Consider the following 115,343-nt stretch of genomic DNA (forward strand, 5'->3'; position numbering starts at 1 on the left):
CCAATGTACTATTCCTGAACAAATCATAAAAGTCAGGATTGTGCAGTATAATTTGCCGGTGAATCAGGTCTATTTATTGGCCCCAACCGAGAGTTTAAAATCCTGCACTTTGCGTGCAGCACGTTAGTATTGCGAAGAAATCTAATGCTAAAGTCATGGAGTCATTCTGAGGGTACTCCCGAAGAACCTTAGCCAGAAAATGATTACCAACCTGCCATTGTCAAAAGTGCTTGGGCTAATGTAAATAACGTTCAGTAAATTAGTTGAATAAGCTACGCAAAATGCAAGATCCATCGGGGGTACCCTCTGGATGACCGGGAGGCTAGAGAAGGCGGGACTTTCAGACCTAAGTCAAACTCCTGCACGTTCAGTCCAAGGTGGTTTAATTAACCATACAGAAATCTCCGGATGTTTTTCTTGGGTGTTTTTTCAAACTCTTCATCGGTTAACTCAATGTGGGATAGCTTCTCATAGGATGCTACGGCCTCGTTGAATTCTTTTCTGGTTTGTTCCGCAAGCTCTTCCAGCTGTTCTGTTTGTAGGTTGTTATTTCCCAAGGCCTCCATATCGGGATGAACCAAGCCTACCAGACGATTTTCACGCTGAACAATCACGCATTCCTGTACCAATGGGAAGTTTGCAAGACGGGCTTCCAGGGCCTCGGGGTAGATGTTTTGGCCGCTGGGACCCAGCAGCATGTTTTTATCCCGGCCCTTGATATAAATGAAATCCTCTTTGTCAATGATGCCCAAATCTCCGGTTTTCAGCCAGCCGTCTTCCGTAAAAGCAGCGGCATTGGCTTCCACATTTTTGTAATAACCCAGCATAACATTGCGGCCCTTAACCTGAATTTCACCCACTTTTTTATAAGGATTTTTACTATCAATCCGGACTTCCATCCGGTCTACAAGTTTTCCTGAAGAGCCTTTTTTGGTGGCATCGGAAGGAGCATAACTAATCAAGGGGCCACATTCCGTCATTCCATAGCCCACGGTAAAGGGAAATTTTATTTTTCTAAAGAATGATTCTGCCTCCGGACTCAGTGCTGCTCCGCCTATTACTACCTCGTGAAAGTTGCCTCCGAAATTCTCCACAATCTTATCTCGCGTTTTTTTGAAGATCAATCCACGAATACCCGGTATAGCCAGCAGCGTTTTGATGGCCGGTTTTTTCAATGAAGGCACGATACGTTTTTTGTACACTTTCTCAATTACCAAAGGCACCATCAAAATAAGATGAGGTTTTACTTCGCCCAGGGCATTCAGCAGAATTTGCGGGGATGGTACTTTGGTTACAATGGTAATATGACAACCCAGCGAAACCGGGAAGAGAATCTCGAAAGCCAGTCCAAACAGGTGGGCCATGGGCAGAAACGATACGATTCGATCCCCAGCCTTAAGAGGCATGTGTTCACGGGCATAAATAATATTCGATTCGATGCTGCGTACCGGAATCATCACCCCTTTAGAAAAACCAGTAGAACCAGAGGTGTATGAAAGAATCAGCAGGTCCTCATCATCCCGTTTGGGAAACCTGAAGTCGTTGCGATGAACAGAGACCGTTTGGCTAAAATCAAAGTTTTTCGCCACATTCGATGCGTCATCCAATACCCTAAAATCATCGGTAGAAATGATGAGGCGTATGTTTCCGAGCTTGGAGTGATCCAGCTTGGAGTAAAGGGAGTCTTCGGCAAAAAGCATGGCCGATTCGGAATGTTCCAGGATGTTATGCACATTTTCGGGCGTAAAATCGGGCAGAATAGGTACAATCACTGCCCCATGCGCCATGATGGCAAAAAAGGTAATGGCCCAGTTGGTAGAGTTGCGGGCATAAAGGGCCACTTTATCTCCGGGTTGGATTCCAGCTTCAGTCATAAGCTGCTTTAATGACTCAATGCGTTCAGCCACCTCTCCAAAGGTGTAAGTGCCTCCGCCATAATCAGTAAACACCGACAAGTCCCAGTGCTCTTGGAAAGCTTGGGTATACATTTGGTCTAATCGAAGCGACGAATCAGGCTGCTGAGGCATAGTCAAAACAAAATTTCTTAAACAAAAAGCGAATATTCTACATCAGGTTAACGCCGTTAAGTTACTTATAATCCTAAACAAGTACCGACCAGTTTATGCTCTTTATTTAGGGGTTTAAGGAGGTTAAAGCAGGAAAAGTAATTGAATGATGTAAGTTTAAACTCTGTTTTGCACATTATAAGTGTAACAAGTACATTTATTATGAGTTGGAGATGTAAAAGCTCAAAGAAAGACGTGCGGCTGCATCAAGAAAGAGCGATCTGGTAAAATCAGTTGCAATTTAATTTCTGTTGTGGAGAAGTGATACTCGCGAATTAAATGACAATATGAATTCATTGGGTGTTGCTGGTAAGGATAAAAATTCTAAAAATGAGATTTATGAGAAAGCTAAATTTGCTATTCATTCTGGCATTAATTGTTGGATTAACCACTGCCTGTAAAGAGAATGGAACCGGCCCTAATGGCAACGGTGGCGGAGATAATGGAGGTGAAGATGAACCATATACTGGTTTGTATGAAGATTTTTATGGGCCTACTTATGCCGATGATTATACGCCTTTGGCCTCCTGGAGTAGCCGTTCGCAATGGAATTTGGCCAATGTGCATGACCCTACGGTGGTTAAAGACGGGGAGTATTTTTACATGTATCAAACGGATGCTTCGTACGGTAATGCCCACCAGGGACACGGCCATTATCCATCCCGCCGCTCCCGGGATTTGGTGAACTGGGAATACAGAGAGGCCGTATTTGATGAAGCGCCTGCCTGGGTAAAAGATTCTTTGAATAACATCCGTGCGAATATGGATCCGGCATTACCTCCCATTGATAATCCGCGTTACGGATTCTGGGCACCGCACGTAACCAAAGTTGGCAACACCTATCGATTGTATTATAGTGTGGTAGTTACCAATCCGATTTTAGGAAATGATGACACCGAATATTGGACGGAACGGGCATTTATCGGGTTAGCTGAATCCAATGATCTCTCTTCCAATAACTGGGAGGATAAAGGTATGGTGATTCATTCGGTGGCAGATGGCCGGGAAACCTATACCCGTAACGGCGGCAACGACTGGAGCGGCTATTTCAAGTTCAATGCCATTGATCCTTCCTATGTAGTAACTCCGGAAGGCGAACATTGGCTGATTTATGGTTCCTGGCACTCAGGACTGGCAGCTGTTGAAGTTAATCCTGAAACAGGAAAACCGGATGAGCTAAATGATCTGGAGGACTTTGGGGTCAGAATAGCCGGCCGAGGAAATGTAAATTCAAACCGCTGGCAGGGATTGGAAGCACCGGAAATTATTTATAATGAAGACACCGGGTACTATTATTTGTTCCTGGCTTATGATGAGCTGGCCGTAGCATATAACACCCGTGTTGCCCGTTCCAGAAATGTTACCGGTCCTTATTATGGTATTGACGGCGGCAATGTAACGGCAGGTGCAGAGGCCTATCCTATCTTAACTCATCCATACAAATTCTATGGTCATCATGGCTGGGTAGGGATCTCACATGGTTCTGTTTTCGAAGATCCGGCATCAGGAAAATGGTATTACTCTTCTCAGGGTCGGCTGCCGCGTGATATCAATGGCATCAATGCCTCCAATGCGGTGATGATGGGGCAAGTACGAGAAATTTACTGGACCGAAGATGGCTGGCCGGTAGTGGCTCCCGAGCGTTATGCCGATGTGCCTGATACCACTATCACGGAGGAAGATATGGTAGGTACGTGGGAGGAGATCATCCTTCGCTATCAGTATCAAACTATGCAGACTTCCTATTACATTACCCTTAATGAAGACAACACGGTGGAAGGGCAGATTACCGGAACCTGGGCTTTCGATGAGGAAAGTCAAACCCTTACCATTAATGATGTCGAGCTGATTGTTGACAGCGCATGGGACTGGGAAGCTTCGCCACGGCGAACAACTATAACATATGCAGGCATAAATTCATCAGGCCGTTCTGTTTGGGGCAAAAAAGTGGATAATTAGTTTCAGATAAAAAAATCCAATGTTTATTAACAGGCTCATGTAAGTAATTGCGTGAGCCTGTTTTAGTTTGAAATATAGCCTGCATTTTTTAACAGATATACATGCTGGATTACTATCCAATGCTTGTTTAAATGCCCTTTTTGCCGTTTATTCGAGCGAGAGCTATTTAAATTTATTCCTGTGGTACAAGATCCCAAACAAATTGTAACACCTTTTGCTTTTGATGTGCATGAAGACCTCTTGGGCTTGCCTCTTGCAACGCCCAAAAGAAGGTTCGCGGCATTAATGCTTGATCTGTTGTTTGCTTCCTTTTTAAGTGCTTTAGGTGCCTGGGTTCTGGCTATTTCAACTTCCATCCTGTTTTTTTGGCTGGCAGTTCGTAACAAAGGAGATTCCTGGTTTAAATATGTCGTACGCTTCGGCGGGGCAGCGATGGCATCCGTATTGGTATTTGCCATTACCTTTCATTACACCAAATCAGAGGATGATTTCAAGGAAGAAACGAAAAATGAAGTAGCCGAAGAAGTTGCGGAAAATACACAAGTGGTTACGCCAGGAGCTGAAGATATAGATTGGTCGGCATTCACGAAAAGGGCTATGAGTATTGATTATTCAGATGAAGAAAAAGCAGAGAAAGCCTGGGAGGAATTAGGCAAAGAGATTGAAAGAAGTGCCGGTGTTTCCGTTGATATTCCTGACTTCGAGAACGATGAGGTGTATCAGGAAGCTTTCAGAGAAAACCTTATCGCTTTATCGTCAGCCATTCAGCAACAGGATTCTGCCGCTGTAGATTCTATCCGGGAGGCTTTGGTTCCGGTTATTGCAAAAGCCGAATTGAATACGTTGGGCAATCAGCTAGAGCAATATGAAAGTGAAAATGATGACCTTGAAGACCGTGTGGAAGAACTCGAGGAGAAAGTAGAAAACCCTTCATTTATACAAAGTACCAGAGCTTTGGCCGCAGATTTCGGGCTGAACTTTGGATGGATTGGTATATATTTTATTCTTTGTCTCCCTCTATTCAGTGGTAGAACTATAGGAAAGAAATTGTTGGGTCTTAAGGTCGTCCGATTGAATAATGAACCCATAGGACTTTGGTATTCATTTGAACGTTTCGGGGGATATGCAGCAGGCCTGGCAACCGGACTGCTTGGTTTTTTCCAAGTATATTGGGATCCAAACCGACAGGGTATTCATGATAAGATCGCGTCAACAGTGGTGGTAGATCTTCGTGAAAAGAAGCGAAAGAAGACTGAAGGACTGAGAAGCAGGGTGCTTGAGACAGAGGAGTAAATTTTGAGCTACTTATCACCTTATCAACATATCACCCAATTACCATATCACTAAACTACCTAATGGCTGATGAGAAGCTGAAAAGCATTCATTGCCAAAATAGCGAGCGTTACCCAAAGGCCTACTTTTTTAGCATCGCATTCTTCAAGAGCTTCGGGGATGAGGTCGGCAAATACCATCCAGATCATAGCTCCGGCGGCCAGGCCCAATCCAAAAGGCAGATACTGCTGAAAAGTTTCTACAAACAGGAAAGCCGGGATGGCCATCAAAGGTTGTGGAAGGCTGGAAAAGATGCTCCACCAGACGGCTTTCAAAGCTGAAGTGCCCTGCGGTACCATCACCAAACTTATAGCCAGCCCTTCAGGAATATTATGCACGGCAATGGCAATGGCGATAAAAACACCGAATTCCATGGTACTGGCAAAAGAGACGCCCACACTTACTCCTTCTGCAAAGGAATGCACGGTCATGATCCCCAAGAACAAAAGCATTTGTTTGCGCTTTCCGCCTATTAAATCACCTACTTCCACCGAGTGACTGTTATCCATCCATCGGTTGGCAACGGCTACCAAGATGAGGCCTGCAACCATGCCTCCCAATGTCATCCATTCACTCACGTTGTAGCCTTCCATGATCAAACTAAAACTGGCAGCGAGCATCAACCCGGATGCAACCGCATTGGATTTGCCCAGCAGGGAAGGGGAGATATCCTTAATAAAGAAAAAGGGTACGGCTCCCAGTCCGGTAGTTACGGCGGTGAGCAGCGCATAAAGAAAAACTTTGATAAGGGGTACTTCCAGCATATCTGCAGTGATGAAATTGAGGGCTTAAAATAGAAAGAGGCCTTGGAATTCCCTAACTGCTTGCGCGGGAGATGGTAATTTAAAAGCAGTCAAAATATGCAGAGTATGATTACAGATTACAGATTCCAAAACAATATTATCCTAAACCTTATTGATACTGTCTACTCTTTTAAGACGGAACACTTTTTTAACTGGTAATAAGTACAATCAAGGTTTCTAAACATTTGCGCGGTTCGTAAAAGCCTCTCCTTGTGAAGGAGAGGTTTGGTGAGGTCAAAGATTAGGGCTTGTAGATTGCCAATACTTAACCGGTTTTTTAATGTTCAGGACACTAATATTTTCAAAATAAAAAAAGCCCTGAAAAGCGAGAACACTTATCAGGGCTTAAAATTTATTTGAACTGCTTATGTAGCTTACAGCACAATTGTTTCGCTGCGCTTGGGACCGGTGGAGATGATAGTAAATTTCACCCCAAGGTATTCCTCAATAAAACGAATATATGATTGGGCAGTAGATGGAAGCTTGTTCCAGTCGGTAACACCACGGATGGAATTTTTCCAGCCGGGAAGCGCCGTATAAACCGGTTCGGCCGCTTCTACATCATCCAGCGAAAGTGGGAAAACATCGGTTTCTTCGCCGTTGATTTTATAACCGGTACAAACCTTGATTTCGTCAAAGCCGTCCATCACATCCATTTTGGTGAGCGTGAGTTCATTCATCCCGTTTAGCTGTACTACATACTTCAGGGCCACGAGATCTAACCAGCCGCAGCGGCGTGGACGTCCGGTAGTAGCGCCAAACTCAGCACCTTTTTCCCGAAGTTTTTCACCGGTTTCTTCATGTAGTTCGGTAGGGAAAGGTCCGTTACCAACCCGTGTACAATATGCTTTGGTAATACCCATCACTTTATTCAGTGCCGTGGGGGGAATGCCTGAGCCTGTGCAAGCACCACCGGCAGTGGGGGAAGAAGATGTTACGTAGGGATAGGTGCCATGGTCAACGTCAAGCAAAGTCCCCTGTGCACCTTCAAGCAATACGGACTTCTTATTTTTTAGACCTTCGTGCAACAAGTTTGTGGTGTTGCAAATAAAAGGCTCCAGCGTTTGGATGGCACTTTCAAGTTCATCCATGAGCTCTTCTGTTTTAAGGATGGGCTCTTCGTAAAGGTTTTCCAGGGCAAAGTTAATGTCCTTAAGATTCTGGTCTATCTTTTGGCGGAGAATGTCACGATCCAGCAAATCCACCATACGGATACCCACACGTGATACCTTACTCACATAAGCCGGTCCGATACCGCGGCCGGTAGTGCCAATGGCATCGCCGCCCCGGCGTTTTTCTTTAAGCTGATCCAGCAGGCGGTGGTAGGGCAGAATGACGTGAGCGGTCTGGCTGATGAAGAATCGGCCATCCAGGCTAAAACCCATGTCCTGTACGTCCTTGATTTCTTTAACCAGCGCAAGCGGATCAATGACCACTCCGTTGCCGATCACACAATCAGCATCTCCGTTAAAAATTCCGGATGGAATGAGGTGCAGGACAAACTTCTTGTCGTCAAACTTCAGGGTATGGCCGGCATTGGCCCCGCCCTGAAAGCGCACTACGTAGTCTGCTTTATCACTAAGCAGATCTACAATTTTTCCTTTTCCTTCATCCCCCCATTGGGCTCCTATAACAACACGTGTACTCATAATATTCTAAACAATTCAATAAAAAAGGGGTGCAAAACACCCCTCTTTGATTCTGTTAATAATTTATCGGATATCAATCCTGATAAGATTCGGCAGCTTCTTTTACCGATTTGTAATGCTTGAAAACCGTAATGAGTTTTGTAACAACCAGAAGGCTCTCAATTTTGTCGGTAGCATTGGCAATACGGAGGTCTCCTCCTGCTTTACGCATCGTGGTAAGGCCGCCAATTAGCATGCCAAGACCTGATGAGTTCATAAACTTAACTTTACCAAGGTCTACAACAATATTTGTTTTACCGGCATCGATCAGTTCATGTAATTTTTCATTCAGGCTGACCGCATCAGGGCCTCCCATCACGTTACCTTTAAATTCGATAACTACGCTGTTGTAACGTTCGGACGTATTAAAACTCATAGTTTTTTATGTATTTTGAATTAAGATTTTTGGGTACGCTCTTCCAGCTCAACTACCAGGGCGCTGGCTACAAACAGCGAACTGTAAGTTCCTAAGACGATACCGATTAACAGTGCAAAAGAAAAGCCCTTTAACACTTCTCCGCCGAAAATAAATAGTACCAACACCACAAACAAGGTGGTAATAGAAGTAATAACGGTACGGCTCAAAGTGTCGTTAAGACTTTTGTTAACCATGGGCATATAGTCCATGCCTTTGTGCACGATTGAGTTTTCACGGATACGGTCAAATACTACCACGGTATCGTTAAGCGAGTAACCCACAATGGTGAGGAAAGCCGCAATAATGGATTGATCGATTTGCAGGCTGAAAGGTACCAGATCTGCCAGAATGGTAAATATCCCCAATACAATCACCACATCATGTACCAGGGCTGCCACCGCGCCGGCCGAGAAGGTCCAGTTGCGGAAGCGAATAAGGATATAGATGAAGATAATGACAATGGCATAAATGATAGCCTGCAAGGCTCCCCACTTGAGGTCTTCCGCAAAACGGGGACCTACCACATCCGTTTTAATTACGGTTGCGGGATTATCCGGGTACACCTCCTGTACCGTTGAGGTAATGATATCCTGCACTACATTGATTTCGCTTTCATTGTCGGTACGGATCAGTACTTCGTTGCCTTCCTGCCCAAAGAGTTTTACTTCGGGGGTGGCTCCAAGTGGATTAGACAGGTTTTCGCGCAAATCAACTACGCTTACTTCGCTGTCAAACTGAAGTACAAATTCCTTTCCTCCACGGAAGTCAATGCCGTATTGCAGGCCTTTGGTTAAAATGGCTCCGAGTGAAGCCAGGAATAGAACAGCCGAAATGATGTAAGCCATCTTTCGGGTTCCGGTAAAATTAAAACTTGGTGTTTCAAACCATCTCATAATAAGTGTCCTTTTGTCGTTTTAAAATTCTTTGGGGATTAACCGAATGTTACGGTTGAGGGCTTGTTCTGGCTCAGGTAATCAACAATTACACGGGTGATTACGATAGCGCTAAACAGCGATGCTACAATACCGGCCATCAGTGTAACCGCAAAACCTTTGATCGGGCCAACTCCAAAACTGAACAGGATGATGGCAACAAAGAAAGTGGTTACGTTGGCGTCAATAATCGCACTCATGGCGTTGGAATAACCAGCTTCAATAGAAGCTTTCATGGTTTTTCCAGTTCGCTGTTCTTCCCTGATTCGGTCAAAGATCAGCACGTTTGCATCTACCGCCATACCGATGGTTAATACAATACCGGCAATACCTGGCAGGGTCAGCGTGGCTTTGAAAGCCGCTAAAATCCCCAGAATAAAAATGATGTTGAGCAATAGCGCAAGGTCAGCGATACCTCCACCTGTGCGGTAATACACAATCATGAAGATGGCTACGATACCCAGGCCAACCAATACGGAGTTAAGTCCGGCACTGATCGATTCAGCACCCAGGGTAGCACCTACAGTACGCTCTTCAAGAATCTCAAGAGGAGCGGGCAGGGCACCTGAAAGCAGGATGTTAACCAAATCCTCTGCTTCCTGTACGCCATCAAGTCCGGTGATGGAAGAACGGCCGTTTGAGATTTTGGTTTGTACATTTGGATAAGAGAATACATATCCGTCGAGCACGATGGCAACCGGCTTGCCTATGTTGGCGCCGGTGATACGGCCCCATTTGCGAGCGCCTTCACTGTTCATGCTCATGGATACTTCCGGTACGTTGGTGGCAGGATCAAACTGAACACTGGCGGCTTCAATAACTTCACCGGTCAATTCGATTTGGGTTCGAACCCCAATAAGCTGGTATAGATCCTGTCCGCTTTGGCCAGGCAGCGGGTTGGCACTCCACATCACCGTTGTGTTGCGGGGCATCATGCGCTGAATATCTTGCGTTCTAAGCAGATCCATCACTCGGGCAGTATCTTCGGGTGTGGCATAACCAACCAGGTAAGGACTTTGCGCAGGTACCAGTACTTCTTCAAGCGGGTTGAATTGAGACTGAGCGGCAGAATCGGTTTGGGCTGAGTCTGCATCCGCATCCTGATAGGTATCATAATAGGTATACAGCTGATCTACAAAAGAGCTGAATTCATTGGCGTCGGCAGCCAGACGGAATTCCAGGCGGGCCGTACCTTTCAGCAGGTTACGCACACGCTCTTTGTCTTCTACGCCAGGCAGCTCAACCACAATACGGCTTTGCCCCTGTTTTACGATAGAAGGCTCGGTTACACCGTAACGGTCAACACGTGTACGGATAATTTCGATAGCTCGTTCGAGGGCAGATTCCCGCTGGTTTTTCAGGTAAGTGGCAATCTCCTCGTTGGTAGAACGGCGGGTGATGTCCATGGCATCGTTACGGTAATAACGGCTGAGACGGGCATCGGGATCGCGGCTTTCAAATTCAGCAACCATCAGATCGATGAAATCTTCGCCGGTTTCGATGGACTGATCACGTGCGGTTTGAATCACATCAGTGAGCAGCTGATCGGCATTCTCGCCAGCCAGTTCTTGCACCAGTTGAGGTACACCCACTTCCAGCGTTACGTGCATACCGCCCTGAAGGTCAAGACCAAGAGAGAGGGTGTTGGCTCGAAGTTCTTCAAGGTCTTCACCGTTTTCTTCCCGGTACTCGGCTGCTTCCGAAGGGCTGAGGTCGTCAATATAATTTTGCTCCAGGGTCCATTGAATGGTAGGGAGTAGGTAATAAATGGTCAGGGCCAGGAAAGCCACTATAGAACCAATTTTAAATCCGTTTCCTTGCATAATAGTTGATTTTAGTAGTTTGAAAATTGATTAGGGATAAAAAAGAAAAAGAATAAAGCGCATCAGCTAATAGCTGCTGCATGCTTCATCATGTCAGCACTTTTGCATCAAAAAAATTGAAAAGTGTTGAGATAAAAAGAAAAGAGAAAATTCTATGGGGCACCGATAGCCGTACCACCTGAAAGAGGAGAAATGTGATAATCAATCGCGACTATGGCGGTTTGTTCGACGATATTTCCAGAAAGTGCAAAAGCAAGCTGCTGATCAGCAGTAAGGGATTTAGCCTGAAAAGTCAGCCCGTCAACCGGTAAAACCGAGTGTGGCTGAGCTTGTTTTATAATGACGGCTTTCCCCATGCCAGAAGAAGAATGCTGATAGGCATTCCATTCTTTAAGCAGCACACGAAATACTTCGCCTTCATCTTTTGATTGCGCATCAACCGGAAGCTCAAAATCTTCAGCATGAGCTTTAACCAGCGATGAGGCTTCACGAATCACCGATTCCAGTTCGCTTTCGGATTTGGATAATCCGCGAATCTGGTCAGCTACGTCACTGTTGCTGTTTGTTTTCAGGTTTGATTGCAACCAAAAGGCAAAGGCGTCCTGGCTGGTATCATCCCCAATAGGCTTGATGAAACAGAATAGCAAGCCCAGCAGCAAAGTGCAGACACTATAAATTCGGGTGATATGTGTTCTGAAAAATTTCATCAGACATAGAAGATAACGAACTCAGCATCAATTATGAACCGAAATTTATAATGGATAAATAACAGTAGTTTGAGAAATCTCGGGAACTGATATTGCCGAAGAACTCATCGGGAAGTGGAACATGTGAAATCCAGAATATGAAAAAGAAATTACTTGAGAGGTACTCAAAGCGGCATATCCCATTTTCAAAGAAAAGGGAGCAACCATTCACGTGAATGTGCTGGTTATGGCAACTTTATTAAAGTGAACCCTGAGAAACGAGTGAGAATAATGATGGTAACGTCGGTTCAAAATGATCCATTTGGCTTGAATGACGATCAGATATGTTTGTAAGAATGATTACGGATTAGAGCTGGTTATCTAAGTACTTAAATAACAAAGAAATCATTTATGTACGATAAAGATCAGCTTCTAAAGACTATTGAAAAAAGGAATCCTCATCAAAAAGAATTTATACAGGCAGTGAGCGAGGTGTATAGTGATGTGATTCCTTTCATCAACAACTCGGATGGAAATAAATATCAGGCTTCTTCCATCCTGGAACGTCTGGCAGAGCCTGACCGGATCATCCGCTTTCGGGTAACCTGGGAGGATGACGAAGGGAATGTTCAGGTAAACAGGGCCTGGAGAGTGCAATTTAATAATTCAACCGGGCCTTATAAGGGAGGCATGCGCTTTCATCCCTCTGTAAATGAAAGTGTATTGAAGTTTTTGGGATTTGAGCAGTGTTTCAAAAATGCACTCACTGACTTGCCGATGGGCGGAGCCAAAGGAGGGTCAGATTTTGATCCCAAGGGAAAAAGTGATCAGGAAGTGTTTCGATTCTGCAGCAACCTTATGCAGGAATTGCACCGGTATATTGGGGTAGATACCGACGTGCCGGCCGGGGATATCGGAGTTGGAGTGCGTGAAATCGGATACCTGTTTGGCCAGTATAAAAAAGTGACCAACCGGTTTACTGGTACTCTTACTGGCAAAGGTATCAGCTTTGGGGGAAGCCTGATCCGTACGGAAGCTACGGGTTACGGGCTCATATATTTTGTGGATCAGATGCTGCAAAAGGCAGATGATGGTCTGGAGGATAAAGAAATCCTGATTTCCGGTAGCGGGAATGTGGCCATTTACGCCTGCGAAAAAGCGTTGGAACAAGGCGCGAAGGTAATCAGTATGTCAGACTCTGACGGAACAGTGATTGATAAGGACGGCATTGATGAAGACAAGCTGGCCTACATCAAAGACTTGAAAGAAGTGCGCAGAGGCAGAATTTCAGAATACGCCGATGAGTTTAACTGTGAATACCTGGAAGGAGAAAAGCCTTGGGGAGTTGAAGCAGATATTGCCCTGCCTTGTGCCACGGAGAATGAAATTGGAAAAAGTGATGCCGAAAGCTTAATAGATAACGGCATTTCTTTAGTTGCTGAAGGAGCAAATATGCCCTGCACTAATGAGGCATCAGAACTATTTAGAAATTCAGAGATCTTGTACGCGCCCGGAAAAGCTTCAAATGCGGGCGGAGTAGCAGTATCCGGACTGGAGATTGCCCAAAATAACATTCGGATAAACTGGTCGGCCGGAGAGGTTAATGATCGTCTTCAGGATATAATGAGTAATATCCATGACCGGTGTTACGAGCATGGGAAGAAGGATGGTGAGGCAACAGATTATGTGAAAGGGGCGAATATAGCCGGCTTTAAAAAAGTGGCGGACTCCATGCATGCTTTCGGTCCGCTATAGAATCGACACACACCATTCCATATCATTGGTACAATAGAAGAAAGGCATGAAGTGATTCCATTAAAGAGGTTATGCCGTTACTTTCTTTAGCCGATCAAATTCTTCTTTGAGGAATTTTCCGGTGTGCGAATGTTCTGCATTTGCCACTTCTTCCGGTGTGCCTTGGGCAATGATCTCTCCACCGCCACGTCCGCCTTCAGGCCCCAAGTCAATAATCCAGTCTGCTGCTTTGATGAGGTCGAGATTGTGTTCAATCACAATCACGGTATTACCTTTCTCCACCAGGCGCTGAATTACATCCACCAGCATACGTACATCCTGGAAATGGAGCCCGGTAGTAGGTTCATCCATCACGTACAGTGTGTCGCCGGTGCCCACTTTTGAAAGCTCCCTGGCCAGTTTGATGCGTTGTGCCTCCCCGCCAGAAAGGGTAGTGGAAGCTTGGCCAAGCGTGAGGTATCCAAGCCCGACATCTGTTAAAGTGCCCAAAATCCGGCTTATGGCCGGCTGTGCATCAAAGAATTCGGCGGCTTCGCGGATGGGCATCTGTAGTACATCAGAGATGTTTTTGCCTTTGTAATAAATTTCCAGCGTTTCCCGGTTGTAGCGCTTGCCGTTGCAGGTTTCACAGGTCACGTACACATCCGGTAGAAAGTTCATCTCAATTTTGCGAACGCCATCGCCATTACATTCTTCACAGCGGCCGCCTTTCACATTAAAAGAAAAACGTCCCTGATCGTAGCCGCGAATTTTGGATTCGGGCAGTTCCGCAAACAACCGGCGGATGTGATCAAATACTTTGGTATAGGTACCGGGGTTGGAGCGGGGAGTTCGTCCAATCGGAGACTGATCAATGGAAATAATCTTGTCCACATTGTCAATTCCTTCCACCGTATCATAGGGCAGGGGCACCGTTTTGGATTTGTAAAAGTAATTGGAAAGAATAGGCACCAGCGTTTGGTTGATGAGCGAGCTCTTACCGCTGCCGCTCACGCCAGTTACGCAAATAAATTTACCCAGTGGAACGTCCAGGTTTTGATTCTGGAGGTTGTGTCCGCGAGCGTTTTTTATCTGGATAGATTTGTCGTTACCCTCCCGGCGCGATTCGGGGATTTCAATGACTTCTTCATCTTTCAGAAATTTGGCCGTGTCAGAGTCAGGATCAAGTTCATCGGGTTTGCCGGAGGTTACAATGTGTCCACCGTTCACTCCCGCGCCCGGACCTAAATCTACCACAAAGTCAGCGTGTTCGATGGTTTCCCGGTCATGTTCAACCACCAATACGGAATTACCAAGATCACGCAGAGTTTCCAGCGAATTGATGAGCTTGATGTTATCGCGCTGGTGCAGCCCGATGCTGGGTTCATCCAAAATATACAACACGCCAACCAGCTGTGTACCGATTTGGGTAGCCAGACGAATACGTTGCGCTTCACCTCCACTTAGGGTTTGTGCTTCGCGATCAAGAGATAGATAATTCAGCCCTACGTTTAACAAAAAGTCCAGCCGGTCGCGAATTTCCTTCAGCACCTGGTTACCAATCGTCTGCTGCCGCTCGGTCAGATTGATGCCGTACAGCGTATCGCGTAGCTGTTTGATATCTTTCGCCACCAAATCGTGGATGGTATATCCGTCAATTTTGTAGGAGAGAGCTTCCTGATTCAACCGCCCGCCATCACACTTGGGGCAAGTAATGCGGTCCATAAAAGCCTTAGCCTTATCCCGCTGCTTGTTGGATTTGCTGTTGTGATATTGATCGATGATGGTATTCCGCAGCCCTTCAAACTTATGTTTGTAGGTTACGGAATTGTCTTTGAAGTCGTAGCTTACGGAGTATTTTTTCTCCCCGCTGCCATTCATGAGCACTTCTCGAAGCTCTTCGGGATAATCTTTGATAGGCGTCTCAAAATCCATATCAAAGCTATCCAAAATGGCCTTAAGCTGCTTAAATACAAAGATATCACGCGGAGCGCCAAGATATCGGATGCCGCTGTCAGCAATACTTTGTTCAGGATTGGGAACCAGTAAATCCCAGCTTACATCATAGGTGTAGCCGAGTCCCTCGCATTTTGGGCAGTAGCCGTAGGGCGAGTTGAAAGAAAACAGATTGGGAGCGGGATCTTCGTACGCCAGTCCGCTTTCCGGATCAAATAAGTTCTGGGAATACAGCTTGTCGTTGATTTCCTCACCATCTTTAATAGCCAAAATTACGTTGCCATCGGCCATTTCCAGGGCCAGGCGAATGCTGTCGGCTATACGTTTTTCACTTTTTTGAGAGATCACAAAGCGGTCTACCACAATCTCAATATTGTGGGTTTTGTAGCGATCCAGCTTCATATCCTCTTCCAGATCGCGGAATTCACCGTCAATGCGGGCTTGTACAAATCCCTGCTTGATGGTTTGTTCGAATAGCTCGCGGTAATGTCCCTTGCGGCCACGTACTACCGGCGCCAGGCAGTAGGCTTTCGTGCCTTTGGGCATATCCATAATGTTTGCTACTACCTGATCGGCCGACTGTTTCTCCATCTTATTCCCGGTTTTGTAGGAATAAGGCGTGCCAATGCGCGCATACAGCAATCGCAGAAAATCATAAATTTCGGTAACCGTACCCACCGTGGAGCGAGGATTACGGTTGGTGGTTTTTTGGTCAATGGAAATTACGGGCGACAGGCCGTCTATAAAATCAACGGCAGGGCGTTCCATCATCCCCAAAAACTGCCGGGCATAGGCGGAGAGCGATTCCAGGAACCGTCGCTGGCCTTCCGCATAAATGGTATCAAAAGCCAGCGATGATTTTCCTGAACCGGAAAGTCCGGTGATAACCACGAGTTGCTCGCGGGGAATGTCGATGTCAATATTTTTGAGGTTGTGTTCGCGGGCGCCGCGTACTACAATGTTGTGCTGCAAAGGAATGGGGGTTTTTGGATTTCAGAACTTCGAAAAATACAAAACAGCATTGGGAAAAGCTTCATTCCTTTTTGGGTGATATGGTGGTGGGGTAATATGGTGATATGGTAGTGGGAGTGGTTTTGGCAACGGGGTAGTATTTTCCAACACCTCTCACAATCAAAACAGGAACAACTGTTTTGATTGATCTCTCCTCAAGGAGAGACTTCTCGGGACTAAATGATAGCTACGATGCTTTAATTAAGGGTGTGAAGCATAATACCAACCGGTAAAAGTCCTTCCTTGAGGAAGGTGCCTTGGTTTTGGCTTGCCAAAACCGGCGGAGGGTGTACGATGGTGGGTACAACTCATTGGCGTCCTAAAGACTCACTATAACTGCATACAGGTACGAAAGTGGACACAGCTAAGGGATGTAATCCTGGAAACTCCGAAATTCAATGTTCAGTGTTGAATGTTCCTTATTCGATATTCCCCTGCAACCATTCAGCCCGAAGTTGTATAGCGGCTTCACTCGCATCCGGGTTGAGAGTGGTTTTATAAGCCGGGTCTTCAGCTAAAGTCACTTCTGCCGTATGCTGATCACCCCAGCGACTAAACGTAATTTGGATTTCATCACCCGGGGCATAATCAGATAAAATTTCATCTACATCACTTACAGAATTCAGTGAAGTGCCAGCGATGGACAGAATTTCGTCTTCAGACTCAATGCCTGCCAAGTAGAGTGGAGAGCCTTGACGGGCATTTCCATCCAGTTTACCAATGCCGTTTTCGATATCAATATCAGTCCCAAGGCTGGCTTTGCCGGGATTTTCCAATCCAAAGTCAACGCCCACACTGGCAAACAGAGACTTATAATCCGGCATCTGGCTGTCGTAGATGTATTTGTTGAAAAAACCGGTGGCAAACTCTTTTCCGGCGTAATAGGCCAGGGTAGATTCTATGTCCCGATTGGTATAAGGAACCTCTGGCTCTCCGAAGGCCTGCCACATTAATTTCATGAAGTCATCCAGGTTTTTGTCGCCATCCAGCTGGCGTAGGGAAAGATCCAGTGCAAGCCCCAGCACGCTGCCATAGCTGTAGTAAGAGATGAAGGTGTTATCCCGGTTAACGGGATCTACGGAGCGGGCGGCATCCACAAAGGGAGCCTGGTAACTCATCTCAACGGGATTAAAGTAAGCACGTCCGGGATGATTGAATACGTAATTCAGGCTTCCGGCCAAGCCTTCAATATACTCTTGTTCAGTACGGATACCTGCGCGGGCCAGAATTAACCCGGTGTAGTAACTGGTGAAGCCCTCTGCAAACCAGAGCTCACCACTCATGTTGGCTTCCTCAAAATTGAAAGGTTCCAGGCTGGCAGGACGAATGCGCTCCACATTCCAGGTATGTACAAATTCGTGTGAGATAGTGCTAATACTTGTCTCCTCAAGCGGTTCATTCAACGGCTTGGAGTTGGTGACAATAGTAGAGTTTCGGTGTTCCATCCCATCTCCGCTAGCGTTGGGCATAAAGCAGTTCAGGAAGATATATTCGCCATAGTCCAGCTCGGGCAGTTCTCCGAAAACTTCAATTTGCTCGTGAACGATGGCCATCACTTTACTAAAGTATTTATCTACTTCGGCATCAGTAGCGGGGGTGTGCAACGCCATTTTAATGAGCTGGCCTTCTACCAATTCATCCCGTAAATGAAAATCCGCGATTTCCACAGGGCTGTCTAAAAAGTAATATAAATCAGGGGCGTAGTAGGTCGTTTCTTGCAGGTGTTTAAGCTGGGTGGCAATTTTCCAGTCGAGGTCTTCCCGCACATCAAAAGTAATCTCAATCGGACGGTGGCCATAGTTTCGAGCCCAAGCAAAAGTAGCCGGCATGTTTAAGTGGGCGTGAGTTTCATCTACCTGCGAATAGGTGCCGTCGCCTCGATTGGCAAACAAGGTATATTCAAATTTTACGGTGCCATCGTGTCCGCTGATGTTCCACTGGTGCGGATTGGGACGGGTAATTTCGAGAGGATTGCCCTCACTGTCGGTAGCTTTTACCCCGTACACATTTTTAGCAAATTCATGCAGGGCGTAGCGACCGGGAGATGTTCGGCTCATGCGCACTTCCAGTACTTTGTTTTCCAGGTTGGTATAAGTGACGCTGATTTCAGCCTCGTGGTGAACGGCATTTTCAAAAGAAATATGATACTTGGTAAGGGTTTGGGCCCTGCTTGTAAGGGTAAGCAGTAAAATGGCAATGGGAAGCATCAAGGTTTTTTTCATAGCACACAAGTGAATAAGAGAATAAATTTAGCGAGCAGGAATATGAGGAGCTTGCGTCTGGAATGCAATGAATGCAATTTGACAGGAGGCCAGCCGTTGCAAACTTTTACCGGAATCAGGGCCTATTCACTATCAGTTGTTATAACAATTCCAAGTATTGATTCCGCATTTTTCTATCTTTGAACCCTTAGTTATTTCAACCCCGTTGCAGTCATCCATTCAATATCATTCCATGTATACTTACTTGTCATCTGCTACCAAGCGTATTGCCCACATTCTGTTTCTCTTACTATTTGCGACTTCGGTAAGCTGCGCACAGCAATCTGAAGAATCATCGGAAACCCAAGCTAATGAGGAATCTGAAAGTCAGGCTGGACAATCTAACATTCCCTTTGACTGGTATTCACTTGAAGAAGCTCAGCGCCTGGCGGCAGAAAATGATAAGAAAGTACTGGTATATGCAGAGGCTGTATGGTGCACCTATTGCCAGCGAGTGAGGAAAGAAGTTTTTCCACAACAAGAAGTGGAAGAAGTGACCGAGCAATATTTTTATCCCGTGTTGGTAGATATTGAATCGCAGGACACGCTGACTTTTCGGGGAGAAGAGATGACACAAGCTGAATTCAGCCGTGCCATGAGGGTTACCGGAACACCTACCTTTATTTTTATTGATTCGGAAGGAGAAATCATTGCAGGTCAGCCCGGGTTTATTCCTACGGACATATATGTGCAGATGCTCACCTATGTAGGAACCGACGCTTATCAAGACCAAAGCTTTGATGAGTTTGCAGAGAACTAAAACCTGCTTTCTATTGCTGCGTGTATGATTTAGGCTGCTCTTATTCTGCCTGATTTCAGGTCTTCATTTTATATTCAATTAAAAGCATTACAGACGAAAGAGACCTATTTCTTGTATTTCAATGAGCAAATTATATCATATAAGTGAGCAATAATTATAATTATGTTGGGCTAATCATGCGCGTAATGTCGAAAGTATTCAACCTCAAGTTTTTGTGAGGTATTGATAAAAACAATATAAATCATTATTTAGCAGGTAATTAAAGAAGTGTTTAAACCTTTGTGAAGATGATCTCGGTTTATTACATTAATAATAGTTGTTGGTCAATTAATGATTGTATTAGGGCAAAAGTTTGCTCAAAAAAGTAAAATCTCATTGATTGATTAGTTGGAGTTAATCACAATTTCGACACAAAGAAATTTTGGGAGTTGGGATAATAAGCGATAAAAAGTCTATGCGGGTATTCCAGTCTCTTTGTAACCGATGCATTTTTTGAAATACCAGAGATTTCTCTGCTATAGAATCAGATTTGAAATTATGCTGATCGGATAATCATCTATCTATCCACTCATAAATCGAAGGCCGCAATGTTGATCCCATTGCGGCCTTTTTTTAATAAGATAAGAGATAGATGTTTTAGGCTAATAAGTTGAATTTAATGCAAATACATTTGGTGTCCTTTTTTTTGCAATGTATATTATCAAATTGTTAACACAATGTTTCCAATGCATAAAGGAAAAAATCTTACAGGTTTCTTTAGAACAATAGGAGAGCATAATTCCAATGAGTTTTGACAAAGTGCAGGAGCAACGGTTTGAACTCAAATACCTTATCAATGAGCAAAAAGCTCAGAATGTTCGACATTTCATAAAGAATTACCTGGATGCTGATGAGTATGGCATAACCCAGCCCCAAAATTCCTACAGTGTGCATAGTCTGTACCTTGATTCCTCTAATCTTAAGACATATCAGGATACGATTAACGGGAACAGAAACCGCTTTAAAATACGTATTCGGCATTATGGCGGGGAAGATCAGGAATCCGTCTACTTGGAAATGAAGCGCAGATACGACCGGGTAATTACTAAAGCCCGTGCAAAGGTGCCGGTCAAAAAGCTGGAAGAAATAATATACGGACCTTTGCCTACTATGGATCATCTGGTTAATCAAACAGAAGAACAGCTTAGATCGCTTCAGCAAATTTGCCGGATGATTCGTGAAATAAATGCCCGCCCACAGATTCACGTAGCCTATCTCCGGGAAGCGTATGAACTGGAAGAATCCAACGCGGTTCGTATCACTTTTGACCGGGATGTTACTGCCAGTTACACCAATTCGCTGAGTCTCCGTGCTGAGCAGGACAACCCGGTAAATGTATTTGGGAAAACTGTGATTTTAGAATTGAAGTTTACCAACCGATACCCACACTGGATGAATGAGTTGACCCAGCTTTTTCATCTCCGGCTGGAATCAGCAGCCAAATATGTTGACGGAGTAAATGTCCTTAAAAGAAAGAAGAAAATTGCCTGACCGTACTTTATGGAACAATTAATGAAATTCGGAGATACGGCTCCGTTACCAACCGATATTCCCACTCTTTTAATTGCATTGTTGCTGGCTTTTTTATGCGGGCAGTTACTGGCCTGGATATATATGTACACGCATACAGGGCTGTCTTATTCGCGTACTTTTGTGAGCTCTCTTATCATTATGCCAATCACAGTGGCATTGGTTATGATGATTTTGGACAACAACATTGTGACGGCATTTAGTTTGTTGGCGGTGTTTGCTATTGTCCGTTTTCGGAATATTCTGAGGGATACCCTTGATACGGTGTACATATTATCGCTGATTGTAATCGGGATGGCTTGTGGTACCCAGAAATTTACTACAGCCCTAATCGGCACCCTCGTTGCCGGGTCGGTTCTTATCTATATCTGGTTTACTAACTTTGGCGCACGCCAGCGGTATGATTTGATCCTCAACCTGAACTGGAGCCGGCCCTTAAGTTCTTTGGAGGCTCTTGAACAGTTTTTAGACCGGCATGCCTTTAAAACCCATTTGGCATCTCAAAATACCAGCCATGATGGCTCCTCCACTCAACTGTCATATCGGTTGTTACTCAGGAACCCTGATCGCACCCAGGATTTATTGAATGAAATTGCGGAGATACAGGGAGTCTCAAAGGTGAGCAGCATGGTTGCAGAAGATGAATCGGAGGTATAAGGATGTCAGACGAAAATAAAAAATACGAGCGTATTCCTGTCCCACTTTCACAGAAATTGAAGGAAGTACGGCACCGTATTGTGCCCTTGCTAGTGTTTCTGGTCGTGTTGGGTTTTGTAGTATATCTGTGGGATATGCGGGTGAGTACTCCCGGTTTTACGGGTAAAGTAGTGGCTGACAGTACCTTGGTTGCCAGCCCCTATGATGGAACACTAAATCAGTTTTACCTGGAGCCCTTTGATGTAGTGGAAAAAGGAGATCCGGTGGCTACCATCATCCGCACGGACAGCAGCTATCTGCAGTCCAGGCTTCAGTTGGTTGAGTCACAAATAAACCAGGTAAGAAGCGGGTTGGAACCCATGGTGAATCACCAGCGAAACATCATGGATTATGAAAACCTGCGACTGGATCACATGCAAAACCGTGTAGAAGTGGCATCCCTCAAAATCAGGGAGCAGCAACTAAAAGAAGCTTATGAAAGAGCTAAAGAGCTGTATGCCAAAGACGGAATCTCCGAAGCCGAATACGAGCGTATTGAAAGTGAATACCTTGTTGTAAAGTCTGAACGGGAAAGCAAAACGGAACTTATTGATCAGCTTGCAGGGCGGCTTGAAAACATTGAGCAATATATCATTGCTGATGATGTAGCTAATCCGCTAAATGCGGCCATTGATGTATATGAAAAAGAACTGAAAGTGGTGGAGGAAGAGCTAAAGCCACGGACTATTTATGCTCCGATGTCAGGCATCGTTAGCAAAGTGTATAAGCATGACGGTGAGTTTGCGCGGGCAGGCGATCAAATCCTGGAGATTGAAGCTACCGAGCCTTCGTATATTGTAGGGTATCTACGTCAGCCTTTTGTGATTGAACCGGAGGAAGGTATGGAAGTGGAAGTACGTACACGAAAGCCTTCCCGGCATTTCTTTACCTCTCATATCGTCAAAATAGGAGGGCACATTGAGATTTTAGAACCTGGAATGGGAACTCCGGGAGCCAGTGCACAGGAGAGTGGGTTGCCCATTCAAATTGCAATACGCAATACCGGAGATGTGACATTGTACCCGGGTGAGTTTGTTGATATTGTGCTGGAGAGATAGACTGTTTTAGGTTTTAGGTTTTAGGTTTTAGGTGCAAGGTGCAAGGTGTTAGGGAAAAAGCCCCTTATATAGTTATTACCTCGTTCCACACGTTCTGCGTTGGAACGATTAAGGCTTAGTCAAACTCATACCGAAGCTTTGTTTCCGTTTCTCCATTCTGGCGGATGGATATATCGATCGTGCCCTCCCCGTTACCATAGCCTTTGCGATATTCTTTTTTTAGGGGTGTGAGATCAAAAGTTTCTTCGGAGCGGAATACAGCACGACATGCTTCATTTTTATGCGTGATTATCGCATAGGCTTGTACCGGCAAGGATTCCATGAAATAGTTGTTGAAAACCAGGTTTAAATCATGAGGGCCGCAACCACTGTACGTGATTTTGATATAAAGCGAATCCCCGGCAATATTAGCTTCATCCAATTGGTACATGCCATCCGGCCATTCTGAACGGTCAAAATCCTCTTGCCGGGCCATAATGACTTCTTTTGTAGCATGTTTTGGCGCAAATCTAAACTCCCTTGTTGATTGACCTTCTTTACCAACAGTTATAAAAAGGCGGTTATCGTCAAAGTAAAATGGATTGGATTGATTAATCACTGCTTCACTAAAATCGAGAGGATGTCGTGGGCTTTGGCAAGCTATTTCTGTGCAAAAATATCCGGAAATAAATAGACGATTGGGAGGACTGATGCTGTAGTTTCCACCGCAGGAATTACAAAGAATACGTCCGCCAACTCCGCCACCAGCGCTAAAATTAAGCGTATACATGCTGTCAGATTCCGGCGCATACACGCCGTAGCCATTTTCTTCCACTGAGCGCAATTCCCAGTTTTTATTGATTAAAGCAGCTTTTAGTTCTTCCGGTGTCTTCGGATTTGTAGTAGACACACTATCACACGCGGTAGTTACAATCAGGGTTGACAGGATCAACCCAAAAAAGAAAAGTAAATGTATTTTCATGACTTCTCCTGAAGGTTAGATTAGGTTCTCTCTCTGCCTGTAATTAACAAAAATCTTTACAAAAAAAGAACGCCTTCCGTAATAAACAGAAGGCGTTCAAGAGCATAGCTCGAATTAAACAATTAGTTGCTACCGCGGAAACTTTCGGGCGGACCTAAATAGGTTTCACCTACCTCTCCGGTTTCAACTACAATTTTCTCCACCACTACGCCGGGATCCAGCATCCAGATTTTGAGCGTGTGTTTGCCGGCTTCATCAATGGTATGGGTAGTGCTTTTCACGTTGATGTAATTGGCTACTACTTGGTTCCAGTTGAAATTTTCATGGAGGTTTACAATTTGCGGTTCTTCGTCATCAATGGAAATGCCAAAGCGCAGTCCGGGATGATCCATATAATAGTCCAACGTAGGGGCCAGGTGAACGTTTACCGTCACTTCGCCTTCCGAGAACAAGTGCATATCATACTCCAAACGTGGACTATTTTCTGTGCCAGGAGTTTTTGAAGAAGCCGTAACCGGATGAGGGGTCATGGCAGACTTGGAGCGGCCCAGGCGCGGAACTTCAACCCACTGGATATCTCCCGCAGGTATTTGGCGCTGAAAATGGGCCGCCTCCATACTCACAAAACCATTGCTTTCCACAAAACCGCTTAGGTTTTCTTTTTGGGGTGATGCAGGATTGGAAGCTACAGCTTCTACTTCCACTGTTTCGCCATTTTCACTTTCAATAGTGATGGTTGCGGTGTGTGTTCCGGCAGGCACGGCGTCCCAATCTACATGAATCCAAAGTCGTTCCTGATCTTTAACTTCACCCGTCACGCCATCTACCTTCAGCCAGTTGGCATCGGATTCGGCGGTATAGTTGAATGAAGAACTTCCGCGGTTGAAGACCTCCAGGTAATAATCCTGTTGGTTGAACACGTCAAAGCCGGGCAGTTTAGCTTGTTTGCTTGACTGAGGCCACCAGTCAGAAGAACCGAGGACGGAAACTCCCATCTCTGCTTCTGTTGAGAGTTCAATAGTTTCTGTTTCGGGGATATTGTTGTTTGGCGGCTGTTGCCAGTAGGTATATCCGATATGCGTTTGTGACATAAAGTGATTCCATTTGCCATCCGCCAGGTCGGTGTGATACTCTTCCGTTAACAGCGAATCGCGGTCAAACAAATACTGCACACGTTCGGCCATTTCGTTGGTTTTTGCACGTCCTTGTGCTGCATACCATCGGTTTTTGGCGGTGGTTACATACAGTTCGTTGAGGTTGGCACTGGCTTTAACTGGAAACAGCACGAGCTGGTAGAAAGCATCTTTATGGCTTTCAGGGAGCGCATTGTATAGTTCTTCAGCCTCTTTAGCCAGTTTGTTGTAATCTTTTACGATACGTTCGGCTTCATTAAAATGAACGAGACTGTAGGTATTAGGGCTGAGGAGTTCGGGTTTGCGACGAGCATTATATCTGGTATACTCATTCAGCATGTGGGCAATTTGCTCACTGTATTCTTCGCCAAACTGGTAGGCAGACCACTCTCGGGGATATGCTTCCATTTTATCTACGGTCATTTCCTCGGGATCCCAGGCGTGATCCAGGAAGAAAGAAATAGGGAATTCCATGGGCTTCAAATCGCCTACGTTAACCAGCCACATACGGTCCATGCCGTGTTCCCAAACCAGGTTCATTTGCTCCCAGGTGCGAGAGATTTGACTGGTATTAATCCACTTATAATTTCGCGGTCCGCCCACGTAATCAAAGTGGTAATAAAGGCCCCAGCCGGCGGGATGCTCTTGTGCTTCAGAGCCGGGTTTTGGCATAAGGCGCACGTTGCCCCAATTGTCGTCGGCAGCCAGCAGCATCACCTCGTCAGGTACACGCATGCCCTGTTCGTAATAATCCTGGACCTCTTTATAGAGCGCCCAAAGCTGTACCTGTCGGTCTTTATTATTTGGGGATAGAGAATCAATAATTTCGCGCTGATCCCGTACAATGCGTTGCAATAGCTCCACATTGGTGTCTTCGCTCATGGCTTCGTCGCCATCGCCGCGCATGGCCAGCGAGATAGAGGCTTCATAATCCTTGAGTCGCTTAATGCCGGTGGCCCAGAATTCCCGCAAGGTCTCCGCATTGGTTTGATAATTCCATTCACCTTCCCCATAACGTTCCCATTCCACGTGGGCGCGAGCCATAGGTTCGTGGTGGGAAGTACCAATCACTACCCCATATTTATCAGCGGTTTGGGCGTTCAGGGGGTCATCATCATAAAAAGCCTTGCCCCACATGGCCGTCCAGATGTAATTGCCTTTTTGGCGGAGGATGAGCTCAAATACATCCCCGTAGAACTCGTGATTGAAACCTCCGTAGGTTTCATGTACCCAACCGTAGAGCGCAGGATTTTCATCATTCAAAAAGATACCTCGGTACTGCACTTTAGGCATATCTACCGTTTTACAACCGGCTACTACCGAAACGTTGTCTTTTTGTTCAATGGGAACGTCTGCCCACCAGTACCAGGGCGAAACGCCGATTTCTTTGGAAATCTCATAGATTCCGTAAATGGTTCCGCGTTTGTCACTACCGGCTATAACCAGCGCTTCATCAATACCAGGGAAGGGATTTTCGACTACCTGATGAAGATATGCTTCCCATTCGCCTTCAATCTCTGAAACGTCAATTTTGCCATCTTCAATTAAAGCATCAATTTCCGGGCTTTTTCCAATGGTCCCTGCCAGTACAAATTTGCTGTGAGGGAGTCCGGTTGACTGAAAGTGTACCGGGTTTTGAGAGACTTTCTGCAGATCAGACTGCAGGTCACCCATAGCACGTTGAGCACCGTCAAAGTCATTTTGTGAGATGTATAGGGGAACGGAGTTTCCATTCGAAATAATATCGAAGCACTTTTCAGCTGTATCTTGCGCGCTACCGTTTGCCGGCAACAACAAAACCGTTGCAAGGAAAAGGGCTGCAATTTTGAGGGTTGGTTTTAACATGATAGTAATAGTAGGTTTTGGTTGGTTTGAAATATTTGATGCTTCTTGCAGCAGTAATGTTCTATCCAAAAACAGTAAGGGGGCATTCTTTAAGGATTCTCGTAAATGCCTCAAAGGCTGAGTTCAGGTAAAGTGCTACACGAGGCATATATTCAATATTTTTGAACTTTAGATTCAAAGCGTTTCCATTGAAAAAACTGTTTTGGCATTTCGATATTCATTTAGTGTACAGATCCGATAGCTGAAAAAGAAACCAGCTCGGTGAAAGATATTTCCTTTGTCCAATGCGTGTGCATAAGTAATACAGAGTTTTTTTTGCCTGTACCGGTTGATCTACTGACTCCGTTGACATACAACTTCTTAGGCGGTAATAATTTTAATAGATGAAAATTTGAACAATTTTTTATCCCTGATAAAGAAGTATGAGCAAAAAATATAATGTAAAATTTGAAATCCTGTAAAAACGCCTTAAAAAAAGATCAAAGGAGTTTATTATGACTTTTAGGTACTATAATTCCTTGCCATTATAAGGAAAATTTGGTTACTTGTTTGCGCAATATGTGTGCAATATTTGCATCAATTTATATGCCTTGTTGGGGTCGTTGGAGTCTTTCCTAATCCGCAAGCATATCTGTCTGCTGCATTTTAGCAGGTTTAACTAATATTATTTTTTAGCTGTTTAATTTTACGTTTATGGTGAAAATGGATTGTTTGCGCGGGATGATGTTATTATCGATGGTAGCGCTTTTCATTAATGCTGCTGGTTTCCAACAGACTCAAGCTCAAATCGCAGAAGGCAAGTCGAAGTGGCTTGGTAGTGCCTATGCTGATGACCAGGAAGAACGATTCCTTAATTACTGGAACCAGATAACGCCCGAGAATTCTGGAAAATGGGGTAGTGTGGAAGGGTCTCGGGATCAATATAACTGGACGCAGTTAGATGAAGCATACAACCGCGCTATTGGTAACAGCCTGCCTTTCCGTTTTCATGTGCTGGTATGGGGAAGGCAACAGCCACAATGGGTTCGGGATTTGCCGCAGGACGAACAACTTGAAGAGCTGAGGGAATGGTTTGAAGCAGTGGCAGAACGATATCCGGAAATCGATTACCTGGAAGTGGTGAACGAACCGATCAACGACCCCCCTACTACCACCGGAGCCAATGCCAATGATGAGGGCAGCGGTGGCTATTACGAAGCTTTGGGTGGATCTGGTGAAACCGGTTGGGACTGGGTGATCAACGCTTTTCAAATGGCCCGGGATATTTTTCCTTCTTCAGTGAAATTGATGATTAATGAATACGGGATTGTGAGCAGCTCAAGCCGGGTGCAACAGTATCTTGGTATTGTGAATCTTCTTAAAGAACGAGGCCTGATTGATGGCATAGGGGCTCAGGCACATGCTTTCAGTAATGGCGGTTCTAGTGAGTCGAGCACATCGCCCAATACCATGCGCAACAATTTAAACACTCTGGGAGAATCCGGCTTACCCCTGCAAATTACAGAACTGGATATAGACGGCGACCCCAATGGAAGTGATGACGAATCCGATGAGTTGCAGCTGGAACGTTACCAGCGCATATTTCCTGTATTTTGGGAGCACCCAAAGGTGGAAGGAGTCACTCTTTGGGGATGGTTGCCGGGAATGTGGCGTTCTCCTCAAGAAGCGTACATTTTCAATGGTCGTCCTCGCCCCGCAATGGAATGGTTGCAAGACTATGTAGATACAGCGAATGTTGAGGTTAATGTATCGCTCGAGGAACCGGGCTTTGAGCTTCCCAGGGGCTATGCTTTACATCAAAATTATCCAAACCCGTTCAATCCTAGTACCGAAATCTCTTATCAGCTACCAGTGGCATCATCGGTTTCCATTGTTGTATATGATCTCACGGGCCGGAAAATAAAAACCTTGCTGAACAGTCAGCAATCATCTGGTAGTCACAGTGTGACTTTTAATGCTAACGGTATGCCAACCGGTGTATACTTTTATGAAATAAAAGCCGGAGCATTCAGGCAGGTAAAAAGAATGACACTTATTAAATAGCTTTCTATGGTGGAATAAATAATTATCAACAACAAAACAACTATTCAACATAATTATATAGGAGTATTATGCGAAGATTAACGATACCATTATTAAAAGATATTGCGAGGCCCTTATTTCAAGGGGCTATGTTGCTGCTACTGGCGGGAGCGCTTGTGAGTGCGCAAGCACAATCGCAGGTAGTAGTAAATGATAACGGAGGTTTTGAAGATGCAGATGTTACCGTTGGTGAAGATACCGTAGGTGTAACGGGCTGGACATTTGAGCTGCAAGGTGATGCCGATGCAAACTTTATTATCACCGATCAAGGTGTGCATTCTGGTGAGCGTGCTCTTGGTGTGGTTGTAAATGGTTTAGGCAGCAGTGCCTGGCATATTCAAGCTATTAATGAGCCCTTTGAAGTGTCATCTGAAAAAGAATATACATTTTCGGTTTGGCTGAAATCTACTTCTGCCGGTTCTGCGGTGGACATCACTGCGGGGAACCCAGATTTCGACGAGTTTGGCCGAAGCAGTGTGGAAGTAGGTACTGAGTGGGCTGAATATACCTTCACCTTTACCCCACCAGCTGGTGATACGGTAGGGCGTGCTCCAATACATTTTAATTTTGCAGATAATGAAGGTGATACCTTGTGGGTGGATGATCTGAGCATCTCCTATCCGAAAATTGTGGGAGAACCTCTGATTGTTGAAGCCGAGTCAGGTGATCTTGGCAGTGAATGGGCTACGGAAACGGATGACGAAGATTCCAGTACTTATGTGACCATCACAACAGATTACAATGAAACATCCGGAATGGCTGATTATCCCGGTGTAAACCGAACAATATCTTATGATGTCACTTTCCCTGATACCGGCAGCTACGACCTTTTTGCTCGTATTTATATTGGAGATGACACCTTTAATGACGATAGCTGGTTTGTTCCTGTACGTTTTGGAGAACTCAACCCTGATAGTGCCAGCCATTGGCAGGTAAGCAATGGGCTTGCCAGTGCAGGTTTTAATTCTCCAGAAGAGGTAGTTCGTGAAGCCGGTGGACTGGGAGAAGGTACCTGGAAATGGGTTAATCTGACTAAAAACGCTTATCAGAGTACCACGGCCGACACTTTTATGATCAGTGATCCCGATAGCCTGATGCGTACATTCCAGGTTGGTGCCCGGGAAAACGGTTTTAGAATTGATAAGATCGCCTTTGGACTTACTGACTATTATTACACCGTTGAGAATTTAAATAATGGTGAAGTTGGTTCTCCAACTCCTCCGGATGAAGAACCTCCGGTAGAAATGGACCCTATTGCCGAAGGCAAAGAAAAATGGTTGGGTAATATTTACAGTTCAGCTCAGATTGACGGTTTTACCAATTATTGGAATCAGGTTACTGCTGAAAATGCCGGCAAATGGGGCAGTGTAGAAGGTACAAGAGATCAAATGAACTGGGGACCGTTAGATGCAGCTTACGACCTGGCCAAAGAAAATGGCTATCCCTATCGGTTCCACGTACTGATTTGGGGTGGACAGCAACCAGGTTGGATCAACGACCTGAGCACCGAAGAGCAACGGGAAGAGATAGAAGAGTGGATGGATGCAGTAGCTGAACGCTACCCGGACATGGACTATGTAGAAGTAGTTAATGAGGGCTCTAACGGACACCAGTTACCTGACGGGCAGAGTGGTGATGCCAATTACATTGAGGCACTTGGGGGTACTGGTGAAACCGGCCACGATTGGATTATCGAATCCTTCAGAATGGCTCGTGAGCGTTTCCCCGATGCAAAACTGATGATTAACGATTACGGGATTGTAGGTAATACCAGCGCCACACGTAATTACATCGATATCATTGAAGACTTACAGGCCGAGGGATTGATTGATGTGATTGGCGTGCAATCGCATGCTTTCTCAACCAGAGGCTCTGCCAATGGAATGAGAACAACATTAAACATGCTTGCTAACACCGGTTTACCCATACAATCAACGGAAATGGACATTGATGGCGATCCGGGGGGATCTCAATCTCAATCTGACCAGGCTCAGCTGGAAGATATACAGCGTATCTTCCCGGTATTTTGGGAGCATCCTGCTGTAATGGGAGTGACTCTTTGGGGCTGGCGTCCGGGACTTTGGAGAACGGATCAGGATGCCTTCCTGGTACGTAATAACGGAGATGAACGTCCTGCCCTGGAATGGTTGCGGAATTATGTAGATAGCGCTGAGGTAGAATTCGCGGTATCTATCGAAGAAGAATTGGCGGGTGACATGCCGGATGAATTCCAGTTGCGTCAGAACTATCCAAACCCTTTCAACCCGACAACTCAAATTATGTATGATGTGCCGGCTGCATCCGAGGTGTCCCTCAAGGTGTATGATATTACCGGTCGACTGATTCAAACATTGGTAAGTGGGCGAAAATCTGCTGGAACACATACCGTACAGTTTGACGCAGGTAACTTGTCTTCCGGTGTATATCTGTATCGCCTCGAAACAGGTTCACATGCACAAGTTAAACGGATGATGCTTATCAAGTAGAAATATTCATCAATATTTCATGCACATATATTATGATGAACATAGCATCCATATATGATATTAGCCGCTTAAAGTGGCTGTAAATTATAAAAAGCCCGCTTTAAGAGATTAAAGCGGGCTTTCTTTTAAAAGATCTATAAATCAGATTTCACAATTATGAAAAGCTTTATACCAGCGTTCAGGATTACAAAGAAAAGTATACCATGGTTGAATATGATTTTCCTTATGGGATTGATTATCGTCACACCGGTACAAGCTCAGGAGTTTTCGGTCAACAATAAAGAGTATTTTGAGAAGCAAGGGGCCAACGTACTGGTATTTAGCAACTGGTACGATGGCAATTTCAGTGATTCGAAAATGAGTGGAATTGAAATCATCCATCACGGGGAACGCACGGCTACCAATGGGGATGTGCGTATCCATCATACCCCTGAACAATGGGATGCCATTCCCTCTTTTGTGGAGCGAAATGTGGATGCAGAAAACGGTGTGATAGAAGCGTGGCTTGAATACCCCGATTATGACTTTGAGTATAAAATACGTGCTGAAGCCAAAGAAGATGGAATTGCGCTGAGTGTACATGTTGATGAGGCCGTGCCTGATGAATTGGAAGGACGTGTAGGATTCAATTTTGAGTTCTTGCCCCCGGCTTATTTTGAAAAAACGTATTACATGGATCAGCAGACCGGCGTATTTCCCCTGTATCCTACCGGTCCTATGAATATTAATGAACAGGGAGAAACAGAACCTACTCCCTTAGTTAAAGGAAAGAAATTAGTACTGGCGCCTAACGATCCCACAAAAAGGGTCACCATTACGTCAGGTATAAGTGAGCTGATGCTTTTTGATGGCCGCGCTAAAGCCCAGAATGGATGGTTTGTAGTGCGTAGCCTTATTCCCGCGGGTGAAACCGGTAAAGTGGTCGACTGGTTTTTGGAAGTAAATAACCTGCCAAACTGGATGCGTACGCCGGTAATTACCCATTCGCAAGTAGGTTATCATCCTTCTCAAACCAAACAAGCGGTGATAGAGCTGGATGCCAATGATGAACCCCTTGAAAAAGTATCGCTGTTTAAAGTTCAAGCTTCGGGGGATAAGAAGGAAGTGCACGCGGCCACTCCGAAAGAATGGGGCATGTATCAGCGCTATAACTATTTGCAGTATGATTTTTCTGAGGTTACAGAACCAGGTATTTATGTGATTAAGTATGGGGAGCAGGAAAGCGATCCCTTTCAAATTGGAGAAAATGTGTTCGAAAAGGCCTGGCATCCAACCTTGGACATCTTTTTTCCGGTACAAATGGACCACATGTTTGTAGAAGAGGCTTACCGCGTGTGGCACGGAGCTTCTCACCTGGATGATGCCCTGCAGGCACCTGTAAACCACGAACACTTCGATTTATACGCCCAGGGCCCCACAACGGATACCGATTATGAGCCCGGCGAACATATCCCCGGATTGAATTACGGGGGCTGGTATGATGCAGGCGATTATGACATCCGTACCCAAACCCAATATTACGTAGTACAAAACATGGCGGGTTTGTGGAATGAGTTTGCCCCGCAACGCGACAATACTACCGTTGAGCACGAAAACAAATACGTGAAAATGCACTCCCCGGACGGCATTCCAGACTTGCAGCAGCAAATAAAACACGGCACCTTGGCTTTGTTGGCTCAATGGAGAGCAGTTGACCATGCCATTCCCGGAATTGTATCTGCCCATCTTCATCAATACACTCATTTGGGGGACGGTGTAACTAAAACGGATGGCTTAATCTATAATCCCGAAATGGATAGCCTGGAAAGTGATGGCACCTACAGCGGGAGATTCGACGATCGCTGGGCCTTTACGACAGAAACCACAGCCCTGAATTATGGCTCTGCCGCGGCTTTAGCTGCAGCGAGTGTCGCTTTGCAGGGTTATGATGATGAGCTGGCCAGCGAAGCACTGGAAACAGCTAAGATGGCGTGGAACCGGGAGCAAAACCGTGATGAACCCAAAGATTTTCGTCATGGTAACACCACCGGAGGCAATATTTGGGGAGAAGAGCTGAAAGCAACAGTAGAATTACTAATTGCCAACGAAGAGCAGAAATACGCGGACAGGGTTAAAGAAATGCTCCCGGAAATTGAGGAACGCTTTATGTTTACAGCAGCCTTGGCTGTAAGGGCCTATCCTTTTATGGATGATGAATACAAAGCCACAATTGATGAGCTGGTAAGTGAATATTGCGCAAACCTGAAGCAGTTTGCCGGTGTAAATCCATTTGGTGTACCGATTACGGAAGGAGGCTGGGCCGGCAACGGTACCATTGTAAACTTTGCCCTCAGCAATTACCAGGTGTATAAGGCTTTTCCAGATCAGCTTGATGAAAATTGTGTGTTTAAAGCTTTGCATTATCTATTTGGCACCCATCCTGACTCCAATATCTCATTTGTGTCGGGCGTGGGAGCAAAATCCAAGAAAGTAGCTTATGGCATGAACCGGGCCGACTATTCTTTCATTGCCGGGGGTATCGTGCCGGGCGTGCTTATTCTGCCACCCGATTTTCCTGAAAACAAAGAAAACTGGCCGTTTCTTTGGGGTGAAAACGAATACGTGATTAGCGTAGGGGCCAGCTATATGTATCTGGTACATGCGGTTAACAAGATGTTGGAGGAGAAATAGAAGTTGGGTATGTAAATATGCAGAAACATATTGATATTTAAGTGTAGATAAGTGTCGTCTATTTATAACCCTCCAAGGAGTCAGAACCCTTGGAGGGTTTTCTTTTGCAAGATAAAGCCTTGTACAAACCTGTCAGATCTTAAGGCAGTATAGCTGAAATTAGTTCAGTAGCTCAAAGACCTGACAGGTTTTTATCTCCTAAAATCAAAAATTCCAAGCCACTTTATTACAAATCCTATATATTCAATTCAATTGATTAATAGTCTTAACCCAACCTGATCATGAAAAAAATCGCTTTTATAGTACTTGGATTATTTGTTTTTGCTTCCACTTCAACGATGGCCCAGAAATTTGATGGCCTGGCAGAAACGCCGCCCATGGGATGGAACAGCTGGAACGAGTTTGGCTGTAATGTTGATGAGGACCTCATTAAAGAAACCGCCGACGCTATGGTAGAATCCGGTATGAAAGAAGCCGGTTACGAATATGTAAACATTGATGATTGTTGGCATGGTGAACGGGACGAAGATGGAAACATCACCGTAGATAAAGAAAAATTTCCCTCTGGGATGAAAGCACTGGCTGATTATGTACATTCCAAAGGCTTGAAGCTGGGTATTTACTCTGATGCGGGCTACACCACATGTGCGGGCTACCCCGGAAGCAGGGGCTATGAATATCAGGATGCACAAACCTATGCTGAATGGGGCATTGATTACCTCAAGTACGACTGGTGCGATACCGAGGGCTTAGCCGCAGAAGGAGCTTATATGACGATGAGGGATGCATTGGCAGCTGCAGGAAATCCGGTAGTATTTAGTATTTGTGAATGGGGTACAGCACATCCGTGGGAATGGGCGGATGACGTAGGCCATGCTTGGAGAATTTCAGGTGACATCTATCCCTGCTTTGATTGTGAGTACAAGCACGAAGGCGGTTGGAGCTCATGGGGCGTCACCAAAATTATTGATATGCGCAAGGATCAGGAAATTAGACAGTATTCAGGTCCCGGACACTGGAATGATTACGATATGATGGAAGTGGGCAACGGAATGAAAGCCGGTGAAGACCGTGCTCATTTTGCAATGTGGGCGATGCTGAATTCACCACTGATTGCCGGTAACGATATCCGTGATATGAGCGATCAAACCCGAAAAATCCTTACTAATGAGGAAGTGATTGCTGTCAATCAAGATCCGGAAGGCGTTGAAGCATGGCGTTATACGGTGATGGATAGCACCGGAGTTTGGGTAAAGCCACTGGCCGATGGCGATATAGCAGTAGCATTCCTGAACCGAAGCCAGGAAGATCATGAGATTAATTTTACGTGGACCAATCACGTATTTGGTGATCCCCATTTTGACTACAGTTTTGATTTTACCGAGACAGAATATTTAGTGAGAGATTTGTGGTCTGGAAAGAACATTGGTTCAACACAAAAGTCCACAAGGTTTACAGTGCCCGGACATGATTTAAACATTTATCGTCTCATAAAGCAATGACAACTACTTTAGGAGGAAGTGGGCTGCCTTTGAGTTGAAAGTATATTTACGTACCTTTTGCACGTTTTAGAAGAGGGGCGTTAGGGCCTCCATTCACTCAAATTAAAGCGAAATTATAGCTCAACTTTATGGATTTATTTGACAAGCTTGAAAACCGGCCAAGTCCGTTGGGACCTTTTACCTCTGAAGGATACGGGTACTACACGTTCCCAAGACTTGAAGGACCGCTGGGCCCGGAAATGAAATTTAACGGGAAGGACATGGTTGTTTGGAGTATCAACGACTACCTGGGGATTGGCAGTAACCCGGACATTAAAAAAGTAGATGTTGAAGCTACCGAAAAATACAGCTTGAGCGCCCCCATGGGAGCCCGCCTTATGACGGGTAATTCTACCGAGCACGAAAAACTGGAAGAAGAACTGGCAGCCTTTGTTCATAAAGAAAAAGCACAATTGTTGAATTACGGCTACCAGGGAATCATGAGTACCATTCATGCACTGGTAGATCGCAATGACTTTCTTATTTACGACGAGCTTAGCCATGCATGTATTGTAGATGGCAAGCAGTTGGCTATGGCGGATAAATCCGTTTTTAAACACAACGATATTGAAAGCTTCAAAAAGCAGCTTTTCCGTGCCGCCGATAAAATGAAGGACAAAGAAAACGGCTCTATCTTAGTTGTGACGGAAGGTGTTTTCGGGATGACCGGAGACCTTGGTATCCTCAAAGAAATTATTGAACTGAAAAAAGAAGTGCCTTTCCGTTTGTTGGTAGATGATGCCCACGGTATTGGTACGATGGGAGAAGATGGTTCCGGTACCGGAACGCACTTAGGCGTACAGGATGGCATTGATATTTACTTTGGTACCTTTGCCAAGTCTTTTGCACTCATTGGAGCCTTTATCGCTTCAGAACCCCGTGTAATTGAGTTTTTGAAGGCGAATTCCAGAAGTCAGGTATTTGCTAAATCACTGCCTATGCCTATGGCCGTGACGGCACGTGAGCGCCTGAAGCTCATCAAACAACATCCCGAATGGAGAGAGCAGCTTTGGAATAACACGCTGAAATTACGTGAAGGTCTGCGAGAAATAGGCTACACCGTACTGCCATCAGAAAGCCCGGTTACCCCGGTATTGACTAAAGGCAGCACCGATCTCTGCCAGGATATCATGCGTAAGCTGCGTGAAGAGCATGGTGTATTTGTAAGTGGTGTGGCTTACCCGGTAGTACCTCGTGGTACGGTATTGATTCGCCTCATTCCAACGGCGGCCCACACCGATGCCCATATCGAGAAAACATTAAAAGCTTTTGCTGCTATCCAGGATTTTGTGGCAGAAGCGGCCAACAAACTGAGCGCCTGATAAACCTGCTTAGTTTTAGCACTTTATTAAAAGCCTGCCTGAGCAATCGGGCAGGCTTTACTATTTGAGCCAAAAATGTATTTTGTTAGAGAGGCAAAACTTAGAAAATGAAACGATCTGAAAATATAAATCAGGAAGTAGTAAATAACATCACCCGCTTTGGGGGTGATTTGGATGAAGAGCGCCCGGTTGATTTCTTCCTCTATTTTCCAAGTGAATACGCAGCCGTGCAGGTTGAAGTAGAACTCATAAACCTTCGTTTTTACACAGAGGTGCGGTATGATGAGCTTACGGAGGATTGGGGATTGTTTGCCAATAAGAAAATGAATGTGACAACCGAACGCCTGGAAGATATTGGCAACTGGATGGAGCAACTGGCAAACAAGTATGGCGGACAGTACGACGGCTGGGGAACCGTGATTTAAGCACCTTTTAAGGCGGTTATAAATACATTTGGGTTGGATTTAGCAAACGTATTTCAGTACTATTCAGTAAACCTAATAACAGAGAGGAGGTTGATTATGAAATACACAAAACAGCTAATCTTATTAATTTTTGGCACTCTGCTTTTCGTTTCCTGCGACAATCATTTCCCTGGTGAAAGCCGTGACTTTAAGATTGGAGAGGAGTTTGACTTGAGAGTAGGGCAACTTGCCGAAACAAACGGTGCATCTATCACCATACAGTTCATGGAAATATTGGAAGACAGCAGGTGTCCGGCCTCTCTGATGTGTTTCTGGGCCGGAAACGCTAAAGTAAGTATGAAGATTGCTGAAGGAAATAGTGAGCGAATGCTGGAATTGAACACGCATCCAGATATGAAGCAATCAGAAATCTTTCAGGGATATAAATTGCAGTTGATTGCCTTAAACCCGTACCCCCAAAAACAATATCCATCCATTCCAAAAGAGGATTATAGAGCTACCTTGCGGGTGGATTTAGTGGATTGATCAGGTGAAAAGGTATGTTCGGGCAGTGCGTTATTATTCCTTATATTCGATGTCACGAAATTTGAAAAGATATATAAAATAAAAGCTTAGAAACGCTACTGCATGAATATCTACGCCATCATTATTTTGGCAACCATTGCCATTGATTTTATCCTGGATATCACGTCCAACTACCTGAACCTCAAATCTCTGTCTAAAGAACTGCCCCAAGAATTCAAGGATGTATATGATGAGGACACCTATGCTAAATCACAGGAATACACCAAGGTTCGTACTAAATTTGGATTCATAACTGGGGGCTTTAATCTGTTATTAGTACTTGGTTTCTGGTTTTCAGGCGGATTTAACTGGCTTGATCAAATAGTACGCGCCTGGGGTTTTGGCGAACTGGTGACCGGCTTATTGTATATCGGTGTGCTGCTACTTGCCAAAACGGTTATCACACTGCCATTCAGTATCTATTCCACATTTGTAATTGAGGAGCGTTTTGGATTCAATAAAACTACCCCAAAAACTTTTGTGATGGATTTGTTGAAGGGCTTTGGGCTAAGTTTGGTGATCGGAACACCGCTGCTTGCTGGAATCTTATGGTTTTTTATGTACGCCGGGGAATTTGCCTGGTTGTATGCCTGGGGCGTAGTAACTGCTTTTACCTTGGTGATGCAATATGTGGCCCCCACCTGGATTATGCCGCTGTTCAATAAATTTACTCCGCTGGAAGAAGGAGAACTGCGGACGGCTATTGAAAACTATACCGATAAAGTAGACTTTTCGATTACAGGATTATTTGTTATTGACGGCTCCAGGCGTTCGAGTAAATCCAATGCCTTTTTTACCGGTTTTGGCAAAAACAAGCGGGTAGCCCTATACGATACCTTAATTGAAAATCACACCAATAATGAACTGGTGGCAGTATTGGCGCATGAAATTGGTCATTACAAAAAAAAGCATATCATCAAAGGGATGATAACAAGTGTGGCTCAGACTGGTGTGATGTTCTTCCTGTTGTCGATATTTTTAAATGCGGAAGGCTTGTTTGATGCATTTTATATGGAGCAGATGTCGGTATATGCAGGGCTTATTTTCTTCGGGATGTTGTATGCTCCCATTGATATGATTCTCTCTGTATTCATGCAGGTTCTGTCAAGAAAACATGAATTTGAGGCCGATGCTTTTGCAGCTCAAACTACAGGCCAGCCAGAGGATATGGTGTCTACGCTGAAGAAACTTTCCAAGGATAACTTGTCGAACCTGACACCACATTGGTTTTACGTGTGGCTTAATTACTCTCATCCGCCGGTACTGGAACGCATCAGGGAAATAAGAAATCAATAGGGAAGCATGGTCTCTTAAGTCATAATGCTTTCGTTGATCTCAGCGATAGGAAAGGATAGCTCAAATACCGTTCCGGGCTGCTCTTTTCTGGATTGATATTTATAGTCAGCTTCCAATTGTTGTGTTAGGCTTTCTATCAACTCAAGCCCCAAAGAAGCTTCGCTTATTTCGTCTTTTTCCTGTGAAATACCATGACCATTATCGGTAATTTGTAGGGACAGGTAGTTATTTTTTTGCTGTAGCCGGATACTGATCTTACCCGTCTCTTTCCTTGTAAAAGCATGCTTCATTGCGTTGGTGATTACTTCATTAAGAATCAGGCTGCAGGGCAGAGCTTGATTGATATTCAGCTGAACGGATTCCAGTTCAAATTCAATAGAAACATTGGTATTGGTTTCCATTGTATCCTGAACGGTTTGTACCAGTTTTCTGAGGCCTTCATCAAAAGACAGATTTGAGAAGCTATGAGATTGGTACAGTAGTTCGTGGACATTAGCCATGGATTTAATACGCAATGTGCTGTCCAGTAATTTCTTCTGTACTTCTTCATCAGGCTCTTTGAAGGATTGCATCTGAAGCATTCCTGATATTACCGCCATGTTATTTTTCACACGGTGATGAATTTCAGCCAACATCGTTTCTTTTTCTTCAAGTGAACGTTCCAGCTGTTCCTGATGCGTTATAAGATGCTTCCTGAGGTCTTTCTGAGATTCAATAGTGCGCTGCAGGCCACTGAATAACATCGGCATAAAAATGACGGCAACTACACTCAACAAAATGGAATTGGCTGAAATAGCTATCCATGAGGCTACCTGATAACTATCACGTAAAGGATATTCGGCTATATTGTAATGGATCAACATACCCTGCAAAGCACAAATCGCCACATTAATAACGATAGTGAACACGCCGGCCCTGGTGGGTAAAATCAGCATAGCAAATACGGTGGCGCCAAACAGGTAAGTGAGCCCTGCTCCATGTTCTCCCATGTAGAATATCAAAATAGTTGCGGCAGCATATACAAGAGCTACAAACAAATACTTGCGTGTAGTTATGCTGAAACCACTGTAAAGTGATACTAAGGAAATGGCAATAGCAATGCAGGTGTAGGCTATGCTAAGCGACTGTAAATCAAGTGCATAAACAATCAGTAGGGAAGGTACCAACACTAACAGTGATAAAGGCAAAAGGTAAATGATAATCGTAGCGAAAAGTTTATTACGCCAGTAGTCTAGTCCATCGCTGGGGTTAAAAGAACCCAGACAATTTTTACGGACTGTTAGTTTATATTTTTTCCAGGGATTTTGCATAGTCGCCTCTATCTGAAAGTATCTGATGCCAAAATAATTCGACTTTTCTTAAAATTTTTAATTCCCACTAAACTATTTAGTGGAGTGGCCAATGACAAAAAGGATCTGTAGTAATATGATCAACCTTCATGAGCACAAATATGGCATCTAATTGCCAACTATATTTAAAGAGATCAGACAAAATCATTTGAAGAATGGAACGTCATTTTACATGGATACACTGTATTTTAAGCCCACTCACTCAACGAAAATTAATTAGTTAAAATCGATTATGTCCTCACTACCAACTAAGAATATTGAAACCATTGCAATTCATGGAAGCATGAAGCAGGAGCCCGGTGAAAACGAACCTTTAGTTCCGGGTATTGAGCTTTCCACCATCTATGAGCATCGAAAAGAGGGGCAGCAGGATGGCGACTGGAAGTACACCCGGATTTCTAATCCAAACCGCGTACAACTGGAAAATGTGCTAAAGGATCTGGAAGGAGGAGATGCGTGTGCAGCTTTTTCCTCAGGGATCGCAGCTATCTCTTCTGTATTTCAAACGCTGGAAGCAGGCAGTCATTTGCTGTTACCTGAAGATGTATATTTTGGAACCCGCAAGCTGGTTTGGGAGTTTGCGGAACGATGGAACCTGGAAGCAGACTTTATCGATATGACCGATCTGGAGGTTATTAAGTCTTCCATCAAGGAAAACACCAAAATGCTTTGGTTGGAAACACCCTCCAATCCCCGCCTATTGATTACTGACGTGGTGGAAGTAAGTAAATTGGCCCATAAAAATGGCGCTATTGCTGCAGTGGATAGCACGTGGCCAACCCCCTACAACATGCGTCCCTTAGAGCTTGGAGCAGATATAGTTGTACATTCTACCACCAAATACCTGGGTGGACACAGCGATATTTTGGGCGGTGCGGTAATCACAAAAGAGAATAATGAGCTGTTCGAGAAAATACGAACCATTCAGGTGATACAGGGGGCTGCTCCCTCTCCACAGGACTGCTGGCTGCTGAGTCGCAGTATCCGCTCGTTTCCATATCGCATGCGGGCTCACAACGAAAACGCCCGTAAAGTGGCCGATTTCCTGGTTAATCACCCCAAAATTATGAAAGTATATTATCCCGGATTGGAATCTCATCCCGGCCATGAAATTGCAAAAGAGCAGATGAAGGATTTTGGCGGCATGATTTCCTTCCTGATTGATGGTACCAAAGAAGATGCCATCGCTGTTGCCTCTTCTTCAAAAGTAATTACAGCAGCTACCAGTTTGGGAGGCATTGAAAGCATTTGGGAACATCGAAAATCATCAGAAGGCGAAGAATCTAAAACCCCGGATAACCTCATTCGCCTGAGTGTAGGCCTGGAACACCCCGATGATCTCATCGCAGATATAGAACAGGCGTTGGGATAAAAATTTTGTGATAAGCACTCATTGCAATTTACCCCTTAAGTAATATCTCCTTTTAGAGTATCAACGGAGCTTCCCCCGACAAGCCTGTCGGGGGATTGAGGGGTGGGTTAGATGGTGGATTCGAGTGATTAACTTAATTCAGCTTCTCTCCCAATTGGGCATGTGATTCTTTTCGTCAGAAAATATATTAACAACCTGTCGCAGGCGTCCCGCTTGTGACATCCGTTGTGCAGGGAAAGAATTAAATTTTATCTCACTCTTGATTCTGGGAAATTCATGTCGTACCATTAATCGTATAATTACGATATACGATTATGGCAATTACAAAAGCACAATTATTTAACGACAAACAGGTGAAGGCCGCAGAATTTGCCAAGGCACTGGCGCATCCCGCGCGGATCGCCATCCTGGAAATCCTGGCACGGCGCAACACCTGTATTTGCGGAGATATCACCGAGGAACTGCCGCTGGCGCAATCTACCGTATCACAGCATTTAAAAGCGTTGAAATCGGCCGGTATCATCAAAGGCGAAGTAGAAGGCGTACGTACCTGCTACTGCCTGGATGAGGAAAACCTGGAAGAGCTGAAAGCGGTGATGGGGACGTTGTTTACGAATCTATCAACCCAAAACCCAAGCTGCTGCTGAACTGTGATTCATGTGATATGGATGTTGTGCTGTGATGGATTTTTAGACTAAGGTATTAGGAAGAACATCATCATAGTAAATCAAAAAAATCATCCTAATTATCACAGTTAGACAGAAGCTTAAGTGAGAGCCATATCGATTTTCAAATCCCAAAGGGATGAAATGAGAATAGCCCCCGACTTTAGTCGGGGAAAAACGAAACCATTAGAAAAAACCTCCGCCCGGATGGTATAGATGGCTCATTGGCGATCGGAGGTTGGGCAATAATGTTTAACTGTGATGATGGTGATAAAGATGATGTACCGTGATGAATTTGATGGGTTTGATTACGAAGAATCATCACAGCGCATCACAAGAATCACGTCCATCACAGTCAAAACCGGTACTTGGTAAAGGAAGGTAAATTTGAATTAATCTTAGAAAGGAAACATGGAAACGAAAAAGAAATCTGCTGAAGAACTCAAAGAAACCGTTCGCAAAAAATATGCTGAAATAAGTGAGCAGGGTAAGGATTACAATGCCCGTTCCTGCTGTGGAGCCGGAGGAGAGTCTACCAAAGTGTACAACATAATGACCGATGACTATGGCGAAGTAGAAGGCTACAATGCCGATGCAGACCTCGGGCTTGGTTGCGGTCTGCCTACCCAGTTTGCCAAAATAAAAAAGGGTGATTATGTGATTGATTTAGGCTCCGGGGCCGGCAACGATTGCTTTGTAGCTCGCCACGAAACCGGCGCCGAAGGCAAAGTGCTGGGCATTGATTTTACCGAATCGATGATTGCCAAAGCACGTAAAAATGCAGACAAGCTGGGCTTCAATAATGTGGAATTTCGTTACGGCGATATTGAAGACATGCCTGTGTCCGACGATGTAGCTGACGTGGTGGTGAGTAACTGCGTGCTGAACCTGGTACCGGATAAACCAAAGGTTTTCTCGGAAATTTTTCGGGTGTTAAAGCCGGGTGGTCATTTTAGCATTTCCGATATCGTGCTGGAAGGAGAGTTGCCTGAAGCCTTACGCGAAGATGCCGAGATGTATGCCGGATGCGTGGCAGGAGCCATTCAGAAAGAAGTGTACCTGGATCATATTAAAGAAGCAGGTTTCGAAAACATCACCATCCAAAAGGAAAAGCCTATTGAGATCCCTGAAGACATTCTGTCTAAGTATTTGGATGAGGATGAGATTGCTGGTTTTAATGAAGGCGGACCGGGAATCTATAGCATCACCGTATTTGCACAGAAGGCCGGTGGTGAGGAGAAGTCGTCATCCCAAAAAGAAATGGTGACCATGCTGGGCGGGCAGGCTAATGCATGCGAGCCGGGCTCGGGGTGTTGCTAAATCGATCACTGATTGCACTGATTCCACTGATTGTGGGATTGCACGGATTATTATGAAGTGTTGGCGTTTTCCATGTAGTTTCAAAATCTGAAGTGTGGTAATGACTAAAAGAATCCCGAAGGGATGTAATATGAATAGCCCCCGACTTCAGTCGGGGGTAGAATGGTGCCCCAAAGTAAACCACCGCCCGCATGGGATGGATGGCTCGTTGGTGATCGGAGGTTGGGCAAAATGTTAACTGTGATAATTGTGATAAAGATGATATACCGTGATAAATCTCATGGAGCCTAAATGTATAGAATCATCATAGCGCATCACAAACATCACACCCATCACTGTTAAAACCTGAAATAAATAAGTAGAACACTGTATGTACCCAAAACTGAAAACTTACATAAACGAAATAGAATCAACATTCGATTCTATTCCATCTTCACGACGCGAAGAACTTGAAGAAGTGGCGACCTACATCAAATCCAAAAAGGAACAAGGGGAAACGGCGCAGCTTAACTTTATTTGCACGCATAACAGTCGCCGGAGTCATTTGGCGCAAATATGGACGGCCACGGCCGCACATGTTTACGGCCTGAATGATTTAGAAAGCTATTCAGGCGGAACGGAGGCCACGGCTTTCAACCCACGTGCAGTGGCGGCGCTGGAGCGGGCGGGTTTTGAGGTGGAAAATCCTGGCGGAGAAAACCCGGGGTATAAAGTGCGATGTAGCGAAAATGAAGCCCCGATGGTGTGCTTCTCCAAAAAGTTCGACCATCCCATCAACCCGAAAAAACAGTTTGCAGCTATAATGACCTGCTCGGATGCCGACGAAAACTGTCCGTTTGTGCCCGGAGCTGAATTTCGAAAGCCTGTAACCTACCGGGATCCAAAGGAATCGGATGGGACGGCGCAGGAAGCGGAAACCTATGACGAGCGTTGCCGGCAGATTGCGGCAGAGATGTTTTATATGATTCGACAAGCAGCACAGTAACACAAAAAAATTTACATCTATTAATCGCAAAAATACGATAAAATGAATACCTCAACTTTTATACACACGCTTATATCAAACAGTAACAAGGAGCTCTATTTCACCCTGCCTGATGGATCGAGAATTGCGGGTGACTTACACATCACGGAGATTCAAAATCACCAGGTGGACTCGGTGGATTGTGGTGGCAACATGCACGCTTACCAGGAAACCGTGGTGCAGTTGTGGATTAATGAACGCAGCGGTAAAACGGCTGAGTGGACCACCGACAAGGCTATAAAAATCATTGACATTGTAGGAAAGAAGATTGAATATATTGATGATGCTGAACTGTTTATCGAGTTTGGAGATTCGGCTCACCCTACCATGAAATATTCGGTGAAGGAAGTAGAAGCCGATACCGGCGTGGTGAACATCCACCTAAACGTTAAACCGACGGTTTGCAAGCCCAGCTTAACACAAACAACCAAAGCGGGGGCCTGCTGTTAAGATGGCAAACTCAGAAAAGCGTATGGATTTCTTCGAGCGCTTCCTCACTGTGTGGGTTTTGCTCTGTATTGCAATAGGAATTGGCGTAGGCTGGCTGGCCGGCGACTCTATACAAGTTATCAGTGATTGGGAAATTTACCGTGTTAATATTCCGGTGGCTATATTGATTTGGCTGATGATTTATCCAATGATGTTGCAGGTCGATTTCGCCTCGCTCAAAGAAATCGGGAAATCCCCGAAAGGCGTAGTGTGGACAGTGATCATCAACTGGGCCATTAAGCCATTTACCATGGCGTTTTTTGCATGGATCTTTTTTGACAAGCTGTATGCGGCCTGGTTAAGTCCGGAGCTGGCAGACCAATACATTGCCGGCGCTATTTTGCTTGGGGCAGCGCCTTGTACGGCCATGGTATTTGTGTGGTCGTACCTATCGGATGGCGACCCCAATTACACGCTGGTGCAGGTATCAGTGAATGATATCCTGATTCTAATTCTATTCATTCCTATTGTGGGATTGCTGTTGGGCATCACCGATATCAGTATTCCATGGGAAACGCTGGCGGCTTCTGTTATCGTATTTGTGGTGATCCCGTTGGTAGCCGGCTATCTGACGCACAAAATTGCGATCAGCCGCAAAGGGAAGGAGTGGTACACCGGTACCTTTCTGCCCAGATTTAAACCGCTATCTGTTTCAGCATTATTGGTTACGCTGGTGCTGCTTTTTGCGTATCAAGGTGAACGCATTATCGCGCAACCTGTAGATATTTTGTTGATTGCTGTGCCCCTGCTCATCCAAACCTATTTTATTTTTGTGATTGCGTGGTATGGCGGTAAATGGATCGGGCTACCTTATCAGGTATGCGCTCCGGGATCCATGATTGGGGCCAGTAATTTCTTTGAGCTGGCCGTAGCCGTGGCCATCGCTTTATTTGGGCTGCAATCGGGTGCCGCTTTGGTAACGGTAGTAGGCGTTTTGATTGAGGTGCCAGTGATGCTCTCACTGGTTCGCTTTGCAAATAGGAGTCGGGCGGGTTATTGAGGAAAAGAAGGAGTCGGAAATTCAGTACTTAGGATTCATAAGCTGGTCATGAAAACCCTCCAGGGGTTCAGAACCCTGGGAGGGTTTATAACAGCAAATGGTTTACCCAACCATAATGCTATTACTCTGTTCTACCTGTTATAAACAAGGACGGATAAATCTATCCGTCCTACGTTTTATAGCGCTCTGCATCAGAACGAAAAACGGGATTCACAAATTGGCCCAACAAATAATCAATCAACCATTAACCCTCCATCATTCGCCAGGCCGACATCCCACCTTTGAGATTGAGCAGGTTTTGGGTGTCAAATTTTTGCCGGAGGATTTCAATGGCTTTGGAGCTTCTGACACCGGTTTCACAGTAAAGAATAACGTTGTCCTCATTGAAAATTTTTGGGAGTGTATCTGTGTCTATCAGCTTTTGCAACGGAAACAATTCTCCGCCAATGTTAAAGCTTTGATGTTCTTCAACAGTCCGCACATCAACCAAAACTACATCTTCCTGTTGCTGCATTAAATCCTGTAGTTTTTCTGCACTTATTTCCGATATATCTGTTCCGCTATCTCGTTCTTTCTGTTCATTGATTTCTGCCAGGGCAGTCAGTCTTTTCTGTACTAGTTCTTTATCCACCGTTTTCTTTTCTGGGTTGATGGGAATCTGCATCTTGGTGACATCCATATTCAGGGCATCTACCACCAGCATACTACCGCTAAGCACTTCCCCAATCCCGGTAATGATTTTTATCATTTCCATAGCTTGCATAGAGCCTACTATTCCGGGCAAAGCCCCCATCACCCCGGCTTGGGCACAATTGGGAATAAATCCCTGTTCGGGCACATTCGGAAAGAAATCGCGGTATTCAGGTCCGCGGAGGCCCTTTTCATCTACATAATTAAACACGGAAACCTGTCCTTCAAACTGGTAGATGGAACCAAAAACAAGGGGAATATCCAGGATCAGGCAGGCATCATTGACCACATATTTGGTGAGAAAATTGTCGGATCCTTCGGCCACTAAATCATAAGAATCAAAAAGCGATACGGCATTATTTGGGGTGATTTTGGTGTCGTGTACATCAATTTTTATATGAGGATTGATCGCTCTTAAACGCTCTCCGGTGACCTCAGCCTTTTGTTTTCCAACATCGGTTTCGGCATAAAGTACTTGCCGTTGCAGGTTGCTGGTTTCTACTTTATCAAAATCGAAAATACCAATGGTTCCCACACCGGCTGCGGCGAGATATTGTAATAATGGCGCCCCCAGTCCGCCTGCACCAACCACGGCCACCTTGGCTTGTTTTAGTTTCTTTTGGCCTTCAACGCCCAAAGAAGGTAAGGCGATCTGACGGGCATATCGATCCTGTTCCTCTGTACTGAATTTGGTATTATCGGGGCTGAACATTAGTTATTGGTGTAACGATGGTTAATTGGAATCAAATGATTATTCATTACAAAAAATATCAAAAAGCATAATTCTATGGCAGATTTAATACGAATTGGAATTATTACCTCCTCTGACCGGGCCAGTGAAGGCGTGTATGATGATCGCTCCGGACCCGCAATAAAAGAATATTTTAGTGAACGGCTACAAAATTCTTTGGAATGGAAATACAAAGTAATTCCGGATGAATATGAGATGCTTACCAAAACTATGATTGACATGTGCGATGAAGGATGCTCGTTAATTTGTACAACCGGCGGAACCGGGCCTGCAAAGCGAGACATCACCCCGGAAGCCACCGAATATGTGTGCGAAAAAATGTTGCCCGGCTTTGGGGAAGTCATGCGTAAAGAATCACTTCAATATGTACCTACGGCTATTTTATCCCGCCAAACAGCCGGTATTCGGGATAATACGCTCATCATAAATCTGCCCGGCAAACCCAAAGCCATTGCCGAATGCCTGGACGCCGTCATTGATGCCATCCCGTATTGCATCGATTTAGTGGGTGGACCACAACTGGAATTTAGCTCCGAATTTGACCCGGCCTTCAGGCCCAAAAAGTAATCCGGTTTCACAAGGCGTAATATTCAACAGCCGGTTAAAGTTGAAATCAACAAGTATTCATATAAACTATATATAATGTCGGTTTAATTTTGATATTGCATTAATAATTTAGACATTAGTCAATATATTCAAAATAAAATTAAATATAAGGGTGTGTTTGAAGACGAGCTCTTTAAAGTTTTAAGGTTAAACCGGATTGTACATAACATGAGTAACTATATGGAAATGTTTCCGATTTATCTGCGGCGTTTGGATGAACAGACGACCGTTTTGATCGGGGGAGATGAGGAGGCGGAAGGGAAGGTACATCAGCTGCTGGACAGAAATGCAAAGTTGACGGTTATCAGCCCATATCTAACCGAGAAAATGCACCACTGGGCAAAAGAAGATCGATTTCACTGGATTCCGCGTCAATATCAACCTGGCGATTTGGAAGGAGCTTTTATGGCTATTGTGGCTGAGTACAAAGGGGATGTGAATGAACAGGTGTACCATGAAGCCATGGAACGGAAAATATTGGTGAATGTGATGGATGACCTGCCGCATGCTAATTTTGCTTTTGGATCTATCGTAAGGCGTGGTCCGCTTACTATTTCGATTTCAACCAGTGGGGCGGCTCCGGCGCTATCGGTACGGTTGCGGCAGCGTTTTGAGAAAGAGTTTGGCCCTGAATACGGCTATTTCCTTGAGTTTATGCAGAAGTTGAGGGCTCCAATGTCAAAGCATCACTATGAATTTGCCACCCGTAAAAAGCTGTGGTACGAACTGATAGATTCGGAGGTGCTTACGTTATTTCAACAGGGAAAGGAAGAAGAGGCGCATGCAAAAACGGCTGAAATTTTAGGAAAGGAAGTCGTAATGGATGCTCTTTCTCATCATCCCTGAAAAACCTCCAAAGTTTTCAACATTTTGTTTGAGTTCGATATGTAAGGTTAAAAACCTTGGAGGTTTAAATACTCAAACATGTCTGACTATCTAAATTGAAATCAGAATTTTATCTTAAAGAAGATTCAGTAATTTTCTTCATAAAACAGTTGCACAATGGGTTCAACAGAAACACTTAGCAAAAGCACAGCACTAACTTTTGAAAGTCGCATGGCTGATACCACGGTAAAGCTGCTTCGCCGGCAGGGAGTGGAGGCCCTCAGCGCGCCGTCTATGCAGGAGGTGCCCCTGGAGAATCATTCCGAAGTATTTACTTTTGCCGATCAGTTGTTTGCCGGAGAGATTGACATTTTGCTATGTATGACCGGCGTTGGCACCGATATGTTGGTAAAAACCATGAAAACCCGGTATAAATGGGAGCAAATTCATGCATCACTCTCCGATATTATCGTGGTATCCCGCGGCCCCAAACCTGCCAAAGTGCTTCGTGATCTTGATATTCCCATCAATATAAAAGTACCCGAACCCAATACTTGGAAAGAACTTCTGGAAACGCTGGACAAAAGCCCGGAAACAGCAGATTTAAAAGGTAAGAAGGTAGCCATACAGGAATATGGAGAAACCAACGAGCAATTAAATGAGGAGCTGAAGAAGCGGGGAGCAGAACTGGTGCACACCTCTATCTATCGCTGGGCCCTGCCAGATGACCTGGAACCACTGAAAGAGGGAATCCAGTATATTGTAGACGGAAAAGTTGATGCTGCGCTATTCACCAGTAAAACCCAGGTGCATCATGTAATGAAAGTGGCGGATAGCATGGATGTAAAAGAAAGCTTTCTGGAAGCCTTGAAAAAGGTTACCGTAGCCTCCATCGGGCCGGTGTGCTCTAAGGGATTAGAAACATATGGCATCGAAGTAGATTTTGAACCGTCCCGCCCCAAACTGGCGATTTTTGTAAACGAATTAGCCGATGAATTGGCTTAATTCACCTCTGCTTGTCCAACAATTCAATCGGTATAGAAGTCTAAGACTTCTCAGTTTCATGTTACCTGCCATGTCTACCGTACTCAGGGCTTTCATTTTTCAGTTACAAACTGAAAAGATCTTTGAAAAGTGAACTACGTGGACGGATAGATTGATCCGTCCATGCTTACATAATGGTAATTTAGGTGGTTACTACCTGGTCGGGCAAATCTGCCCGACCTACGAGGATGTTTTCCCGATATGAAAAGGCAGGTGGCAGTCACAGCTGGTAACCCATGAAACAATCTTAACTCACCTCAACCAATTCATAAAAATCCCGTCAGGGATGCCCGAATGTAGCCACGGGATTTATCCCGCGGTAGCGGAATCCCCGAAGTTCCAAGTCTCGTAGGGACGACCCGGCATTGCCTGTAAAATGAAAATTGAGGCATCAAATAATTTATGCGGGTCATCCCTCTGGGATTAGTAATGTGATCGTATTTTCTATCCCGGAATGAATTCCGGGGCTACATTCGGCCGTCCCTACGGGGACTGGTATAATACGAATACCCGTATTTGTGTCCGAATGAATTAGCCTAAATTCACCCATGCATGTCAAACAATTCAATCGGTATAGAAGTCTAAGACTTCTCAGGTTCATGTTACCTGCCATGTTTATCGTACTCAGGGCTTCCGCTTTTCAGTTATAAACTGAAAAGATCGTGGTGGGAGCAGTGAACGGGGTTACCTTTATCTCATCAAACCATCGTTTCCGGAAGCCCGATTTCTATTTCCTCAAAAGCTGATTTTGGGGTGTCACAAAGCAGGCAGGTGTAGCTATCCGGTAAATCGGCAAAAGGTGTTCCTTCGGGGATTTTTGCCTCAGGCTCTCCGTAATGCGGATGGTAAATAGTCATACAGTTCGGGCACTGTCCGCCTTTGATGGTTTCTGGCGTGGGCTCCTCTTCTTCCCAAATCCGGTCTTCTTCATCTTTATAAGCTTCCGTGTAATAACTTTGGCTCAATTCCATCAGTGTGTTGGGGAGATCTTTCCGGTGCAAATATTTGGCGTAAGGAATATACGTTTCTTCATTCGGATTGAAGTTTTTACTGTAATACACATGATATTGATAACGAAGCACATACTTCCCGAAAAAAGTAATTTCCGGGTGCATGATAATCACCACCGACGTAAACAAATTAACGGGCCGTTCTTTAATGGAAAAAGTTAAGCCGTAGGTGCTGATGTCATTTTGATCAAACTCACTCACCAGGTATCGCTTCAGCTTCAGCGCATGCTCATTCAAAACCGGTAAGTGCCAGTTCAGCTCCAGGGAAGAGTGGCGAAGGTTGATGCCGTTACTGCCGCACAATGCTTCCCATTTTGCCCGATCCTCCCCGGAAATATCCTTAACAATAAACGACTTCCACGGGGTAAGGATGATTTTACCAATATTGGTTTTAATGCAAAGTTCACAGACTTTTTCCAGAAACGAGATGGTGTACCGGTTGTTCCGCCAGTACAGCCCCAGCCAATATTTGTTGCCACTCATTTTGTGCCATCCTTCATAATATGGTGATGGCTCAGCAGGTAATTCCAGCTCTTGGTCAATGGTGCGGTTATTGGCTTCTGTTTGTGGGTTGATAAGGTCAAAAACCTCATGAGCTTTAGCTGTATCCGGGGCTTTTGTGTCAAAATAAAAAGCCTCAATTTTAGCGGATATTTTCCCGATATCCTGGCTGTAAATAAGCACCGGCCAGCGTTGTAGATTGCTCTCAGGGTTAAATTTTAAAAATAGGTACCAGTAATCTTCATGTGGAGAAGCTACAAAATTGAGTTGGCCGTTGAACAAGGGTACCAGGCTTTGCTTAGGATCGGTGATATTGATTTTCAGCCGGGGACGGTAATCAAAGGTGTCCAGCACGTTGTAATAGGTACCAGCGGTAACCCAGGGTGTGGTTGGTACAATATCAACGGCCACAAAAGAAGTAACAATATTTTGGTACCGCTGCCCGCTCCACTCATAATGGGTACCAATGGCACCAAACTCTTCATCCAGTGAAAGCTGGTCTACCTCGCTGCCGACAAACATAATATCCTGGCGGGAGCCAAAGTGTACGGTATCATTTCCCAAATCCCGGGCAATGCCCACAATTTTTTGCAGATCACGGGGAGAGAGCAATCCGCCGGGCGTAAAGGCACGTATGAGATCGTTTTTGTTCATAGGATTCGGTTATTGGTAATTTTAAAATGATTATGCCGTATGCGACACTTAGGTACTTTTAGCTACCATATTTTTCTCACAGATGTTGCAGAGTACGTCACAGAGTCTCACAGAATTAATTTGGATTTACTGCTAACTGCTAACTGCTAACTGTTTACTGTTTACTGTTCACTGACCAACTGTTCACCATCAAACTGTTCCAGCAAGGTTTTTACTTCGGGTTTACAGCTTCCGCAACCGGTGCCGGCCCCGGTTTGCTGGCACAGTTTACCAAAGTCATGGCAACCTGCCTCCATGGCTTCCCGAATGTTGCCGTCGCCCACGTTATTACAAGAACAAATCAGCTTTCCTTTCATCGGGGGCATGGCCTGACCGGATCGTAGCAGTTCTTTCCTGCGGTCAGACAGTTCCATCTCACTGTCAATCAGTTTACGGAAATCATTGAATTCGGCTTTATCTCCCATAAGAATGGCACCGACCAGCTTATCCTGGTAAACGATACATTTTTTGTAGAAAAGCTGGGACTGGTCCAATAGCACGATTTCTTCATAATCAGGATCATTTTCGGGAGCTTCACTGATGCCCAGGGAGCAGAGATCAAGCCCTGGAAATTTCAGAATATTCATAGAAAGAGAGCCGGCATAATGGCTGGAAAGATCCCCGGAAATATATCCCGCGGCTATTTCAGCTTGCTGTTCGGCAGCGGCCGTTATTCCATTCATCGTGCCTTCAAATTCAGCGATTTCCCCAATAGCGTAGATGTCCGGATCGCTGGTTTGCAGGTGCTCATTTACCACCACTCCGCGCTTACAAGTCAAGCCGGCCTCAGATGCCAGGCCGATATTGGGACGGGTACCAATTGCATACACCACGGCTTTGCAATCAAGGAACTTTCCGCTTTTAAGGCTCGCTTTTATTTTTTCTCCAGATTGAGATAAATGCTCGATCTCGTCATTAAACATCACATTTATACCGCACTCTTGGACGTGCCGATACAGCAAATCGCTGGCCATTTGGTCCAGTTGGCGCTCCATCAATCGCGGGTTTCGGTGCACCAGGGTAACTTCCATATCAGCCTGGCAGAGCGAGGCGCACATTTCGAGTCCCAGCAGCCCACCGCCTACAATCACTACATGGCCTTCATTTTGGGTGTATTCCTGGAGACGGTCAGCATCGGAACGTTGGCGAATGGTAAACACCCCGGGTAATTCCGGGATATCTTTAGGGAAGTTTGCCCGGCTGCCGGTGGCAAGGATAAGTTGGTCGTAGCTGTGTTTCTTGCCGTTGGAGTCAATAACGGTTTTATCTTCTCGGGAAATGGATTCTACACTCACTTCTTTATGCAGGGTGAGATCAAGCTCCTCCAGGTATCCGGTTTTCATTTTTTGGAGCTGTTCCCAGTCCAGTTCTCCACTGATGTAATCCGGCAGCAGCACGCGGTTATAAAAGGGATGTTCTTCTTTGGAAAACACCTCGATTTCATCTTCCGTATTCAACTCCCGGTACCGGTTCACAAACTGATAGGCTGCAGCTCCGGCCCCCACTACTAAAATCTTCTCTTTGGCCTTGCTGAATTTCGAAATTTCTACCGTGGAGTACTTGAAATCAGGTTCCTTCGAAACCGGATCTACACGGCTGCTTGTTAAATTGTTAGCACGCGGAAAATCTTTTTTGAGGATTTTGCCCCAGTGCATGGGAATGAATACCACGCCGGGTTTGATGTTTTTAGAAAGTGTAGCTTGAACCCGTACCCGGCCCCGGTCATTGGTTATTTCTACGACATCGCCATCCGTAATCTTCCGGTTTTGTGCATCCTGGGGATGAATTTCCACATAAGGTTGAGGGATATGTTGATTCAGCCGGTTTACTTTGCCGGTGCGGGTACGGGTATGCCATTGGTCACGGATTCGGCCGGTGGTGAGTACCAGTGGTTTGTCTTCTCCTTCCCGTTCCGGCTGTGCAGTTTTTTGGGTGTGAATTTGAGCCCGCCGATTGGGCGTATAAAACTGTTTGTCTGTAAATAAACGCGGGGTGTCATTTTCGGCATTTTTCGGAAAAGGCCACTGCACGGTGCCGTTTTGTTTCAGGTATTCATAGCTAAGGCCGGTGATGTCAATATTCGTGCCCCCGGTCATCATGCAATGCTCGTCAAATATGTCGGAGGCGGAGTCAAAATCAAAGCCGTGATAGCCCATTTTACGGGCAAAGCGGCAGAGGATTTCTGCGTCAGGCAAAGCCTCGCCGGGCGCATCCACTACTTTATTGAGATAGCTGATGCGGCGCTCCGAGTTGGTCATGGTGCCTTCTTTTTCCAGGTAACCAGCGGCCGGAAGCACCAGGTCGGCATAATCCACCGTCTCCGAGCGTTTGGAGATATCCTGAACGATCACAAATTTAGCCTTCTCCAGGGCTTCATCCACCAAGGCTGAATTTGGAAGGCTGACCACCGGGTTGGTACAAATAATCCAGATGGCTTTCATATCCCCATTGCGCAGGGCTTCAAACATTTGAGTAGCCGTATAGCCGGGTTCGGCGGGGATAGAATCTACGCCCCAGCGTTTAGCCACTTCTTTTCGATGCTCGGCATTGCCAAGGTCCCGATGGGAGGAAAGCAAGCTGGCCATGCCGCCGACTTCGCGTCCGCCCATGGCGTTGGGCTGGCCGGTGAGAGAAAAGGGACCTGATCCGGGTTTGCCTACCTGCCCGGTAATCAGCGAAAGGTTAATAAGCGCCAGGTTTTTGTCGGTACCGTCAACGCTTTGGTTCAATCCCATTGCCCACATGGTGATAAACCCGTTAGCATCGCCAATCCATTGCGCGGCCTGTTTGATTTCGGATACCTCTAACCCGCAAATGGAAGCAGATTCCTCAAGTGGTTTTTCCATCACCTGTTCACGAAAATCGCCAAAGCCATCCGTATGTTCTTGTATAAACTCTTTGTCAATACGCCCGTTTTCAATCAGGCAGCGTGCAATGGCGTGGTACAGCGTAATGTCGGTCCCCGGATTCAGTTGCAGGTGAAGGTCAGCAAGGGCGCAGGATTTAGTCTCACGAGGATCAGCGACAATGATCTTTACATCCGGATGTTTCTCTTTATGCGCCTCAATACGGCGAAAGAGAATGGGATGGCACCATGCCGGGTTAGCCCCGGTAATAAAAAAACAGTTGGCCAGTTCGATATCCTCGTAGCTGATGGGCACAGAATCCTCGCCCAAAGATTTTTTGTAGCCTGCCACGGCCGAGCTCATACACAGGCGGGAATTCGTATCAATATTGTTGGTACCAATAAAGCCTTTGGCCAGTTTGTTAACGGTATAATATTCTTCGGTGAGGCATTGCCCGGAGACATAGAAACCCACCGAATCGGGGCCGTGCTTGTCGATGAAGGTGCGGAACACAGCTGAGGCCCGGTCCAGCGCCGTATCCCAGGTAACGCGTCGGCGGGGCTGATGGCGCGCCCAGCGCATGGATGGGTAAAGCAGGCGGTCGGACTTATCTGATACGGTGTAGTGAAGGTTCATCCCTTTGGAGCAAAGCATGCCGCGGTTTACGGGGTGGTTTTCATCACCGGTGACTTTAATCTGCCCTTTAGAATTTTTCTCCACAACCACACCACATCCCACTCCGCAGTAGGAACAGGTGGATTTAAATGTTTCGATACCGGCTTGGTTCATATCTGGGTTCGGGTTGATGAGTATCGTGGTGAAAAATTACGATAATGCGAATCTTGTACTATTGGAGTCTTCCTCTCCTGGGAGAGGAAACAAAGGTGAGGGTTTTGGTAACATTGATCTATATCGAAACAGGAAATTATTTTGGTTGCCTTAATAACCCTCCCCTTAATCCCCTCCCAAGAGGGGAAGTTCGTTGGTTGAGTTGCTTTTCTTATTAATAGAGCCATTTTCCGAATCTGCCTGGTTTTTCTTATTTGATAAATTTCTTTCCTGGCAAACCCATCAATCCGCATAGGCAGGTTCTAACTCGCCATCTGTTTCATTCATAGCTACTTCCAGCTCATGGCGGGCTTCCTTTTCATCCCCCATAGAAAAACGGATAGTGAACGCGAGGAAAGAGACTACCGTTACCACGCAGCCAATTAAGAATAAGGCATCAGGATAGCTTATAGATTCATACTTGAAGAGGAAACCAGCCATCACCGCCCCGGCATTACCACCGGCGCCCACAATGCCTGAGACTGCTCCTACCGCTTTTCGGTTGATGAAAGGAACGACAGAAAAGGTGGCTCCTTCGGCCATTTGTACGCACAGGCTAAAGAAAATCATAGTGCCTATTGCGAGGCCAAGCGTTCCCATACTTGCAAAAAGCATCAGGGCTAATCCTTCCAGCAACAGCATCACAAAAAGAAATTTAACCCGACCTGAAAGACCGTATTTGATGCCGAACTTATCCCCAAAATACCCGCCCATAGAACGGGCAAAAAGGTTCATCAGGCCAAATGATCCGGCAATCAAACCTGCTGTTTTTAAATCCAGGGAAAAGTAATCGTAATAATAAATGGCGGCGATGTTATTAATAGTGAGCTCAATGCCGAAACTTGCCCCGTAAATCACAAATAAGCTCCATACGCGGTAATCTTTCATAACATCTTTAAGGGAAACATCGGCCTCATCTTCTTCCTCGCCTTCAAATTCAGCCACACTATCCACTTCTAAATCGGAAAAATTACCCTCAAGGGTGTCGGTGGTGAAATTGTAGTAGAGTATACCTAAGCCAATCATCGCAACGCCGGGCACTACCATAGCCCATCGCCAGGCTGCGCCATCTTCAAATCCTAAAAACACAAAGCCGGCAAAAATAAGCGGCATGATAACTTGCGTGGCTCCTCCGCCCATGTTGCCCCAGCCGGCGGTGGTGGCATTGGCGGTACCCACCACATTATCGGCAAACATAACGGAAGTGTGGTATTGGGTGATTACAAAAGAAGCTCCAATCACGCCAATCATTAAACGGAAGAGCAAAAAGCTTTCGTAGCTGTTGCTGAGCCCAACGCCAATTACGGGCAGGGAGCCTACAATCAGCAGGGTGGTGTAGGTGAGGCGCGGACCGAATTTATCACAAAAGCGCCCGATAAAAATGCGCGCAATAACCGTGATGGCTACCGACGCGATAATTGTATTTCCGATTTGGGATTGGGTGAGGTTTAGCTCTTCGCGGATGACGGCCATTAGTGGCGCAACGCCGAACCAGCCAAAGAAACACAGGAAAAATGAGATCCATGACAGGTGAAAGGTGCGCATGTGCGGCGCAGCAAAACTAAATAGATTGATGCGGGTTGCTTTATTGGTATCGTTTGTTTTCATCGCTACAGTGGTGGTTTAGAAGGATACTTCATTATTTGGCATATGCACATGAAAGCGGGAGAGCAGGGTTGCCGATGTAGTTGCTGTTTTCAGCTAAGAAAAGTCAGGCAAATGGCCTGCTTCGTTCTTATGAAGTGACAACTGTATAGACTTCTTCTGCAAGACCGTTACAGGTTTTTGAAAGCTCTCTCGTGCTTTCGTAAAAGTGCAGTGATTGGAGAAGTGGAGGAGGGTATCAGCTAAGGCCGATATACACGTATCCGTCCTCTACTTTTACCGGGTAGGTGGTTACTGCTTCTTCTTCGCCGTTGATATTTTCGCCAGATTGAAGAGAGAATGCTTTTTTATGAAAAGGACAAGCCACTTTAGGCTCATTTTCCGATTCACCGATCATGCCCCGGGCTAATGCCATTTCCTTTTTGTGGGGACACATATTTTGGCAGGCGTACCATTCGCCACGGCGGGAAAAGTTGAACACCGCAATCTGTTGATCCTTGTATTTTACGCACGCTCCCCCGTTTTTAGGGAAATCTTCAACCTTAGCGGCCTTAAACCACTGGTTGACGTTTTGAGTTGTTTGCATGGTTTAGATGAGTAGTAGTTTTGGAGTTGTAAGTTGAGTGAGTTGAGTGTGTGTGAGTGAACTTCGATGAGGGGTACTTAGCCCCGTTAACTACTTAGAGTCTTTTTCCCAACCAGCAGGGGCGGGAACTTTTTGTTCGCGATAATCTTTGAATTTCAAGCTTGGATCGGCGTCTTCGGAATTCACGAAATGAGTGAACCGTTTGCGGAGTTCAGGATCGTTAACCACTTCCGTCCATTCGCAGGCGTATACATTGATGAGTTGTTGCATTTCCTGTTCCAGTTCTTCCCCAATACCAAGAGAATCTTCTACTACCACTTTTTTGAGGTAGTCCAGTCCGCCGTCCATTTTGTTGAGCCAGGTGGAGGTACGGTTCAGGTGCTCCGCTGTTTTGATGTAAAACATCAGGAAGCGATCCAGGTATTTGATGAGTGTTTCTTCGTCCAGGTCGGTAGCCAGCAATCGGGCATGTTGTGGATTCGTGCCGCCGTTGCCGCACACGAACAGGTTCCAGCCTTCTTCGGTGGCAATGATGCCAAAATCCTTGGCCTGGGCTTCCGCGCATTCGCGTACGCATCCTGAAACACCGCCTTTTAATTTATGTGGAGCCCGCAACCCGCGATATCGTTCTTCAATTTCAATAGCAAAGGAAACGGATTCGTGCAGACCGTACCGGCACCAGGTAGAGCCCACGCAGCTTTTTACGGTGCGCAGTGCTTTTCCGTAGGCATGACCACTCTCAAAACCAGCCTCAATTAATTCTTCCCAAATATTAGGAAGTTGGTCTACCCGGGCGCCCATCATGTTGATGCGCTGTCCACCGGTAATTTTGGTGTACAGGCCATATTTTTTAGCCAGTTGGCCGATAGTAATTAGTTTGTCCGGGGTAATTTCGCCACCGGGTACGCGCGGGATCACGGAATAGGTTCCGCCACGCTGAATGTTAGCCAGGAACCGGTCGTTGGTATCCTGGATGGTGTCACGATCTTTCAGCACATGTTCATTAAAGGCGCTGGCCAACAGAGAGGCTACGGCAGGTTTACATTTTTCGCAGCCGTTGCCGGTTCCATGTTCATCCAGCAGCTCATCATAGGTGTGAATTTCTTTTACTTTGATGAGATCGTAAAGCTCCTGCCGGGTGTAGTCAAAATGTTCACAAATTACTTTGCGGACTTCTTTACCCCTTGCCTTCATGGACTGGGTAATCAGGTCATCCAGCATAGGAACACAACCGCTGCAGCCGGTTCCGGCTTTGGTGCATCCCTTAATGCTGTCAATATCTTCCATTCCTTCTTCTTCAATCAGAGAGCAAATTTCCCCCTTGGTTACACTCTCGCAAGAGCAGATGATGGAGTCGTCGGGAAAGTCGTATACTTTTTGTCCGGCACCGGTTTCTCCGTCACGTTCTCCGATAATCAAATCAATAGGATCGGGGGGGAGAGAAAAACCGTTCTTAGCAATTTGGAGCAGCATGTTGTAATCGTCTGCGTCTCCAACCAACATCCCGCCTAACAGCCGTTTGCCGTCTTCCGAGATATTAATCCGTTTGTACACGCCCTTGGCTTTGTTATCAATGATGACCTTTTTGCTGTTCTCTTCTGTTTCGCCAAAAGCATCCCCAAAACTGGCTACATCAACGCCTACCAGTTTTAGTTTGGTAGACATATCAAACTCGGTGAATTCTTCGTCACCCCCCGTTAGGTTTTCTACCACTACATCGGCCATTTCGTAGCCTGGTGCCACCAAGCCGTAAATCATACCACGGTGCAGGGCGGATTCGCCAATGGCAAAAATATTTGGATCGTTGGTTTCCATGCGGTCATTCACCACAATACCGCCGCGTTCGCCTACTTCAAGATCGGCTTTTTTTGCTAATTCATCGCGCGGACGTATTCCTGCAGATATGATGACCATGTCGGCATCCAGGCGTTCGCCATCTGCAAAATCGAGGTACTCCGGTGTGCCGTTACCGGCAATTTGTTTGGTGTTTTTGTTGAGCAGGATTTCCAGATTAAAATCTTCGAGCGCAGATTTAAGGGCCTGGGCACCAATTTCATCCAGTTGGCGGGGCATCAGCCGGGGCGCAAATTCTATTACACTGGTTTCAAGGCCCAAATCCATGGCTGATTTAGCTGCCTCAAGCCCCAGCAAGCCACCGCCTATGACGGCTGCTTTGCTGGCTTTTTTAGCGTAATTGGTGATGGCATCGAGGTCTTCGATGGTTCGGTAGACAAACACGCCCTTTTTCTCAACGCCTGGAATGGGGGGCACAAAGGCGCTGGAGCCGGTGGCCAGTATTAGCTTATCATACGAAACGGTTCGGCCTTTTTGTGAAGTAACCGTTTGATTGTCACGATCCAGTTCGGTAATTAATTCACCGGTGTGCAGTTCAATACCGTTTTCTTTGTACCACTCAATTGGGGCCAGCTGCAAATCTTCCTCACTGGAGTCTTCAAAGTAGGCACTCAGGTGAACGCGATCGTAGGCAGGCCGCGTTTCCTCGCCAAAAATGGTGATCCTAAAATCCCCTTTATCATTCTTTTTGAGGAGCTTTTCACAAAACTTATAGCCCACCATCCCATTACCTACAATTACAATGTGTTTCTTTTGAGAGTCAGAAACTGTGTTGGAAGTCATACCGATATTTTATTTTTGTTTTTACAACCCTTCCCCTAATGTGTTGTTTATCGTAGAAATAAGGAAGAAATTGAAATTAAATATTTTAGTTTTATATCTCTAAATACTTAATTAAAGAATGTAAAAAATTCGTTTCGCTTCATATATTAACCCCTTTGAAAGTACTTATCAACCTAAAAATAAAAATTAATACTGTGCTAATTTTGAATTATTTAAACCCTTTAATATTGAATGGTTAATTAATATCGAATAAATTTTATTTTTGCCTTATTATTTCTATAAATTGTTACGCGAGAGAATCTTTCCAAGGATTTTGAACACTAACACAGCCATTTGTAACCATGCAATCCAAAAAGGGAAAACTTGTTTTAGTAGGTGCAGGGCCCGGCGATCCGGATTTGATAAGCCTGAAAGGGGTAAAAAAATTGTCTGAGGCCGATGTTGTTTTATACGATACGCTCTCTCATCCTGATTTACTGGATCATGCTCCACCTGAGGCAGAACGTATTTATGTGGGCAAGAAGCCGGGCTCATGTAAAAACAGTCAGGATGAGATTAACAGCCTGATTGTGGAGAAGGCTTATCAGGGACATGTGGTGGTACGCTTGAAAGGCGGTGATCCGTTTATTTTTGGTCGTGGCCACGAAGAGCTGGATTATGCACGCGATCACGGCATACCCGTAGATGTGGTGCCCGGTATTTCCAGTTGTACATCGGTGGGCGAGCTGCAGAGCATTCCCCTGACAAAGCGATGCGTGAATGAAAGCTTTTGGGTGACTACGGGGGTAACCCGCAATGGGAGTGTTTCAGAGGATATCAGGATGGCTGCCCAGACAAATGCTACCATCGTGATTTTGATGGGCATGCGAAACCTCCCAAAAATCGTCAATATTTTTAAATCTTATAATCGGAAGAGCCTTCCCGTAGCGGTCATCCAGAAGGGCTCCCTGCCGGAAGAGAAAATTGCGCTGGGAACCATTGGTACTATTGTAGAAGAAGTGAACAAACATGGTTTGACCAATCCTGCCCTTATCCTGATTGGAGAAGTGGTGAAGCTACATCCGGCTTATCATTCAGCACAAAAGCCCCGGTATTTTGTAGGAAAAAGAGGGATGTATAAAAAGGTACGTCACCGTTTCAGTGAATTTTCTGAATACTTGAAAACCGGAATTACAGCTCTTAGTTATTAGATCTAAGTTATTGCCTTTATTTATAGTTCAATGGGTTTGATGGCAGGATTTTTCCATCTCCTTTTTTATGAAATGAAAAGATGAAAGGATTGCTTCAGTACGTGCCAAAAGGGATACTATCAAGGCAAATTGCAGGAAGTCCGGGGATCAAATTACTGCTTTCTCCACAACAATCCGGTCTCCCTTTTTGATTATACCACCTTCCAATATCTGTGCGCGTAATCCGGCTTTATGCACCAGCGGCTTCATAATTTTTTTGCCGGTTAGTTTTTCCAGATGCCGGCAGGGCTCGCAGAGTTCTATGCCTTTGACTTTCACTTTACCCACAAAAAACGTTTGACCTGTAAGGTTGTTCAGATGAACTCCTTTTGTTACCAGGTTGCGCCGCAGATCGCCAGGCTGAACAGTGCCGTAGCGTCCGTCTTTGTTCAGTATTTCTACAGATTCAAACTCTACCAAAGTCAGTTCTTTTTTCGGACGACGTTTTTCTTCCGGTGTACTTAGTTGTTTAGAGTAGTAGCGGTCGCCCTTCAGCCCGATTCCGGCTACGGCTTCTATATCTTCCACTTCCGTGATTTTACCGCCCTCGTCCCGACTGATAAAAATGCCGGCAACTTTCCCTTCTTTCTCTGTAATCACATTTAAATAATCAGGTTAAACAGGTTCATGAATAATGTAATTAATATAGTATTCGCTCCGGAAAAGCTGTAATTAATTTTATGGTCGCTCTGCAATCATGAGAGATTTTTATTTTGAGGTGTTATATCCTATGCATGTGGCAGAATTGTTGAAGCACAAATATCGTATAATCGTCGGACCACTCCCTGCTTAGTTGCACGGCTTGCTTTATGGAGCTGTACAAGTGAGGCAAACGGTTGTTTCTTTGTCAGTGGTCGGACGAGTTTATTGCTCTTTTGTCCCATACTTCGTCCGACGACTCCAGTTCGTCTGACGATTAAATCTTGCAGAAATGCTTTTTTGGCCTAAAATATTCGTAGCACCTCAAAATAAAAACCTGCCGCAATCATTTAAGTCGATTAAAATAAATACTGTGCCAGCATTTTAATTCCAGCTATCAACAACACGATGGCGAGCAGGTATTGAATGAAAAAAGGTTTTACGGATTTTACCCCGGTTCGTGATCCGATATAGCCACCAACCACTACCGGGATCGTAAAGTATAGAGCTGTTGACCATAATATCGCGGTCGAAAATGCGTGCCCCATAATTCCGCTTATTGAGTTTACCAAAATAAAAAGCGCACTTACAGCAGCAATCTTTTTCAATTTCCCCCAGCCTAAAAATAGCATGAAGGGAGTGAGGAAAATACCCCCGCCAACACCAATCAATCCCGACAGGAAACCAATGCCCAGTCCTGCAATCAAAGCTGCCGGAATATAGACCGGCTTTTCCTGTTCAATTTTGATCTTTTTCACCGTTCGGATTAGTATGGTAGCCGACATCAAAAGCAGAACAATGCCTACGATAATGAAAAACAGGCTTGCTTCAACTGTAATGTATCCGCCCAGGAAGGCAGCGGGAATGGAGGTGATGGCAAAAGGCCAGAAGAGCGTCCATTCAAAATGTCCGCGGCTCCCGTAATTGTACATTGCGATGGAAGAAACCAGGATATTCAGGATGAGCACCACCGAAACCATTTGTGGGGAAAAGAAACCGGTAAGCGTCAAAATAGCAATATATCCGGATGCACCGCCGTGGCCTACCGAACCATAAATAAATGCAACTACAAAAAATAACAGCAACAGGTAAAGAGGAAATTCAAGCAAGAGAGAGTATTATTTTTAGGAATACGGTTATTGATGATTTCTTTGATTACCGAGAGAGCAATCGGGAGGATTGTTTTAGCATTGCGGAAGTTAGATCATTCAGTTGCATAATCAATAGAGTGCTTCTGTTCCTTTAGGGGAAACGTAGAAATACTTCTTGTAGGTTAACTGCTACGGTTGCAAAAAGCACTAAGAGCTTTTTTAATATCTGAGGCTAATGATCACCTTAGCTCTCCTAAAATAATAAGCGGAAGTTTTACCGTACAAGCTAAACTTATGGATGAGCTTTATAAAACCATTAGATTAAAGTACTTTGCGAGCCCGGTATTTAAAACACGAATAAATAAGTATCGAACCATGAATAGTAGTATTTCCATGAAGTATTTTAGTGTGATTGCAGAGATCACAGGCAAAAAAGAAGAGATGTTATCTTTTGAAGAAGAGATGGACTTACACCGATTACTGGAGATGCTTACCGAAAAATATCCTGGTCTGCAAGAATACATACCTTATATACGGACGGCGGTAAATCAGCAGTACGAGTCGCTTGATTATACCCTGTCTGGAGATGAAGAAATTGCATTGATTACTCCGGTTTCGGGAGGTTGAGGTGTCACAAGAAATTCTTAAAGATTCATTTGGCCGGGTTCACAACTATCTCCGCATCTCCATCACTGAAGTGTGCAATCTTCGGTGCACCTACTGCATGCCGGAAGAGGGCTTTCCCATTTCACCCGAAGACCGCCTTCCTTCTGTGGACGAGTTGATGCAGATCGTATCTGTTTTCCAGGAAATGGGGGTGGATAAAATTCGTATTACCGGCGGAGAGCCGCTGGCTAATAAACAACTGCCTGAAATTTTGGACCGATTGGTGGAACTTGGGTTTGAGAATTTGAATATCACAACCAATGGCATTCTGTTGGATCGGTATATCGATAAATTCCTGGAAGTGGGCTTGCGCTCCATCAATGTAAGCCTGGATACGCTGGACTCGGATAAGTACGCTAAAGTCACCCGCCGTGACCGTTTTGAAAAAGTGATGCAAAATATTTCAAAAGGCATGGAGGCAGGACTAAGGATCAAGATCAATGCGGTGATGCTGAAGGATTTCAGCGAAGAAGAAATTTACCCCATGCTGGAATGGTCAAAAACAACACCGGTACACGTACGCTTTATTGAGTTTATGCCGTTTAACGGTAACAAATGGGAGGTGGAAAAACTGATTACCTACCAGGATGTACTGGATGAGGCTCAAAAATATTTTCAAATTGAAAAGCTGGAAGATCCCAAACATTCCACTTCCAAGAGTTTCAGAGTGAAGGGAGGCAAAGGAACTTTTGCGGTTATCAGTTCCATGACGGAGCCTTTTTGCGGAACCTGCAACCGTCTGCGCCTCACTGCAGATGGCAAGCTGAAAAACTGCCTTTTTTCAAATCAGGAAGCTGATTTGTTAACGGCCCTGCGCAAAGGTCACAACCTAAAAGAATTGATTCGCTTGAGTGTCCGCTCCAAAAAAGAGGCGCACGCCGGCATGGAAAACCTGCCCGACATGGAAAATCGAAGCATGATTGCCATTGGGGGGTAACATGAAAACGGAAGCTGACAACAAGCTATTTGTTCATATTCAGGAAGAGCTCATCGATCCCAAACAAGGGGACGAGTTTGTCCGTCATCCGGCGGCAGGGGCCATCAATGTATTTGTGGGAACTACCCGCAATCACCATGAAGGAGAAACCGTGCTGGACTTGTATTATGATTGTTATGTGGACATGGCGGTTAAAGAACTAAGAAAAATTGGCCTCGATGTGGTTAATACATTTGAACTGGAAAAAGCCTGGATTGTCCATCGGATCGGCAGGGTTCCTATCGGCGAAGCTTCCATCGTAGTGGCGGTAAGTGCTGCCCACCGTAAGCAGGTATTTGAAGCTACCGCAGAAATCATGAACCGCATTAAGAAAGATGTGCCTATCTGGAAAAAAGAAACCTTTGAAGATAAAACGGTTTGGAAAGAGGAAAAATTGGTGAAGGGAAATAGTGAAAAGTGAAATGGGTTGGGGTTTTTCTACTTAATGCGTTTAACGGTTTGGAGTAGGATGAAACCGTCCGATGGCAGATTTAAGTGAAAAAAAGTGGTTGCTAAAAAATCTATACCAACGTTTGGTCATTGCGAGGGCTGCAGCGATAGCACAGCCCGTGGCAATCTCTTGAATCATAGCAACTCCCTCCATAACGTCTCGTTGTTGAATATCCCAAGTGGTGTCAGAGAGATTGCTTCGTCGTATTGCATCCCAATTCTAGCTTAGTCATCATAATCTCCTCGCAAAGACGGTGTTTTTTACGTGATAAGAGTGGTTTTCAAAAACTCGCTCAACGCTCGGTATGCCGATCACAGAACTGCCAAGCAGTAAATGCGTTCTACTTATTATCACTATCCAAGACCTTCCGGCTTTTTAAATCCCTGAATACGGCTACTATATATAGACCCATTCCAAAAATCATAACAGGCATTCCCAAAAATACGCCGATTCCTACGCTCCAAGCCTTGAAGCCAACGATCAAAAAGAGGAGCACAAATAACATCCCTGTTATAGTACAAAGAATGGCAGTTCGTACTAATTTGTCTATTTCCTGTGAATCATTTTCGTCTGATATGTTCTGTTCTGATCTATTCATCTAAGGCCTCCACCAGGCTATTAAGTTCTTCAGGTCCAATCTTCCTCATTGCTGAGGTGCTTCGTTGTTCTATTTCTTGCTGATCGGTGCTGGCAACCCGTTCTTTTGGAGTTGGATGTGCAGGGCCATGGCAAGAGGTACAGCTTACCTCATCGGCACGAAGCTTGGAGGATAGCGCACGATGACTTTTCACTTGCTGGAAAGCATTTGTTCCTGCATGGCAGGAGGTGCAGTTCATATTGGGATAGCTTCCGGAGTAGGAAATGGGCTCGTCCCAGGTGCCGGTTACAAAGAGCAGCCAGTGACGGAAACCATCGCGTTTGCCCTCAAATGTGCCGTGTGCGCCATAAGTGGTATGGCAAGTATAGCATTGGTATTTCGGAATCCACTTGTTTTTGTAATGACGGGCAGCAAGCGTTGTACTTTCAGCATCAAATAGATCATCCACAAACGGATCCATCACGTGACAGGATCCGCAGGATTGTACGGATTTAGTGGTTTCAAGCACCGTGGCACTGGTCCCCAGTCCAACAATCATAGGGAGTACAAAAAGGCTGATGATCAGTAAAATTCGATAATTCATAGGGTTGATACGGTCGCGGTAAATAAATTCGATCAGCAGCAGAATCACGATGGCGACAACAATAGCTACAATTCCGGCCCACCTCATAATTTCCCCGATGGTCATTCCCTTTTCAGCCGTTGAAGCAATCGGTTTTTCTGTTTGGGCATTTTGCATAATATTGGCATAGGTGCCACCATCAAGGGTTGTTTTTGCTTCGGATCTCTCAAAGCTTTCTGTATCAACCTTGTGAACGGTTTCAAAAGAGGCCGTACTACCGGGAGTATCTTCCAAATGATAAATTCCTGTTAAGGCTAAGGCAGTGCCAGATACGATCAGAAGAATCAGGCAGGATAAAAGCAGTGTTGGATTGAATTTTTTCATAGGGTACAGGTTAGAATATTCTCAGGCTTTTTCTATGGAAACCGCACATCGTTTATAATCCGGCTGGCGCGAAAAGGGGTCAACCGCATCGCTTGTAACTTTATTGACCAGGTGTTTGGCTGAGTGGAAAGTGGCAAATACAAGCCCCTCGCGGATATCGTCAGTGATGCGGGTTACAAATTCGGCATCTCCTCTGCGGCTGGCAACGCGGACGTCATCTCCATCCTGAAGCCCGTAGCGCGCTGCATCGGCCGGATGTACTTCAAGAAAATCTGTTTTAATATTCTTCAGATCATCCACACGCCGGGTAATCGTTTCCGTATGCCAGTGTTCCAATACGCGGCCGGTAGTAAGCAGCAGGGGGAATTTTTCATTTTGGTTTTCATAAGGCTCGCCCTGTTCGTGCAGGTAAATTAAAGCCCGTCCATCCGGTCGGCCATAAAAATCAAGGCGGGCATCTTCATCTTTGACCAGGGGATCCTCGCCGGGAACGTATCTTCGGCAGGTTCCGGGATGATCTTCATCCGGGCAGGGCCATAAAATTCCGGGCTGATTTTTCAGGCGTTCATAGGTAATGCCTTCAAAATTATAGGTGGAATGGGCTGAAATTTTTCGCCATTCTTCCCAGATATCGGCCTGCGTGCGATTGGGAAATAAATCGCCGTGGCCAAGCCGGTCGGCCAGGTCTATGATGATATCAAAATCGCTGCGAGCTTCACCTTTTGGCTCCACCAGGTTTGGCACATAGTGGTACCGGCGCTCTGATTGGCTGAACACCCCGCCTTTTTCCGCCCACATGGCTGCGGGCAGAACCACATCCGCATATTTTGTTGTTTCCGTGGGGTGAAACGCATCAGCCACAACCACAAAGGCATTTTCCATCGCATCACGATAGGGGAGGATGTTGGGCAGCGACTGGATCGGGTTGGTCGACATAATCAGCGCACATTCCACATCCCCGCTGTTCATCGCCTGGAATAGTGAAATGGCATGGTGGCCCGGGTTAGGACTGATGGTTCCTTCGGGTACATTCCACAGCTCTTCCATTTCTTTGCGGTGTTTGGGATTAGCCACCAATCGTCCGTTTGGCAAGGCGTGGGCCAGTGATCCGGTATCGCGCACACCGCCGCCGGCATTGGGCTGACCCGTGAGTGAAAATGGCGTGGCGCCCGGGCGGCCAATCTGACCGGTGAGCAGATGCATAGCCATCACCAGGCGGTTGGCTGCTGTTCCCTGTATCTGCTGGTTGAGCCCCATCGTCCAAAACGACATGGTTGCAGGAGAGTTTCCAAACCTGAAAGCTGCCTCACGGATCTGTTCTGCAGAAATTCCGCAAACAGAAGCAGCCCGTTCAGGGGTATATTTTTCAAGATGACTGCGAAACTGTTCTTCAGTAATTGAATTGCTGCCCGACTGAAATGACAGGTAGTCTTCAATCATTTCCAGATCAACCAACCCGCGGCGGTAAAACTCGTAGATCATGGAGTTGTAGAGAGCTACATCCGTACCCGGTTTTATTTGCAGGAAGAGATCGGCATGTTCAGCCGTACGGGTTTTCCGCGGATCAACAACAATCAAAAATGTGTCCGGGTTAGACCTTTTCCGGTCCTGTAAACGCTCCCATACAATTGGATGGCATTCGGCCATGTTTGATCCGGTAACAAAAAAGCAGTCGGCATGATCGGTGTCCTCGTAACAGCCCATCGGCTCATCTTTCCCAAATACGGAAGTGTAGCCCACGGCGGCCGACGCCATACAGAGCCGGGGATTTCCATCGACATTATTGGTACCAATTCCGGCCTTGAATAGCTTATTTGCACTGTAGCTCTCTTCGGTAAATAGCTGGCCACTGCCGTAAAAAGCTACGCTGTCGGGCCCGCTGTTTTGGATGGATTGACTGAACCGGGAGGCGATCAGCTCCATAGCCTCTTCCCAGGATGCCCGCTCCAGCTCACCGTTTTTGCGAATCATGGGGTAGAGCGCCCGGTCTTCAACGTATAGAATTTCCCGGTTCAGAATTCCTTTGATACAGAGGCGGCCACGGTTATGGGCCGCTGGATCACCCTTCACATCTACAACTTTACCATCCGACATACCAATTTTTATTCCGCATCCCGTACCACAAAACCGGCAGACACCCTGATGCCAGCTATCCACATCAATAACAGGCTGGCGCTCCCAAAGTTCTCCGCACCCACTCATCAGCGAACCGGTAAACACACCTGCAGCCGATAGAGATGCGATACGCATAAAGTCCCGCCGGCTTAGTCCATCATATTTATCAGAGGCGGTATCAGGCGATGTTGGGTGTTCTTTATTTCTGTTTATTCCATCTTTTTTGGACATACTGTATCGTAAAATTTTATAAAAATATACTGATGGAGTATACTTCCTGAAATATATTCAATCAAATAAAATCATTATTTATAATGAATATACGGTCGGTCAGTCAAGTTGATTATTTGTTGTATCGTGCGGTCAGCAGTAACATTCTTCCCGCATTCAATTGTCGGACGAACTGTAGTTGTCAGACAAAGAACGGTTGTTTGGAAAAACCTAGAATTCGTCCGACCACTGAAATGGAACCAACCATTTGACCAAGCTTCAAATGTGCCATTTGGAAGGCCGGGTGCCCAAGCAAGAAGTGGTCTGCCGAATGGAAGGCCCGAAAGTTGCTAGGCCAAAAAAACTATTCTCGCCAAGATTCAATCGTCTGACGAGCTGGAGTCGTCGGACGAAGTACGGAGCTTAAAAAAAGGAACACACAAACTCGTCCGACCACTGCAAGGGAATCAGCTGTTTGATAAATCTTTAAATGCGCCATACAGTAGGCCGGGTAAACAAGCAAGAAGTGGTCTGCCGATTGTAAAAGTCATTGGAGGCACAGGCACCAGTCTTTTAACATGAAAACCCTTCAAGGCATTTTGGATAATATTATCCGAGCAGAAAAAGTGTATTATTCTTTCATCCCATCAAAACCATTCGTTTTTTTAGACTAACTTTAAAACCGATAAATCTGATTTTTAGTAAATGTCCGAATCCAGCGCGACCGATTATCTTACTGTACATGAAGCCCTTCACCGAATTGATAAATACACGGAAACCGGTATTAACTCAGAAACTATCCCGGCCAGACAATCCGTAGGACGAGTGCTATCCCAAGATGTAGCTGCCCAACGCGATATTCCCGAAACCGATAATTCTGCCATGGATGGGTTTTTGTTTTTGAAAAATGACCTGGAAAACGGGCTTCGAAGTTTTGAATTGATAGGGGAAATTAAGCCGGAAGATGATGGGGCTTCTTCTCCGGAATCCGGGCGGTGCAAACGGATTATGACGGGGGCGCAGGTCCCAGAGGACGAGGTTTTTGTGATCCCGGTTGAGCTGACAACCACAACGGGTTCAACCGTTGAAGTGAAGGATATTCCAAAAAGGAATCCCATCCGGAAAAAAGGCGAAGGATATCAAAAAGGGAAAACAATGCTGGCCAAGAACAAGGAAATCCGTCCGTATGAAATTGGGCTGCTTATTGAATCCGGAAACAAAGCCTGCCGGGTAAAAAAAAGCATCAGAATGGCTATTCAGGTCACGGGCTCGGAAGTAGATGAAGATATGAACACCAACGGACCGGTACTCTCCGGTTTGATGGAAACCTGGCCGGGGGTGGAGATTGAAACACACCCCGTGCTGCCGGATGATTTTGATAAAGTTGTTGATCGCATGAAAGAACTGTCCGGCTCTGCAGATGTGGTTTGTACTACGGGCGGAATTTCTAAGGGAGCGCGGGATTTCATTCTGCCAGCCATGAAAGAGCTCGGCGCCGAAATCATCATCAGGAACATTCAACAGAAACCCGGCAAGCCGATAACCTTCACAAAACTAAATGGAACTCTTTTTTTTCACCTTCCTGGAAATCCTATATCGGCCACTTTTTGTGCGGAGATGTATGTGCGTCGCGTGGTAAGGAACATGTTAGAACTTCCCCATTTAAATCTGAAAGCTGTCGCAGCCAATTCCCTCGAAAATCACCGTGAAGAGAAAACGCTGTTTGCCCCGGGTAAGCTATTTTTGGATAAAAATCAGCGCCTCTCGGTTCGCAGCAAGGGTGTGATGAGATCGCATCTGCTGCAACTGTACCGGGATAACGATGTCTATCTTCGTCTGGAGCCGGGCACACGTTACGGCAAAGGTGATTTAATCGAAGTAATTCCCTTCTCCACAGGAATCGATCTATCATGAAAAATCGTACGCTCTATATTTTATGCGGCGGAGAATCCCGGCGGATGGGACAGGATAAAGCCCTTCTTCAGATTCAGGGAAAATCCTTTCTTGAGCATATCATCGAAAGGACGCTTCCCATTTTCGATTCCGTTACGCTTTTAACTGGCGGTCGCTCGCTATCCACAGATATACGCCAAATACCTGATGCCATGCCGGATGTAGGCCCGCTGGGAGGAATATTGGCCGCACTGCACGATACCCAAGCTGATAGCATCGCTTTGTTACCGGTAGACCTTCCCCTCATTTCTGATGAAAGCTTACACACGTTAAATGCTCCCATTGATAAAAATTTAGATGCCCGGTTGGCTCAAAGCACCGACCGTATTCAACCCTTATGTGGGATATATCATATCAGAATTACCGGAAAGCTTGAGCAATACCTGCAATCAGGAAACCGGGCGGTCATGGGATTTATGGAAGAAATTAACTGCGGATATTTTTCAGTTTCAGAAGAAGAAATCAGGAATATCAATACCCCGGAGGAGTATCGGAAGTTTATTTAGAGTCTATAATTTTCGCAAAATATTGATTTAAGGACCGTGCTTGCATAAAACTCTCACCAAGCTGGTTTTGTAAATTGACGCCGATAGGTGTCTAACCATTCTGGTTACAGAATGAAATAGCCCTGAGCCAAAGCTCAGGGTATAAAAGGGGAATATGAAAACCCCGAATGGGGTTAAACCATCGAAATTATGGGTTCATATACACAAATTATTTTGAAGAGTAATTTAACGGAAGGGGCTTTTGGTTGAACCCCTTTCGGGGTTGATACCTCTTAAATCTACAACTCCAGGTGTTACCTGGAGCTATTTTCATCATGTAACCATGATGATTTGAACGCCATTCGGCGTAATGTTTTTTGAGGTCCAGGTGCTTGATGCGCCATCGAAAAAATAAACGGCAAACAAATCCTCAAACACTAAAAATAGATCGTAAACAGGAATAGGTCCTCCCTTGAGGGAGGTGCCAGATTTTGATTTATCAAAATACGCGGAGGGTGTTAGCGCCAAGGTCCCAAAGCGTTAAAATAACGGCTACTTACTCAAATACTCACCGACCAATCATTTTAAAAAGATGCAATACGCCGGGAAACAAGGCATGTAAACTTTCTTCGGCCCCGCTGCTGCTACCGGGCAACGAAATGATCAAGCTGTCACCCTTTAAGCCTGCTACTTGGTTGGAAAGCATGGCAAAAGGCGTGCGTTGAAATCCGTATTGTCGCATCGCTTCTCCAATGCCGGGCAATAATTTATCGACTTTTTGGCGAACAATATCGGGCACTAAATCACTTTTCTGGGCCCCGCTTGATCCGGTTAACAGGATTAGATCTACCGAGCCCGAAAGCCGGTCAAGAGTAGCTTCGATATCTTCTTTCTGCTCCGCCAGTAACTCTTCTTCTGAAAGGGTAATGGATTTATCTTCTAAAAACTCCCGGATAATCTCTGCGGAGTGATTAGGGCGATTTCCATCTTTTTTGGCGGTAGAAACAGTAAGTAATGCAGCGGTAATCGGACGGTCAAAATGGTCTCTGTGATCAGATTTCCCACCGTTCTTTTCTTCCAGTCTGATGTCGCCAAGGGTGATATCCTCTTGCAGCGGTTTAAGCATGTCGTAGGCATTTAGCAGAGCCCCGTTAACGGCTACCATCACTTCCATTTCCAGCCCGGTTTTCCAAACGGTCCGTGCTTCAGCTGTAAACTTTAGTGCATCAGGTAAGATTTCCATGCTGATGTCTACCCAGTCTAAGGGGAGCGTATGGCTGAATACCATCCAGTCAGGGGTGCGTTTAGCGGTTAATATGCCCGCGCTTCTGGCAACGGATGCTACATCGCCTTTGGGCACCGTTTTTTGTTTTACCCGTTCCAGCGTCTGTTCATCCAGAAAAATTTTACCGCTGGCCCGGGCGTATCGCAATGTGGTGTTTTTATGATGTATGTCTATCATGAGAACAATTGTACTGAGTGAATGAGTGGCTAAAGTATAGGAACTACGAACTACAAATTAGAATAATAAATGACCGCTTGAAAAGATGATGATTTGCTTGGCTGAGATAAATTTATAATCCCAAAATCGACCTCTTAACGTTCCTTTAAAATCGTTACATTTCAGCCCTTTGAAAAGAACCATTTGGCGCGGTTTCCTGTTATGTGGCCAAAACCAATAAATTGCATTTTATATGAGTGAAAAAGTAAGATCCATGTTCGCAGACATTGCGGACGATTACGATCGAATTAACAGCGTACTTTCCTTTGGAGTCCATCATGCCTGGCGCAAAAAAGCCGTCTTGGAAAGTGGTGCCATTGAAGGAGATCATGTGCTGGATTGCGCTACCGGAACCGGTGACCTGGCCATTGAGTTCAAGAAAACCGTTGGGGATAGCGGTTACGTAATGGGCACCGATTTTTGTGCGCCCATGATTGAGCCCGCTCCTGCAAAAGCTGAAGAAGCCGGCCTCAAAATCGATTTCGAAGTAGCCGATGCAATGGATTTGCCCTATGAAGAAGACACCTTCGACATAGCAAGTATCGCATTTGGAATAAGAAATGTGGATGAGCCTGTGACAGCCTTAAAGGAAATGGCTCGCGTGGTAAAACCCGGGGGACGGGTAGTAGTGCTGGAATTTGGCCAGCCCAAGGGATTGATGAAATTTCCGTATGAATTATACAGCCAGCATATTATGCCGGCTATTGGCGGATGGCTCAGCGGGAACAGGGAAGCTTATACTTATTTGCCCCGGACCAGTGCCGAATTTCCTGCCGGCGACCGCTTTCTCAAACTGATGGGTGACGCCAAGTCTTTCAGTAATCGAAGAGCTGTAAAGCTAACGGGCGGAATTGCCTACGTATATGTAGGTGTGGTTCAATAATATTATATTATGGCCTGTTGCAAAATTTAAAAGCATCAGCCAGCTAATAACAGTATCCTTCAGGGATAGAAGTTGCCAATAGGCATATACCAAAACACATATTCATGAATATAGAAGAGATAAAAAAAGTAATACCGCACCGGTATCCGTTTTTATTGGTTGATCGTGTGGTAGAATTAGAAGAAAAACGTATTAAAGCGCTCAAAAATGTGACCGGGAATGAAGAGTTTTTCAACGGTCACTTTCCGGGGCAACCTATCATGCCCGGGGTTCTGCAGGTAGAAGCTATGGCACAGGCCGGAGCCATTATGTTGATGACCCAGCATGTGGATGATCCCCAAAAGACCTTGATGGTTTTCAGCGGGATCAATAAATGCAAATTTCGGCGACAAGTAGTTCCCGGCGATCAGCTTATCCTGGAAGTAGAGCTGGGCTCTCAACGACGAAATTTTGTCACCATGCATGGTACGGCTTCTGTAGATGGTAAAGTGGCTTGCGAACTGGAGGCTTCTGCTGCTCTGGTTCCACGGGAGCAGGTATGAGCACTCAAAAAAAATCTGAAAAGCCTGCAAAAATAACCACCCAAACCGTGGTGGATATGAAACAGCGCGGAGAGAAAATCTCTATGCTCACGGCTTATGATTATACCATGGCCCAAATAATTGACCAGGCCGGGATCGAAATCATTTTAGTAGGGGATTCTGCCAGCAACGTGATGGCGGGCCATGACACCACCGTCCCCATGACGCTCGACCACATGATTTATCATGCCTCGTGTGTGGTACGCGGAGTGGACCGGGCCCTTGTGATTGCTGACCTGCCCTTCATGAGTTACCAAGTCACTACCAAAGAGGCACTTATTAGTGCCGGCCGTATGATGAAAGAAGCCGGGGCCCATGCTGTAAAACTGGAAGGTGGTAAACCCATCGTAGAAACGGTAAAACGCATTGTAGAAGCTGGCATTCCGGTGATGGGGCACCTGGGATTGACTCCCCAAAGCATTTATAAATTCGGAACGTATAAAGTGCGCGCTACCGAAGAGCAGGAGGCGGAAGATTTGATTCAGGATGCTAAACTGTTGGAAGAAGCCGGATGTTTCTCTATAGTTCTGGAAAAGATCCCCGCACAATTGGCAGCTCGGGTTTCCGAAGAATTATCTATTCCAACGATTGGCATCGGGGCCGGACCAGAGTGCGACGGACAGGTTCTGGTACTTCACGACATGTTGGGGCTCAATAAAGAGTTTAACCCTCGCTTTTTGCGGCGATATGCTGATTTGAATTCGGTAATGACCGAAGCGGTTCAGCATTACATCAAAGATGTTAAAGACAAAGATTTTCCAAATAAAGACGAGCAGTACGGCGGATGAGTGAATTAGAAGAGCGACCTTTTATTTTAGTTTCTAATGATGATGGTATTTTTTCTCCGGGTATCAAAGCCCTGGCTGAAGTAGCAGCCGAATTCGGGGATGTGTATATCGTAGCCCCTGACAAGGAGCAAAGTGCGGTAGGCCACTCCATCACTATTCAAGTGCCACTTCGGGCCAGTAAATTTACCGTAGCAGAAAAGTTTGATGGCGAAGCGGTAAATGGCACGCCTGCGGATTGTGTGAAGCTGGCTCACGGACAGTTGCTGGATCGTAAGCCTGATTTGGTGGTGAGCGGAATCAATCACGGAAGCAATGCGGGTATCAACATCATGTATTCCGGGACGGTGAGTGCGGCTACCGAGGGAACCATTTTGGGCTATCCTTCCATTGCCGTTAGCTGTACCGAATACAGCGAGGAAGCCAACCTTAGAGGCTGCCAGGAAGCGGCCCGCCGGGTTATAAAATTTGTATTGAAGAACGGGCTTCCCAAAGGAGTTACCCTGAATGTAAACGCTCCGGCCGGAGAATTTACCGGTCTCAAATGGACCCGTCAGGCTGACAGCCGTTATGTGGAGGAATACGAAAGCCGCACCGATCCTTTCAACCGTGCTTATTATTGGCTCACCGGTAAATTCGAGCTACTGGATGAGGGCAAAGATTCTGACATCCATGTGCTTAATCAGGGCTATGCGTCTGTTACGCCTATTCAATACGATCTAACCGCTTACGATCTCTTGGGAGATGTAGAAGACATCAGTCTGGACGATTAGGGTTTTTGATTGATGATTGTTGATTTGAGATTTCCTCAAATCTTTTATCCACCTCTCCCATCTGACGGCTGTCAAAAGGCAACGTAATATTAATCCTGCAAAGGGCCGTCTGATGGATGGCATTAGGGATCCATTTTCTATTCTTATAAAATACTTGCCAATTGTAGCAGTAAACACTGTTCAAAAATGGCTCAAAAGAGTTTTTTCTCCCCCAGCCTGCTCCGAGTATTCGCAGGGGGAAGATTAAGGAAAGGAGTTTGCTGTTACAGCATCTCAGCTCCGCATTCAGATCCCCCTGCAAATGAGCAAGCTCATTTCCGGTCCCTCTTCAAAGAGGGAATTTCTCCTTTAAGATCCGGGATGTAATTTTTGCTTTTAAGTCTGATAACCGCCCACAGGTTCTTTTCAAGAATTCTCCCTTTGAAGGAAGACCGTTTGAAAGCCTTGGCTTTTAAACAGAGGGATGTGAGATGCCTGAATAGGTCTCATAGATTAAAGCCTCACTAATTTTACTTTTAATCTATGAAGCCCAAAAGTTTCAGAAAAGAAACAGTTCGACAGAGTTATCCCTGCGAAAGCAGGGAGCTAAATGTTGAGTTGAAGTCGGCAGTTGATGTTTAAAAGCCATGAGATTCCGGGCATGCGCCGCGGAATGACCAATTTTATAGTTTGGACTCCCCAACCTTCCCATAAATCACATACTCTTCCCCAGCTTCGGTTTCCAGATCGTAGGTGTACACTTTTTCCAGGTCCAGATCTAAAAGTTCGGCATCTTCACTGATAAGGGGTTCTTTCACCTCAGGATTTTGATAGAAAGGATTTGGGTTTTCGCCGCTTGCTTCTACCAGTCCTTCGCCCTCAAGGGGAACGTACGAACGAATCCGGCTCACTCCGCCCAGGTCTGATTTAAGCCACAGGGTTACCAGTCTGTCATTCTTCCAGTCGATATCCACCTCAAAGCCGCCCCGGGCACGCAGGCCTTTTACGTAGCCATCCGGCCAGGCAGAGGGCAGGGCTGGGAGAATATGCAATGCTTCATCATGACTCTGCACCAGCATTTCTGCGATACCGGCCGTGCAACCAAAATTGCCGTCAATTTGAAAGGGAGGGTGTGCGTCAAAGAGATTCGGGTAGGTGCCACCTTTCTCGCTGCCGTCGGGGAGCCGGGAAGGACTAAGCTGATCGGTAATTAGTTTATAAGCATGGTCGCCATCCAACATACGTGCCCAGAAGTTTACCTTCCAGCCCATCGACCAACCGGTGGAAGGATCGCCGCGATGCAATAACGTTTGCTTGGCAGCCGCAAATAACTCAGGTGTTCGGTAAGGTGAAATCTGGTTGGAAGGATGGAAACCATACAAATGAGAAATATGGCGATGCTGGTCTTCCGGGTCATCCCAGTCTTTCATCCATTCTTGCAGTTGTCCGTGTTGTCCAATTTGCATCGGTGGGATCTTTTCCTTCATAGCATTGATCTCTTCAATGAAAGCCGGATCATCGCCCACTAACTCACCAATAATAGCCGTACGCGTAAACAGATCGAAGATCAGCTGATTGTCCATGGTAGCCCCGGCTGTAATAGCGGGCGTCTCCCCACTGGGTAGCTGATATCGGTTTTCAGGGGATACGGATGGCGAAACCACCATCCAGTCGGTGTCCAGGTAGGGCTGAAGTTCATCCAGAAAATATTGGGATGCCGATTTGAAGATAGGATACTCTTGTTTGATAAAGGCAGTGTCGCCGGTAAACAGAAAATGCTCATACATCTGTTGACTCAGCCATACGCCACCCATGGGCCACATGCCCCAGGAACCCATGCCATCAATGGGATCGGTGGCTCTCCAAATGTCGGTGTTATGATGTGTCACCCAGCCATCGGCATCGTAGGTTTGGCGTGCACTTTGCTGACCGGTTTGGGCGATGCCCCGTACCATCTCAAACAGCGGTTCATGGAGTTCACTCAGGTTGGTGAGCTCCGACGGCCAGTAATTCATTTCCGCATTGATGTTGATGGTGTACTTACTATCCCAGGGCGGAAACATTTGGTTGTTCCAGATGCCTTGCAGTGTTGGGGGCTGTCCGCCCGGTTGAGAAGAAGAAATCAGCAGATATCTTCCAAACTGAAAGTAGAGGGCTGCCAGTTGGGGATCATTGGCCGAGGCAAAGTTCTCTACGCGGACATCGGTGGTTTTTTGGCTGGCTTCGGTATCGCCCAGGTATAAATCAACCCGGTTAAAATACTGCTGGTAGAAATCGATATGAGATTGCTTTATGGCCTCATAATCTTTGCCCAAAGAAGCCTCCAGTTTTGAAGTAGCTACTTTATCGGGATCACCGCTGATGTCATCAAAACTCTTGAAATTGGTACCAATAGAAATGAACAGGGTGAGCTCATCTGCGTCTGTCACGCTAATTACGGTGTCGTTCGCAGTGATTTCTCCACCTTCGGTTTCAGCTTTCATGATGCTAGTGAATTCAACCCGGCCGGTTTTGCCTTCGTGGTCGCTGGTTTTTCCTTTAACGGTGATTTGATCTCCTTCAAAAGTCGTTTCGTGCTGCTGAGGGCTATCAAAAGAAAAAGAACCAGTAATCTGCCCCGGTTCGCTGGCCGTCATCTTCATCACAATAACATCATCCGTAAAAGAAGAAAAAATCTCGCGGGTAAAAGTAACCCCGTCAACCGTGTAAGAAGTGGTGGCGATGGCCTTTTCGATATCCAGCGAGCGCTTGTAATCGGAGTAATTTTCGTGGCCCGGAAAATCAATAAATAAACCACCCACCGGCTGGTACGGCATGCCCTGGTTTGAAGAAGATATGTGTTCATCGGCATAGGCTTGTGCTTCGGCATATTTCTCTTCATTCAATAGCTCTCGGAGTACCGGAATAGCTTCACCTACTTGCGGGCTGATGTTGTTCCCAGGCTCCCCTGCCCAAACGGTTTCTTCGTTGAGTTGCAGTTCCTCCCGCCCGGGCTGGCCGAATACCATCACTCCTAAACGTCCGTTTCCTACAGGCAGGGCCTCTACCCATTCTTCTGCTGGCTCATCGTACCACAAGCTCATGGTTTGATCCATGGAGGGCGGTTGGGGTGAATGGTTGCAGGCTGCTAAAAAGATCAGGGAAGAGAGGAGTAAGGGCCAGCGTAAATAATTCATAAAGTGTATTGATTATGTTTAGTAAGCTGCTGTTTTACTTAAGGTAAGTAAACATAATCAAATTGGGAACCAGCCCTTTGTAACTAATCCGTTAGATGGATTTTGATATGGTTTTGTATGAATATCAGTCTGACGGCTACAAGCCCGTCTGACCGTTGGTGGGGATGTAACCAAGAAGGTTTTAGCAAGGCTTCTGATTAAAAGATTCTATGCCGAATGTAGTTTGGTTCAGGGTAGGGTGAGTTTATTGGTCCCAATCATGGGTTTCCCTAATGGGATGCCCATGGTAAAAACCTTGGACTTTTAGTGCAGCACATTAGTATTTCGAAGAAATCTAAAGACTAAAATAATGGGGTCATTCAGAGGGTACTCCCGAAGAACCTTAGCCAGAAAATGATTACCAACAGGCCAAAGATATTGATCTAAGAGTCACTGGAAAAAATGATTCAGAGAATTAGCTGGATAGGCTCCGCAAAATGAAAGATCCTTCGAAAGTATTCTCAGGAAGACCGTGTGCATGGGATGTAGGGACTTTCAGTCCCCCTGCACTTTCAGGTTAGGGTGAGTTTATTGAACACAAAAAAACCACAAAGCCATCAGCCTGAAAATAGCTGACGGACTTTGTGGCTTTCATAACGGCTCTCTCTTTAACCAGCCGGATGACTAACTTTGCCCATAAATACCACGGTACCACTCTGTTGCTCGCGGATAAGGAATATGAACGGTCTGTTAGCATTAAATGAGGGGGGCATAGAGGTAAGTTCCATTCCTATGGAAGTTACAGCAGCAGCCTCCGTTCCTTCTTCGTCTACCGTTACAAACGTTTTGTGTTTTACCTGACTGATAAAAAGTCCACCATTGGGATTGATGCCCCGAAAATCAGCTTCATTTGGATTGAAGGCGACTTCCATGCCCAAGGACTTAAGCACTTCATTCATTGTCAGTTCGTATTCAATTTCAAACTTGGGCAGGTTAACTACGGTCTGTCGGTATGCAATATTGTCCAGCCATGTATTAAAATTTTCCTGACTTAGCTGATCGGCAATAAAGGTTTCGATTTTGGTATCCGGGTCGGCGGGCATCATCAGGCTCATGGTGTACAGGCTGTCTCCGTAGGGCAGGTCAATCATGCGTACCTCATCAGAAAAGTACGTGTTAAAAGCACCATCCTGTCGCATCATATCTACGTTGATTTCAGACCCATTCTCGAGGTAAAAAGGACGGGATTTTGTGTCTTCCTTATCAAAAGTGTGGGTCCAGTCGCCTTTAAAATAAATGGCGTTGATGAGGTACATGACCATGCTGGGAGGGATGCGATCGATAATGGTTTCAATAAGTCCGTTGGTATTATCCTCCACCCAATTGTTTATCGTGTCTACTGAGGAAGGATCGTCAAAGTCGAGTTCCTGTGCCTCGGCATCAAAATAGGTTTCCAGTTTATCCAGGAAGTCCGCATTAACCTCAAATTCCTGCCGGTTCCAAACCGAGTTGGCAATTTGCATTTGCACGGATGGGTCGGCGGTAATCAGGCGTTCAATCAAAAAACGGTATCCCTCGTTAATCTCTTCTATATCCATGCCGTGGAAGGCGAGGGTCTGACGCATCTGCTCTTGCGTTTCACCTTGAGCTCCGTTCATAGTCATCCCCAGGGCAACTGAAAGACTGAGTGGGGAAATGAAAATGTTGTCGGCAACGGTATCGTGCTCAACGGTGCTTTTAAAAACATCAAAGCTAAATGAATGGCCGCTTTCTACCAGTTGCTTTTCTGCTTGGGTAAGCTCGGCGGGCAGTTCAATGCCCCGACCGGGTTCTTGCCCGTTAGGTCCACTTATATCATTTGAACAAGAAGTGCTAAATAGTATGAAGAAAATAAATAGAAATGTGAGTAGATAATTTGGCTTCATCATATTTTTTAGAGTATCGGGAAGGGCAAAAGAATTCATGACGGTATGATTTAAAGGATTTTATAGCCCAGGATTTGTTAACCAGTACGCAGCCTTTGGGTTAAACGCTACATCTTTTTTTACTGAATTTTATAATGATAGGTGAAGGCAATATTCGTATCCTCTTATGGATATTTTACTATCTTAAGAATGCTGATAAGAGATTTGTAATTGCAACAACTTAATATGCTCACGAAAAGAATTATTCCCTGTCTGGACATCAAGAATGGGAGAACCGTTAAAGGCGTAAACTTTGAAGGCCTGCGAGATGCGGGCGATCCAGTTGAACTGGCTAAACGTTACAGTGAAGAAGGAGCCGATGAATTGGTATTTCTGGACATCACGGCCACATTGGAGAAAAGAAAAACGCTGGTAGAGCTGGTGAAACGCATTGCCAGGGAGATCAATATCCCTTTTACGGTAGGCGGGGGCATTAAAACTGTTGATGAAATAGAGGAACTGTTGAAGGCGGGCGCTGATAAAGTTTCGCTGAATAGCAGTATTGTCAAAGATCCCGCACTGATCAGCCGTGCTTCTGATGCCTTTGGTGCACAGGCTATCGTTGCAGCCGTTGATGCCAAAAGGAATGAGGGAAGCTGGAACGTTTATATAAAGGGTGGGACTGAAGACACCGGTTTGGATGCCCTGGAATGGATGCAGGAAACAGAAAAGCGCGGAGCCGGAGAGATTTTACTCACAAGTATGGACCGGGACGGCACCAAAGCGGGCTTCGATATTGAGTTGCTGAGTAAAGTAAACCAGTTGGTAACTATTCCTGTGATAGCCAGCGGTGGGGCAGGTACAGTCAAACATTGCATTGATGCTGTTAAAGAAGCGAATGCTGATGCCGTGCTAGCGGCAAGTATCTTTCATTTCAGAGAAATTGAGATCAGTGATCTTAAGGAAGAGATGCTGCAAGCCGGTATTGAAGTCCGCCCGGTTTGAGGCCTTATACATCCAGGGTATTTAGGCTTAAAAAGTGCCCGCCCCTTTTAAGGCAACTCAAGTATCTTGGAATAAAAAGCCAATACAAAACTGAAAATGTGAGAGAGAAGGCTTGTATAAGAATGTAATTTATTTAGTCAATATTAAAAATAAACTTAATAATTTAAGTTATTATCTTAAATTTTAATTAATAATTAAAATTTTTAAGTTTTGCTGGTTTCTCACACAAATCTCTCTGAATAATTATAGAATCCCCGATTTAAGCTGATCTTTTCGAGGGATTTTCCTGAACTTAATAAATTTATTTTTCCTTTAACCTTAATTATTTAGGCTGATTTGTCAAAATTATTGTAAGCGCTTTTTTGATCTCTCAAGGATAATATTTCTTTATATAGGGTGAGTGGCTGAGTTGGTTAGAGGTTAAATCAGCTTTTAAATAACTTTAAAAAACGATTTTTGAGTTGTGGGTGATTTGACAAACACCAAAAAAATGTGCTATTTGAGCACAGAACGAAGGCACATATGCAATAGTTGGAGTCAGGTAGCTCCTAAAAAATTTAAGTTTAGCGAATTAGGGAATACAGCTTTTAAAATGTCATGGAATCAAAGGCAGACTCATTTTATAAGATGTTGACTGCATTTTAAAGGCGCTTAAATATTTCCCGAGTCTATTAAATATGCACATTGCCCAGTTTTTTAAACAATTTTGAAGCTCCCGTGAACGAATAACTCACTCTCACTCACACATCATGGTAGCGCTCAAGGGGCCAAAGCAATGATTGCTTTGGCCTTTTATTATTTAAGGAAAATAGACAGATCTAAAGGGGGGGGACAGTAAACTGGTAGTGCTCTCTAAAAGTGAAGGCAAGTAAGCCAAGTATTCATTAAGAAAACATCAGTTCGATATAAAACTGGTCATTGCTGTAGATAGAGAGAACAAGCTTCTCCCCAAAAGTGGACACGTTGGTAGCGTTGAACGAAGCTTGGGCACCCAATCCCCAATAGGCCACCTATTCGCCCAACCCTCGACAAACATTTATGACTCAATACGCTACAAGCCTCGGGTTCTTTATGGCTGACAAGCTACCCAGAATTGCACCCGCTTAGGCGGTTTTACCCTGGGCTATTCATATTGGACCCTTTCAGGGTCTTTCTAACCAAATTTTGTTACCCAATTACCTGACCACTACAGCGATGAGTAGTCCATTTTTCGTCGTTCCTATATTGAACTCACGCTAAGAATGATTCAGCATATTAAATTTTGGTTTAAAGATTGTATGGCTGAGATAAAATGGAGAACTTCACGCCCTTAAAATTATTGATAATAACATTTAGCCCATGGCAGATATTAAAACCCTGACACAAAAGGACTACGATTTTTTAATTGAACTGGAAACCTTGCTTTATGAGCGTAAAGAGGAAATGCCCAAAGGTTCTTATACTACCAGTATGTATAAGAAAGGACTGGATAAGATTGCTCAGAAAGTAGGAGAGGAAGCAGTTGAAACCGTGATTGCTTCCAAAAATGAAAAGAATAAGGAAACGATTAACGAAGCTGCCGACTTAATCTTCCACCTGATGCTGTTGCTGGCAGAAAAAGAAATCCCCCTCCACAAAGTGATCAAGAAACTCCGTAAGCGACATAATAAAGGTAATCACAAACACATCGGAGAATAGAATATTTGTGAACGGTTAATAGTTATTAGTACGATACCCTTCCAACCGATTAATAAAAGTATAAATAACTATTAACCGCATTTTAACAGCTCCCGCCTTCTTTGTATCTTTATTTCTTAAAGTGAGACGCACCCAATATCCCCTATGAACAACAATATTCGAAATTTTTGCATCATTGCCCACATTGACCATGGCAAATCAACCCTGGCCGATCGTCTGCTGCAGCTTACCGGCGCTATTAGCGAGCGCGAAATGCAGGAACAGATTTTGGACGATATGGACCTTGAAAGAGAGCGGGGTATCACGATTAAAAGTCATGCCATACGCATGGACTACAAGCGCCCCAATGGTGAGAAATATATTTTCAACCTGATTGATACTCCCGGCCACGTAGATTTTGCCTACGAGGTATCCCGTGCATTAAAGGCTTGTGAAGGGGCCCTATTGGTGGTTGATGCCGCTCAGGGCATCGAAGCTCAAACGATCTCCAACCTCTATCAAGCTATCGACCAGAACCTGGAAATCATTCCGGTGCTCAATAAAATTGACCTGCCTGGGGCCGACCCTGAAGGCATTGGTCAGCAGATTGTAGACCTTATCGGTTGTGATTACGAAGAGATTTTACATGTATCCGGTAAAACAGGTGAGGGAGTAGATAAACTTCTGGAAGCCATTGTCGAACGCGTTCCCGGCCCCAAACGGGAAGAAGACAACCCCTTGCGTGCGCTCATTTTCGATTCCATCTTTAACACGTACCGCGGTTCGGTAGCGTATGTTCGGGTGATGGAAGGCGTGCTCCGTAAGGGCGACCTGTTTAAGTTCATGGCCAATAAAAAGGAATACAACGCTGAGGAAATTGGCTACCTCAAGATGAAAAAAGAACCCACGGATGAATTGCACGCCGGTGAAGTGGGCTATGTAATTGGCAGTGTAAAATCACTGCAGGATGTCCGTGTAGGTGATACCATTACCAAGGTAGATAATCCAGCGGACAAGCCCATTCCGGGCTACCAGGAAGCCAAACCTATGGTATTTAGTGGACTCTTTCCCACCGATGCCGATGACTTTGAAGATTTGCGTGGCGCACTAGAGAAACTACAGTTGAACGATGCTTCCCTTACGTATGAACCAGAGACCTCCAAAGCCCTTGGGTTTGGATTTCGTGCTGGTTTCCTGGGGCTGCTGCATATGGAAATTGTTCAGGAACGCCTTGATCGTGAATTCGACATCGATATTATCACTACCGTGCCCAACGTGGAGTACGAGGTGGAAGTAGACCGGGACGGCAAAGATAACAAACGCATTGAGGTGGATAACCCGAGCCAGATGCCAGATCAGGGGGACATCGCGGCTATTTACGAGCCCTATATAAAAGCCAGTATCATTTCCCCGGCTGACTACATTGGTCCCATCATGAAGTTATGCCAGGAACGGCGAGGTATTTACGTGAATCAGCATTTTATGCAAAATAATCGCGTGGAAATTACGTATGAACTGCCGATGGCCGAAGTGGTATTTGATTTCTATGACCGGTTGAAATCCGGAACGCGCGGATATGCTTCGCTGGATTATGAATTTATTGAATACCGTAAAGGTGATTTGGTACGTTTGGATATTTTACTGAACGGCGATCAGGTGGATGCTCTCTCAAGTATCACCCACCGGGACAAAGCCTATTATCTGGGCCGCAAAGTTTGTGCAAAATTAAAGGAACTTATTCCACAACAACAGTTTGAAGTAGCCGTACAGGCTGCCATCGGAAACCGGGTGATTGCCCGCGATACCGTGCGCGCCATGCGTAAAGATGTAACCGCCAAATGTTACGGTGGTGATATCTCGCGAAAGCGCAAGCTGCTTGAGAAACAAAAGGAAGGAAAAAAACGAATGAAACAGGTTGGTACGGTAGAAATACCACAGGAAGCATTCCTGGCCGTACTGTCTATGGACGAAGAGGACCGATAGTTTATGATGAAGAAAGTAGCATTCTTTTTTGTGTTTATGCTGATGCTTGCCCAAACCACATCGGTGCAGGCACAGTTTGAAGAACCGGAAATAAAAAAAGTTAGCAATGAAGAGCGCGCTGAATTTCAGCAACGTTTCTCAGATATCAAATGGACGGGACAAGGCTTTCGATACAACGAGCTGGACCGTATGCCATCCATCGAAATACGAGCGGTTTTACAAGGCGCTTACGGTGACCCCACTCAGACCGTAGAAGATATCATCAAAAAAGATGGCTATCTCCGGGACGGAAAATCCATACAGTTTGAATACTGGTTTATCGTAGATGGAGAAATTCCGATGATGATCCTTGACCTCGAAGGCCCCTTCGAAAACGGCCTGGTTTATGTGGGGGCCAGTCGCTACGTGGATATGATGCCGGCTGTAAAGCGCACCCTTACCAAAGAGCTTCGAAATGCATCCCCAAAAGAATACGCCGATTACTTCTTCTCTCCGGAAAGAGATCAGTGGTACAAAGTGTCGTATCAGGCTGGTGAATACAAGAAGGAAGAAATTGACCAACCGGATCATATCAAAAAATTAATTAACTAATACTGCAGATATTGGAAGAGCAAAACAACAACGAGAGCCAGGAAAAGAGCTCCTATTGGCAAAAAAAGAAGGCAAAAAAGGCGGAAGAAAATAAGAAAGCAAAATCCTGGCTGAGGGAATGGATTGATGCCATTGTGTTTGCTTTTATAGCGGCGGCAATTTTACGTGCATTTCTGTTTGGGTCATATAAAATTCCGACTCCTTCGATGGAAAAAACATTGCTTACCGGGGATTTACTTATTGTATCCAATGTCACTTATGGTGCCCGGACCCCAATGGGCCTCTGCGTACCTTTCTTCCAGGGATGGTGTGTGCCCGGGGTAACATTACCTTATACACGCTTACCTGGTTTCAGAGATATTGAACGCAATGATATTTTTGTATTCAACGTGCCATGGGAAGTGAAGCCCATCAACCAAAAAACCAATTATATAAAACGGGCGGTCGCGGTTCCCGGCGATACTATTTCTATTGAGGATAAATACCTGTACATCAACGGAGAGCGGGAAGAGTCGCACGAAGGTGTGCAGCGTTTTTACGTGGTTAAGATGGCGGATCGTGTACGGTTGAGTAATGCCAAAATGGAATCGGTGGGCGGCGAACTTATTGGCTACATAAACCAAAGTACCTATGTAGTGAATTTGACCGAAGATGTGGCTGAAACGGTAGGCAACTGGGCCGAGGTAGACACCATGTATCTTAACGTGACACCCGAAAACCAGGTGGATCGCAATTATACCCAAAGTGAAGGCTCATTTTCCATGGCATTCAGTAATCCTGATCATATGCGAGAAATCGTGGTACCTTTTAAAGGACAGGAAATCACCCTCACCGATGACAACTGGTACATCTACAAGGATGTGATTGAGCGCTACGAACGCAATGAACTTCGCCGTGAAGGGGATACCATTTATATCAATGGGGAACAGACCAACACGTACACCATTCAACAAGACTACTATTTTGGGATGGGAGACAACCGCGATAACAGTATGGATTCCCGTTTCTGGGGCTTTGTTCCCAAAAACCACGTGATAGGAAAAGCCTCTATAGTTTGGTTCTCTACCGACAATTTTGTGCCTCGCTTCGAGCGTATATTTACCCTTATTGAATAACTTCAGGATAGATTTCAGACAGGTATAACCCTATGATTTAGTTTTGGATTTTCATAAGACTGAGAAATCATCCAAAACAAAAAATAATTAGCTGTAAGATGGAACATTAACAGCAGTTAACTTATTTTATTTATAGAGTTATTCACTAAAAAAGGAGTCTCTATGAATGTTGAGCGAGTGTTAATACCTACCGACCTGTCTGATGAAGCAAACGCCGCACTTGAATCGGCCGATTTATTCATCGAAAACTTCGATTGTACGGTTGACCTGATGCACGTCATCCCTTTGTCGAAATATCTGGGAGATAGTTTTGACAAGCTCGGGATTCCTTTAAGTATTGATAAAGATGTGTATCCCAAATTGATAGAAAACCAGCGTAAAGAGCTGAGTGCTTTCGCCAATAAACACATCAAGAAAAAAGAAAAACGCGGCGAGTATATCGTTACGATTGACCGCAAGCCTTCCGATTCTATCCTCAGCCAAATAGAAAAAGGAAAGTATGACTTGGTGATGATGAGTGCCAAAGGCGGGCATTATTCCGACTTTTTCCACGGCAGTGCCACCGATAAGATCATCCGCCGTTCCAAAACACCCGTACTTACCTTATCCAAGAAAATGAAGGCGGAGAAAGTTAATAAGATCCTGGTGCCTTGTGATTTTTCCGATCATTCCCTGGCTGCCATCCCCATGGCTTTTGATATTGCCAGAAAATTTGGTGCTTCTCTGGAAATTCTAAATGTGATAGAGCTGTATGCCGCCGATGTGCACGGGATCGAGCCTGTAAGTATAGGTGTGGATAATTCAGCTGTATATGGCGGACTTAAAAGTCGTTTGAAGAAATTCTTTGGCAAGTATGAGGATCACGACTTTAGCATTGAAGATGGTGAAGGTGAATTCGAAGATGTACTGGTTCACAAAGAAAACGGGACAACTTCTTCGGTGAATTTCAAAACCGTGATTCTGAAATCTGTTGCTGCTCATCATGAAATTATTGATTACGCCAACGACAATGCCGATTTGGTAGTGATGAGCACCCATGGACGAACGGGTTTATCACGTATGTTGCTGGGTTCTACTACAGAGCAAGTGATACAGCACCTCGAGAAACCTCAAATCACTATTAAACCCGAGTTGAAGAAGTAAGAGATCCGGGTTTTAGTGGATTCTGATAGATCATTACGGCAGTGTTTGCTGCTGAAGTGGAAGGTTGTATCTTCTGTAATTCAAAGTAAAGCAGTAGGTTACAGGGGTTATATTCTTCACGTAAAATTCACAGAATTTTCACAAATTATAGTAACAACTAATTACAGAGGAGGTTGTTATGAAAACCAAGCACATCTTAGTTCCTACCGATTTTTCTGATGCGTCCATTGAGGGGTTAAAAATGGCGGCACATTTCGTTGAGTTGTATGACAGTTGCGTGGATTTGATGCATGTGATTCCACTCATGAGTTATTACGATGAAAGCATGGAGCACTTGGGCGTTCCTTTTGATATGGAAAACGATTTGTATCCAAAAGTTTTGAAAAGTGCCAATGAGAAGCTTCATGAAATCGCGGCCAGGCATCTGCCTAAAGAGCACTGTGGCAAGCTGGTTAATAAAGTAGGCCGTAAAACCTCCCGGGTAATCACAGATGAGGCCAACAGGGGACATTACGACCTTATCATAATGAGTAATAAGGGCAGTCATCAAACCAAAGATGTACGTAGCGGTGTTACTGAGCAAGTGATTCGGTATTCGGAAATTCCGGTATTAAGTATCAATACTGCTTTTCATGAAAAAGAGATCAATAATATCCTGGTTCCTGTAGATGGTTCGGATGAATCAGCAGCCCCGTTGGTTCAGGCTTATGACCTGGCTAAAACCTTTAGTGCCGATCTCACGCTGATGCATATCATTGAGCCCTACACGCTGGGCATGGAAGTGTTGCCAATGGTAGTGGAGGATGACGATACAGTCTATGAGTCTTTGATCACAAGCATCAGCACCTATTTCGATGAGCATCCCAAACTGGGATTCCATATCAAACGAGGTAAAGAAGCTTACACGGATCAGTTGGTTCATGAAAAAGACGGAATGGTGGAAGCCGTAACGCTTAAAAGCGAGGTTAAAAAAGGCTTCTCAGCCCACACCGAAATTGTGGATTATGCCGAAGAACATGCCGATCTGGTAGTAATGAGTACCCATGGACGAACAGGTATCGCACGGGTTCTGTTGGGCTCAACTACGGGTATTGTAGCTCAACACCTGAAAAAACCACTGCTTACTATGCGCCCAAACGTGAAGTTTACCGAAGAAGCTCCAACATCTGATTAGCAGCTCCCAATCATTATCAGAGAAAGCCTTATCTGATTATATCCATATTGATTGGATACCAATAGAATCCACTATCGAAAGACTGCTTTTAAGAGTAGGTAAGCTTAGTGTATCTATTGATTGAATGGATTTATAAAAAATGTTTTCAAATAGTTTCTAAACCTTGTAACTTTGCCTCCCTTTTAGAACAACCGAACATTCAAAGTTCAATATTCGATGTTCAGTGTTCAATATTCTAAGAGGACCCGTAGCTCAGTTGGTTAGAGCAGTCGACTCATAATCGATTGGTCGCAGGTTCAAGTCCTGCCGGGTCCACAGAAAGCCCAGTTAAGTCATTGATTTAACTGGGCTTTTTTATTTGTGGTACAAACATAGGTCCAAACAAAATGCAGCCCTGTTTTGTTAAAAGTTTTTTAGGGCGGGCAGGTTTTGTGCGTTAGTTAGCCGTTTAAGCGGAATATTTCTGTAAGCTCACCTTTCAATAAAAGACAAAAACAGTGCTCTGCTGATAATAGTCGCAGGACATTTAATCATTCTTTCCCGGCCCTGACTGTTTGTGCCATTATGAGCCGATTTGCCCATTTCTGAAAGCAGTTGATTAGTGATAACAGATAAAATCTCCCTGAAGGATTGCTACCAGTAAGCACCCTTTATTTTTCTCAATCTGACAATGAATTATTCAGAACGGCCTCAAACGAATCCTTTGAGACAGACTGGGTTGATTGAACTTAATCAGGTGAGTAAAACTAATATGATAAAATGAGGGTGACACAATCTGTCACGCATTAGGCCTACATTTATAAACAGATTGAAGGAGTAATTCTATTATCGTGAGATATAATCAGCTTTTGAAATGCTTAAGAGTTAAATATGAATAAGTATTTATGCTTAGGAAGTATCTACCGATAATAGGACTAATTGCTAAAAAACATATAGTGCATCAAATGACATTAAAAGCCTATCTACACAAAAATCTTGATGAGATAAAAAACTATGAACAACATGGATTTTCCTGGGGCAAATATGAGCGGGATGAATTACTCGAGATAGAGGATTTTAGGCAATTACTCACGTCTTTAGGCCCAAATAGAAAACTTAATCGGGATGATGTTATTAGTGCATTTCGAGATCAAGATCTGTACAGAGGCTTTGTATTAACCATGATGTGGGGCGGCATTAATGCCACCAGACCTTCTGTAAAAGGAGACACTACTACTACCCATTTTTATAAGGCTCTCAGTGTGGGAAAGGTAGAAATCACCAAAATTATTGAGGGAGTACGAAAGGATATTCTTTCCAACCGCTTAGGTGAAGCGTATCACGCTATGGCAAGTAGTGAAAGACATATACCTGGAGTTGGAGAGTCCTACTTCACCAAGTTATTCTATTTCTTGGGAGAAGCTGAAAATGTTTCTCCCCTGCCTCTCATATTTGATAAATGGACAAAATTGATTCACGCTAACCTTTTAGTGGAAGAAGATGGGATTGAGGAGCTACGAACATTTTATTCTGATTCCGTCATCAAAAAGAAATTTTTAGCCGATAAGGTTGGTCTTGCATATACAAGGTCCAACTTAAGAGAAGAAGCTTACATTGATTATGTGAACAGAATGAATCAATTGGCCTCTGACTTAAATATACATACAGGAAAACTGGAAGGGTACTTATTTGGGTTTCCTCTTCGAGGAGAACTAAGTAAAACAGAAGCAAACCCACGAGTGTGGGTTCATAATCATTTAAAAAAATCTTTACTATGATCATCCACATCGACCTTGATGGTGTCATCGCCGATTTTGATAAAGCTCGTAACGCTCATCCGCTGAGCAAGCAAAGCCCATACAAAGGACGGCCGGATAAACTTCCGGGAATCTATAAAGATTTGGAGCCTATCCCAGGAAGTATCGAAGCAGTAAAAAAGTTATTGGATGACCAGCGCTTTGAGGTGTTTATTCTTTCCTCGGCGCCATGGGATAACCCGGATGCCTGGACACATAAAAGACTGTGGGTGGAAAAGTATTTCGGAAAGGCGATGCGGAACAAGCTCATCCTCACCAAGCGGAAAGACTTGGTTATTGGGGATTATCTGATTGATGACCTGCCGTGGAATGGGGCCAAAGAGTTTAAAGGAACCTGGATTCACTTCGGCAGCGACGCCTTCCCGGATTGGGAAGCCATATTACAAAAGCTGGAGAACCCATGAGCATTCATAAGCGCTACCTGAGGAAATTTGGATATAGTATCACCAAGAATAGGATTATAGAGCTGCTTGACGGGTATGCGTTGGACTCAAAGGAAAAAACCAAACAGGTGCGAGTGCCCCGGTCTGACTGGAGCGATTTTGAATTTGTGGTTCGCGTGGATTCGGACTTTGTGATCGCCTCTTCTTCAGAAAATGATGACGTCGTAGACGCAGAATTAATCCGTAAAGAAGACGGCCTCAACTTTACGGTGATCAAAGAAATTACCCCGGAAACACACCCGTGGATTGCAGAAACAATTCCTAAGGGATCAGAACTCGAGTATACCGATAAACCACACTATGGTACTATAAACAGGTATGATGGGCTGGCGTTGGATGTGGACGGAACGCCCACTCAAGTCAACTATGACTTCATCACGGTCAAGAAATAGAAATCTAACTTCGGAGTACAAATGCAACCTACCTCTTATCTGACTAAATCCAAGTTTACGCATTGTTTGGAATGTCCTGCCAAGCTGTACTACCCCGGCGGAGCAGAAATTCCTTATTCGCGGGATAATTCTATTTCACTGAACCTCACCAACGGCTTCCCTGCCGACTTTCTAAAGTTAAATATCATATGCACGTTCAATACAAAGTTAGATGATATTGACCCGGCTTTACTTCGGGAAGGTCGCCTCAAGGGGATCCATAAGTTTGAAAAGCTAAGCATCCCTCAGGCGGAAAAGCTGGCGGATCATCTGGGAAAAGAAATCAAAATTAACCAACCCATGACGCTGGCGGAAGTTTGTAATGCAGGTAATATGCAACGGAAGGTGGCGGTGAATGGGATTGGGTTTTAAACTATTAAAATTATGCATGTATTTAGAATTCATATAAGACCTAAAGGTGGTAACACCAATATGAAAAATACATTTGACTATTGTCTTAGGGAAAACTTATTAGGGGTAGGTTGGAGAGTCCCTGGTTTACAATCAACAAAAAACTGGAATGATTACTACAAAGAGGCTATAAAAACTCATGGTAAAGTAAACGTATGTAAATACATAAATAAATGGGTTGAAGAATATGATTTAGTTTGGACTAGAGATCAGAATGGGAAGTACTACTTAGCAAAAGTAGAATCGGGCTGGGAATATTTAAATACTAAAGAAGCAAAAGATAAGGATATTGATATTGCTAATGTTTTTCGGTGTGAGAACATTTTACCAGTAGAGATAGATGAAGTCCCAGGCAAGGTTATTGCAAGTTTTCGTGCAAAAAGGTCCATTCAAAAAGTAACAGGCTTCCAGACTCTTGAATATTCTAAGTTTCTTTGGAATAAATTGTCTGGCAAAGATACTTATGACATTAACAGTACAAAGATAAAGGATGTTTTTTCAATGTTAGACGATGAAGAAACTGAAGACTTGATCTTTCTATATCTCCAAACTAAGGATTGGTTTATAGTTCCAAACTCTCGCAAAGGTGATACTATGAAATATGAATTTTACTTAATTAGTAAGATTGATCACAGTAAAGCTTTGGTACAGGTAAAAACGGGAAACTCAATCTTAAACAGAGAAGAATATTTAGATCTAGACAACCAACATTTGGTTTATTTATTTCAATCAAATGAGAAGTATGTAGGTAAGCAATCGAATAATATAGTCTGCTTGAGTAGAGATGAGATCAGATCATTTATAGAAGAATCATTCCCTATTTTACCCAAAGCAATTAAATTTAAATATAATTTAGTGAAATCAATTAAGGGTTAGGAAAGTCCTGCTTCCCCTCGCTCCACACGCTCTGCGTTGGAGCGATAACTTTTGCTTTAATCTCACATCCCCTTTCCCTATAATCCACTGTTATTTCAATTCATAAACCTACCCAACGGAGTACATGCAAAAAGCCGAACAGGAATTTCTTAAAGACCTTGATAAAAAACTATGGAGCGCCGCGGATAAGCTCCGCAATAACCTGGATGCCGCTGTGTATAAACACGTGGTGCTGGGACTCATCTTCCTTAAATATGTTTCGGACGCCTTTGAAGAACGCAGGGAGGAACTTCGCAAAAACTTCCGGGACCCCGATCACGATTACTACATTCCACAAGAGGATATGAGTGATGAAGAGTATGACGAGTTTATTGAAGAAGAGCTGGAGATACGCGACTACTATATCGCCAAAAATGTATTCTGGGTACCACCGTTGGCCCGGTGGGAAACGCTGAAGAAAAATCACCCTTTGCCCAATGGCACCGAAATAGAGTTGCCGAACGGGGAAACCTATAAAATGAAGAGCACAGCTCATTTAATAGATGATGCCAACGGGGCTATTGAAAATGAAAACCCGGAATTAAAGAACATTCTGGACCGCACTTATTCCCAGAAACAATTACCTGCGGATAAACTGGGAGAACTCATTAACCTGTTTTCGGATGCCAATTTTAATGCGAAGGAATACAAAGGGAAACCGCTGAGCATTAACTCCAAGGATATCTTGGGCCATGTGTATGAATATTTTCTAGGGGAGTTTGCGCTGGCCGAGGGTAAAAAAGGCGGACAGTATTATACACCAAAAAGCATTGTAAAATTGATGGTGCGTATGCTCAAGCCCTTTGAAGGCCGCGTCTACGATCCCGCCATGGGTTCGGGTGGATTTTTTGTGCAAAGCGAGGATTTTATTGAGGAATACGGCGGTAAGATTGGTCAGATTAGCGTGTATGGACAGGAAAGTAATCCCACCACCTGGAAGCTGGCGGCTATGAATATGGCCATTCGCGGTATTGATTTTGATTTTGGGAAGGAGCCGGCCGATAGTTTTACCAACGACCAGCACAAAGACCTCCGCGCCGATTATGTGATGGCCAATCCACCGTTTAACGTGAAGGACTGGTGGAATGAGAAACTGGCCGATGACCCGCGATGGGAATACGGCACACCGCCTGAAGGAAATGCCAATTTTGCGTGGCTGCAGCATATGCTGTATCACTTAGCGCCCAGCGGTAGTTTGGCGCTGTTGCTGGCCAATGGCTCCATGAGTTCCCAAACCAGCGGAGAAGGGGAGATTCGCAAAAACCTGTTGGAAAATGATCTGGTGGAATGCATGGTGGCTTTGCCTGGACAGCTGTTTACCAACACCCAGATTCCCGCCTGTATCTGGTTTCTCAGCAAGAATAAAACCAACGGCACCAAAACGCCCGATGGAAAAGGCAAAGGCGATCGCTCCGGCACAGTGCTGTTTATTGACGCCCGTGAAAAAGGCTACATGAAAGACCGCGTGCTCCGCGATTTTAAACCCGAAGAAATTAAAGCTATTGCCAAAACCTATTCCGACTGGCAGCAGGACAATAACGACTACGAAGATATTCCCGGCTACTGCAAATCCGCCACGCTGGAGGAGATTCAAAAGAATGATTACGTACTCACGCCCGGCCGGTATGTAGGTGCTCCTGAAACTGAGGATGATGGTATTCCCTTCCCGGAAAAGATGAAAAAGCTGACAACCAAATTGAAAAGCCAGTTTGAAGAAAGCGAGGCACTTGAAGAGAAGATTAAAGAAAATTTAGCGGGGTTAGGGTATGAGTAGATGGGAAGAAGTTATTCTTGAAGATATCGTTGAAATAAAAGGAAGGATAGGTTGGAAGGGTTATAAAAAATCTGATTTAAGAGATTCTGGACCAGTTGTTATTGGTGGAACGAATATAAAGAACGATATCTATTTAGATTTAGCGGAGTTAAAGCATTTAAGTAGGGAAAAATATGAAGAATCACCTGAAATAATGTTAAAAACAGGTGATGTTTTATTAGTTCAAAGAGGAAGTAGTGTTGGTGATGTAGGATATTATCATGGAGAATTTAAAGAAGCTACAATTAATCCTACAATTATTGTTATGTCGGATTTTAAAGGCAATTCTAGGTTCTTGGCTTATTATTTAATGTCTTCAATTGGTCAAAATAAATTAAATAGTTTAAAGAGTGGTAGTTCTATACCGGCCATTTATCAAAAACCATTAGGATCATTAATAATCAAGATACCACCGACTTCACTGCAAGATGATATTTCCCATTTTTTAAGTCGTATAGATGATAAAATCCACCTAAATCAGCAAACCAACGAGACGCTGGAGGCGATGGCGCAGGCGATCTTCAAGAGCTGGTTTGTGGATTTTGATCCCGTCCGTGCAAAAATAGAAGCCACATCCGCCGGCCGCGATCCCAACCGCGCCGCCATGGCCGCCATTGCGGGCGTTTCCTGGGAAGATCAAGACTGGGACGAAATCGAAACGGCTCTGCAGCAAAAGCTGGATCGCATGACCGAAGACCTGCGCTCCCAACTCCACCAAACCGCTGAACTCTTCCCGGATGAACTGGTGGTAAGTGAGATTGGGGTGGTGCCTAAGGGGTGGGGAATAAAATCTTTGGAAGAAATTGCAGATTATTTGAATGGGCGGGCCATGCAAAAATATCCGCCTGAAGATGGTGAACCAACTCTACCAGTATTGAAAATTGCTCAACTTAGAAAAGGTGATACGGAAGGTGCTGATATCGCAACCTCGGATATACCAGAACGATTTAAGATCAGAAATGGAGATATGATTTTTTCCTGGTCAGGGAGCTTACTGATCAGACTTTGGGCTGGTGGTGATGCAGCTTTAAATCAACATTTATTTAAAGTTACATCAGAAGAATACGACCAATGGTTTTATTATCACTGGACTAAACATCATCTGGACAATTTTATAAGAATTGCTGAATCCAAAGCAGTTACCATGGGGCACATAAAACGTTCTCATTTGAAAGAAGCTAAGTGTGCTATTCCCAATAAAGAGCTTTTGGAAATTGGGGGACAGCATATCGAGCCACTGCTTCAGCAATCAGTTAAGCTAAATCTTGAATCCAATCAGTTAGCAGAACTAAGAGATACGCTTTTGCCAAAGTTAATTTCGGGGGAGGTTGGGGTTTGAACCGGGATTAGGCAGGATTTAGGGGATTAGCAGGATTTTTTTTAATCCTGTACATCTTGGTAATCTTAAAAATCCTGGTTCACAGTGCAGGGGTTGAACCAGAATAGTGCAGGTATCGAAGATTTTCAGGATTGTTTTTAAATCTTGTACATTCTGTAAATCCAGAAAATCCCGGTTCAAAAAGAAAGAGATTTTACCATCCATTTAATAAACAGTCTAAAAGAGTGTACTTTAAACAAGTTTCATAAACACAAGTTTTTAAGCTTTTGGCTAAAAAGGAAAATTACATATCCATCATTGCTGTATTGGAGGTACTTACTACCGGGGATGATCCAATCAAAGTGTTAGCCGAAGATGAACATGTTTATTTGATCAAACATAACATAAGGGGAAACAAGTTTCCGGATATGGCCAGAGAATGGATTTGTTATCGGCTTTTTAAACACTTTAAGGTTTCCATTCCCAAAGCTGATTTACTTCGTTTTAACCCTATGATGTTTCAGGACGAGATTATAGGATTGACCGGGAGATTTAAAGAGCATATTGTATTTGGTTCACGGTGGCTACAATCCAGGGATGAACTAAAAGATGAATTTTATGCAGGTAGAAATGACAAAAAAGAAAAACTGGTTAATCCGTCCGAATTAGCAAGGATTTTAGTCATGGATTTATGGCTCAAAAACAGTGACCGGCAGTCGTTGAACTTGAACATGATTGTATCGAAGCAAAAGCTGTATGCCATTGATCATTCCGCCACCTTTGATCAGGAGTTCCTGAGCCGCTTAGCAGAACCCGATAAAAAAGAGTATTTTGTGCAACCGGGAGAAGTCGGGGATTTAATTATAAACTCGCACTATTTTAAATATTATTTTAAGCAGTATCCCAAAGAATTTGAGCAAGCAGGCATTGCACTCTGCCGGAAAATAGCTGGAACAGACCGTACGTTTTTAAATAAAATCCTTAGTACTTTGCCTGAAAGTTGGCAAATAAGCACAGAAGAAAAACAAGCCATTGCCGAATATCTGATGTTCAGAAAGTCTAAACTTGAAAAATTATTTATTGAGCATCTGAATTTTGGAAGAAAGTAATATGGACAGCATTATTATTCAATATCGCATCTTTTATTGGGTTCCCAATACACTCTCTGGAGAACGTATTGCGATTGGACTGTGCCTGTATGATAAAGAAACAATGCGTTTAGATACGCATTGGATTTCTCAAAAGGAATTAACTCGGTTACAAAAAATCTATTCTCAAACCAACAGGGAGGACGCGAAGGATATGTTGAATTTATTGGATGCAACAGATGGAAACTGGAAATCCAAAGCATATGATTCCTCATTTTGGAACTACATTGAGCGATACTGGAATGGGATCTTGCAAATATCTGAAAGCCGTAAACTGTATTATGAGGGAACAGCAGCTGATTTTACCCGAAAAAGTGCAATGCTGAAAAATCAGTTTTTGCCTCTTTCAAAACCGGTTTCAAAAAGAGCTTATAAACGGGCTAAAACCATTATAAAAAACTTTGAGAAGTGGGTAAAAGCCAAAGAACTTCAGGAAAGGGTAAGCCTTGGCGTTGAGATTCCGGAACATGGAAAATACCATCTTTTGAAATCTATTTACCTGGATCTTGGAGCATACAATGAAACCATGACAGGATCGGCCGGAATTGACTTTTCGTTAAAAGAGGCTACCCTGATTGATAAATTACATGGTTATTTTCAGGCTTTTCAAAGTATCAAGAGAATTGATAAGGGAGGAGATTTGAGCCTGGTTATTCATAAGCAAGGTGCCCCATATCAGGCAGGTGAAAACAGGAAAACCAAACTTTATGATGATTTCCGATATCGTTGTGAGGAATTGTCTATTGGCGTACTTCAGCTGGATGAACTAGAAGAATATATAGAGGGCCTATCTGAAAAAACTGATTTGAGACCGCTGGAGCCGATGGTTGCTGAATAAAACAATTTTTCTACACTTCTTGATCATCTTGTATTTTCCGGTTCAAAATGAAGGGGTTTGAATCAAAGAAAAATATGAAAAAAGCGAATGATGATAGAAATTCACCCAAATTTATATGTAGGTGATCAAACTGACTTCGAACGAAACGTTCGAAATCAGCAGGGTTGGAGTATAGTCCATGCGTGTAAAGAACCCTATCACAGAGAAGCTGTTGGGTATTCAGGTCGAGGTGCTCCAAAACATCATCCGGAATATCTGATTGCCAAGAGAGGCCATCGACTCATGCTTAATTTGATAGATCCCGAAAATCCCGCCTACATTCCTAAAGAAATTATAGATGCAGCTTTGAGTTTCATTGATCGGAATTTAAATGATGGGAAGAAAGTATTGGTACATTGCAATCAGGGACAAAGTCGGTCACCTGGAATAGGGTTGCTTTATCTTGCAAAGGAAGGAGGAATAGAAAACGGTTCTTTCAATGAAGCACTTATGGAATTCAAGAATATTTATCCTGCGATAAATATGGCTGGGGGAATGGCGGGTTTTCTGAAGATGAATTGGAATAATTACGTTTCTAAAGGATGATTAAATGTTCAGAATAAACAAAGACAAAAACACTGTTGAGTCGTTGGAACAACCTAAGTTCAGTGAGCTGGGGTTTCGGGAGTGAGAAAACCTGTAGGTGTAGGACAAGCCACTCCTTTTTATATAGAACCCGCAAAAGAACCCGCAAAAGAACCCGCAAAAGAACCCGCAAAAGAACCCGCAAAAAAGCTCTTTTTATATTTCTTTTTAATATCGATATTAACATGGTTTGAATGAACTTAAGGGGTTTTAATAAACCCGCAATAAAACCCGCAAATATTACCGAATATGTTTGATCGTCCGGTCCATATGGAACCTTTGTTTCCCAGGGAGAATAAATCTCTGGTGGAACTTGCTATGGGGGTATATGCAGATGCTGCGGAACTTGCGGGAATGGTGCACCCGATCACCCGAAAAGAAATTGCCCGCTTGCTGCGGCACATCAACAGTTATTATTCGAACCGTATTGAGGGAGAGCACACCACCCCGGCTGATATTGAAAAGGCGGTTAAAAAGGAATACAGTACCGATGAGAGTAAGAAAAAATTGCAGTTACTAAGTGTAGCTCATATAGAAGTTCAGAAACTGATCGATCATCGTTTTGATTCGGGGGAAGAAGTGCCGGTCTGTTCGGCCGAATTTCTCTGCTGGATTCACAAGGAATTCTACGAACGTGTTCCGGATAGCTTCTTAAGCATTTATCACCCGGACCGGGATGAGCATCTTACCATGGTTCCCGGAGAACTTCGCAAAGAGAATGTCAAAGTTGGTGATCATTTCCCGCCAAAGTGGGAAAGTGTGCCCGAATTTCTGGCCCGTTTTGAAAAGGTCTATGCCTCAGAGTCAGTGTATGGCCACAAAAAACTAATGACGGCGGCAGCCAGTCACCAGAGGCTTACATGGATTCACCCGTTCATGGATGGAAATGGCCGAGTATCCCGATTATTTACCTATGCTTATTTGCGGAAATCGGGGATTGAATCTCATGGGCTTTGGACATTATCGCGGGGATTGGCACGGAGAGCAGAGGATTATAAGAATATGCTGGCTGTGGCCGACCGTTCAAGACAGGGCGATTATGACGGCAGAGGAAACCTCTCGGAAAAATCATTGACGGATTTTAGCGTTTTCTTTTTTGAGGTGGCGGCGGACCAAATTTCGTTTATGAAGAAGTTACTGTCTTTGGATGGACTATATAACCGTATTGTAAGTTATGTGAACAGACGAGAAGATGGAGCTATACCGGACGAAAATGAACTCAGGCCGGAAGCAAAGCATATACTTACCGAAGTGATGATGCGCGGTGAAATAGCCCGCGGAGAAGTGCCAAGACTTATTGGTATGAGTGAGCGAACCGGAAACTATTTAGTTAAACAATTGCTGGAAGAAGAGCTTATTACTTCTGAGTCTCACCGGGCTCCCTTACGCTTTCATATCCCTGCTAAAGTAGTAGGGTATTATTTCCCTGAACTCTATCCAGCCGGATCCATTTAAATGAGGAATCATGACTGAAAATGAATTAGAAGTACATAGTCTGGAATGGTTCAAAGAGACTGGCTGGAAGCCTGTGCTCGGTCCTGATATTGCTCCGGATACAGATACTTCACAGCGGGCTTCTTATAACCAGGTATTGCTGGAGCAGCCACTGAGGGAAGCCGTGCAGTGTATCAATCCTCATTTAAAAACCGCCGAAGTGGACGAAGTGATTCATAAACTTCGGACGATATCACATCCTATCCTGGTAAAACGGAACCAGCTGTTCCACAAGATGCTGCTTGACGGAGTAATCATTGAAATTGAACGGGATGGAAAACGGGAGCCCGAACCGGTACGGGTGATCGATTTTGGCACCGTTTCCAATAACGAGTTTAAAGTCGTCAATCAATACACTATTCAGGGGACTAAGCAACCCCGACGGCCGGATGTGGTAGTGTTCATAAATGGAATTCCGCTGGCAGTTATCGAACTCAAAAACCCGGATAATGAAGACACGGATATCTATTCGGCCTTTAATCAGATTCAAACCTATAAAAGCGAGATTCCAGATTTATTTGCATACAACGTCGCCAATATTATAAGCGATGGTTATACGGCGCGGGTCGGTTCCCTTACAGCCAATACCGAATGGTATATGCCATGGCGAACTATTTCTGATGAGAACGATAAGCCACTGTTAACCTTCGAGCTCCAAACGCTGATCAAGGGATTTTTCAAGCCTGAGCTGTTTCTGGATTACATCCGTCATTTCATTCTGTTTGAGCAGGACGGGGATCATGCCATTAAGAAAATTGCTGGGTACCATCAGTTTCATGCCGTTCGTGAAGCAGTTCGGGCAGTTATTACTGCTTCCAGAGCCAACGAGAGTCGGGTAGAAGAACCAAGAGCTACTTATGCCGATGATGTAGAGCCGGGGTCAAAGAAAGGCGGAGTTATATGGCACACACAGGGATCGGGGAAAAGTATTTCTATGGTTTGTTTTGCCGGTAAACTGCTTCAGCAACCGGAAATGAAGAATCCAACCATTGTGGTGGTTACGGATCGCAATGACTTGGATGGTCAGCTCTATCAAACCTTTTCCTCAGCTCAGGACTTACTGAAGCAGACTCCGGTTCAGGCTGATAGTCGGGAAGATTTACGGGAGCAGTTGTCTTCGCGGGAGTCAGGGGGTATTTATTTCACCACGGTACAGAAGTTTTCGTTAATTGGGGAAGAAGACAGGCATCCGGCACTGAGTGAACGTCACAATTTAGTCGTGATCTCGGATGAAGCACATCGAAGCCAGTATGGGCTGAAAGCAAAGTATGATACAAAGGAACAAAAGTATAAATATGGCTATGCCCGCCATATGCGGGATGCTTTACCCAATGCAACCTTTATTGGGTTTACCGGAACGCCCGTTTCTATGGAAGATCGGGACACTCGAGCAGTTTTCGGGGATTATGTAAGTATCTATGATATACAGGATGCGGTAGATGATGGAGCAACCGTTCCCATTTATTATGAAAGCCGGTTAGCAAAACTGGATGTGAATCGTGCAGAAATAGACGAGCTGAGTGATCGGGTTGAAGAGGTTGTCGAAGAATATGAGGATGAGTCGGAACGGGAAAAGACAAAAAGCGAATGGTCAACCCTGGCCAAGCTGGTGGGAGCCTCACCACGAATTGCTCAGGTAGCCGATGATCTGGTTCGTCATTTTGAGAAACGGACGGCAGCTATAGACGGAAAAGCCATGGTGGTGGGAATGAGCCGTGAAATTTGTGTGGATCTGTACAACGCGATCACGGAATTACGTCCCGAGTGGCATGATGAAGATTCCGAAAAAGGACAAATCAAAATTATCATGACTGGTTCGGCATCCGATCCGGCAAAAATGCAGCCACATATTTATCCAAAGAAAACAAAGAAGCGATTAGAAAAGAGATTTAAAGATCCATCTGACCAATTTAAGGTTGTCATTGTTTGTGATATGTGGCTCACAGGCTTCGATGCTCCTTGTTGTCATACCATGTATATCGATAAGCCTATGCGCGGCCATAACCTTATGCAGGCCATCGCACGAGTGAATCGTGTATTTAGAGATAAGCAAGGTGGCCTGGTGGTGGATTATATTGGGATCGCCAACGAACTGAAGCAAGCTCTAAAAACCTATACCGATTCAAAAGGAAAAGGCTCCCCGACGTTGGATGCAGAGCAGGCGTATGAAATCCTGCTGGAAAAACTACATGTCATCAGAGGCATGCTCCATGAATTTGATTATTCGACTTTTGAAACAAAGGCGCATGAACTGGTAATTCCAGCGGCCAATCATATACTTGAGTTAGAAAAAGGGAAGAAACGTTTTCTGGATGCAGTTCTCTCTCTGAACAAAGCACATTCCTTGTGTAATACCTTGGATGAAGTGATTGAGCTGGAAAAGGAGATAGCTTTCTTTAATTCTATTAAAACAGCCATTAATAAATTTGCTGCGGTAGAACGAAAGAGAAGCGAACGAGAGAAAAACTCTATTTTAAAGCAAATTCTGGATAATGCAGTAGTTGCAGAAGGTGTGGAAGATGTTTTCAGTTTGGCAGGTCTGGAAAAACCAGAAATTGGTTTACTAAGTGATGAGTTCCTGGAAGATGTTCGGCGAATGGAATACAAAAATCTTGCCGTGGAGCTTCTTGAGAAACTGCTTAAAGATGAGATAAAGTCCCGGACAAAAAATAATGTAGTACAGCAAAAGAAATTCAGCGAACGATTGCTCGAAACACTTAGAAAGTATCACAACCGTGCAATCGAAACGGCCCAGGTGATAGAAGAGCTTATTGAAATGGCTAAAGATTTCAGAAAGGCCATCAAGGAAGAAGAAAAACTTGGGCTGAATAAGGATGAGGTTGCCTTTTATTATGCACTGGCAGAAAATGAAAGTGCTGTTCGCAAAATGGGTGATGAGATCCTGAAAAAGATAGCTGTTGAAATAACCGAGAAACTTCGCAAATCAACCACTGTAGACTGGCAGAAACGAGAGAGTGTAAGAGCTAAGCTTAGAATTCTTGTAAGAAGAACTTTAAGGCGTTACAAATATCCGCCGGACGAACAAAAACGAGCCATGGAGCTGGTGATGGAGCAAGCAGAAGCGCTGGCAGATGAGTGGAGTAGTAAGTATGATTGAGTAATATAGGTAACTTATAATTGAAGCATAGATGTTATCTCTGACCCAGGCATACTTATCGCAAAAACTCGCGTTACTTAAAATCCTTGATACTAAATCATGAAAACAGAAGAAATCATTGCTCTCATCAACGACCTGCCCATAAAACAAAGTGCCAAAATTGCCACCGCTATTATACAGGGGCTAACCCCTACTCCAGATCCGGAAGTAGAAGAAGCCTGGATGGATGAAGTGGATCGAAGAGCTGCAGAGGTAGACTCTGGAAAAGTGAAGATGATTCCTGGAGAAGAGTTTATGAAACGGCTTAGAGAGATTACCGGGTAATGAGACTTTTTCTTCAAATAAATCACCGCTATGAGCAAAAAAAGAACCTCCACATCCCATTGATCCAGAGATAGAGACCGCTTGGCTTAAAGAAGCTCAGAGGCGGCTGAAAGAATCGAGGAAGGTAAGGTTAAAGTTTTCCCCCATAACCATGCCCATTCCTTCCCCTCATTTCCTTATTTTTGAGGCATGAAAAAAGAAATGCAGATACGTGTGTTGCCTGAAGTAGCCGGGCAGCCTGAGGCACTACGAGACTATATCCTACAAAAAGAACAACTGAAGCCCGAAGACCTGCGTCATGTAGAAATACAGCGACGGTCGGTGGATGCAAGGAGCCGTCAGGCCTATATGAACCTGAAAGTATGCCTGTATATCAATGAGGAATTTGAGCCGGAGGAGATCTCGCTACCGGATTACCCGGATGTAAGCAACGCCAGAGAGGTGATCATCGTGGGCTCAGGACCGGCCGGTATGTTCGCAGCCCTGGAGCTTATTGAAAGAGGACTGAAGCCGATTGTTATAGAGCGGGGAAAGGATGTAAAAGACCGCATCAAGGACCTGAAAGGCATCAATGTAGACCATGTAGTGAATGAAGATTCGAACTACTGTTTTGGGGAAGGTGGAGCGGGAACCTATTCAGATGGCAAGCTTTATACCCGTTCCAAGAAGCGGGGCGATACTAAGAAGGTACTTGAGCTTTTTGTAGGTTTCGGGGCGGTTAAAGAAATCCTGGTGGAATCACATCCGCATATTGGAACTAATAAATTGCCGCCCATCATTGCCAAAATGCGGGAATGTATTTTGCAGCAGGGAGGGGAGATTCACTTCAATACGCGTGTAACTGATTTGATTCTGGAAGGCGAGCAGATTAAAGGGGTTAAAACGCAGGGTAATGTAAATTTTTATGCAGAGGATGTGATTCTTGCCACTGGACATTCGGCCCGGGATATTTTTGAAATGCTTCATCGAAATGGCGTGGCTATTGAACTGAAACCGCTGGCCATCGGGGTGCGGGTAGAGCATCCGCAGTCGCTAATCGATTCCATTCAATACAACTGTAAAACACGGGGTGAATACCTGCCGCCGGCTGCTTACAACATTGTGAAGCAGGAAGATGGGCGTGGTGTGTATTCCTTTTGTATGTGCCCCGGCGGAGTGATAGCCCCTTGCGCCACCAAGCCTGGTGAGATTGTAACCAACGGCTGGTCTTCATCCAGGCGTGCCCGGGCTACGGCCAATTCCGGTATTGTGGTTGAATTGCATCCCAAAGATTTTGAGCCTTTTTCGGAATATGGTCCATTAGCAGCGATGGAGTTTCAGAAATCCATCGAACAAAAAGCTTGGCAGGAGGGAGGTAAAACCCAAACGGCCCCGGCCCAGCGACTGGTTGATTTTGTGAATGGCAAGGTGTCCTCTGATCTGCCCAATACGTCCTATTCTCCGGGCATTACCTCGGTAGAGCTGGGTTCTGTACTGCCGGATTTTATCCATAAACGATTGCAGCAAGGCTTCAGGGATTTCAACAAAAGTATGCGCGGGTACCTGACCAACGAAGCCGTAGTCCATGCCCCGGAATCCCGTACATCCAGCCCGGTTAAAATTCCGAGGGATTGGGAAAGTTTACAGCATACACAAATTGCAGGATTGTATCCATGTGGTGAAGGGGCCGGTTATGCCGGTGGAATTGTATCGGCAGCCATGGATGGGATCAAATGTGCCGTACGGATTGCAGAATCCCATCAATGAGAAAAGCGTTTAAACGCTAGATTAACTAGCCTAGAACTGAACTCCCCAAAAGCGTTGTTAGCCTTCTAACACTCGTTATGTAGCTCCTGCTGCGTAATGCTTTCGGGAAGCTCCTGCTTCCTTTCTTGGATGACAAGACTTTCTACACAACCTGGAAAATGGTTTTTTTACTTGATGAATTTATAGCTACTTGACTGCCAGGTAAAATGGGTTGCTAAAGCAAAGTCGGACAAACCTGTCCGACCTACATTTCCAGGCTTTTGTGACAATTAAAGTTGGCATAAACTCTCATAGTTGTATAAACTCCTTTGTTATCACATTAACAAATATGATTCAGGATATTATGAAAGCAAAGATGATGTTGTTTTTGGGATTTGGACTTTTTTTGAGCATATGCGGCGCAGAGAAAGCAGTAAGTCAGGAAAAGATAGTCAATGAAGAGGCGGTTCAGCGGTTAGATTCTACCTTGCAGAGTTTTGTCGAAACCAATGCTGTAGGCGGTACATCGGCTTTGGTTTTTGAAGATGGGGAAGAGGTGTACTTCAACGCATTTGGAGATGCGGACCGGAATGATAAAACGCCGATGAAAAGAAATACCATCGTGCAGATTTATTCGATGACGAAGCCTGTGACCGGTGTCGCGCTGATGCAGCTCTACGAGCAGGGAGCTTTTGAACTGGATGATCCGGTAGCAGATTATTTATCTGAATTTGCCGATCTAAAGGTATACGAGGGTGAAGATGAGGACGGCAATCCCATATTGGTAGAACCCAAAAGACCATTGACTATCCGGGATCTTACCCGGCATACCTCAGGCTTTGCCAACGATACCAACACGCCCTATGTAGGGGCCCTGCTGGAAGAAGCCGCTCCCTTACATCACTCCAATACTTTGGCTGATTTTGCTGAAAAACTTGGCAGCCTTCCCCTGGTCTTTCATCCCGGAGAGGAGTGGTATTACGGTCCCTCGGTAGATGTTCAGGCTTATCTTGTGGAGCGTTTATCCGGACAGCCTTTTGATAAATATTTGCGGGAACATATTCTGGATCCGTTGGGGATGAATGAAACCCGGTATTATGTGCCTGAGGAAGATCGGGGCCGCATGGCCTCAACTTTTTATGGTGGGGAAGATGGAAGCCTGACGCAAATTCCGGATAACGAACAGCATGCATTCAATATCAACGAGGTGCCGCTTACTCCGGGCGGTTGGGGCCTCACCTCAACCCTCGATGATTATATGACTTTTACCCAAATGCTGGTGAATGAAGGAAGCCTGAATGGAGTACAAATTCTGAAGCCGGAAACCGTGGAGCTGATGGCTACTAACCATTTGTCGGATGAAGTAACGGAGCGACTTTGGTTGCCTAGTAAAGGTCAGGTTGGCTTTGGGATTGATTTTGCGGTGCGTCTGCGTCCGCCGGCTTCAGCAGAAGAAAATCATGGTAAAGTAGGGGAGTTCTTCTGGGATGGAGCAGCCAGTACGCTTTTCTGGGTTGATCCCGCCAACGAGCTCACAGCCGTTTTCTTTGTCCAAAAATTTCCATTTGATGGCCGTCTGCATAAGGACTTTCGCGATGCGGTATACGGCAAATATGTACCGGAGAACTAAACCCTGGTAAAGCGTTACTTTTGAATAAGCACATGCTTAGGCCGTGAGCCAAAGCGTGTGTTTTTAGAGAGAGGCCTTAAGGGCTAAGACTCTTTACTAGGTTTCAGCGCCTCACTAAAATCCTGAAGTAATTCTATTCATTTATATTCAGATATTTATAGATATTCATATCTGTGTATGGTGGAAAATTTATAATTATTCGTTTTACTTTTTTGTCAGTCTGATATAATAGATTTGCAAAAAAATTGTAACAATAGCCTTTCTTATCTCTCTATATATATGAAGTCGGGCATCAGTGCCTAAATAGTTAGCATATATTTTAAGTTACAAGTTTATAAAATAATAAGGGGTTATTAGTGGATGAGTAATCAAGCCAATGAGGAAATCAAAGTCGCAGTTACTACGTTTAATGAAAATGTGTCCAATATCCATACCGTAGAGGAATGGGCCAATCAGTTGGAATACAATAGCGCTAAATCATTCAGCAGGAGAATAAAAATACACTTCTGTAAGCCGGCTATTAAAGTGATGACGGAGCTGAGGATAAAGCGAATTATCGAAATCATGCATAGAAGTCCGGAGGAATCTTTTTTTGGTGTGGCCCGGATGGTAGGCCTGAAGGATGAAAAATCATTATATGATTATGTGAAATATCATACCGATTTAAGTCCTACGGCACTCAAGAAAAAAATCACATTGGAAAAATTACGGAGTGAGATTACGGAGTACAATTTAGGAGTAAAAATACCGAGTGGTTTCTCGGAGTAGAAATACGGAACCGTTTTACTGAGTGCTTTTCAGGAGTAGAATTACTTAACGAAAGTTCTTGGAAATCCCCTTCTCAAAATCAATTATAAAAGAACCAAATCGGGGACATAAAAGTCCGGTGATTTTGAGGTATGAATAGAGTTAATCAAGTCGGAACCTTGGGTTCTGAGAAGCTACGATATAATGATTGGGGATACACTACATCTTATCGCGGACCAGTTAAACACCTTTTTTAAATTCCGGTTCAACACCGATGAAGACAAGGTGGTGCTGGACAGCATTGTGAGCGTAGATGGACAGGTGGAAGCCAGGAACTTGGACAAAGTGGTCCTCACGCTGGTGAACCTGCAACAGGAAAAACTCACCCGGAATTATCATTCCTATAAAGCGCATGACGGGAATAAATTTTCGAAGAAGAAGCCGGCCGTTACACTTAATTTGTATATAGTCGTTTCTTGTCTGTACAGTGAGCATAACTACCAACAGGCATTGACCTTTTTGTCGGCCGTGGTCCAGTTTTTTCAAAATAAATACGCTTTTACGCATGCCAACACCCCGGCTCTGAACCATGACATTGGCAAACTCATCTTTGAGATAGAGAATTTTAGCCCCCAGGAAATTGGTCACCTTTGGGGCATCATTGGTAATAAATATGTGCCTTCGGTGGTGTACAAAGTGAGCGTATTCAATTACACCGGCGGCGATATAGAGCAAATCATCCCCGGCACTACTCAACCGGAAACCAATAATCAGGCGGCAGGCGGTTGAGACTATGGGATATCAAGAGCTTTTTAGTGTACAGCTGCAGCATCGGTTTTTTGCGGATGCAAATTTTTCAGGATATCGAATTTCCCCCACTGATGATTCCCAACCATTGTTCAAGAATTTTGGGCTATTGATGAAGAAAATCTCCACCGGAATTAGAATTGTTTGGGATGATGACAGTGAAGCTTTTGCGACGCTTTCTGAAGAAGAAAAAAAGGCTTTTAAACTCCGGTTTTATCTTGAAATTACGGATTCCAATTTCCTGAATTATTCCGATCTCGAAGCCGATTTCAGGGATCAGGTGTTTTGTTTTACCAACAAGAACCGGGAAAAGAAGGATAGAGAAACGGCGCTAAGTGATGAAACCAACGCTTCCGCTAAAGACCGTTTTAAACTGACAGGAGATTCCTATGTTTATCCAATCCAAGAGGACGATCAATCAGCCGGTTTTAGCCTCAGGAATAGTTTGGATGAAACAGTTCAAGAATTTTCAGAGGATGAGGTCAGGGATTCAAAACTACATCTGAATTTAACCGACCAACCCGCCGGCTTGTATAAACTATGGAAACAGGACGAAGCCGTGTTGAGCATCTATAAGGATGCTAAGCTGTTTTGGAAGCCGGTCTTTGGGGTGATAGAGGTTTTTCTTTTTGATGATAGCGGGGTATCGGGAGTATTGAATGGACAGGAAAAAGCAAAAACCTTTACTCTACAATTCGGGGCCCGTTCTACTATTTGGCGGTATTACATCATTCCAAAATACAGTTCTTCTGCATCGCTGAATGTAGAGCAAATGCAGATTCTAAATGGCAGAAACGGGGAGTCCATTTCATTCATCAACAAAGGACAACAGCGCCTTTCAGATGGTAAAGAAGCCATGGTTTTTGATTCAGAGACGCCCATTTTGCTGCGCGATAAAACCGATCAGAAATACCAGTTAAAATCAGCAGACGGCAAAGTATTGATCAAGCGATTGCCCACCCCGTCAACCCATTTTATACACACTCAAACAGAAACCGATCAACAGCATTTCTATTCGGAAATGTATGTTTATCTATAACTTAAAAACACGTTAACATGCCAAGTACCTTAAAAACGCCCGGTGTTTATATTGAGGAAAAGAATGCATTTCCCAATTCGGTGGTCGGTATTCCTACAGCTGTTCCAGCTTTTATTGGATATACCGAAAAAGCCGTTAAAAGCGGGGGCAAATCTGCATTGAACCAGCCGGTGATAATTACCTCGCTGGCCGAGTACGACACCCATTTCGGGGGAGCAATTAAAACAAAATATACCTTAACAGAAGCCGAAGAAGGGGCTGAGGGAGATTTTACCTCTGGCGGCACCGACTACACCCTGGCGGCAGCTGAGAAGACCGAAGCCTTACTGTACAATTCCATTCGCCTGTTTTATGAAAACGGGGGAGGCGCTGCCTGGGTCATTTCCGTAGGAACCTATAAAGAGGTTGCCGATGGAGGCATACAGGCTGAAAAACTTACCAATGGAATTGAACCACTGGTACGGGAACTTGAGCCCACGATGTTATTGATACCGGATGCTTTGCTGCTGGAGCACGAAGATTTTACCTCTGTTTCCAAAGCCATGCTGCAACATTGCGGGTATAAGATGAGAAATCGTGTAGCACTTCTGGATGTATACGAAGGCTACAAGCAACGTACCTACGATGAGGAAACCGATGTAATTACCAAGTTCCGTGAAGATGTCGGCTCGGATTACCTGGATTTTGGAATTGGATATTATCCCTGGATAAAAACCACCGTGGTACAGAATTCGGAAGTGAATTATGAAAACATCGACAACCTGGACAAGCTGCAGGAAGCCTTAAAAGCTGAAGTAACCAACAGCTCGATGAAGGAAGAAGCCAAAACGGCCGTGAATGCGGAAATCGATGCGGTACTGGTTCCTGAGGTAGGAGGTACCATCACGGTAAATGAGGAAGATGTCACCGTGACGAAAGAGATCAAGGAAAAAACGATCCGTACCGAACATCAGAAACTCCTTTCTATGAGTCCGCCGTACAAAGAGCTGATGAAAGAAGTGCGGGAAAAAATGAACCTGCTGCCACCAGCTCCGGCTATGGCGGGCGTGTACACCATGGTAGATAACACCCGTGGCGTATGGAAAGCCCCGGCCAATGTAGGTTTAGCCAGCACGGTAGGCGCAGCAGTAAGTATCACCCATGATGAGCAGGAAGACCTGAACGTAACCCTTTCCGGCAAATCAGTGAACGCCATTCGTTCTTTCGTAGGAGAAGGTGTGAAAGTTTGGGGCGCCCGAACGCTGGATGGAAACAGTCAGGATTGGCGATACATCAACGTGCGCCGCACCATGATTTTCCTGGAGCAGTCGATTAAAGCTGCAGCCAAAGCATATGTGTTTGAGCCTAACGATGCCAACACCTGGGTGTTGATGAAAGGCATGCTCTCCAACTTCCTAAACAACTTATGGAAGCAGGGTGCACTGGCAGGATCGAGTCCCGGCGAAGCGTTCCAGGTACTGGTTGGCCTCGGCGAAACCATGACCTCGAACGATATCCTGGATGGCATCATGCGTATTACCGTGAAAGTGGCCATTACGCGGCCTGCAGAGTTTATCGTAATCACCTTCCAGCAAAAAATGCAGGAATCCTAGGTGATTGCGGGTACTTAACTGAATTAGAAATAACATCAAAAATACGAACACATTATGGCTGGCGAACAACAAGAAAGCAGAGAAAACCTATGGCCGATTCCCAAGTTCTATTTTACGGTAGACATGGGCTCAGACAGCGGCATTGGAGAAGTTCCATTCCAGGAAGTCTCTGGGATGGACATTGAATCAGAAGTCATTGAATACCGGGCGGGTAACGACAAGCGGTTTTCAATGGCCAAAATGCCGGGGATGGTAAAATCCGGCAACGTAACCATGAAGAAAGGCATGTTTAAAGACGACCTGGCTTTCTGGGAATGGTATGAAAAAATCAAAATGAATACGATTGCCCGAACCACGGTCACCATCAACCTGCTCGATGAAACGGGCGCACCGCTGATGACCTGGACCCTGGCTAATGCCTGGCCCAACAAAATCACCGTTACCGACCTGAAAGCGGACGGCAACGAAGTGGCGGTTGAAACTATCGAGATTGTGCACGAAGGTATCACCCAAAACGGCAAAGGTAGTCAAACAGGTTAAGCCTGATTTTTTTTCACCAAGAAATTTTGCTGTTGACAAGGCGAAGGAAAAATCAGGAGTGAAAGGTACCTAAGTACCTTGATCGAGTTATTTTTTCTTTAACGCAGTCAGCAGCTCAATTTCGCCGGAGACATAACTATAATTATCGAATAATTGTGAAAAACTCAGGCTAATGCTTAAGACCTCTAACGAAACATACTATCCGCCTCCGGCATTCTATTTCAATGTGCAATTGGTAAGCGCCGTTGGCATTGCCAGCGATGTTATTTCCAATGCAGATGTTGACAATAGTTTCCAGGAGGTGGACGGTATTTCGGCTACTGTCCAAACCACGGATATCGAAGAAGGAGGGGAGAACCGCTACAAGCACAAAGTGCCCACCACGGTGGATTATGCAAACCTGGTGCTGAAACGCGGATATGTAACCAAATTTTCCGCTTTCGCCGAATGGTGCATGGCCCGGCAGGAATCAACGCTGACTTCCTCCATCAAGCCGCGGACCATCATGGTGAGTTTGTTGAACAGCGACGGTAAAATTCTAACCGCCTGGTTTTTTGTGGGTGCATGGCCGGTAAAGGTAGAAGCCTCCGGCTTTAATGCTATGGATAACAAATACCTGGTGGAGAACATGGAGTTCACCTACCAGTATTACTCCCAATTTAAAACCGATCCTTTAAGCATAGCGGCCAAAGCGGCACGTGCAGTAAAAGAAAAACTGGGATGAGTCTGGTAGCCTGGTTAATGGTTAATGGTTATTGGTTTATTTGTGAATGGATGCTTGTTTAAGCCATGAAGCTCCCAAATAACCATTAACCGTTAACAAATAACCATAATCCAATAAACCATTAACCAAACAAACGTGGCTTTAGAGATTAAAGAACTGATTGTAAAGGTGAGGGTGACTGAAGAAGATTCCCGGGTTTCCCATCCAGACATCAACATAGAAGAGCTTAAAAAACAGGTGATTGAAGAATGTTTGTTTGAATTGGAAGAGCGCTTAACCAACGGACCGGAGCGATAAGAATATGAGTTTAGAAAAACTGAAAATTGTGGCCTACAAATCATCTGGATTCGGCACTGCGGATAAAGTGGACGAATTCTCGGTGATGATCAACCCGAAAGAATATTCCCGCACGCATGCCATCGAGTATGCCTGCACACAGGGGATGGGCACTTCCGGTACGGGCCCTAAATATGTACGCTCCAAACCCGAAGACCTAAAGCTGGAATTCTATATTGACGGTACCGGCGCCATTTATAATCCTTCCACCGATGATAGTGTTGAAGACCAGGTGAAGAAATTCAAGAAGCTGGTGTTTGATTATAACGGGGAAATCCATCGCAACAACTACTTGCAGCTGCTTTGGGGATCATTAACGTTCAAATGTGTGCTTGAACAGTTTACCGTCAATTACACCATGTTTAAGCCCAGCGGCGCTCCGATCCGGGCAAAGATTGACGCCACCTTCAAGGAATTCACCGATCCCGAAACCGAGGCCAAAGAAGCCAACCGGCAGTCGCCCGATGTAACCCATAAACGTATCGTTAAAGAAGGTGACACCCTGCCCAATCTCTGCTATGAAATTTACAGAGACAGCTCCTACTACCTGGATATTGCTGCAGCCAATAACCTGGTGAATTTCAGAAATCTTGAACCGGGTACCGTGCTCAGGTTCCCAAGCATAAAGAAGTAAATTATGGCAGGCACCTCTCCCGTATCATCCAAAACCACGACGGTTTCTTTTTCTATTCTGTTGAATGGATCTGAAATGGATCAAACCTACCAGCTGTCGGACATTGAAGTGTCAAAAGCGGTAAACCGGATTCCCTTTGCCCGGGTCACCCTGTTCGATGGCAGCACATCCAAAGCGGATTTTCCCATCAGTAACAAAGCTGATTTTTTGCCAGGAACCGAGATTGAAATCAAAGCCGGTTATCAATCCACTAACAAAACCATTTTTAAAGGAATTATCACCAAGCACGGCATTCGTATTCGGAAGAACCAGTCGGTGCTGGTGGTGGAGTGCCGCGATAAAGCTGTGAAGATGACCGTGGGGCGCAAGAACGCATTTTACAAGGACAAAA

90 protein-coding genes and 1 tRNA gene (1 of these 91 cut by a window edge) are annotated in these 115,343 nt (G+C 44.8%); 66 read left to right on the plus strand and 25 right to left on the minus strand.

All coding sequences use genetic code 11. The features are described 5' to 3' along the window. Nucleotides 1-386: 386 nt before the first annotated feature. Nucleotides 387-2,027 carry an AMP-binding protein gene (locus tag FN815_RS04055; protein WP_221930230.1) on the minus strand — a complete coding sequence of 547 codons (1,641 nt, stop codon included), beginning with the start codon at nt 2,025-2,027 and terminating at the stop codon, nt 387-389. Nucleotides 2,028-2,405: 378 nt separating this feature from the next. Between FN815_RS04055 and FN815_RS04060 the strand changes: the two genes are divergently transcribed. Next, a complete protein-coding gene (locus tag FN815_RS04060; RefSeq protein ID WP_142453329.1) occupies nt 2,406-4,025 on the plus strand; it encodes an arabinan endo-1,5-alpha-L-arabinosidase in 1,620 nt (539 codons plus the stop codon). A gap of 897 nt (nt 4,026-4,922) precedes the next feature. Beyond that, nucleotides 4,923-5,318 (plus strand): RDD family protein, encoded by a 396-nt coding sequence (locus FN815_RS19310; protein WP_425461070.1) that lies wholly within the window; start codon nt 4,923-4,925, stop codon nt 5,316-5,318. Nucleotides 5,319-5,377: 59 nt separating this feature from the next. Here FN815_RS19310 and FN815_RS04070 read toward each other — a convergent pair whose 3' ends face one another. The 6 genes from FN815_RS04070 to FN815_RS04095 form a co-directional block, all read right to left on the minus strand. Further along, nucleotides 5,378-6,121, minus strand: coding sequence for a ZIP family metal transporter (locus tag FN815_RS04070; protein ID WP_142453331.1), 744 nt, complete (start codon nt 6,119-6,121; stop codon nt 5,378-5,380). Nucleotides 6,122-6,534: 413 nt separating this feature from the next. Continuing rightward, nucleotides 6,535-7,809 carry an adenylosuccinate synthase gene (locus FN815_RS04075; RefSeq protein WP_142453332.1) on the minus strand — a complete coding sequence of 425 codons (1,275 nt, stop codon included), beginning with the start codon at nt 7,807-7,809 and terminating at the stop codon, nt 6,535-6,537. Nucleotides 7,810-7,882: 73 nt separating this feature from the next. Continuing rightward, complete coding sequence (locus FN815_RS04080) at nt 7,883-8,224, minus strand: STAS domain-containing protein (protein ID WP_142453333.1); 342 nt, start codon at nt 8,222-8,224, stop codon at nt 7,883-7,885. Nucleotides 8,225-8,244: 20 nt separating this feature from the next. Beyond that, nucleotides 8,245-9,159, minus strand: a complete 915-nt coding sequence (secF, locus tag FN815_RS04085; RefSeq protein WP_142453334.1) for a protein translocase subunit SecF — start codon at nt 9,157-9,159, stop codon at nt 8,245-8,247. A 38-nt stretch (nt 9,160-9,197) separates the two neighbouring features. Further along, nucleotides 9,198-11,021: a protein translocase subunit SecD gene (gene secD / locus FN815_RS04090; RefSeq protein ID WP_142453335.1), complete on the minus strand. Its 1,824-nt coding sequence runs from the start codon at nt 11,019-11,021 to the stop codon at nt 9,198-9,200. 152 nt (nt 11,022-11,173) lie between these two features. Then, entirely contained in the window at nt 11,174-11,728 is a 555-nt protein-coding gene (locus tag FN815_RS04095) for a hypothetical protein (protein ID WP_142453336.1), read from the minus strand. A gap of 390 nt (nt 11,729-12,118) precedes the next feature. Here FN815_RS04095 and gdhA point away from each other — a divergent pair, with 390 nt between their 5' ends. Further along, complete coding sequence (gene gdhA, locus FN815_RS04100) at nt 12,119-13,462, plus strand: NADP-specific glutamate dehydrogenase (protein WP_142453337.1); 1,344 nt, start codon at nt 12,119-12,121, stop codon at nt 13,460-13,462. Nucleotides 13,463-13,531: 69 nt separating this feature from the next. Here gdhA and uvrA read toward each other — a convergent pair whose 3' ends face one another. Then, nucleotides 13,532-16,369, minus strand: coding sequence for an excinuclease ABC subunit UvrA (gene uvrA / locus FN815_RS04105; protein ID WP_142453338.1), 2,838 nt, complete (start codon nt 16,367-16,369; stop codon nt 13,532-13,534). 458 nt (nt 16,370-16,827) lie between these two features. Next, the gene (locus tag FN815_RS04110) at nt 16,828-18,630 is read right to left on the minus strand and encodes a M61 family metallopeptidase (RefSeq protein ID WP_142453339.1); all 1,803 of its coding nucleotides are present in this window, start codon (nt 18,628-18,630) and stop codon (nt 16,828-16,830) included. A gap of 232 nt (nt 18,631-18,862) precedes the next feature. Here FN815_RS04110 and FN815_RS04115 point away from each other — a divergent pair, with 232 nt between their 5' ends. The 4 genes from FN815_RS04115 (at nt 18,863) to FN815_RS04130 (ending at nt 22,752) form a co-directional block, all read left to right on the plus strand. Continuing rightward, on the plus strand, nt 18,863-19,429 hold the full coding sequence (locus FN815_RS04115) for a thioredoxin family protein (protein ID WP_142453340.1): 567 nt from the start codon (nt 18,863-18,865) through the stop codon (nt 19,427-19,429). Nucleotides 19,430-20,212: 783 nt separating this feature from the next. Then, nucleotides 20,213-20,959: a polyphosphate polymerase domain-containing protein gene (locus FN815_RS04120; RefSeq protein WP_142453341.1), complete on the plus strand. Its 747-nt coding sequence runs from the start codon at nt 20,213-20,215 to the stop codon at nt 20,957-20,959. 9 nt (nt 20,960-20,968) lie between these two features. Continuing rightward, entirely contained in the window at nt 20,969-21,655 is a 687-nt protein-coding gene (locus FN815_RS04125) for a DUF4956 domain-containing protein (protein WP_142453342.1), read from the plus strand. 2 nt (nt 21,656-21,657) lie between these two features. After that, entirely contained in the window at nt 21,658-22,752 is a 1,095-nt protein-coding gene (locus FN815_RS04130) for an HlyD family secretion protein (protein WP_142453343.1), read from the plus strand. A 115-nt stretch (nt 22,753-22,867) separates the two neighbouring features. Here FN815_RS04130 and FN815_RS04135 read toward each other — a convergent pair whose 3' ends face one another. Next, complete coding sequence (locus FN815_RS04135) at nt 22,868-23,713, minus strand: META domain-containing protein (RefSeq protein WP_142453344.1); 846 nt, start codon at nt 23,711-23,713, stop codon at nt 22,868-22,870. A 122-nt stretch (nt 23,714-23,835) separates the two neighbouring features. Next, the gene (locus FN815_RS04140) at nt 23,836-26,691 is read right to left on the minus strand and encodes a glycosyl hydrolase 115 family protein (RefSeq protein WP_142453345.1); all 2,856 of its coding nucleotides are present in this window, start codon (nt 26,689-26,691) and stop codon (nt 23,836-23,838) included. A 720-nt stretch (nt 26,692-27,411) separates the two neighbouring features. On the opposite strand from FN815_RS04140, the gene FN815_RS04145 reads away from it, so the two are divergent. From FN815_RS04145 to FN815_RS04180, 8 genes are all read left to right on the plus strand, one after another. Next, entirely contained in the window at nt 27,412-28,734 is a 1,323-nt protein-coding gene (locus FN815_RS04145) for a T9SS type A sorting domain-containing protein (RefSeq protein WP_185957154.1), read from the plus strand. 68 nt (nt 28,735-28,802) lie between these two features. Beyond that, nucleotides 28,803-31,259 carry an endo-1,4-beta-xylanase gene (locus tag FN815_RS04150; RefSeq protein ID WP_142453346.1) on the plus strand — a complete coding sequence of 819 codons (2,457 nt, stop codon included), beginning with the start codon at nt 28,803-28,805 and terminating at the stop codon, nt 31,257-31,259. A 213-nt stretch (nt 31,260-31,472) separates the two neighbouring features. Beyond that, a complete protein-coding gene (locus FN815_RS04155; RefSeq protein ID WP_142453437.1) occupies nt 31,473-33,929 on the plus strand; it encodes a glycoside hydrolase family 9 protein in 2,457 nt (818 codons plus the stop codon). A gap of 281 nt (nt 33,930-34,210) precedes the next feature. Further along, entirely contained in the window at nt 34,211-35,431 is a 1,221-nt protein-coding gene (locus FN815_RS04160; protein ID WP_142453347.1) for a glycoside hydrolase family 27 protein, read from the plus strand. 128 nt (nt 35,432-35,559) lie between these two features. Further along, nucleotides 35,560-36,792, plus strand: a complete 1,233-nt coding sequence (locus FN815_RS04165; protein WP_142453348.1) for an aminotransferase class I/II-fold pyridoxal phosphate-dependent enzyme — start codon at nt 35,560-35,562, stop codon at nt 36,790-36,792. Nucleotides 36,793-36,899: 107 nt separating this feature from the next. Next, nucleotides 36,900-37,217 carry a ribonuclease E inhibitor RraB gene (locus FN815_RS04170; RefSeq protein ID WP_142453349.1) on the plus strand — a complete coding sequence of 106 codons (318 nt, stop codon included), beginning with the start codon at nt 36,900-36,902 and terminating at the stop codon, nt 37,215-37,217. A 96-nt stretch (nt 37,218-37,313) separates the two neighbouring features. After that, nucleotides 37,314-37,742, plus strand: a complete 429-nt coding sequence (locus FN815_RS04175; RefSeq protein WP_142453350.1) for a hypothetical protein — start codon at nt 37,314-37,316, stop codon at nt 37,740-37,742. Between the two features lie 102 nt (nt 37,743-37,844). Beyond that, entirely contained in the window at nt 37,845-39,077 is a 1,233-nt protein-coding gene (locus FN815_RS04180) for a M48 family metallopeptidase (RefSeq protein WP_142453351.1), read from the plus strand. 14 nt (nt 39,078-39,091) lie between these two features. Here FN815_RS04180 and FN815_RS04185 read toward each other — a convergent pair whose 3' ends face one another. Continuing rightward, nucleotides 39,092-40,387, minus strand: a complete 1,296-nt coding sequence (locus FN815_RS04185; protein WP_142453352.1) for a sensor histidine kinase — start codon at nt 40,385-40,387, stop codon at nt 39,092-39,094. 271 nt (nt 40,388-40,658) lie between these two features. Here FN815_RS04185 and FN815_RS04190 point away from each other — a divergent pair, with 271 nt between their 5' ends. The 6 genes from FN815_RS04190 to arsB all read left to right on the plus strand — a co-directional run bounded on the left by FN815_RS04190 (nt 40,659) and on the right by arsB (nt 46,296). Further along, a complete protein-coding gene (locus tag FN815_RS04190; protein WP_142453353.1) occupies nt 40,659-41,798 on the plus strand; it encodes a trans-sulfuration enzyme family protein in 1,140 nt (379 codons plus the stop codon). A 314-nt stretch (nt 41,799-42,112) separates the two neighbouring features. Next, nucleotides 42,113-42,445 (plus strand): ArsR/SmtB family transcription factor, encoded by a 333-nt coding sequence (locus tag FN815_RS04195; RefSeq protein ID WP_142453354.1) that lies wholly within the window; start codon nt 42,113-42,115, stop codon nt 42,443-42,445. 429 nt (nt 42,446-42,874) lie between these two features. Beyond that, entirely contained in the window at nt 42,875-43,783 is a 909-nt protein-coding gene (locus FN815_RS04200; protein ID WP_142453355.1) for an arsenite methyltransferase, read from the plus strand. Nucleotides 43,784-44,153: 370 nt separating this feature from the next. Then, a complete protein-coding gene (locus FN815_RS04205) occupies nt 44,154-44,768 on the plus strand; it encodes a low molecular weight phosphatase family protein (protein ID WP_142453356.1) in 615 nt (204 codons plus the stop codon). Between the two features lie 42 nt (nt 44,769-44,810). Then, nucleotides 44,811-45,257, plus strand: coding sequence for a DUF6428 family protein (locus FN815_RS04210; RefSeq protein ID WP_142453357.1), 447 nt, complete (start codon nt 44,811-44,813; stop codon nt 45,255-45,257). 1 nt (nt 45,258) lies between these two features. Further along, a complete protein-coding gene (gene arsB, locus FN815_RS04215) occupies nt 45,259-46,296 on the plus strand; it encodes an ACR3 family arsenite efflux transporter (protein WP_142453358.1) in 1,038 nt (345 codons plus the stop codon). 244 nt (nt 46,297-46,540) lie between these two features. On the opposite strand, the gene moeB is transcribed toward arsB, so the two are convergent. Beyond that, complete coding sequence (gene moeB / locus FN815_RS04220) at nt 46,541-47,698, minus strand: molybdopterin-synthase adenylyltransferase MoeB (RefSeq protein WP_142453359.1); 1,158 nt, start codon at nt 47,696-47,698, stop codon at nt 46,541-46,543. A 75-nt stretch (nt 47,699-47,773) separates the two neighbouring features. Here moeB and mog point away from each other — a divergent pair, with 75 nt between their 5' ends. The 3 genes from mog to FN815_RS04235 all read left to right on the plus strand — a co-directional run bounded on the left by mog (nt 47,774) and on the right by FN815_RS04235 (nt 50,173). Further along, nucleotides 47,774-48,304, plus strand: a complete 531-nt coding sequence (gene mog / locus FN815_RS04225; protein ID WP_142453360.1) for a molybdopterin adenylyltransferase — start codon at nt 47,774-47,776, stop codon at nt 48,302-48,304. A 207-nt stretch (nt 48,305-48,511) separates the two neighbouring features. Further along, nucleotides 48,512-49,189, plus strand: a complete 678-nt coding sequence (locus tag FN815_RS04230; RefSeq protein WP_142453361.1) for a precorrin-2 dehydrogenase/sirohydrochlorin ferrochelatase family protein — start codon at nt 48,512-48,514, stop codon at nt 49,187-49,189. A 156-nt stretch (nt 49,190-49,345) separates the two neighbouring features. Then, nucleotides 49,346-50,173 carry a uroporphyrinogen-III synthase gene (locus FN815_RS04235; protein ID WP_142453362.1) on the plus strand — a complete coding sequence of 276 codons (828 nt, stop codon included), beginning with the start codon at nt 49,346-49,348 and terminating at the stop codon, nt 50,171-50,173. A 737-nt stretch (nt 50,174-50,910) separates the two neighbouring features. Here FN815_RS04235 and FN815_RS04240 read toward each other — a convergent pair. The 5 genes from FN815_RS04240 to nirB all read right to left on the minus strand — a co-directional run bounded on the left by FN815_RS04240 (nt 50,911) and on the right by nirB (nt 60,918). After that, on the minus strand, nt 50,911-52,377 hold the full coding sequence (locus tag FN815_RS04240) for a rubredoxin (RefSeq protein WP_142453363.1): 1,467 nt from the start codon (nt 52,375-52,377) through the stop codon (nt 50,911-50,913). 161 nt (nt 52,378-52,538) lie between these two features. Continuing rightward, complete coding sequence (locus FN815_RS04245) at nt 52,539-56,051, minus strand: nitrate reductase (RefSeq protein WP_142453364.1); 3,513 nt, start codon at nt 56,049-56,051, stop codon at nt 52,539-52,541. Between the two features lie 282 nt (nt 56,052-56,333). Then, nucleotides 56,334-57,698 carry an MFS transporter gene (locus FN815_RS04250; RefSeq protein ID WP_185957155.1) on the minus strand — a complete coding sequence of 455 codons (1,365 nt, stop codon included), beginning with the start codon at nt 57,696-57,698 and terminating at the stop codon, nt 56,334-56,336. 235 nt (nt 57,699-57,933) lie between these two features. Next, nucleotides 57,934-58,281 (minus strand): nitrite reductase small subunit NirD, encoded by a 348-nt coding sequence (gene nirD, locus FN815_RS04255; protein WP_142453365.1) that lies wholly within the window; start codon nt 58,279-58,281, stop codon nt 57,934-57,936. 90 nt (nt 58,282-58,371) lie between these two features. Next, entirely contained in the window at nt 58,372-60,918 is a 2,547-nt protein-coding gene (nirB, locus tag FN815_RS04260; protein WP_142453366.1) for a nitrite reductase large subunit NirB, read from the minus strand. Nucleotides 60,919-61,259: 341 nt separating this feature from the next. Here nirB and cobA point away from each other — a divergent pair, with 341 nt between their 5' ends. Then, nucleotides 61,260-62,108, plus strand: a complete 849-nt coding sequence (cobA, locus tag FN815_RS04265; RefSeq protein WP_142453367.1) for a uroporphyrinogen-III C-methyltransferase — start codon at nt 61,260-61,262, stop codon at nt 62,106-62,108. 147 nt (nt 62,109-62,255) lie between these two features. Here cobA and FN815_RS04270 read toward each other — a convergent pair whose 3' ends face one another. Further along, the gene (locus FN815_RS04270; protein ID WP_142453368.1) at nt 62,256-62,747 is read right to left on the minus strand and encodes an MOSC domain-containing protein; all 492 of its coding nucleotides are present in this window, start codon (nt 62,745-62,747) and stop codon (nt 62,256-62,258) included. Nucleotides 62,748-63,145: 398 nt separating this feature from the next. Then, nucleotides 63,146-63,895, minus strand: a complete 750-nt coding sequence (locus FN815_RS04275; RefSeq protein WP_142453369.1) for a sulfite exporter TauE/SafE family protein — start codon at nt 63,893-63,895, stop codon at nt 63,146-63,148. A 357-nt stretch (nt 63,896-64,252) separates the two neighbouring features. Between FN815_RS04275 and FN815_RS18805 the strand changes: the two genes are divergently transcribed. The 3 genes from FN815_RS18805 to FN815_RS04290 are packed head-to-tail and all read left to right on the plus strand — an operon-like array spanning nt 64,253 to nt 65,940. Continuing rightward, on the plus strand, nt 64,253-64,504 hold the full coding sequence (locus tag FN815_RS18805; protein WP_185957156.1) for a MoaD/ThiS family protein: 252 nt from the start codon (nt 64,253-64,255) through the stop codon (nt 64,502-64,504). A gap of 1 nt (nt 64,505) precedes the next feature. Next, complete coding sequence (gene moaA, locus FN815_RS04285; protein ID WP_221930231.1) at nt 64,506-65,480, plus strand: GTP 3',8-cyclase MoaA; 975 nt, start codon at nt 64,506-64,508, stop codon at nt 65,478-65,480. 1 nt (nt 65,481) lies between these two features. After that, a complete protein-coding gene (locus tag FN815_RS04290; protein ID WP_142453371.1) occupies nt 65,482-65,940 on the plus strand; it encodes a molybdenum cofactor biosynthesis protein MoaE in 459 nt (152 codons plus the stop codon). 620 nt (nt 65,941-66,560) lie between these two features. Here FN815_RS04290 and FN815_RS04295 read toward each other — a convergent pair. Together FN815_RS04295 and FN815_RS04300 are read right to left on the minus strand one after the other, a co-directional pair. After that, nucleotides 66,561-67,514, minus strand: a complete 954-nt coding sequence (locus tag FN815_RS04295) for a NapC/NirT family cytochrome c (protein WP_142453372.1) — start codon at nt 67,512-67,514, stop codon at nt 66,561-66,563. Between the two features lie 21 nt (nt 67,515-67,535). Next, nucleotides 67,536-69,860, minus strand: a complete 2,325-nt coding sequence (locus FN815_RS04300; protein WP_142453373.1) for a molybdopterin oxidoreductase family protein — start codon at nt 69,858-69,860, stop codon at nt 67,536-67,538. A gap of 684 nt (nt 69,861-70,544) precedes the next feature. On the opposite strand from FN815_RS04300, the gene FN815_RS04305 reads away from it, so the two are divergent. After that, the gene (locus tag FN815_RS04305; RefSeq protein ID WP_142453374.1) at nt 70,545-71,753 is read left to right on the plus strand and encodes a molybdopterin molybdotransferase MoeA; all 1,209 of its coding nucleotides are present in this window, start codon (nt 70,545-70,547) and stop codon (nt 71,751-71,753) included. After that, nucleotides 71,750-72,298, plus strand: coding sequence for a molybdenum cofactor guanylyltransferase (gene mobA / locus FN815_RS04310; protein WP_142453375.1), 549 nt, complete (start codon nt 71,750-71,752; stop codon nt 72,296-72,298). The genes FN815_RS04305 and mobA overlap by 4 nt, the downstream gene beginning before the upstream one ends. 547 nt (nt 72,299-72,845) lie before the next feature. Here the strand turns inward: mobA and moaCB are convergent. After that, on the minus strand, nt 72,846-73,739 hold the full coding sequence (gene moaCB / locus FN815_RS04315; RefSeq protein WP_142453376.1) for a bifunctional molybdenum cofactor biosynthesis protein MoaC/MoaB: 894 nt from the start codon (nt 73,737-73,739) through the stop codon (nt 72,846-72,848). A gap of 232 nt (nt 73,740-73,971) precedes the next feature. On the opposite strand from moaCB, the gene ubiE reads away from it, so the two are divergent. The 4 genes from ubiE to surE all read left to right on the plus strand — a co-directional run bounded on the left by ubiE (nt 73,972) and on the right by surE (nt 76,800). Continuing rightward, nucleotides 73,972-74,661 (plus strand): bifunctional demethylmenaquinone methyltransferase/2-methoxy-6-polyprenyl-1,4-benzoquinol methylase UbiE, encoded by a 690-nt coding sequence (gene ubiE / locus FN815_RS04320; RefSeq protein ID WP_142453377.1) that lies wholly within the window; start codon nt 73,972-73,974, stop codon nt 74,659-74,661. A 104-nt stretch (nt 74,662-74,765) separates the two neighbouring features. Further along, nucleotides 74,766-75,203 (plus strand): 3-hydroxyacyl-ACP dehydratase FabZ, encoded by a 438-nt coding sequence (gene fabZ, locus FN815_RS04325; RefSeq protein WP_142453378.1) that lies wholly within the window; start codon nt 74,766-74,768, stop codon nt 75,201-75,203. Continuing rightward, entirely contained in the window at nt 75,200-76,030 is an 831-nt protein-coding gene (gene panB / locus FN815_RS04330) for a 3-methyl-2-oxobutanoate hydroxymethyltransferase (protein WP_142453379.1), read from the plus strand. The genes fabZ and panB overlap by 4 nt, the downstream gene beginning before the upstream one ends. After that, on the plus strand, nt 76,027-76,800 hold the full coding sequence (surE, locus tag FN815_RS04335; protein ID WP_142453380.1) for a 5'/3'-nucleotidase SurE: 774 nt from the start codon (nt 76,027-76,029) through the stop codon (nt 76,798-76,800). Before panB ends, surE begins: the two co-directional genes overlap by 4 nt. Nucleotides 76,801-77,462: 662 nt before the next feature. Here surE and FN815_RS04340 read toward each other — a convergent pair. Then, complete coding sequence (locus FN815_RS04340; RefSeq protein WP_142453381.1) at nt 77,463-79,955, minus strand: glycoside hydrolase family 95 protein; 2,493 nt, start codon at nt 79,953-79,955, stop codon at nt 77,463-77,465. Nucleotides 79,956-80,602: 647 nt separating this feature from the next. Continuing rightward, entirely contained in the window at nt 80,603-81,898 is a 1,296-nt protein-coding gene (locus FN815_RS04345) for a serpin family protein (RefSeq protein ID WP_142453382.1), read from the minus strand. A 186-nt stretch (nt 81,899-82,084) separates the two neighbouring features. Here FN815_RS04345 and hisF point away from each other — a divergent pair, with 186 nt between their 5' ends. From hisF to vgrG, 32 genes are all read left to right on the plus strand, one after another. Beyond that, entirely contained in the window at nt 82,085-82,843 is a 759-nt protein-coding gene (hisF, locus tag FN815_RS04350) for an imidazole glycerol phosphate synthase subunit HisF (protein ID WP_142453383.1), read from the plus strand. A 1,338-nt stretch (nt 82,844-84,181) separates the two neighbouring features. Then, nucleotides 84,182-84,520: a phosphoribosyl-ATP diphosphatase gene (hisE, locus tag FN815_RS04355; protein WP_142453384.1), complete on the plus strand. Its 339-nt coding sequence runs from the start codon at nt 84,182-84,184 to the stop codon at nt 84,518-84,520. Between the two features lie 144 nt (nt 84,521-84,664). Beyond that, on the plus strand, nt 84,665-86,482 hold the full coding sequence (gene lepA / locus FN815_RS04360) for a translation elongation factor 4 (RefSeq protein ID WP_142453385.1): 1,818 nt from the start codon (nt 84,665-84,667) through the stop codon (nt 86,480-86,482). Between the two features lie 3 nt (nt 86,483-86,485). Next, the gene (locus FN815_RS04365; RefSeq protein WP_142453386.1) at nt 86,486-87,073 is read left to right on the plus strand and encodes a hypothetical protein; all 588 of its coding nucleotides are present in this window, start codon (nt 86,486-86,488) and stop codon (nt 87,071-87,073) included. Nucleotides 87,074-87,084: 11 nt separating this feature from the next. Continuing rightward, nucleotides 87,085-88,188 (plus strand): signal peptidase I, encoded by a 1,104-nt coding sequence (lepB, locus tag FN815_RS04370; protein WP_142453387.1) that lies wholly within the window; start codon nt 87,085-87,087, stop codon nt 88,186-88,188. 162 nt (nt 88,189-88,350) lie between these two features. Next, entirely contained in the window at nt 88,351-89,331 is a 981-nt protein-coding gene (locus FN815_RS04375; protein WP_142453388.1) for a universal stress protein, read from the plus strand. Nucleotides 89,332-89,509: 178 nt separating this feature from the next. Then, a complete protein-coding gene (locus FN815_RS04380) occupies nt 89,510-90,505 on the plus strand; it encodes a universal stress protein (protein WP_142453389.1) in 996 nt (331 codons plus the stop codon). Between the two features lie 241 nt (nt 90,506-90,746). Further along, a tRNA-Ile gene (locus FN815_RS04385) sits at nt 90,747-90,820 on the plus strand. A 569-nt stretch (nt 90,821-91,389) separates the two neighbouring features. Then, nucleotides 91,390-92,262, plus strand: a complete 873-nt coding sequence (locus tag FN815_RS04390) for an 8-oxoguanine DNA glycosylase OGG fold protein (protein ID WP_142453390.1) — start codon at nt 91,390-91,392, stop codon at nt 92,260-92,262. After that, complete coding sequence (locus FN815_RS04395) at nt 92,259-92,705, plus strand: 5' nucleotidase, NT5C type (RefSeq protein ID WP_142453391.1); 447 nt, start codon at nt 92,259-92,261, stop codon at nt 92,703-92,705. Before FN815_RS04390 ends, FN815_RS04395 begins: the two co-directional genes overlap by 4 nt. Then, nucleotides 92,702-93,136, plus strand: a complete 435-nt coding sequence (locus FN815_RS04400) for a hypothetical protein (RefSeq protein WP_142453392.1) — start codon at nt 92,702-92,704, stop codon at nt 93,134-93,136. Before FN815_RS04395 ends, FN815_RS04400 begins: the two co-directional genes overlap by 4 nt. 21 nt (nt 93,137-93,157) lie before the next feature. Then, on the plus strand, nt 93,158-93,547 hold the full coding sequence (locus FN815_RS04405; RefSeq protein WP_142453393.1) for a hypothetical protein: 390 nt from the start codon (nt 93,158-93,160) through the stop codon (nt 93,545-93,547). A 60-nt stretch (nt 93,548-93,607) separates the two neighbouring features. Beyond that, nucleotides 93,608-94,462, plus strand: a complete 855-nt coding sequence (locus FN815_RS18815; protein WP_185957158.1) for a hypothetical protein — start codon at nt 93,608-93,610, stop codon at nt 94,460-94,462. A 124-nt stretch (nt 94,463-94,586) separates the two neighbouring features. Then, nucleotides 94,587-96,275, plus strand: coding sequence for a class I SAM-dependent DNA methyltransferase (locus FN815_RS04415; RefSeq protein WP_142453394.1), 1,689 nt, complete (start codon nt 94,587-94,589; stop codon nt 96,273-96,275). Next, complete coding sequence (locus FN815_RS04420) at nt 96,268-97,653, plus strand: restriction endonuclease subunit S (protein ID WP_142453395.1); 1,386 nt, start codon at nt 96,268-96,270, stop codon at nt 97,651-97,653. Before FN815_RS04415 ends, FN815_RS04420 begins: the two co-directional genes overlap by 8 nt. A 266-nt stretch (nt 97,654-97,919) precedes the next feature. Then, complete coding sequence (locus tag FN815_RS04425) at nt 97,920-98,741, plus strand: HipA family kinase (protein WP_142453396.1); 822 nt, start codon at nt 97,920-97,922, stop codon at nt 98,739-98,741. A 1-nt stretch (nt 98,742) separates the two neighbouring features. Beyond that, a complete protein-coding gene (locus FN815_RS04430; protein WP_142453397.1) occupies nt 98,743-99,618 on the plus strand; it encodes a hypothetical protein in 876 nt (291 codons plus the stop codon). Nucleotides 99,619-99,708: 90 nt separating this feature from the next. Then, nucleotides 99,709-100,203 (plus strand): dual specificity protein phosphatase family protein, encoded by a 495-nt coding sequence (locus tag FN815_RS04435; protein ID WP_142453440.1) that lies wholly within the window; start codon nt 99,709-99,711, stop codon nt 100,201-100,203. Between the two features lie 288 nt (nt 100,204-100,491). Further along, a complete protein-coding gene (locus FN815_RS04440) occupies nt 100,492-101,697 on the plus strand; it encodes a Fic family protein (protein WP_142453398.1) in 1,206 nt (401 codons plus the stop codon). Nucleotides 101,698-101,707: 10 nt separating this feature from the next. Next, nucleotides 101,708-104,854, plus strand: a complete 3,147-nt coding sequence (locus tag FN815_RS04445) for a type I restriction endonuclease subunit R (RefSeq protein WP_142453399.1) — start codon at nt 101,708-101,710, stop codon at nt 104,852-104,854. Nucleotides 104,855-104,953: 99 nt separating this feature from the next. Beyond that, a complete protein-coding gene (locus FN815_RS04450) occupies nt 104,954-105,178 on the plus strand; it encodes an addiction module protein (protein ID WP_142453400.1) in 225 nt (74 codons plus the stop codon). A gap of 189 nt (nt 105,179-105,367) precedes the next feature. Beyond that, nucleotides 105,368-106,924 carry an NAD(P)/FAD-dependent oxidoreductase gene (locus FN815_RS04455; RefSeq protein WP_142453401.1) on the plus strand — a complete coding sequence of 519 codons (1,557 nt, stop codon included), beginning with the start codon at nt 105,368-105,370 and terminating at the stop codon, nt 106,922-106,924. Nucleotides 106,925-107,267: 343 nt separating this feature from the next. Next, the gene (locus tag FN815_RS04460) at nt 107,268-108,533 is read left to right on the plus strand and encodes a serine hydrolase domain-containing protein (protein WP_185957159.1); all 1,266 of its coding nucleotides are present in this window, start codon (nt 107,268-107,270) and stop codon (nt 108,531-108,533) included. Between the two features lie 360 nt (nt 108,534-108,893). Then, nucleotides 108,894-109,301 (plus strand): helix-turn-helix domain-containing protein, encoded by a 408-nt coding sequence (locus FN815_RS04465; protein WP_142453402.1) that lies wholly within the window; start codon nt 108,894-108,896, stop codon nt 109,299-109,301. Between the two features lie 183 nt (nt 109,302-109,484). Next, on the plus strand, nt 109,485-110,069 hold the full coding sequence (locus FN815_RS04470; protein WP_142453403.1) for a Pvc16 family protein: 585 nt from the start codon (nt 109,485-109,487) through the stop codon (nt 110,067-110,069). 4 nt (nt 110,070-110,073) lie between these two features. Continuing rightward, nucleotides 110,074-111,126, plus strand: a complete 1,053-nt coding sequence (locus FN815_RS04475; protein ID WP_142453404.1) for a hypothetical protein — start codon at nt 110,074-110,076, stop codon at nt 111,124-111,126. 17 nt (nt 111,127-111,143) lie between these two features. Next, nucleotides 111,144-112,718 (plus strand): phage tail sheath family protein, encoded by a 1,575-nt coding sequence (locus tag FN815_RS04480; protein ID WP_142453405.1) that lies wholly within the window; start codon nt 111,144-111,146, stop codon nt 112,716-112,718. 54 nt (nt 112,719-112,772) lie between these two features. Next, nucleotides 112,773-113,258, plus strand: coding sequence for a phage tail protein (locus tag FN815_RS04485; protein WP_142453406.1), 486 nt, complete (start codon nt 112,773-112,775; stop codon nt 113,256-113,258). A 172-nt stretch (nt 113,259-113,430) separates the two neighbouring features. Then, complete coding sequence (locus FN815_RS04490; protein WP_142453407.1) at nt 113,431-113,982, plus strand: phage tail protein; 552 nt, start codon at nt 113,431-113,433, stop codon at nt 113,980-113,982. 135 nt (nt 113,983-114,117) lie between these two features. Further along, complete coding sequence (locus FN815_RS18820) at nt 114,118-114,279, plus strand: DUF5908 family protein (protein ID WP_185957160.1); 162 nt, start codon at nt 114,118-114,120, stop codon at nt 114,277-114,279. A gap of 4 nt (nt 114,280-114,283) precedes the next feature. Continuing rightward, nucleotides 114,284-114,952, plus strand: a complete 669-nt coding sequence (locus FN815_RS04495) for a CIS tube protein (protein WP_142453408.1) — start codon at nt 114,284-114,286, stop codon at nt 114,950-114,952. Between the two features lie 3 nt (nt 114,953-114,955). Next, nucleotides 114,956-115,343, plus strand: partial view of a type VI secretion system tip protein VgrG gene (gene vgrG, locus FN815_RS04500; protein WP_142453409.1) — the 5' portion only. It continues 1,400 nt past the right edge of the window; 388 of the gene's 1,788 nt are visible here — the first part of the coding sequence; it begins with the start codon at nt 114,956-114,958; the stop codon falls past the right edge of the window.

This window comes from Gracilimonas mengyeensis, assembly GCF_900182705.1.
Classification (GTDB): domain Bacteria; phylum Bacteroidota; class Rhodothermia; order Balneolales; family Balneolaceae; genus Gracilimonas; species Gracilimonas mengyeensis.

Bases quoted from the DNA above. Each gene is read 5' to 3' on its own strand.
- FN815_RS04180 (WP_142453351.1), top strand. From the start codon at position 37,845: ATGAATATCTACGCCATCATTATTTTGGCAACCATTGCCATTGATTTT.
- FN815_RS04295 (WP_142453372.1), bottom strand. From the start codon at position 67,514: ATGAAAAAATTCAATCCAACACTGCTTTTATCCTGCCTGATTCTTCTG.
- FN815_RS04245 (WP_142453364.1), bottom strand. From the start codon at position 56,051: ATGAACCAAGCCGGTATCGAAACATTTAAATCCACCTGTTCCTACTGC.
- FN815_RS04420 (WP_142453395.1), top strand. From the start codon at position 96,268: ATGAGTAGATGGGAAGAAGTTATTCTTGAAGATATCGTTGAAATAAAA.
- FN815_RS04430 (WP_142453397.1), top strand. From the start codon at position 98,743: ATGGACAGCATTATTATTCAATATCGCATCTTTTATTGGGTTCCCAAT.
- FN815_RS04365 (WP_142453386.1), top strand. From the start codon at position 86,486: ATGATGAAGAAAGTAGCATTCTTTTTTGTGTTTATGCTGATGCTTGCC.
- secD (WP_142453335.1), bottom strand. From the start codon at position 11,021: ATGCAAGGAAACGGATTTAAAATTGGTTCTATAGTGGCTTTCCTGGCC.
- FN815_RS04075 (WP_142453332.1), bottom strand. From the start codon at position 7,809: ATGAGTACACGTGTTGTTATAGGAGCCCAATGGGGGGATGAAGGAAAA.
- FN815_RS04470 (WP_142453403.1), top strand. From the start codon at position 109,485: ATGATTGGGGATACACTACATCTTATCGCGGACCAGTTAAACACCTTT.
- hisE (WP_142453384.1), top strand. From the start codon at position 84,182: ATGGCAGATATTAAAACCCTGACACAAAAGGACTACGATTTTTTAATT.
- cobA (WP_142453367.1), top strand. From the start codon at position 61,260: ATGCAATCCAAAAAGGGAAAACTTGTTTTAGTAGGTGCAGGGCCCGGC.
- FN815_RS04185 (WP_142453352.1), bottom strand. From the start codon at position 40,387: ATGCAAAATCCCTGGAAAAAATATAAACTAACAGTCCGTAAAAATTGT.
- FN815_RS04205 (WP_142453356.1), top strand. From the start codon at position 44,154: ATGTACCCAAAACTGAAAACTTACATAAACGAAATAGAATCAACATTC.
- FN815_RS04125 (WP_142453342.1), top strand. From the start codon at position 20,969: ATGGAACAATTAATGAAATTCGGAGATACGGCTCCGTTACCAACCGAT.
- FN815_RS04415 (WP_142453394.1), top strand. From the start codon at position 94,587: ATGCAAAAAGCCGAACAGGAATTTCTTAAAGACCTTGATAAAAAACTA.
- FN815_RS04160 (WP_142453347.1), top strand. From the start codon at position 34,211: ATGAAAAAAATCGCTTTTATAGTACTTGGATTATTTGTTTTTGCTTCC.
- FN815_RS04175 (WP_142453350.1), top strand. From the start codon at position 37,314: ATGAAATACACAAAACAGCTAATCTTATTAATTTTTGGCACTCTGCTT.
- FN815_RS04305 (WP_142453374.1), top strand. From the start codon at position 70,545: ATGTCCGAATCCAGCGCGACCGATTATCTTACTGTACATGAAGCCCTT.
- surE (WP_142453380.1), top strand. From the start codon at position 76,027: ATGAGTGAATTAGAAGAGCGACCTTTTATTTTAGTTTCTAATGATGAT.
- FN815_RS04060 (WP_142453329.1), top strand. From the start codon at position 2,406: ATGAGAAAGCTAAATTTGCTATTCATTCTGGCATTAATTGTTGGATTA.
- FN815_RS04440 (WP_142453398.1), top strand. From the start codon at position 100,492: ATGTTTGATCGTCCGGTCCATATGGAACCTTTGTTTCCCAGGGAGAAT.
- panB (WP_142453379.1), top strand. From the start codon at position 75,200: ATGAGCACTCAAAAAAAATCTGAAAAGCCTGCAAAAATAACCACCCAA.
- FN815_RS04150 (WP_142453346.1), top strand. From the start codon at position 28,803: ATGCGAAGATTAACGATACCATTATTAAAAGATATTGCGAGGCCCTTA.
- FN815_RS04165 (WP_142453348.1), top strand. From the start codon at position 35,560: ATGGATTTATTTGACAAGCTTGAAAACCGGCCAAGTCCGTTGGGACCT.
- mobA (WP_142453375.1), top strand. From the start codon at position 71,750: ATGAAAAATCGTACGCTCTATATTTTATGCGGCGGAGAATCCCGGCGG.
- FN815_RS04490 (WP_142453407.1), top strand. From the start codon at position 113,431: ATGCTTAAGACCTCTAACGAAACATACTATCCGCCTCCGGCATTCTAT.
- FN815_RS04340 (WP_142453381.1), bottom strand. From the start codon at position 79,955: ATGAATTATTTACGCTGGCCCTTACTCCTCTCTTCCCTGATCTTTTTA.
- FN815_RS04190 (WP_142453353.1), top strand. From the start codon at position 40,659: ATGTCCTCACTACCAACTAAGAATATTGAAACCATTGCAATTCATGGA.
- FN815_RS04300 (WP_142453373.1), bottom strand. From the start codon at position 69,860: ATGTCCAAAAAAGATGGAATAAACAGAAATAAAGAACACCCAACATCG.
- nirD (WP_142453365.1), bottom strand. From the start codon at position 58,281: ATGCAAACAACTCAAAACGTCAACCAGTGGTTTAAGGCCGCTAAGGTT.
- FN815_RS04155 (WP_142453437.1), top strand. From the start codon at position 31,473: ATGATTTTCCTTATGGGATTGATTATCGTCACACCGGTACAAGCTCAG.
- FN815_RS04380 (WP_142453389.1), top strand. From the start codon at position 89,510: ATGAAAACCAAGCACATCTTAGTTCCTACCGATTTTTCTGATGCGTCC.
- FN815_RS04120 (WP_142453341.1), top strand. From the start codon at position 20,213: ATGAGTTTTGACAAAGTGCAGGAGCAACGGTTTGAACTCAAATACCTT.
- FN815_RS04235 (WP_142453362.1), top strand. From the start codon at position 49,346: ATGGGTTCAACAGAAACACTTAGCAAAAGCACAGCACTAACTTTTGAA.
- FN815_RS04195 (WP_142453354.1), top strand. From the start codon at position 42,113: ATGGCAATTACAAAAGCACAATTATTTAACGACAAACAGGTGAAGGCC.
- FN815_RS04445 (WP_142453399.1), top strand. From the start codon at position 101,708: ATGACTGAAAATGAATTAGAAGTACATAGTCTGGAATGGTTCAAAGAG.
- FN815_RS04200 (WP_142453355.1), top strand. From the start codon at position 42,875: ATGGAAACGAAAAAGAAATCTGCTGAAGAACTCAAAGAAACCGTTCGC.
- secF (WP_142453334.1), bottom strand. From the start codon at position 9,159: ATGAGATGGTTTGAAACACCAAGTTTTAATTTTACCGGAACCCGAAAG.
- FN815_RS04455 (WP_142453401.1), top strand. From the start codon at position 105,368: ATGAAAAAAGAAATGCAGATACGTGTGTTGCCTGAAGTAGCCGGGCAG.
- FN815_RS04135 (WP_142453344.1), bottom strand. From the start codon at position 23,713: ATGAAAATACATTTACTTTTCTTTTTTGGGTTGATCCTGTCAACCCTG.
- FN815_RS04250 (WP_185957155.1), bottom strand. From the start codon at position 57,698: ATGAAAACAAACGATACCAATAAAGCAACCCGCATCAATCTATTTAGT.
- FN815_RS04230 (WP_142453361.1), top strand. From the start codon at position 48,512: ATGAGTAACTATATGGAAATGTTTCCGATTTATCTGCGGCGTTTGGAT.
- FN815_RS04435 (WP_142453440.1), top strand. From the start codon at position 99,709: ATGATAGAAATTCACCCAAATTTATATGTAGGTGATCAAACTGACTTC.
- FN815_RS04115 (WP_142453340.1), top strand. From the start codon at position 18,863: ATGTATACTTACTTGTCATCTGCTACCAAGCGTATTGCCCACATTCTG.
- FN815_RS04345 (WP_142453382.1), bottom strand. From the start codon at position 81,898: ATGAATTCTTTTGCCCTTCCCGATACTCTAAAAAATATGATGAAGCCA.
- FN815_RS18815 (WP_185957158.1), top strand. From the start codon at position 93,608: ATGAAAAATACATTTGACTATTGTCTTAGGGAAAACTTATTAGGGGTA.
- moaCB (WP_142453376.1), bottom strand. From the start codon at position 73,739: ATGATAGACATACATCATAAAAACACCACATTGCGATACGCCCGGGCC.
- FN815_RS04485 (WP_142453406.1), top strand. From the start codon at position 112,773: ATGGCTGGCGAACAACAAGAAAGCAGAGAAAACCTATGGCCGATTCCC.
- FN815_RS04450 (WP_142453400.1), top strand. From the start codon at position 104,954: ATGAAAACAGAAGAAATCATTGCTCTCATCAACGACCTGCCCATAAAA.
- FN815_RS18805 (WP_185957156.1), top strand. From the start codon at position 64,253: ATGAATAGTAGTATTTCCATGAAGTATTTTAGTGTGATTGCAGAGATC.
- FN815_RS04130 (WP_142453343.1), top strand. From the start codon at position 21,658: ATGTCAGACGAAAATAAAAAATACGAGCGTATTCCTGTCCCACTTTCA.
- FN815_RS04390 (WP_142453390.1), top strand. From the start codon at position 91,390: ATGCTTAGGAAGTATCTACCGATAATAGGACTAATTGCTAAAAAACAT.
- FN815_RS04080 (WP_142453333.1), bottom strand. From the start codon at position 8,224: ATGAGTTTTAATACGTCCGAACGTTACAACAGCGTAGTTATCGAATTT.
- FN815_RS04240 (WP_142453363.1), bottom strand. From the start codon at position 52,377: ATGAACAAAAACGATCTCATACGTGCCTTTACGCCCGGCGGATTGCTC.
- FN815_RS04400 (WP_142453392.1), top strand. From the start codon at position 92,702: ATGAGCATTCATAAGCGCTACCTGAGGAAATTTGGATATAGTATCACC.
- hisF (WP_142453383.1), top strand. From the start codon at position 82,085: ATGCTCACGAAAAGAATTATTCCCTGTCTGGACATCAAGAATGGGAGA.
- FN815_RS04210 (WP_142453357.1), top strand. From the start codon at position 44,811: ATGAATACCTCAACTTTTATACACACGCTTATATCAAACAGTAACAAG.
- nirB (WP_142453366.1), bottom strand. From the start codon at position 60,918: ATGACTTCCAACACAGTTTCTGACTCTCAAAAGAAACACATTGTAATT.
- FN815_RS04170 (WP_142453349.1), top strand. From the start codon at position 36,900: ATGAAACGATCTGAAAATATAAATCAGGAAGTAGTAAATAACATCACC.
- FN815_RS04460 (WP_185957159.1), top strand. From the start codon at position 107,268: ATGAAAGCAAAGATGATGTTGTTTTTGGGATTTGGACTTTTTTTGAGC.
- FN815_RS04405 (WP_142453393.1), top strand. From the start codon at position 93,158: ATGCAACCTACCTCTTATCTGACTAAATCCAAGTTTACGCATTGTTTG.
- fabZ (WP_142453378.1), top strand. From the start codon at position 74,766: ATGAATATAGAAGAGATAAAAAAAGTAATACCGCACCGGTATCCGTTT.
- arsB (WP_142453358.1), top strand. From the start codon at position 45,259: ATGGCAAACTCAGAAAAGCGTATGGATTTCTTCGAGCGCTTCCTCACT.
- FN815_RS04140 (WP_142453345.1), bottom strand. From the start codon at position 26,691: ATGTTAAAACCAACCCTCAAAATTGCAGCCCTTTTCCTTGCAACGGTT.
- FN815_RS04110 (WP_142453339.1), bottom strand. From the start codon at position 18,630: ATGAAAAAAACCTTGATGCTTCCCATTGCCATTTTACTGCTTACCCTT.
- FN815_RS04395 (WP_142453391.1), top strand. From the start codon at position 92,259: ATGATCATCCACATCGACCTTGATGGTGTCATCGCCGATTTTGATAAA.
- FN815_RS04465 (WP_142453402.1), top strand. From the start codon at position 108,894: ATGAGTAATCAAGCCAATGAGGAAATCAAAGTCGCAGTTACTACGTTT.
- FN815_RS04375 (WP_142453388.1), top strand. From the start codon at position 88,351: ATGAATGTTGAGCGAGTGTTAATACCTACCGACCTGTCTGATGAAGCA.
- FN815_RS04095 (WP_142453336.1), bottom strand. From the start codon at position 11,728: ATGAAATTTTTCAGAACACATATCACCCGAATTTATAGTGTCTGCACT.
- FN815_RS04475 (WP_142453404.1), top strand. From the start codon at position 110,074: ATGGGATATCAAGAGCTTTTTAGTGTACAGCTGCAGCATCGGTTTTTT.
- moeB (WP_142453359.1), bottom strand. From the start codon at position 47,698: ATGTTCAGCCCCGATAATACCAAATTCAGTACAGAGGAACAGGATCGA.
- lepA (WP_142453385.1), top strand. From the start codon at position 84,665: ATGAACAACAATATTCGAAATTTTTGCATCATTGCCCACATTGACCAT.
- ubiE (WP_142453377.1), top strand. From the start codon at position 73,972: ATGAGTGAAAAAGTAAGATCCATGTTCGCAGACATTGCGGACGATTAC.
- FN815_RS04290 (WP_142453371.1), top strand. From the start codon at position 65,482: ATGAAAACGGAAGCTGACAACAAGCTATTTGTTCATATTCAGGAAGAG.
- FN815_RS04480 (WP_142453405.1), top strand. From the start codon at position 111,144: ATGCCAAGTACCTTAAAAACGCCCGGTGTTTATATTGAGGAAAAGAAT.
- gdhA (WP_142453337.1), top strand. From the start codon at position 12,119: ATGTACGATAAAGATCAGCTTCTAAAGACTATTGAAAAAAGGAATCCT.
- FN815_RS04145 (WP_185957154.1), top strand. From the start codon at position 27,412: ATGATGTTATTATCGATGGTAGCGCTTTTCATTAATGCTGCTGGTTTC.
- FN815_RS04055 (WP_221930230.1), bottom strand. From the start codon at position 2,027: ATGCCTCAGCAGCCTGATTCGTCGCTTCGATTAGACCAAATGTATACC.
- mog (WP_142453360.1), top strand. From the start codon at position 47,774: ATGGCAGATTTAATACGAATTGGAATTATTACCTCCTCTGACCGGGCC.
- FN815_RS04070 (WP_142453331.1), bottom strand. From the start codon at position 6,121: ATGCTGGAAGTACCCCTTATCAAAGTTTTTCTTTATGCGCTGCTCACC.
- FN815_RS04495 (WP_142453408.1), top strand. From the start codon at position 114,284: ATGAGTTTAGAAAAACTGAAAATTGTGGCCTACAAATCATCTGGATTC.